The following is a 114879-nucleotide window of genomic DNA, read 5'->3' on the forward strand; positions in this document are numbered from 1 at the left end:
CTGTACTGGGTACACACGACGATCGTGCCCTTCATCGGTGGCCAGGGGCTGCCGGTGCAATACATCGCCATCAGGGCCGACATCACCGAGCGCAAGAGGGCCGAGCAGAGTGCGCAGCGCATGGCGCTCTACGATGCCCTGACCGGCTTGCCCAACCGGCGCCTGATGAGTGATCGCCTGCATCAGGCACTGGCTGCCTCGGCGCGCGATGGTCAACATGGGGCGCTGCTGCTGCTCGACCTCGATCATTTCAAGCAGGTCAACGACTCACTGGGCCACGACCAGGGCGACGAGATGCTGCGCCAGGTGGCCAGACGCCTGCAGGCCAGCACGCGCCAGATCGACACGGTGGCCCGGATGGGGGGCGACGAGTTCGTGATCGTGCTTGGGGATCTGAGCGCGGATGCCGCCGTGGCAACGGCGTTGGCGGGAAGCATTGCCGACAAGGTCCGCAAAGCGGTCAACGAGCCCTATCAGCTCAACGGCATGCAGGTTGACAGCTCGCCCAGCATCGGGATGCTGATCTTCCGCGGTGACAGCCTGTCGGAAGAGGAGCTGCTGAAGCGTGCCGACATGGCGCTGTACCAAGCCAAGGAACTGGGGCGCGATCGCAAGTGCTTCTTTGATCCGGCCCACCAGGCACAGAACCTCGAGCGCATCCAGCTTCTGCATGAACTGAAGCAAGCCCTGCCAAATGAGCAGCTGCGCCTGCATTACCAGCCTGTGGTGGAGTCAAACGGCCAGGTCCTGGGCTACGAGGCACTCCTGCGTTGGCAACACCCTGGCCGTGGCATGGTGTCCCCGGCGGAATTCATTCCGCTGGCCGAACAGTCGGGCCTGATCTTCGTCATCGGCAAGTGGGTGCTGGAGCAGGCCTGCAAGCAGCTGGCCGAATGGCGTGGCGAGCCCGGCATGGACGCCCTGACGCTGGCGGTCAACGTCAGCGCGCGCCAATTCAAGGATCCGCAGTTTGTCGACTGCGTTGAGGCGGCCCTGCGGGACAGCGGTGCGAGTCCCACATTGCTCTGGATCGAGCTGACCGAGAGCATGCTGCACAGCGACATCGATGAAACCATCGCCAAGATGGCCAGGCTCAAGCGCCTGGGTGTGCGGTTCTCGCTTGACGACTTCGGCACCGGCTATTCATCGCTGAGCTACCTCAGCCGCATGCCCATCGACCAGCTCAAGATCGACCGCAGCTTTGTGCGAGACATCACCTGCAATCCCAATGCTGCCTCCATCGCAAGCACCATCATCTCCTTGGCAAGCAGCATGAACCTGGACGTCATCGCCGAGGGCGTGGAAAGCGCCGAGCAGTTCAATCTGCTGAAGCAGTTGGGGTGCCAGGCTTTCCAGGGCTACTTTTTCGGCAAGCCCACAGCAGTACTGATGCGCAGTGTCTGCGCCATGAAATGAGCGAAAGCATGCAGCGCGCAGATCTGTTTGCAACTTTCGAGAAGATGCGGGCCTCTGCGGTCTGAAGGGACAACTGATCATGCGCCCCGACCTCCGTCGTTTTCGAATCAAGTCATTGGTGATGCTGGTTTTCAGCGGCCTTGCGCTGGTTCTCTGGCTGCCGATCTATGTCTATATCAACCACGGGTACGTCAAGCAGCTGGTGAATGACCGGGGTGAGGCGATGCACGACCTCGCGTCAGCAGTCGCTGCGGTACTTGGCGACAACCTTCATGAGCGCAAGCGTGAGCTCAGCCTGCTGGCACAGAGCCCATACTTTCGCAACGCGCCGCTGGGCGCGCGCGAGCTCAGGCAGCACCTTGAACGCATCCAGAAGTCCTATCCGCACTATGTCTGGCTTGGCGTCGTTGATACCGAGGGCATCGTGAGGTCCTCGACTGGCGACTTGCTCCGTGGCGTCAGCGTGCGCCACCGGCCCTGGTTCGATCGAGGCAAGGAGCAAACGGTCGCGGGCGACCTGCATGAAGCAATGCTGCTGGCTCCGCTGCTCGGCATTGAGAAGGACAGCGAGGGAGCTCACCTGATCGATTTCGCCGCTCCATTGCTTGACGAGCAGGGGCGCTTGCGCGGTGTACTCGGCGCCCACGCGGATTGGGGATGGGCCACCGATGTCGTCAAGGTTCTCTATCCTGCCGGCATTGCAAGGTCGCAGGTCGAGGTCCTGATCGTGAATCGCGAGAACCGCGTCATCCATCCGCACCGGTACAACAGCCCTCTGCAGATTCCAGTCACGTTTCCCTTGGATCAGAACTTCGCTGTCGCTCGCGGGCAGGATGGCAAGGACTATCTGAACAGTTCGGCGGAGGTTCGGGACGATGAACCCGGGCGCTCGCTGGGTTGGCGCGTCATCGTCCAGCAGCCGTGTGAACGGGCCCTCGCCGACGTCGCGGCACTGCAGCGAGCCATGGTGGCCTCGATCCTGTTAACGACGCTGGTATTCGTGGGGCTGGTTTGGTGGGGATCAGGCCGCATTACGCGGCCATTGAGGCTGCTGGCCTCGCAGGCGCGCAAGATCGAGCAAGGCGAAGTCTCAGTTCCGCCAGTGACGGAGGCGCTCACGGTGGAAGTGCATGACTTGGCCGAAGCGCTGCGCGGCATGGCTGGCACTCTGCTTGATCAGCGGCGTGACTTGGCCGACAACAATCTGCGACTGGAGCGTCTGGTAGCCGAGCGGACCCGGGCCCTGGAGATCGCGAACGAGGAGCTGAGCCAGATCGCCCGACAGGATCCGCTGACAGGCCTGCCCAACCGGCGGGCCGCCGACGAACGCCTGCGCAGCGAGTTCGTGCGCATGAAGCGCTCCCTGATGGGCTATGCGGTCTTGATGGTCGACATCGACAACTTCAAGCGAATCAACGACAGGCATGGTCATGCCGAGGGCGATCGTGTGCTGAGCGGGGTCGCGAATCTGCTGGCGGTCTCGCTGCGCGAGAGCGACTTTGTGGCCCGTTTTGGCGGCGAGGAGTTTCTGGTCGTGCTGCCAGACACCGATCTGTCGACGGCCACCTGCGTCGCAGAGAAACTCCGCGAGGCTGCGGAGGTGGCGGAAGACCCGCATGTGGGGCGGGTCACCATGAGTATCGGCCTGGCCATGGCCTCCCCGGCCCATGTCGACGAGCGCGAGGTGCTGCGCCTGGCTGATGCATGCCTTTACGCCGCAAAAGCGTCCGGACGGAATTCGGTCGTCAGCGACTCCTTGTCTGCTGGCCACGTCGGCAACAGCTGATGTCAGTTCAAGTGGCTCGATCACGAGCCAGTGAGCAATGCAATCAAACCGTGAGAACCAGCACTACGACCCGTTTTCGACTGAACACCTGCGAAAAATCTTTGAACCCAAGAGCTACCTGGCTCACAACCGGGCAGCTGACTACTTTTGGGGGCCGTTGATCGGTCTGCACCTTGGAACACGACTCAAGGAGATCGTGACGCTTCGCCTGGATGCAATCGAACGGCATGTTGAGACAGGCGTCTGGTACATGTCGACCTTTGCACATACGGATCTCCACACGAGCCTGATTTCAATGCAAAACGTAATGACTTCAATGCACCCAGTCATGAACTCAATACAACTGACCGTGCCAAGGTTCGTGCAAGCGCCCCTGACGCCTCAACAGGTACACTTGAGGGTGACACCAGCCAGAGACCATGTGGCACCCCTGCGCATGGTCGTAAGCTGTTGATTTACAGACGCTTTCGTCGTTCAAACGAGGTTTTGGTGTCGCTTCCCTGAAGCGCCACCAAACAAAGTCTTTGTACGCAAGTACTCAGGCGCATAAGCCACCCTAGGCCCCCCTAGCGGTGGCTTTTTGCATTCTGCCTCGCCTCTTCCTCGACACGCTCTCCTCACTTCAGATCGGCGCTCCCGGCGGCACCTGCGGCAGGCGGCGCAGTTTCACGGTCTGCGGATTGGCCAGGTAGGACTGGATCAGCTCGGCTGCTGCCTTGCGGCTGGCATCGCTCGGCTGCTTGCGCAGCCACTCAGCCAACTCTCGCAGCCGCTGCCGCAGCTCAGCATCAACGCCGGCATGCAGCCGCCCGCCATCGAGCAGGCCCAGCATCGCGTCGACCATCACCCAGTTGACCGCCGTCTGCACCGCCTGCGCGGTGGGCTGGTTCTTGGGAGCGGAAGATCGCTTCCAGGTCGCCTGCAAGAGCTGATCGATCACTTCGCCAGCGCCCGGCTGTGCCGCGTCGCGCGCATGCTGCCAGGCGAGACGGTTGAGCCGCTCTGCATTCAGGAGCAGGCTGCCGAAATGCGCCGCCGCCGATTGCGTGGCCGACAGCGGATCGAACTGCGTGCTCATGCGATTGGGAAAATACTCGCGACCGCGTTCGTAGCCTTCGGACGGCGGCGAGAGTTGCTCGAGCAGCGCTGCCGGCAGGCTCAGGTTCTCGGCCTGCAAGGCAGCGGTCAAGCGGGCCAGGGCCTGACGCTGAACCGCCGCCGCCACTGGCTTCGCGCCCGCTCGCACTGCGCCGGCACGTGCATCGCCAGCCAGGCCGTACTCGAACTCGGCACCGCCCAGCAGATGAGCCAATGCCTCGCCCTGGTAGCGATGCAGCAGATAGACCGGCACCAGCCGCGCTTCCAGTTCGCCGAGCTGCCGCTCGGCCGGGAGCACGTCGATGGAGAAGGTCTGCAGTGCGCGTTGGCGGACGGCCATCACCTGGTCCCAGGTCTTGATCGAGTCGGCGCCGAAGTCCCACAGCACGCCGTCGGGATGCTGGCTGCCCGGACTGCGCGAATCGCTGTCGCCCACATAGCGCAGGCCCCGCGCCTTGGCCTGTGCCCGCAGCCGAGCGAGCGCCCCACTTTCTTCTGCAGCCGAACCGAACTGGCCATAGGCATGCTGGACGATGAAGTCGTCCCAGGGGCCCAGGCCATCACCATAGGCGTCGCGCAGATCGACATTGCCGGCCGCATCGAGCTTCACCAGCGGATGCGGATAGTCCATCACCGAGCCGTTGCCGGCGCGGCTGGCCGCAAAGTTGTGGGAGAAGCCCAGCGTGTGGCCCACCTCATGTGCCGAGAGCTGGCGCAGCCGCGCGAGCGCCATGTCCAGCGCCTGCTTCTGCTTCGCTTCGCCGCCCTTGGCATAGGCAGCCAGCAGGCTCTCTGCGATCAGGATGTCCTGACGCACGCGCTGCGAGCCGAGCATCACCACGCCCTTGATGATCTCGCCGGTGCGCGGGTCGGCAATCGGCGCGCCATACGACCAGCCGCGCGTGGCGCGATGCACCCACTGGATCACGTTGTAGCGCGCGTCCATCGGGTCGACGCCCTCGGGCAGCAACTCCACGCGATAGGCGTCCTTGAAGCCTGCCTTCTCGAAGGCGGTGGCCCACCAGCGCGCGCCGTCCAGCAGGGCCGAGCGCACCGGCTCGGGCGTGCCACGATCAAGGTAGTAGACGATGGGCTTCTTGACCGCGCTCACAGCCGCAGACGGCTCGGTCTTCTCCAGCCGATGGCGGATCTGCCAGGCCACGTGCAGGCTCTGGCCCAGCGGCGTGCTGAAGTCGGCATGGCTGATGTCGATGCCTCCCGATGCCGGGTGATAGGCCCGCGGCTGGAAGCCGGGCTCAGGCAGCTTGATCAGGCTGATGTGCTGGCGCAGCGTCAGGCTCGTGCCCTCCATGGCCACATCGCGGATGAAGTTGCCATCGCCTGGGCCATCGAAGGTCAGCAGGGACTCCAGCTCGGTATTGGCCGGAAAGTTCTTGCTCTGTTCCACCAGCACCGCACTGCGCTTTTCGTCTACGCGGTAGGCGCCCTGCCTGCTGTCGCGCAGCCGGCTGGCGATGCCGTGGCGGTCGGCCAGCAGGAAGCTGGAGAAATCCACCAGATGGCTGCCGGCCTCGCTGGCCAGAATCTCGCCGGACCACAGCACCGAAGCGGCAAAGGCTTCGACCACGCTGGCCCGCTCGGCAGGATTGCTGGCGCTGGCGCGGAAGCGTGTGTTCTCCTGCACCAGCAAGAGCTTGGCCCCGCGCTTCTCAAAATGCACCAGACGCGCTTCACCGGGCTGGCCACGGTCGAGGCCGACGTCATTCGAGCCCAGGCCGGAAGGCAGGGAGCTGAGCAGCAGGAAAGGCTGGTCGAGTTTCGATACCGAGAGCAAGACCCGACCCTTCGCCGAATCACGCCAGGCATCGATGAAGCCTGGCTGCGCCTCCAGCTGCTTCGTCAACTCGGCCAATGTCGCCGCCTGCAGCGCTGCGGAAAGCAGACCGAACACGCAGACCAGACCCAGCTTGCGAAGCGACGCCATATTGAATCTCCCGCCCGGCATTGGGCGACCGGAATCCTAAGCGCAGCGCTGCAAATCGGGTGCTGCGGCAGACCCGCGATCAGCGCGGATCGCCCAGCGCTGGATCACTGGTCGACGCCCGCCCGGTTTCCACATGGCCGGCCAATCGACGCGCGAAGCTTGCCAGGCCGACCACCGTGACACTGAAGTCATACCAATGCTGGCTCTCGAGCAGCGGCCAGCGCAAGGCCCGCTGCTCGCCGGGTGCCAGGTCTTGCCAGATCGGGCCCGGGTCGCGGTACTTCTCGGCGCGGATGGCAATGCGGTGCGGCCGCGTGCCGGAGTTGCTCACGCTGATCCGCAGCTCGTCGCCATGTGCCGCCACAGCCACATCCACCTCGACGTCGGCGTCGGCGTCGGCGGCCGAACCCGACAGACGCCGATGGAAACCATTCGGCCCCAGCACCCACAGGTCGTAGGCGGCGTCCGGGCCCTGCCCTGCCCACTCCGCCTGCAAGCGCAGGCCAGGCTCCACCGTGTAGCGCCTCGGTATCTCCTGCAGCGCCAGGCGGTCGTAGACATGAAACACCACCGCTGCCAGGCCCTCATTGCCAAAACCCAGCTCCAGCGTCGCTGTGTCGGCGTTCACGCGCGCTGCCAATACGGGCGCATACGGCAACGGCCGAGCCGGGCGCACGCCCGCTTCCTGTTGCGGCAGTTCGAGCCTGCTCGGCCGCGCTGGCGTCGTCTGCGCTGGCAACTTGCGCGCGCGGTCAGCGAGCGCCTGCGTCAGCGGCAAGTGCTTGAAGAAGGCCAGATCGCTGGGCTTGGCGAAGTCAAAGGCCGAGGTCAGATCACCACAGACGGCGCGGCGCCAGGCGCTGATATTGGGCTCCATCACACCGAAGCGCGCTTCCAGGAATCGGATGACCGAGGTGTGGTCAGACACCTGCGAATTGACCCAGCCGCCGCGGCTCCAGGGCGAGACCACATAGAGCGGCACGCGCGGGCCCAGGCCATAGGGCCGATGCAGCGTCTTCGGCGAAGTACCGTTCAGAACCTCGTGGTACTCGCCCTCGGTGCTCACGGTCGATGCGCCGGCAAAGCTCGCCTGGGCAGGGTCCGCATGCCATTGCAGATAGGACGGCGGCGCTGGCGGCGGCATGTGGTCGAAGAAGCCGTCGTTCTCGTCGAAATTGACCAGGAACACGGTCTTGCTCCAGACCTCCGGATTGCTGGTCAGCGCATCCAGCGCCCGGGCCGTGTAGTCGGCGCCTTGCGCCGGGCTCGAGGGGTCGGGATGCTCCGAACCTTCTTCGGTCGCCACGATCCATGAGACCTGGGGCAGGCGATTGTTCTGGACATCTTCTTTCAGGAGATCCAGATTGCGCGTGCTGATACCGCGCTGCTTCAGCTCCTGCGAGTACCCAGGCCGCCCATACCAGGCGTCGCGGAAGGACCGGAAACCCGCCAGCGGGTTGTCATGGAAGTTGTCTGCCATGTTCTGGTAGACCTGCCAGTGGATGCCTGCCGCCTGCAGCCGCTCCGGGTAGGTCGTCCAGTGATAGTCGTCGGCTGGGTCGGGCTTGAAGAACTCGTGGCTGTTGTCTGTGGCGGGGCCGCCGGCCAGGCCGAGCGGGTCGTTCGTGCCTGTCCAGTGGAACAGGCGATTGGTGCAGGTGCCCGTCTGCACCGAGCAGTGATAGGCATCGCACAGCGTGAAGGCATTGGCCAGCGCATGCTGGAAGGGAATGTCTTCCGCACGGAAATAGCCCATCGAATGGTCATGCTTGGCACGCGGCCAGGCGCTCATGCGGCCCTGGTCCCAGGCGGCTTGTGCGTCGGCCCAGCTGTGCGGCGTGCCCGTCATCCGCATGTGGGCGAACTGCTGAGCCGTGTTCAAGTGGAAAGGCGCGATCAAGCCCTTGCCATCGCGCGTGGGCTGATGCCAGATGGGCCGGCTGCCGCCCGCACCATCGCTGACCGGAATCGCAAAGCGATCGCCAAAGCCGCGCACGCCGCGCATCGTTCCGAAGTAGTGATCGAAGCTGCGGTTCTCCTGCATCAGGATCACCACATGCTCCACATCCTTCAGCGTCCCGGTGCGGCGGCTGGGCTCAATGCTCAAGGCGCGCGCAATGGCGGGCGGCAGCCCGCCGACGCCGGCCACTGCGGCGCCCTGCCCCAGGCGGCGCAGGAATCCACGGCGGCTTGGCGCGCTCACGTCAGTAGCGGTCGTCGAAAGCGAAGATCGGCTTGCGCGTCTTCCACAGCCCGCCGGTGAAGTCCGGGAACTCTAGCGTCTTGAAGCCGCTGGCAATCGACTGCTCAGACAGCGGCGTGATCGCGCTCCAGGCCACGGCATCGAAGATGTCGATCGGCATCGGCGCGCTGGCCTTCAGGGCTTCGATGAAGGAATGGATCACGAAGAAGTCCATGCCGCCATGGCCGGCGCTGGCCGCGGTGGCGGCGTACTTCTTCCACAGCGGATGCTCGAACTTGTCCTGGTAGGGCTGGAAGGGCTCCCACTGGTGCGGCGGGCTGATGCCTTCCACATGCAGCGACTTGTTCACGTCCATCCACAGGCCCTTGGTGCCCTGCACGCGGAAACCCAGCGAGTAGGGGCGCGGCAGCGAGGTGTCGTGCTGCAGGATGATGGTCTCGCCGTTCTCGCAGGCCAGCGTGGTGGTCACAACATCGCCCAGCGCGAACTTGACCGCGGCGTTCGGATGGCTCTTGCCACCTTGCGCCTCCACATACCCGTGCAGGCCGCGCGCCTTGGTGGCGAAGGCGTTGATGTGGGTGAAGCGATTGCCGCGGTGAATGTTGGCGTACATCGCGCAGGGGCCGATGCCATGGCTCGGGTAGAGCTCGCCATTGCGCCTGACCGAATGCTCGGTGCGCCAGCGCGCCTCGCTCCAGCCCTTGGGTCCGAATTCGACGCCGCCGCCATAGGCCTTGCCCGGCACGCCCGCATTGAACTTCACGGCGCGCAGATCGTGCTGGTAGCCACCCTGCATGTGCACGAGCTCGCCGAACAAGCCGGCGCGCACCATCTGCAGCACGGCCATCACGTCACGGCGGTAGCAGACGTTCTCGAGCAGCATGTAGGGCGTGCCGGTCTTGAGCTGGGTGTTCAGCACATCCCAGTGGTCCTGCAGCGTCACGCCGGCCACCACTTCGCAGCCCACAGTCACCTTGGCCTCCATCGCGGCGATGGCCATCTGGGCATGCAACTCCCAGGGCGTGGCAATGATGACGCCGTCGATCTTGGAAGCATCGAGCAGCTTGCGCCAGGCCTGCGCATCGCCGTCCTCGCCAACAGTTCGCGGCTTGGGCTTGCCGGCCTTGGCCACCTGGCCCAGCGCGCGGTTGAGCATGAAGGGATCGATGTCGCAGAGGGCAGCGACCTCGACATCATCACGGCGCACCAGCTCCTGCAGGAGCACCTGGCCGCGCATGCCGGTGCCGATCAAGGCGATGCGAACGCGTTCGCGGCCGGCTGCACGCGCGGGGTTGAGAGCAGCGGCAGCACCCGCGGCGGCCAGGCTGGAGAAGAGGAAATCTCGACGTTGCATTTGAGTGAGAGGTGTTGCGAGAGGTCGGAAGATCACCAGAACTTGTAGCTGGCGGAGAGCGAATACTGGCGACCGAACAGGTTGAGGCTGTGGTCGTAGCCCTCCCAGCCATTGGGGTCATAGTAAGGCTGCTTGTTCAGGACGTTCTTGATGTTGAGGCCCACGTTCAGGTTCTTCATCGCCTTCCAGTTGAAGGCCAGGTTGACCATGTAGTGCGCCGGTGCGCCCTTGCACAGATTGGCCGGCATCGCGACATAGGCGGCCGTGCAATTCTCCGGCGTGTTGTCGGTGTCGTAGTCGCCATAGGCCCACTTGGTCTTGCCGGTGTAATTGACGAACAGGCTCGTGGTGAGGTCCTGGTAGGTCCAGTCGGCATTGAAGGTGGCGCGGATCTTGGGCGAGCCGTAGTAGCCCACATAGTTGCCCGAGAAGCCGTAGTCGTCGTCGCCGTTGTAGGTTTCCCGATTGCGGATCGTCACCGTCGTGCCCAGGCCCAGCTTGCCCATCTCGCCCAGCGACACCTTGCCGCGGACATCCAGGTCGAAGCCGTCCACCAGCGTGCGGCCGCGGTTCGAGTAACCGTTGATCAGGCCAGCCAGATTCCCGACCGAGTACTTCGGCACGCCAGCCGCGCAAGCGCCTGCGTTTGCAGGGTTCGCACACATCGCGGCAACCGCAGCCATGGTGGCGCGATCGCCATCGGTGATCGGGCCGCGGATGGCCTTGTCCGTGCCTGCCAGCGTCGGGCCGTACTTCTCCACCAGCTGCGTGAACAGCTCGTTGAAGTCCTGGCGCACGATCTGGTTGCGGCGATAGGCGAACCAGTAATCCAGCGAAACGCTCAGGTCCTTCGTGGGCTGCAGCACCACGCCGAAGGTCGAGATCTTGGCCTTCTCCGGCTGCAGGTTCTTGTTCGGCGGCGTGAGGCCACCGACCGTGGTGCTGCAGTTGGAGTTCAGGAGCGTCTGGCCCAGGTCGGCTTCCGCCTTGGTGACCGACTTCATCAGCAGCTTGGCGATGGCATTGGTTTCATCGCAGCGCACGGTATCGCGGATGCCGCCGTTCTGTGCATAGACGCCCCCCTCGCCCGCTTCGGCCAGGCTCGGCGCGCGGAATCCTTCCGAATAAGTGCCGCGCAAGAGCAGCTCAGGGTTGGCGCGCCACTTCAGGCCGAGCTTGGGCGCCAGGTTGGCGGCAAAGCCGGGGTACTTGTCCAGGCGCGTCGCGGCATTGAGCTCGAGGCTCTTGGTGACGGGCACGATCACTTCGCTGAACAGCGCGCCGATGGTGCGCCTGCCATCGAACCAGGAGCCGCCCTGCTGCGTGATCAGGCCGTTCGCTGCGTCGGTATTGCCCGGCGTGAAGAAGCTCTCGCGCATCAGGTTGGCGCCGAAGGCGGCGCGCACCTCACCAGAATCCAGCTTGGCCAACGTGCCCTCGATCTTGCCGTCCCAGGTGATCAGCTTGGTCCAGCTCTCGATGTCGAAGGTCGGATAGGCCTCGCGCAAGAGTGCCGCATTGGCCTCACTGACCACGCCGAACTGGTAGGCCGGGTTGTCGGCGATGTAGGTGCGGCCGGTCACCGGGTCCTTGGTGAACGGGCCGAAGGCCTTTTCGAAGCCCTTGGTGTTGACGTTGATCGTCTGAAACAGGGTCGAATGGCTGCCGGCAACGCTCAAGGCCGTCTCGAAATCCCAATCGCCGAAAATGCTGCCGCGCAGGCCGGCCAGCGCGCGGTAGTTGTTGTCCTTGTTGGTCTGGCCGAAGTGGCCGACGGCGTCTTGCAGCAGATAGTTCAGGCCGGCCGCGCCGCCCATCTTGGCCACCATGTCGGCATCGAGCTTGCCCTTCAGGTAGACGTTGTTGGGGCCCAGGTAGGGATAGCTGAAGGTGTTCAACGTGGTGCCGGTATTGCGCGAGAACCAGTTGGCCGTGCCGCCGCCGCTGTTGAAGGTGCGCGGGCCGTTGTCGCCGTGCATCTTGATGTGTGTGAAGGTGCCTTCCGCGAATGCTTCCAGCGTGTCGCTCAGCACCATGCGGCCATTCAGGTAGCCGGTCATGCGGTCCGAGCTCGGGCCGGTGTCCAGTTGGTACGGCAGCAGGTTCCAGATGCAGCGCGTGCCCGAGGCCTCGGTCACCGTGGTCGTGCACCCCTTGACGGCGCGCTGGGTGCGGGCATTGTTGTTGTTCTTGTCGAAGACGAAGAACGTGCCCGGGTTCAGCACGCCCGGCTCGGTGCCGGTGCCGATGCGGAAGTTGCTGATGTAGCTCGGGTTGTTGACGTAGAAATGATCGGGGCGCTTCAGGTAGGTGTCCTCCAGCGCGATGCGGTCGCGCTGATAGACATTCAGAGTGCCGTAAACGCTGAAGCCGTCGCGGGCCAGGTCGCCCTTACCGTACAGCAAGCTGGCCTGGCGCTCGCCGTAGGACTTCACCTGAGAGGAGCTGTCGTTGTTGATGCGCAGCTCCAGGCCCTCGTAGCTCTTCTTCGTGATCACGTTGATCACGCCGGCAATCGCGTCGGAGCCGTAGACGGCCGAGGCACCGTCGGTAAGGACTTCCATGCGCTCGATCGCCGCAGCGGGAATGGCGTCGATATTGACGTACATGGTCTGGAAGCCGGCAGGAGCGCCGTAGTACGACAGGCGACGACCGTTCAGAAGCACCAGCGTTCCCTGCGCACCGAGCCCGCGCAGGTCGGCTTGCGAAGCGCCGTCGGAGCCGGTGAACATCGAGCGGAAGTCCTGCTGCGCCGGGCGCGCGGCGGGCAGGTTGTCGAGCACCTGCAAGAGCGTGCGGGCACCCATGTTCTCGATCTGCCTGGAGTCGATCACCTGAACCGGCGAAGCGGTTTCGGCATTGATGCGCTTGAGGCTTGAGCCCGTGACCTCCACGCGCTCGAGCTTGGACTTGTCTTCTTCAGACGGTTTAGTCGTGGTCTGTGCTTGGGCCAGGCTCACGAGACCTACGGTGATCAGCAGGCCGGTCAGGTGATTGATCTTCATTGAATGTCTCCTCGTTGTGAATGGCGTCGCACCGCGCTGGCGCGACGTCGGCTTGCTCGGGATGCCGGTCAGGGCGTTGCGGCTGTGAAGTTCCACTCCTGCGTGGCACTGCTGGTTGCCGTGGCGATGACGACCGGCGTCAGCGCCGCGACCGCGCCGGCCTTGGTGTCCAGCACCAGGCCCGTCGCCACATGGACGATGTTGAAAACACCGGCGCGTATCTGCACCAGGCGCCATTGCTGGGCCGTGCTGCCATTGGGCGTCTCTATCGTTGTGACCGTGCCTGCCGTCGCGCTGGCGCCGGCTGTCAGCGCGAGCTTGCCGCGCGGGTTGATCAGCGTGTAGATGCCCGAGCCAGCACTGGTCTCGGTCACTTCCCATTGCTGGGCGGCAGCACCGTGGGTCGGGTAGATCTCCATCGCCGTGCCCGGCGTGGTCGAGCCGCCCGGGATGTCGAGCGCCGATCCCAGGGCGCCCAGATTGCCGATCACGTTGATGCCGCTCACCACGACCGGGGTCGTCGTCGCGGCTTCGGCGGGCAGGCTCACCTTGTTGCCGACGCCAGCCAGGTTCAAGGGCTTGCCCACATCCGTGCCGCCGGTGCTGATGCGGAAGCTGCCGCCCTCGATGTACTTGAAGTTGTAGTTGGCGCAGATCTCGTTGTGATCCGGCGTGTAGACCGCGCTGCCCTTGCCCTTGACCACGTCCACCCAGACGCCATCGGTGCCTTGGTACTTCACACGGCCGAAGGTGGCGGCACGCACGGCGTTGTCCAGGCAGGAGGCTGCATGGGTGCCCCAGTCCTCGACAAAGCCATAGGCGCTGGACTGGGCCAGCACCTTTGGCAGGCGCATGGTCGCAATCTTCTTGCGCTGGCCGTCCTTGGGGTCGGTCACATACATGCTGTAGTCCTGCTTGCCGCCGGCGGCGGGCGCCACTTCCAGCTCGAAGCGGTAGGTCTTGCCGACCTCGGGGATGTAGGCCGCCTCGCACTTGATGCCCGTGCCCTCGCCGCCGAAAGTGCCGCAGTTGGCAATGCCCGAATCGATGACCTCGGGGCTGATGCCGCCAACATCCCACAGCGAGAACAGCAGTTGGTGGCTCTGCACGCCGCCATAGCCGCCGTTGAAGCCGATGACTTCGTAGTACGTGGTGGGCGGGAGGCTGTGCGGCGTGACCTCGGCGGTGAAGGCCTTCCAGGCCGGCGTGTCCCAGTTGATGTGGATCGAGTTGGCGCGCGTCGAGTGCCCCTGCGCAGTACCGGTGATCGTGCCGCTGGCGGTGCTGGCGTCAGCGCGCACCAGGCTGACCGTCAGGCTCTGGCTCGCGGCCGATCCGGCCGTCCACCAGGCGCTGGTCAGGCCGTTGGCATCGGTGGTGGGAGCGTCTGGAAACACCCAGCCGTTCAGCGTGCCCGTCCCGGCAGGTTGCCAGGCCACATTGCAACCCTTCACTGCCGCGCCATTGAGCGTGACCTTGGCCTGCAGCTTCTGCGGCTTGTGCGTGGTGTTGCCCGACTCGATGGCCGGCATGTACAGCGTGCTGGAAAAGACCGAACCCTGGCGCGCGACGCCGGCATCCGGCGTGACCACGGTGAGCACGGCACCCCCCGGGCATGTGGGGTCGGGCGTGACCGGCGTCGTGGGCGTGGTCGGGGTGGTCGGCGTCGTCGGTGTTGTGGGGGTCGTGGGCGTGGTCGGTGTCGTTGGGGCCGTGATGCCACCACCACCGCCACAGGCCGTCAGCGACAGCACGGCCAGGCCAAGTACGCAAGCCTGGGCTTGCAGGGCATTGATCTTCATTCGAGCTTCTCCTGGATCTCGGCGCACAGGCCGTTTCGGTGCCGGCGAGCAGGGCTCCGCCAGCGGACCTCGCACGAGGTCCGTGCATCAGTTCGGTAGTTGGCGCGCCCTGAGCCCCGGCTTGCGCAAGGGCTCAGGCGCAAAGAGGCGTCAGAACGACAGGTTGTATTCAGCCGTCAGTCGCACCGAGCGCGGGCCGGTGCGGCCAGCCACCTGCAGATAGGTTTCGCTGATCGCGCCACCGTCCTCGCGGCTCTCGTTGTAGCGAGTGATCGAACGGCGGTTCAGGAGGTTGAACACATCGGCCTTCAGGCTCAGCCCCTTCACGGCCGCCGGCATGTAGGCCACGTTCATGTCGAGCTGCGCGGTCCAGGGCAGGCGGCCCATGCTGCCGCGCGGCGACGGCTTGCCATTGCAGTAGAAGTAGGCACTGCCATAGCTGCCGGCCGTGTCGTCATGCAAGGCATCGGGCAGTTCGCCCAGGCAGTTGCGCGGGCCGCCGGAGATCAGGCTGAGGTTGGCACCGACGGTCACTTCCGGTGTCACCTGCAGGAAGCCATAGGCCTTGATCGCATGGCGATGGTCGCTCGGCAGATAGCCGTAGGCGTTGTACATCAGCTCCTTGTGATCGTCGCTGACGGTGAGCGCCACATCGCCGCCGCCAAGGGTGTCGGTCTGCCCTTCCATATTGCCCTTGAGGTAGGACAGCGTGTAAGTGACCTTGCCATACCAGCCGTCGCGGAACGGATGCTCGGCAAACAGGTTGAAGGCCTTGTAGTTGCGTGCAGGCTTGGGCGTGCCCCATTCAGCGGCCGAGATGTCGACGCGCTGCAGGCCCTTGCCGCCGGCGAAGTCGATCCACAGATTGTTGTCGCGGCCCGGATTCATGATGGCGCACTGGAAGCCGCCCCAATGGCTGGTGTCCACGCCGTTCTTCAGGGCCCAGGCTTCGATCGGGCGCTGGTCGCAGGTGTCGTCGTTGGTGTCGTTCAGGCGGCGGTAGAGGAAGTTCGCGCCGACCACCAGGCTCTTGTTCAGCGCCTTTTCCAGGCCCAGCGAGAACTCGTCCTGCGACAGCGGCTTCAGGCCAATGGCCGTCACTTCACGCGCATCGCGCGACTGGCCGTAGGCATTGTTCGCCGAGTAGGGCTTGCTGATGGCATGCAGGCCGGTCGGCGCGCCGTTCGCGTCGACACCGGTGTAGGTGAACATCTCGCTGGTGCGCGTCAGCGGTGCCGCCATGTTGCTCGACAGGTTCGAGGGCACCGGCAGGTGATAGCGGCCGGCGTTGGCAAACAGCTTCAGGGAACCGTCGCCCGCGAAGTCCCAGGTCGCGCCCAGGCGCGGCGCAATCATGTTTCGCTGGGAAATGAAGGCATCGCCATTGCTCGTGTAGTTGGTGAACTGCTCGCGGCGCAGGCCCAGGTCCAGCAAGACGCGGTCTGTGACCTGCCAGTGGTCCTGGATGTATTGGGCTGATTGCACGCCGCTCGGGCGGGCCAGGTTGGTGTCGATGTCCTTGCTGACGTAGTAGCCCTGGGTGCCGAAGCCGCCGCCCTGGAATGGCGTCTCGAAGGCGCCGTTGATGGCGCGCGTCGGGTCGGCCGCCTTGCGGTAGGTCCAGCGGTAGCCACCGGCCAGCGAATTGCCGACCACCGAATTCACGTCCAGGCGGTCGATACCGCCGCGCAGCGAATGCTCGCCCCACTTGTACTCGACGTCCAGGCGCATGCCCTTCTGGCGGTCGCCCGATTCCGGGTCGACGAGGCTGCCGGTCACCGTCTGCGGATTGGCATAGGTGAGTGTCGGCACGCGGGCGCTGACCGCAGAAGAGGTCTGCGCAAGGCTCGGGTTGTAGCCGGCCGGCGTGCGCGAGTGCTTGGTGCGCGAGTCGCCGTAGACGGCGGTCACGGTCAGCGCGTCGCTCAGGTAGCCGGTGTACTTGACGATGGAGATGTCGGCGCCCGGCGCCGAGCCCGAGCCACAGCAGTTGACGTAGGTCTGCTTGCCGTTGCCGGCAATGTCGTCATGCGTCAGCGTCGAGTAGTTGAAGCCGAAGCCCTGGCTGCTCGAGGTGGTCTTGTCGTAGAGCTTGGTCAGCTCGAAGTGATGGTCGTCGGTCAGGTTGTAGTCGAGCTTGGCGAGATAGCGTTCGGTCTTGCCATTGCTCTTGCTCCAGCCGGTGGGCGAGCTGACGCCGCTGGCAGTGGAGGCGGCAATCGACTCCGAGTCGCTGCGTGTCTGCTCCAGCGCCACGAAGGCGAACAGCTTGTTCTGGATCAGCGGGCCGCCGGCATAGAGGCCCACGACCTTGCTGCTGCTCTCGTTGCCCTGGTTCCAGTACTGCAGCTTGCCGTCGGTGGCGGGGTGCTCGCCGGTATTGGGGTAGAAGGTGTCGTAGGGCTTGCCCTTGAGCGAACCGGGAATCCAGCTCAGCTTGCCGCCCACCTCGAACTTGTTGCTGCCGCTCTTGGTCGTGATGTTGACCACGCCGCCGGTGGAGCGGCCGAACTCGGCACCATAGCCGCCCGAGAGCACCTGCATATTGCCGATGGCGCCGAAGGGCAGTTCGGAGGCGCCGACCTGGGTCAGGATGTTGGTGATCGGGAAGCCGTTCACGTAGAAGGAATTCTCCGACTGGCCCGAGCCCGCGATGCTGGGCGCGTTGCCGTATTGGCCGTTGGTGCCGCGCACCACGCCAGGCGTCAGCTGGATCACCGCGGCCACGTCGGCCGCCACCGGCAATGCCTTCAGTTCCTTGGCCGTGAAGACTACGCCGTTGTTGGTGTTGGAAACGTCGATGCGCTTGGCCGCGCCGGAGACGGTCACCGTGTCCAGCGTGTTGACGATGCCGAAGTTGGCTTCGACGCCGCTGCCCACCAGGGCCTCGACTTCCTGCGTCGCCTCGACCTTGCCATTGCGCACAAGGCGCAACTGGTAGCGGCCCGGCGGCATCGAGTTGGCCTGGAAGCGGCCAGCGGCATCCGGCGTCAGCGTGCGCAGCACGCCGGTGTCCAGGTTCTGCAAGACGATGCTGGCGCCGGCCGCGGCCTTGACCTCACCGTAGATGGTCGTCGTCGTGTTCGACTGCGCGAGGGCCAGTGGCGCTGCGGCCATCAGGCCCAGGGCCAGTGCCACGGCACGGGTGCAGGCGCTGATGCGGCTGGGCGGATTGAACTTGTTCTGCATGGTCACTCTCTCCGTTTACGTCTGTTGGTTGAGTTCGAGGCGGCAAGACTCCGCCCGGTAGGCCCGCAGGCCCGCCTCGTTCAGCTGGCTGTGAATAGGGGTGATTCGTTCAGTGCTGGATAGAAGCGCTGTCGCCCTCCATCCCGATCAGGACCGCGTTGGCCCAGTTGCCGCAGACCGCAGCCGGCTGGTGGCCGCGCGCCCCGAGCGTGCGCAGGCTGAGCTGGCCCAGCCCCCGCACATCGATTTCAGGTTTGACCACGGCCGGTGCCTGCACCAGGCCGCTGTCGTAAAGCAGGCGCTCATCCGCCCAGACCTGGAACTGCAAGCCACCGGCCGCGCGGCAGCTGTCGTCCACGCCGAGGTCGGCGCGCAGCAGATGCCAATCGCCCTTGATGGCAAGGTCCACGCGGCCGCTGGCGCCCATGCCCAGGCCCTTGCGGAACAGCAGGCCGTTCATGCGCATCTCCTTGGCATGGCTGCGCGGCTTGTCGCGGGCTATTGCCGCGGGCAGCGCCAGGTCCGACAGATAGCGCTGCAGCTCAGGGCGCTGGGCCGGGCGATGCTCCAGCACGCGGAACTCCGACAGCACGATGGGACCGACCTCGATGGGCTGCATCGCGTCGAAGGCCTTGGCAGGCGTCGCGGCTTGCGCAGCCGTGACCATCGGGTCGATGGCATTCGCGTTGTCGCCCTCGGGGTTCTGCACGCTCATCACGCGGAAGCGCAGCAGGCGGCCGGCTAGCGGCGTGGCGAACGCTATGCGCTGCGCGCCTTGCTGATGCTTCAGTCGGCCGCGCAAGACCGGCTGGCCCCAGTCGCCCATGTTGTCGGCCAGATAGACCTCGTAGTCACGCACCTGGCCATGCTTCCAGTGCTGATCCGTGCGCGGCGCCAATCGGATGCCGGAGATCAGGCGGCGCTCGGTGAAGCCCAGCACCCATTCATGCGGGCCGGCTTTGACCGTCTGGTTGCGCGAGGTGCGGAACCAGGTGTCGGGCTTGCCATCGAAAGCGTTTTCCAGCGGATGGCCGGCCTCTTCGGCGGGGCGACTCATCACGACGATGGCGTCGGCCGGGATTTCCGGCCCCACCACCGGCGCGCTCAGGAATTCATCGTCCTGTGCCGGCGCAGCCTGCAAGCCGCGCACGACGAAACTCAAAGGCTGGCGGATGTCGCGCTTGCCGGTCTTGACATGCAGCGTGCCCAGGCGCTCGGCGGCATCGTAGAACCAGCCTTGCTCGGCGGCCTCATAGGCAGCGGCGTTGGCGAGCTGAGGCAAGACCTGGCCCCCAGCTTCGACGGCATTCGGCGCACGGCGGCTCAGGATGCGCAAGGCATGGCGGCGCTGAACCTCCTGGCCGGCGTACTCGCCCTTGACCGGGTCGAGCTGCACGCGCAGCGCGTCGCCTTGCTGGTCCATCGCAATGCGTTGCTGGCTGAACGCACCACCCTGGTACTGGCGGGTCACGCCGTCGTCTTCATACAGCGTGAACTCCGAAGCGCCATGCGGATAGAGATCCAGCGTCAATTGGTCCAGCGGCTTCTGGCCGTCGAACAGCATCTCCGGATACATCGGCAGGATGGCGCCGGCGCGCACGAAGACTGGCAGCTTGTCGAGCGTGACCTGGCTGTCGATGTCGCGGCCCGCAGCGCCTGCCTTCAGCTGGCGGCCGTCCCAGTAGTCGATCCACTGACCTTGAGGAAGATGGATGCCCTTGCGCCAGCCCTGGCTCGCGGCCTGGCTGCGATAGACCGGCGCCACCAGCAGCTCGCGGCCCAGCATGAACTGGTGCTTGTGCGCCTCGGTCCAGGCGGTGGGGTCGTTCGGGAAGTCCCACATCAAGCCGCGCAAGAGCGGCGCGCCCGTCTGCTCGGCCTCGCGGGCCAGCGTGTACATGTAGGGCGTCAGGCGCAGCTTCAGCTTGAGGTACTTGCGGTTGATGCTGCGATAGGGCTCGTCGTACCACCACGGATGCTTGCGCGCGGCGGAGGCCCAGCCCGACATGCCCATCAACACCGGCGTGAAGGTCTTCCACTGCAGGTCGCGGGTGAAGGTTTCCGGGCTGCCGCCGAAGATCGCATCCACGTCGCCGGTGGCATAGGCCTGGCCTGAGAGGCCCGAGCCGACGAGGGTTGGCACATGCCAGCGGATGTAGTCCCAGCTGCTGCTCTGGTCGCCGGTCCAGGTCACGGCATAGCGCTGCGTGCCGGCCCAGCCCATGACCGTCCACAGGAAGGGGCGTGCATCGGAATTGTTCAGGATGCCGTCGTAGGCCGACTTGTTGGCGTCGAGCGAGAACTGGTAGCCCTTGCCCGTCCAGGCCACATCGAGCTTCTGCGCGCGCGAGCCGGCGGTGCCGACTTCCCACTTGATCTTGTCGACGCCGTTCTCGGTCCACAGGCCGGTGCGGAAGCCCTGGCTCTTCAGGCCTTCGACCACCTTGGGCAGGTCCGTGTAGCCGCAGCCGTAGCCGTCGTTGGGCAGGATCCAGCCGCCGGGCATGTCGTGCTCACGGTACTTCTTCGCCACGCTCTCGACCACATCGGGCGTCTTGCCGGTCGGGCCATCGCTCCAGCCCTTGGGCACGGTGCCGGGCTTCTTGATGTTGTCGCCGTCGTTATAGCAATCGGCATCACCGTACTCCAGCGCCCAGCGCGGCAGGAGCTGCGCGCGGCCGGTCCATTCGGTGTAGCGGGCCAGCACTTCGCGAATCGTCGGGCCGACGAAGTAGTAGGCGTCGAAGCGCGCTTCCTGGTGTGCCAGCGTGATCTGCTCGTTCTGGCGCAGGTCGTAAGTGCCATCGCTCCAGGTGTTGCGCAGCATGCCCCAGCCGCGCGAGCTCATCAGGAAAGGCGCGGGGCTGGGCCGATCGCCCTCTTCCCAACCGCCGGAGTAGGAGACTTCCAGCTGCCTGCCCTTGAACTCGAAGCGGCCGTTCTGCTGGCCTCCGCCGTAGAAGCGCTCGGTCTTGTCGGTGGCCAGCGTCTGGACGGCGAGCTTCTCGGCCAGGTCCAGCGGCTGCATCTCTTGCCACAGCGGCTTGCTCTCACCAGCGCGGTAGAGCGTGAAGCGCAAGGGCTTCTTGTCGATGCGCAGGCTCAGCGCGGAAGACTTGATCAGCCAGTGATCGGCCTGTTCACTCAGGCTGGCCTGGGTTTTCGGATCGGCCTGGCCGACGACGATGGCTGCCGCCTTGTCGCCCGAACCGGTGAGCTGCCCCTTGGCGCCAGCCCAGATGCGCAAGACATCAGCTCGCGGCAGGCTGATGCGCAGTTTGACGCCGGCATCGGTGCGCAATTCCCAATGGGCGCCCGCGCCTGCTTCGGCCAAGGCTGCCGCCTCAAGCGGCCGCAAGTCCCGCACATTGCCCACCGGCGCTGCGGACGCGCCAGCAACAAGCGCCAGCACCAGCATCAGGCCCTGGCACATGGTCAGGCAAGGCTGCAAATTGCGAAGTGACAAGATGAGATTTCGGTCCATGACGACTGTGCGGGCAACCACCGCTGAGCGGGAGGCTTTTCGAAAATATTGCGCAAACTTTATGCAGCAGCCCGAAAGACGTCAACGAAAAGAAAGTCAAAACAATCGAAATTCATGGCAATCAGGTGAAAACCACTAGGAATTTCTCTTGAAATACTTTCGATTAGACGATATGTGCTGGCTTTTTCTTTCGACTTTGGCTGATTGCGCAACAGCAATACAACACGCGTCCCGCAAGTTTCGTCAGAATCGGCTCGCATTCCCGACAGTCGCAAGTCATTTAACTTTCGTTATCTTTCTTTGTTTGACATTACGAAAGTTCGTGGTTATCGTTGCGCCGCACTTTGAACCTTGAAATGAACACACTTCTCCAGCGCACACAAGAAGACTGGCGCCGCATCGGTGGTCTGGATACTGCAGAGGAAATCGCCCACCAACCGAGGCTCTGGCGCGAGCTGGCCCGCGTGCTGGATGTCGAGCAGGGCCGCATTGCAGGCTTTCTGGGTGACTGGCTGTCCAAGCCCACGCACCGTGTCATCCTGACCGGCGCCGGCAGCTCGGCCTTTGTCGGCGAGATCGTGGCCGATGAGCTGAACGCGGCCTGGCCGGCGCAGGTCCGCGCCGTGGCGACGACCAGCCTCCTGACGCATCCGGAGCTCTATCTGGAAGCCGAGGCGCCGACGCTGCTCGTGTCGTTCGCCCGCAGCGGCAACAGCCCGGAGAGCCTGGCCGTCGTCGAGCTCCTGCGCCAGACGCTGCGCACGCCACGCTTCCTGAACATCACCTGCAATGCCGAAGGCCAGCTGGCCCGCGAGTCGCAAGGTCGGGCCGACAGTCTCAACCTGCTGATGCCCGCAGGCAGCTGCGACCGCGGCTTCGCGATGACAAGCAGCTTGTCCTGCATGCTGCTGGCGGCCTTGTCAGCGCTCGGTTCGGATGGCTTGCAGGAAGCCGCCTTGCGCATCGAACAACTGGCAGGTCAAGCCGAGCTCGCGCTCGAGGGTTGGGCTGCGCCTGTGGCAGCCCTGGCGGCCGGGCCGCACGACCGCATCGTCTACCTTGGCAGCGGCCCGCTGGAAGCGCTCGCCAAGGAAGCCGCATTGAAGGTGCTGGAGCTGAGCAGCGGTCGCGCCCTGGCCTTGGCGAACACGCCGCTGGGCTTTCGCCATGGCCCCAAGTCGGCCCTGAACAAGCAGTCGCTGGTGCTGGTGTTCCGCAGCCGCAAGCTGCTTTCGCAGCGCTATGAGCAGGACCTGCTGGATGAACTGCAGCGCGAGCAGGTGGCCGGCCGTTGTCTCGCCATCGGCCCGGCCGAGACCGGCGCCGAGCTGAGCGCTGCCGCGCCCGAGTGGCCGGACGCCTGGCTGGCGCCGCTCTGGCTGCTGGCCGCGCAGATGTTCTCCTTGCACAAGTCCGCCGCGCTGGGGCTGAAACCCGACAACCCATTCCCGGACGGCACCGTCAACCGCGTGGTCCAGGGCGTCACCATTCATCCCCATGACGGCAGCCTCTGAATCCGCCCAGGCCTTTCACGGCATCGACATTGGCGGCAGCAAGATCGAGCTGGTGGCCTTTGTCGTCGAGGCTGGCGCCCTGGTCGAGCGGCATCGCCGCCGCGTAGCAACGCCCCGTGACGATTACGCCGCCTTCCAGCAAGCAATCAGCGACTTGGTTGCCGAAGCGGATGCTGCGGTCGGCCAGCGGGCTGCGGTGGGCCTGGGCCTGCCCGGCATCATCGATTCGGCCACCGGCCGGCAACTCAGCTCGAACGTGCCTGCGCTGAACGGCCGCGAGGTCGCTCGCACCCTACAGGAACGCCTGGCCCGCCCGACCGTCATCGGCAACGACTGCCAGTGCTTCGCGCTCTCCGAGGCACAAGGCGGCGCGGCGGACGGCTTGCCCAGCATGTTCGGCGCCATTCTTGGCACCGGCGCCGCGGGCGGCTTCTGTGTCGAAGGTCGCTTGATCACCGGCTACAACCGGCTTGCTGGCGAATGGGGCCACTGGAGCCTGCCGGCCTCGCTGCTGCGTCAGCATGACCTGCCTCTGCTCGATTGCCCCTGCGGCCTGCGCGGCTGCCTGGAGCGCTATGTGTCGGGCAGCGGCCTCTCGAACCTGCATCGCCACTTCAGTGGCGATGGCAGCGAAGCGATCGCCATCGTGGCGCGCGCCGCTGCTGGCGACGCACTGGCGCAAAAGGCGCTCGACGTCCACATCGATCTTCTCGCCCAGGGATTCGCGACGCTGGTGATGGGCATGGACCCGCATGCCATCGTGCTGGGCGGCGGTCTCTCCAAGCTGCCCCACCTCTATGAACAGCTGCCCGCAGCCATGGGCCGCCATCTCTTCAACGGCGTGCGTGTGCCGCCTATCCTGCCGCCCCGCTTCGGCGATGCCGGTGGCGCCCGCGGTGCCGCCCTGCTCGCCCGGCAGCGCAGCGAATCTCCTTCTGCTTCCTGACCATGACGACGCAAGAATCATCCCCGGTGCAGGCCATCCTGAAGGCACACCGCCGCGGTGAGGCGGTGGGCCTCTACAGCGTTTGCTCCAGCCATGAACTGGTGCTGCGCGCGGCGCTGCGCGTGGCGCTCGACCTGGACACACCGCTGCTGATCGAAGCCACCTCGAACCAGGTGGACCAGAACGGCGGCTACACCGGCATGAAGCCGGCCGACTTCCGCCGCTATGTCGAAGGTCTGGCGGCCGAGTTCAAGTTCCCGCTGCAGCGCCTGGTGCTCGGCGGCGACCACCTCGGCCCCAACAGCTGGCAGAAGCTGCCGGCGGCTGAGGCCATGGCCAACGCCCGCGTCTTGATCAATGACTACGTGGCCGCCGGCTTCAGCAAGATCCATCTGGACTGCAGCATGTCTTGTGCCGACGACCCGCTGCGGCTCGACGACGAGACCGTGGCCCGGCGTTCGGCCGAACTGGCCGAGGTGGCTGAAGCCGCAGCGGCCCAGGCCGGCCTGCCGCCGCCCGTCTATGTGATCGGCACCGAAGTGCCGGTGCCTGGCGGCGAGGCGTCACTGGAACAGGCGCTGGCCGTCACCACGCCCATGGCCGCAGCGCGCACGCTGGAAGTGCATCGCCAGGCCTTCGCATCTGCGGGCCTGCGCGCCGCCTGGCAACGCGTGATTGCCATGGTCGTGCAGCCGGGTGTCGATTTCGATCACAGCCAGGTCCAGCACTACGCGCCAGCCGCCGCGGCCGAGCTCTCGGCCTTCGTGGCCGGCCAGCCGGGCCTGGTGTTCGAAGCGCATTCCACCGACTACCAGCTCGAGACCTCGTTGCAGGCCCTGGTGCGCGACCACTACGCCATCCTCAAGGTCGGCCCGGGGCTGACCTTCGCCCTGCGCGAGGCGCTGTTCGCGCTCAGCGCCATCGAGGCCGAGCTGCTCCCGCCAGGCCAGCGCGCCAATCTGCCCGCAGTGCTGGAGCAAGCCATGCTGACCGAGCCGCGGCACTGGTTGAAGCACTATGCCGGAACGCCCGATGAGCAGCACCTGCTGCGCCGATTCGCTTTGAGCGACCGCTGCCGCTACTACTGGGGCGAGCCTGCGGTGCGCGAGGCGCAGGCCCGGCTGTTTGCCAATCTCGACGCTGCGACGGTCCCGCTGCCACTCCTGAGCCAGTACCTGCCGACTCAATTTGCCGCGGTGATGCAAGGTCGCCTTTCAATCCAGGCCCAGGCACTGGTCGAACACAAGATCTGCGAAGTGCTGGCCTCCTACGCACGCGCCTGCCACCGGCCAGAGATCGAAAGCCCGCATGCGGGGCTTGTTTCGAACCTTTAAGCTTTCGGCTTCCATCGAAAGCAATTCTTTCCAAGCATCATGAGAAACACCAGCCAACGCCGCGAACAGATCCTGCAAATGCTGGTCAAGCAGGGCAATGTCCAGGTGTCTGACCTGGTACCGCAACTGGGTGTGTCGGCGGTGACCATCCGCACCGACCTGAGTGCGCTTGAAAGCCAGGGCCTGGTGACGCGCAGCTACGGCGGTGCCACGCTGACGCGAACGCCGCCGCCGGAGCAGAACATCCGCCAGAAGGATGCGCTGAACGCCACGGCCAAGGAGTGCATAGGCACAGCTGCCGCGGCGCTGGTGGAACCGGGCGACAACATCATCATCGACAGCGGCACGACGACGATGCCGCTGGCCCGTCACATCCGCGAGCTGAGCCGTGTGACCGTGATGACCAACGGCCTCAACATCGCCTGGGAACTGGCCGATGCGCCTGGCGTGGAGCTGATGCTCACCGGCGGCCTGCTGCGCAAGCAGAGCCTGTCGATCCAGGGCGCGCAGGCCGAGGCCTGTCTGAACGTCTACAACTTCGACAAGCTCTTTCTCGGCGTCGACGGTTTCGACCTGCAGTTCGGCATCACGACCCACCACGAGGCCGAGGCGAGCCTGAACCACAAGATGGTGGAGCGGGCCAAGAAGGTCATCGTGCTGACCGACTCCTCCAAGTTCGGCCGCGTCAGCCTGCACCGCATCGTGCTGCTGGACCGCATCCACACGGTGATCACCGACTCGGGCATCAGCCCCGAGTACCGCGACGGGCTGCAACGCCTGGGCATCGAAGTGATCATCGCGGACTGATCGATGCTGAGCGGCCGCATCCTCACGTCGCAGGGCTGGGTCGACGGCGAGATCGCCTTCGATCAACGCATCCAGCAGATCAGCGCGAAGGCTGTGAGCGGTGAGACGCGCTACATCCTGCCCGGCTTCGTAGACCTGCATGTGCATGGCGCTGCCGGCGTGGACATCATGGCCGGCGGCGACAGCGGCGAGGTCGTGGCCCGCACCCATGCGCGGCACGGCACGACTTCACTGCTCGGCACGACGATGACCGCGCGGCCCAATTCCATCGAGCGCGCCTTGCGAGGCCTGGCTGGTGTGATGAGCGAGCGCAGAGCTGGCTGCGCCCGCATGCTCGGTGTGCATCTGGAAGGCCCTTACGTCAGCGCCCAGCGCCTCGGCGCACAACCGCCCGAGGTGATGGAAGCGACGCTGGCGCAGGTGCAGGCCTTCCATGCCATCGCACCGATCCGCGTCCTGACGATGGCGCCCGAAGTCACCGGCCATCTGGCACTGATTCCGCACCTGAAAGACCTCGGGATCCGCGTGCAGCTGGGCCATAGCGCCGGCAGCTATGAAGATGGCGTGGCCGCCTTGCAGGCTGGCGCCGCCGGCTTCACGCATCTGTTCAACGGCATGACACCGATGGTGCATCGCGAGCCCGGCATGGTGGGCGCGGCGCTCGCACATGCCGAGTACGCCGAGCTGATTCCGGACCTGCAGCATGTGCATCCCGGCGCGATGAAAGCCGCACTGCGCGCCATCCCCAAGCTTTACTGCGTCAGCGACGCGACGGCCGCCACCGGCATGCCGGACGGCGAGTATTCGCTCGGTACGCAGCGCGTCTTCAAGTGCCTGGGCTGCGTGCGCCTGGCCACCGGCTCGCTGGCCGGCAGCGCACTGACTATGGACCAGGCGCTGCGCAACCTCATCAGCCTCGGCCTGGACCTGGCCGACGCCTCGCACCGGCTCTCGCGCAACCCGGCTGACTACCTCGGTGAGGCCGATCGTGGCCGTCTCCAGGCCGGCGCCTGGGCCGATATCGTGGTGCTGGACGAGCAGCACCAGGTGGTCGAGGTCTTCGTCGAGGGCGAAGCGGTCGACCTTTCTTCCTGACAAACAGACAGACAAACGAGAAAAGGGATGACGATGACCGCTGCCAAGACCCCAAGCACGCGTTGGGCCATGCGCTACCTGCTCTTCATTGCCGGCATGGGCGGCCTGCTCTACGGCATCGACGTCGGCATCATTGCCGGTGCCCTGCCCTATCTGGAATCCACCGCCTCGGTGGCCTGGAAGCTGAGTGCCCAGCAACTGAGCTTCATCGTGGCGGCCGTGCTGCTCGGCAGCGTCCTGTCTTCGCTGTTTGCGGGCGCGCTGGCCGACCTGATCGGCCGGCGCTGGGCCATGGTGCTGAGCGGTGCGCTGTTCACGCTCAGCATCCCGGTCATCGCACTGGCCGAAGGCTATACACCGCTGCTGCTGGGCCGACTGCTGCAAGGCGTCAGCGGCGGCCTGATCGGCGTGGTGATTCCGCTCTATTTGGCTGAGTGCCTGGGTGCGGACAACCGCGGGCGAGGCACGGGCATGTTCCAGCTCCTGCTGACCGTCGGCCTGGTGGTTGCAGCCCTGATCGGCCTGTATCAGGCGCAGAGCGTGGAGACGGCCAGCGTGGCCGCCAAGCTGCTGACCGACAGCAACGCCCAGCAGGCCGCGCTCTTCGCCGCCAAGGACCACGCCTGGCGCAGCATCTTCTGGATGTGCCTGACGCCGGGCCTGGTGTTCACCGCCGGCTGCTTCCTGCTGGCCGAATCACCGCGCTGGCTCCTGCAGCGTGGCCGCGTCGACGCAGCCCGCGCAGCCTTGCTGCGCACCCGCAGCGCGCAGGACACCGAGACCGAGCTGCGCGAGATGCAGCGCGCTGCTTCGCCCGAAGGCGCCGGTGCCGCGACCGGGCCGCTGCTCAGCCGCCGCTATGTGCTGCCCTTCCTGCTCGCCTGCCTGGTGCTGGCCTGCACGCAGGCCACCGGCATCAATTCCATCCTGGCCTATGTGGTCAACATCCTGAACCAGGCCGGCCTGCCAGGCTCGGTGGCCAACCAGGCGGACGTGGCGATCAAGCTGCTGAACGCGCTGATGACGGTCGTCGCCGTGCTGTTGGTGGACCGCAAGGGCCGCAAGTTCCTCCTGATGCTGGGCAGCGGCGGCATCCTCGCCTCGCTGCTGGTGGCCGGCGCGCTGTTTCACAGTGCCGAGAGCGGCCGGCAAGACCTGGCACCGGCGGTCCAGGCCCGCGTGCAGGGCGATGCGCTGGAACTGCGCTTCGAGAACACGACTCTGCAATCGCTGGGCCGTGCTGCTGATGGCAGCGCGCAGCAGTTGACGATCTCCTACTCCTACGGCCCCTTCACCAATGTGCAGAGCCGCCGCAGCGATGAGCCGGGCGCCAGCGCCATCCTGATCAACCGCGCCGACACGGTGCAGGCCGACAGCGTGATCGGTGCCTTCTTCCGCCGCATCCACCTGAACCCCTTCGCCGACCCGGCAGCCGGCGCCACGGCGCCGCTGAAGATCGAGCAGGCGATGGTCGGCCCGGTGCCGAGCGAGCAGCACGGCTGGTGGGTGGCGATCAGCATCTTCGCCTTCGTCGCCTTCTTCGCCGTGGGGCCGGGCGTGTGTGTGTGGCTCGCACTGTCGGAGCTGATGCCCACGCGCATCCGCTCCAACGGCATGAGCATTGCACTCTTGATCAACCAGTTCGTCTCGACCGTGATCGCGGCCGTCTTCCTGCCCACGGTGGGCCAGCATGGCTACGCAGCCATGTTCTTCTTCTGGGCCGGCTGCACCTTGATCTATTTCCTCGCGGCCGCCTTCCTGATGCCGGAAACCAAGGGCAAGACCCTTGAAGAAATCGAGGCCTTCTTCAATCGCAAGAACAGGGCCTGAGGAGCAATAGATGTCGAAGTCATTCAATGGCCCGCTGACTCGGGCCGGCGGAGCACTGGCCGCCTTGCTGTTATCGCTGACACTCGCGACGGCGCCTGCGCATGCGGCGGCGAACTTCAAGGTCGAAGGCTCGCAATTCATGCTGGACGGCAAGCCCTTCCAGATCCGCTCGGGGGAGATGCACTATCCGCGCGTGCCTCAGGAGCTCTGGCGCGACCGCTTCCGCAAGGCGCGCGCGATGGGGCTCAACACCATCACGACCTATGCCTTCTGGTCGCAGCATGAGCCCGAGCCCGGCCGCTGGGACTTCAAGGGCCAGAACGGCCTGCGGGCCTACATCAAGACCGCGGCCGAGGAAGGCCTCAAGGTCATCCTGCGGCCAGGCCCCTATGTCTGCGCCGAGGTTGACTTCGGCGGCTTCCCGGCCTGGCTCTTGCGCACACCGGGCCTGCGCGTTCGCAGCATGGACTCGCGCTACATGGCAGCCAGCGCGCGCTTCCTGAGGCGACTGGCACAGGAAGTCGGCGACCTGCAGAGCAGTCGCGGCGGGCCCATCCTGATGCTGCAGGTCGAAAACGAATACGGTTCGTATGGCCAGGACCACGACTACATGCAGGCCATGTTCAAGCAGATGCGCGACGCAGGCTTCGACGCGCAGCTCTTCACCTCGGACGGCGGCGCCGAGCGCCTGTTCGAAGGCGGCACCCTGCCGCATCTGCCAGCGGTCGTGAACTTCGGCGGCGGCAAGGCGGATGCGCACGCCTCGTTCGCCGCGCTGCAGGCCTGGCGCCCGACAGGTCCGCGAATGGCCGGTGAGTACTGGGCCGGCTGGTTCGACCACTGGGGCGAAAAGCATCATGTCCAGAAGCCCGAGGACGCGGCAGACACCGTCGAATGGATGCTGAAGGAGAACATCTCGTTCAACCTCTACATGTTCCACGGCGGCACCAGCTTCGGCTGGCTGCCCGGCGCCAACTACTCGGCCAAGGAACCCTATCAGCCCGACACCACGAGCTACGACTACGACGCAGCGCTGGACGAGGCCGGCCGCATCACACCCAAGTACCGGCTGATCCGCGAGCGCATTGCGGCTCATCTGGCGGCGCGCGGCGAGAGCCTGCCAGCCTTGGTCGGCGAAGGTCCGAGCACACAGGCGATTGCGCCATTCCCGTTGAAGCGGACCGGCAGCCTGCTGGACGCCTTGCCGCACTTGAGCAAGCCGGTCGCCTCGCGCTTTCCGCGCTCGATGGAGTTCTATGGCCAGAGCTACGGCCTGATCCTGTATCGCAAGAAGATCGAGCAGGCCGTGAAGGGGGCGCTCGTGATCGACGAGCCACGCGACCATGCGACCGTGCTGGTCAATGGCCAGGTGATCGGCACGCTCGAGCGCCGCCTTGGCCAGCGCGAACTGGCGGTCGATCTGCCGGCCGGCGCGACTCTGGACATCCTGGTCGAGAACCTTGGCCGCATCGGCTTCGGCGCCAGGCTCGATGCCGAGCACAAGGGCATCACGCGTTCGGTCAAGCTGGCGGGCCAGGAGCTGCTGGATTGGACGGTCTTCACCCTGCCGCTGAGCAAGGTCCAGGCCCTGGAGCAAAAGCCTGATTCAGCCGGCGGCCCCGGCTTCTTCAAGGGCAGCTTCACGCTCGACAAGCCGGCCGACACCTTCCTCGACACCCGCGGCTGGGGTCGGGGCCAGGTCTGGGTCAACGGCCACCTGCTCGGCCGCTATTGGCAGATCGGCCCGCAGCAGTCGCTCTACCTGCCCGGCGTCTGGCTGCGGCCTGGCGCCAATGAGGTGATGGTGCTGAGCGACCGGCCCGGCGTGACTGAAAGCACGATGCAAGGCCTGGCCGATCCGGTCTTCGAGACGCCGTGAATCGAAAGCGGGCCGTACAAGCCTTGACCCGTTAAAATCCCGACACCTCGCCGGCCCGGAGCTTCCAGCCCGGGCCGGTCCCATTTCTCAAGCAGCCACTGGACAAATACCATGTACCGCTGTGCCCGAATCGCCGCCGTCGCCCTCCTGACCACGGTCGCGCTGCATGTCAGCGCCTTCGCCCAGACGCACCGCTACTTCCCGGCCACCGCCTTGCGCGGCGAGCTGGTCGTGCAGCAGACACCCGACGTGATCCTCAATGGCAAGCCCGCGCGCCTGGCGCCAGGTGCTCGCGTCAAGGGTGACAACAACCTGCTCCAGCAACCCGCCAGCCTGATGGGCCAGAAGCTCGTCGTGCACTACACGGTGGACCCGCAAGGCCTGGTGATGGACGTGTGGGTGCTCAACAGTGCCGAACTGGCCAACAAGACCTGGCCGCGCAGCCGCGAAGAAGCGGCCAGGCTGCAGTTCGAGCCCGGCAACCAGACCTGGAGCAAGCCATGAGCGCCGGCACTGACAAGAAAAAGGTCTACATCAAGACCTTCGGCTGCCAGATGAACGAGTACGACTCGGACAAGATGGCCGATGTGATGGGCGCTGCCGAGGGCTTCGAGAAGACCGACGACCCGGAGCAGGCCGACCTGATCCTCTTCAACACATGCTCGGTGCGCGAGAAGGCCCAGGAGAAGGTGTTCTCCGACCTCGGCCGCGTCAAGCACCTGAAGGACAAGGGCGTGATGATCGGCGTCGGCGGCTGCGTGGCCTCGCAGGAAGGCGCGGCCATCATCGAGCGCGCACCGTATGTGGACGTGGTCTTCGGCCCGCAGACCCTGCACCGCCTGCCGGCCATGCTGGCCGCGCGCAAGGAGCAGCGCCGTCCGCAGGTCGACATCAGCTTCCCCGAGATCGAGAAGTTCGACAAGCTGCCGCCCGCCAAGGTCGAAGGCGCTTCGGCCTTCGTGTCCATCATGGAAGGCTGCTCCAAGTACTGCAGCTACTGCGTCGTGCCCTACACCCGTGGCGACGAAATGTCGCGCCCCTTCGAGGACGTGCTGACCGAGATCGCCGGCCTCGCGGACCAGGGCGTCATGGAGATCAATCTGCTGGGGCAGAACGTCAATGCCTACCGGGGCAAGATGGGTGACTCGGGCGAATTCGCCGACCTGGCGCTCTTGCTCGAGTACGCGGCCGAGATTCCCGGCATCCAGCGCCTTCGCTTCACCACCAGCCATCCGAACGAGTTCAGCCCACGCCTAATCGAGGCCTACGGCAAGATCCCGCAGCTGGTGAATCACCTGCACCTGCCGGTACAGCATGGCAGCGACCGCATCCTGATGGCCATGAAGCGCGGCTACACGGCCCTGGAGTTCAAGAGCATCGTGCGCAAGCTGCGCGCGATCCGTCCGGACATCCGCATCGCCAGCGACTTCATCGTCGGCTTCCCCGGCGAGACCGAAGAAGACCACGCCAGGCTGATGAAGCTGGTGGCCGACGTCGGCTTCGACGCCTCGTTCAGCTTCATCTTCAGCCCGCGCCCCGGCACGCCGGCCGCCGCGCTGGAAGACACGACGCCCTACGAAGCCAAGGTCAAGCGCCTGCAGGAACTGCAAGCAGCGATTGAAGCCCATGCGGTGAAGATCAGCGAAACCATGGTCGGCACCACGCAGCGCATCCTCGTGACCGGCAACGCCCGCAAGGACCCGACCGAGCTGATGGGGCGCACCGAGTGCAACCGCATCGTCAACTTCAAGGGTCAGCCGCGTCTGATGAACCAGCTGATCGACGTGACCATCACGCAGGCTTTCGCGCACTCGCTGCGCGGCGAGGTCGTGGTGACGGAAGAAGCGATCAGCGCCCCGGCCTGAAGGCGAGCCACCATTGCGGCAGGGCCACGGCAACAATCATCAGGCCGTATCCCGCCATCTTGCCGTCCCGGCCGAACAGGGCCAGGGCGGCGATCAGGCCCACGCTGCCGCCAATGCCGCCCCACAGGGCAAGGCGGCGCCAGGTCTGACTCTTGATGGCCTGGCGCCAGAGCAGCTTGACAAGCATCGCGACCAGGGCAGCAACGACCCAGGCCGGTGCCAGGAAATTCAATAAATGCCAGAGGGCGTCGAGCGGGCTCAAGGGCTTGTGATCTTTGTCAGGGCGCGTTGGAGCCCGAATTTTATAATCGCCGTCACATGAGCGTTTTTGCCCTCGGCCTGAATCACAACTCCGCCCCGCTGGATTTGCGGGGGCGGTTTGCGTTTTCGCTCGAGCAACTCGCGCCCACCCTGCTCGGCTTGCGCGAGCAGCTCAAGCAACGTCAGCCGCGCTCGAGCACCGAAGCGGCCCTGGTTTCTACCTGCAACCGCACTGAGCTCTATGTGGCCGGCGCTCCCCAGCTGGTGCGCCCGACCATCGACTGGCTGGCGCAGGTCGGCGGCGTCGGCAGCGATGCGCTGATGAGCCATGCCTACGTGATGGAAGGCAGCGCCGCCGCGCGCCATGCCTTCCGGGTGGCCAGCGGGCTTGATTCGATGGTGCTGGGCGAGCCACAGATCCTCGGCCAGCTGAAGCAGGCCGTGCGCGAGGCCGACCAGGCCGGCACGCTGGGCACGACGCTGCACCAGCTCTTCCAGCGCAGCTTCTCGGTCGCCAAGGAAGTGCGCACTTCGACCGAAATCGGCGCCCATTCGATCAGCATGGCAGCAGCCTCGGTGCGCCTGGCCGGCCAGCTGTTCGAAGACCTCAGCAAGATCCGGGTGCTGTTCGTCGGCGCCGGTGAAATGATCGAGCTGGTCGCCACCCACTTTGCGGCCCGCACGCCGCGGCACATGGCGGTGGCCAACCGCACGCTGGAGCGAGGCGAAAAGCTGGCCGGCCACCTGGGCGCGGAGGCCATTCGCCTCGCCGATCTGCCCCAGCGCCTGCATGAATTCGATGCGGTGATTTCCTGCACCGCCAGCAGCCTGCCGCTGATCGGCCTCGGCGCCGTGGAGCGTGCCTTGAAGAGCCGCCGCCACCGCCCGATGTTCATGGTCGACCTCGCCGTGCCGCGCGACATCGAACCCGAGGTTTCGCAGCTGGACGACGTCTATCTCTACACCGTGGACGACCTTTCCGCCGTGGTGCAAAGCGCTGGCGAGAAGCGCCAGGCCGCGGTGCAGCAGGCCGAGGCCATCATCGAGACGGGCGTGCAGAGCTTCGTGCACTGGCTGGGCCAGCGCAACACCGTGCCCTTGATCCAGGCCCTCAACAGCCAGGCTGAGAGCTGGCGCGAGCTGGAAGTCGCCCGCGCCCGCAAACAGCTCGCCCGCGGCGCCGACGTGGACGAGGTGCTGGAAGCCCTGGCCCGCGGCCTGACGCAGAAGATGCTGCACGGCAGCCTGGCCGAATTGCATGCCAGCGATGGCGCACAACGCGAGCAACTGGCGCAGACGATCTCGCGCCTGTTCCTGCGCAGCAGCAGCCAGTCGCCCCGCGCTGCTTCGGATTCCGGCGACGAGCATTAGCGGCCGGCCCCTGCGCCGCCCTCCCGCTGCAGCTCAGCGGGCCTGCTCAAAGCCTTGCCGGAATTGCCTCAAATGAAAGACACCCTGCGCCAGCAGTTCGAACGCCTGGGCCACCGCCTGGTCGAACTCGACGCCACCCTGGCCGACGGCTCGCTCGCCGCCGACATGAAGCGCTACCGCGCGCTGACCAAGGAGCAGAGCGAGGTGGCCGAACTGGTCGGTGCCTACCGTGAGTTTCTGCAGCGCGAGTCCGACCTGGCCGCAGCCCGCGAGATGCTGGCCGACCCGGAAATGGCGGAGATGGCCCGCGAGGAAATCGAATCGGTCGAGGCCGACATCGCTCGCCTGAATGAGCAATTGCAGCTGGCCTTGCTGCCCAAGGATCCCGACGACGAGCGCAATGCATTCCTGGAAATCCGCGCCGGCACCGGTGGCGATGAATCAGCGCTGTTTGCCGGTGACCTGGCCCGCATGTACTTGCGCTTTGCCGAGCGTCAGGGCTGGAAGAGCGAGATCCTCTCGGCCAGTGATTCCGACCTCGGCGGCTACAAGGAAGTCGTGATCCGGCTGGAGGGTGACAAGGTCTATGGCCGCTTGAAGTTCGACTCCGGCGGCCACCGCGTGCAGCGCGTGCCCGCCACCGAAAGCCAGGGCCGCATCCACACCAGCGCCTGCACCGTGGCCGTGATGCCCGAGCCGGACGAGACCGAGGAAATCCAGCTCAACCCGGCCGAGCTGCGCATCGACACCTTCCGCGCCAGCGGTGCCGGTGGCCAGCACGTCAACAAGACCGATTCGGCCATCCGCATCACCCACTTGCCGACCGGCCTGGTGGCCGAATGCCAGGACGACCGCAGCCAGCACCGCAACAAGGCCAAGGCCATGGCCGTGCTGGCCGCCCGCCTGCGCGACAAGGACCGCAACGAGCGTGCGGCCAAGGAGGCCGCCCAGCGCAAGAGCCTGGTCGGTACCGGCGACCGCAGCGACCGCATCCGCACCTACAACTTCCCGCAAGGCCGCTTCACCGACCATCGCATCAACCTGACGCTTTACAAGCTCGGCGCCATCATGGATGGCGATCTGGATGACGTGGTCCAAGGTCTGCAGCATGCGCAGGCGGCCGAGCAACTGGCTCAGCTGGAAGGCCGGTCGTGAGCATGATGACCGTGGGCGCTGCACAGGCCCGCGCGCTGGCAGCCGGGCTGGAACGCATAGACGCACAGCTGTTGCTCGGCGCCCTCCTTGGCGTGGATCGCGGCTGGCTGCTGATCCATGCCGAGGACGCCATGAGCGAAGCGCAGGCGCAACGCTTCGAGCGTTGGCTCAGCCAGCGCCAGGACGGCGTGCCGCTGGCCTACCTCGTCGGCGAGAAGGAATTCCACGGCCTGATGTTGAAGGTGGACCGGCACACGCTGGTGCCGCGCCCCGATACCGAGGTGCTGGTGGACTGGGCGCTGGAGCTCTTGCCCGAAGGCCAGGAGGCCGACGTGGTCGACCTGGGCACCGGCAGCGGCGCCATTGCCCTGGCCCTCGCACATCGCCGTGCTGCGGCCAGGGTCACTGCGGTCGATCTGTCGGCCGGCGCCCTGGCCATGGCCCGTGCCAACGGCGACGCCTTGAAGCTGAAGGTCGAATGGCTGGAAGGCAGCTGGTGGCAGCCGCTGGCGGGCCGCGAGTTCGACCTGGTCGTCAGCAATCCGCCCTATATCGCAGGCGACGACCATCACCTGCCTGCGCTGCGGCACGAGCCCTTGAGCGCCCTGACGCCGGGCGGCGATGGCCTGGATTCGCTGCGCGCCATCATTGCCGGCTCACAGGACCATTTGCGCCCTGGCGGCTGGATGCTGCTGGAACATGGCTTTGACCAGGCGGCGGCCGTTGCCGATCTGCTACGGCAATTCGGCTTCGCAGAGTTGGAATGCCGCAACGATCTGGGCGGTCAGCCAAGGGTGTCGGGCGGTCGCCGCCCGACTTGACGACAAAGCCACGCAGGAACCCTTTTTTCCTCTCATCTAAGGGCCCACAAGGGGGCCATCGCGGCGTAGTATGGACTCCAAAACAGGGGTCACTTCCGGCCCTGACAGGGGACCGTCATGAGCCGACTTTTCCGCCGCCCTGGCAGCATTCGCCGCACTCGCAGTCGCTTTTTCGGCACCGGTTTCGCCCTGGCCCTGCTCTGCGTTTCGGCCCAGGCCGCTGAAGGCTTGCAGATGCGTTCCGGCGACCTCAGCCCCCAGCGCTGGCAGGCCCGCCTGCAACTGAACCAGCTCGATGCCACCAGCCCCATGGGCTCGCGCCTGCTGGGCGCCAATCTGCTCGGCGACTACTACCTGACAAGCTCGCTCCTCGGTAGCAATGTCATCGGTGGCGTGCGCGCCACCGGCGGCCTGCTGCTGGGCCCGCTTTCGCTTTTGCAGGGCAATGGCGGCCTGGCCTTGGGCCACAACGGCTCGTCAAACAGCCGCTTGGCCGTGGGCCAGCGCCTGGTGTCCCTGCCGGGGCTGGGCGGCACCGGCCTGGCCGGTGACTACGGCTCCACCCTGTCCTATGTCGGCATCGGCTACACCGGTCAATCGCTGCGAGGCGGCTGGGGTTTCAGCGCCGACCTGGGCCTGGCCGTCTCGGGCCTGGCCGATGGCCTGCGCCTCAACCGCTCGGCACTCAGCCTGGACGAGGGCATTCGGGCGGGGCGCTATCAAGCCGTCCTGCAACTGGGCTTGAGCTACCGCTTCTGACCTTGCCCCAGCGGGGCCATGTGCCCTGGCCGATAATCACCCCCATCCTGAACCTGGGGCAAATTCCTATGAGCGACGTACAACAACGCATCGATGAGCTGGTCAAGAACAACCGCGTCGTGCTGTTCATGAAGGGCACAGCCCAATTCCCGATGTGCGGCTTTTCCGGCCGCGCGATCCAGATCCTCAAGGCCTGCAACGTCAGCGACCTGAAGACCTTCAATGTGCTGGAGGACGAAGAAGTCCGCCAAGGCATCAAGGACTACGCCAACTGGCCCACCATCCCGCAGCTCTACGTGGCCGGCGAATTCGTCGGTGGCTCGGACATCATGATGGAGATGTACCAGGCGGGTGAATTGCAGCAGGTGCTGGGCGGCCAGTGAGTGCTGCCAGGCCACGGCTGGTCGTGGGCATCACCGGTGCCAGTGGTGCGGCCTATGGCTTGCGTCTGCTGCGCCGAGCCCGTGAGTTGGGTGCTGAGACGCACCTCATCGCCACATCGGCCGGCATCCTCAATGTCCACCATGAGCTGGGTCTGTCGCGCGATGCGCTGGAGGCCGAGGCCGACCACAGCCATGCACCCGGCGACATCGGCGCCTGCGTGGCCAGCGGCAGCTTCGCCACGGCCGCCATGGTCGTCGCACCCTGCTCGATGAAGAGCCTGGCCGCCATTGCCCATGGCTTTGGCGACAACCTCCTGACCCGCGCCGCCGACGTGACCTTGAAAGAACGCCGCCGCCTGATCCTGATGGTGCGTGAAACGCCATTGAACCTGGCGCATCTGCGCAATATGACGGCCGTGACCGAAATGGGCGGCATCGTCTTTCCGCCGCTGCCGGCCTTCTATCATCGTCCGCAGACCATAGCCGAACTGATCAACGAAAGCTGCGAACGGGTGCTGGAGCTGGCCGGCCTGGCCGGCGCGGCGCCACAGGCCTGGAACGGCCTGCGCGGCTGAGCATCAGACCTCGCCCGGCATCAGCCACTGGCGGCGCGAGGCGAACACTGCATTGGGGTATTCGGCTCGGCCACGGCTGCCGTTGTAGCGGCCGAGGGCGAGGAACATGTCGCCCTTCTCGCGGTCCAGGTAGTGGCGCAGGATCACGCAGCCGAAGCGCAGATTAGTCTGCATGTGGAAGAGCCGCGAGGCCTGGCCATCGCCGATCACGCGGGTCCAGAAGGGCATCACCTGCATGTAGCCGCGCGCGTCGGCCGTGCTGATGGCGTACTTGCGAAAACCGCTCTCGACCTGGATCAGGCCCAGCACCAGTGCCGGCTCCAGGCCCGCGCGCTTGGCCTCGTACCAGACGGTTTCCAGGAACTCGATGCGCGTCAGCGCCTCGCTCTTGCGCTTCTTGAGCTTGTCGCTCATTACGCCCAGCCACTTCATGTACTCGAGGCGAGGCTCCAGGCTGTCAAAGCGCGGCTTGGGCGGTGCACTGTTGGCGATGGAAGCTGACAGCGCCGAACGCACAGCGTCGGCCAGGGGCTCTTCTATCTGCGCGCCGGCCAGCGCGGGGCGCCACGCCAGCAAGGGCGTGAGCAGCCCGGCGCTGAGCAGGGCGCGTCTTCTCAAACTCATCCGTCTCAGGCCTTGAGGCGCGCCTTCAGGTGCGCGACCACGTCGGCCACGGCCACCTTGCTGGCCTCGGCATCGCGGCGGCCCTGGTATTCCAGCTGGCCTTCCTTCAAGCCACGGTCGGAGATGACCACGCGGTGCGGCACGCCAACCAGTTCCCAATCGGCAAACATCGCACCCGGGCGCTCGCCACGGTCATCCAGCAGCACATCCACGCCCAGCGCCTGCAGCTCGTCATGGAGCCTGACTGCTGCTTCCTTCACGGCCTCGCTGCGGTCCATGCCGATGGGGCACAGCACCACCGAGAACGGCGCAATCGCGTCCGGCCAGATGATGCCGCGCTCGTCGTGGCTCTGCTCGATGGCAGCGCCCAGGATGCGGGTCACGCCGATGCCATAGCAGCCCATCACCATCAGCTGGGGCTTGCCGGTTTCATCGAGATAGGTGGCGTTCATGTCCTTCGAGTACTTGGTACCCAGAAGGAAGACATGGCCCACTTCGATGCCGCGCTGGATGGCCAGCACGCCCTTGCCGTCCGGCGACGGGTCGCCGGCCACGACATTGCGGATGTCGGCAATCACGTCAGGCTCGGGCAGGTCGCGGCCCCAGTTGGCACCAGTGAAGTGGAAGTCTGCCTCGTTGGCGCCACAGACAAAATCACTCATCTGGGCCACGGTGCGATCCGCCACGACCTTGACCGGCTTCTTCAAGCCGATGGCGCCCAGGTAGCCAGGCTTGCAGCCGAAGTGATCTTCGATCTCGGCCACGGTGGCGAAACGGAAGCCGGCCTTCAGCCCGTCCAGCTTGCCGGCCTTCACCTCGTTCAGCTCATGGTCGCCGCGCACCAGCAAGAGCCAGACGGTGGATTTGATGATGTCGCCCGACTCGCTCTTCTCATCGGTGGCCAGCACCAGTGACTTGACGGTCTGCGTCAGCGGCAGGCCCAGCAGCGCGGCAACGTCTTCGCAAGTGCTCTTGCCCGGCGTCGGGGTCTTGGTCAGCGCCTGCGTGGCGGCGCCACGAGCAGCCAGCAAGGCAACGCCTTCGGCCAGCTCGATGTTGGCGGCGTAGTCGCTGGTCGGGCAGTAAACGATGGCGTCTTCGCCGGTGTCGGCAATCACCTGAAACTCGTGCGAGCGGTCGCCGCCGATGGCGCCGGTGTCGGCGGCGACAGCGCGGTACTGCAGACCGAAGCGGTCGAAGATGCGCTGGTAGGCGGCGAACATCGCGTCGTAGCTGACGGTGGCGGTGGCCACGTCACGGTCGAAGGAATAGGCGTCCTTCATCGTGAATTCGCGGCCGCGCATCAGGCCGAAGCGGGGGCGACGCTCGTCCCGGAACTTGGTCTGGATGTGATAGAAATTCTTCGGCAGCTGCTTGTAGCTGCGCAGCTCCTGGCGGGCGATGTCGGTGATCACCTCTTCGCTCGTGGGCTGGATGATGAAGTCGCGGTCGTGGCGGTCTTTCACGCGCAGGAGCTCGGGGCCCATCTTGTCGAAGCGGCCGGTTTCCTGCCACAGCTCGGCGGGCTGCACGACGGGCATCAGAAGCTCGACGGCGCCAGCTCGGTTCATCTCCTCGCGGATGATGCTTTCCACCTTGCGGATCACCCGCAGGCCCATGGGCATGTAGTTGTAGATGCCGGCACCCAGGCGCTTGATCATGCCCGCGCGCATCATCAGCTTGTGGCTGACCACTTCTGCGTCGGCAGGGGCTTCCTTGAGGGTGGAGACGAAGAACTGGGAGGCTTTCATACGGTGCAGCTGGCAAAACTGGCCCCGCGGGGCCAGATGTTCTTGTGAGGGTTAGCGAGGAGAGCGCCGGGACGGCGACCCAATGCAATAATCGATCCAACTATAGATTTGAGGTTGATTATGCTCGACCGTGAAGGCTTCCGCCCCAACGTCGGCATCATCCTGCTCAACCACAGGAACGAAGTGTTCTGGGGCAAACGCATCCGGACGCATTCCTGGCAGTTCCCGCAAGGGGGCATCAAGTACGGCGAGACGCCCGAGCAGGCGATGTACCGCGAGCTCCACGAAGAGGTGGGGCTCACCGACGAGCACGTGCGCATCATTGCGCGTACCCGCGACTGGCTGCGCTACGAGGTGCCTGAGCACTTCATCCGGCGCGACGCACGCGGCCACTACCGCGGCCAGAAGCAGATCTGGTTCCTGCTGCAGATGACCGGTCGCGACAGCGACATGAATCTGCGCGCCACCGACCACCCCGAGTTCGATGCGTGGCGTTGGAACGAATACTGGGTGCCGCTGGAAGCCGTGATCGAGTTCAAACGCGGCGTCTATGAGATGGCGCTGACCGAACTCGCGCGCTACCTGCCGCGCATCAACCATCACAACCGCTATCTGCGCTCAGGCATGAGGCCGCAGCATCGCGAAGCTGGCCCGCGTGAGTCGGACAGCGCGGCCATGCCGCTGGGCGGCAATGAGCAAGCGGTGGCGCCGGCCACGGATGACTTGAAGCCTTAGGGGCTCGCGCGCCAAAGGCCGGTCCTGGCTAGGCAAGGACCAGGTTGTTCTTGTGAATCAGCTCTGGCTCGGCTGCATAGCCGAGCACCCGCTCGAACTCGCTCGATGGTTTGCGCGCTATCAGGCGGGCCTCGGCGCTGGAGTAGTTCGTCAGGCCGCGAGCCAGCTCATGGCCCGACGCATCGCGCACGGCGATCACGTCGCCGCGATGGAACTCGCCCTGAACATCGACAACCCCGATAGGCAAGAGACTCTTGCCCTCGCCTTGCAGCTTGGCTGCCGCACCCGCGTCCACGGTAACCGCACCACGCATCTGCAGGTGATCGACCATCCACTGCTTGCGAGCCGCCAGCTTCTGCGTGCTGGCAAGCAGCGCCGTGCCGATGGCCTCGCCCGCGGCAAGCCGCAGCAGGACATCGGGCTCACGCCCCCAGGCGATCACGGTAGAAGCGCCGCTGCCGGCCGCTCGCTTGGCAGCCAGGATCTTGGTGATCATGCCGCCGCGGCCCAGCGATGAGCCCGCACCACCGGCCATCTGCTCCAGCTCCGGTGTGCCGGCAATGGCCTCGTCGATGAAGCGGGCGCTTGGATCCTTCCGCGGGTCGGCCGAATACAGGCCCTTCTGGTCGGTCAGGATGACCAGGGCATCGGCTTCAACGAGATTGGCGACCAGGGCGCCTAGCGTGTCGTTGTCACCGAACTTGATTTCGTCGTTGACGACGGTGTCATTCTCATTGATGACCGGCAGCACGCGGTGCTGCAGGAGCGTGAGCAGCGTAGAACGCGCGTTCAGGTAGCGCTCACGGTCGGCCAGGTCGGCATGGGTGAGCAGCACTTGCGCGCTGCCCATGCCCTGCTCGCGCAGCTTGGTCTCATACATCTGGGCCAGGCCCATCTGCCCGACGGCCGCTGCGGCTTGCAGCTCATGAACCTCTTTCGGCCGAGTGGCCCAACCCAGGCGCTTCATGCCTTCGGCGATGGCGCCACTGGATACCATCACCAGCTCGCGCCCCTCGCTGGCCAGCTGGGCCAGTTGTCGGCACCAGTTGGCAATGGCCTCGGCATCGACGCCGCGGCCCTCATTGGTGACCAGGCTGGAGCCGACCTTGACGACGATGCGGCGCGCGTCTTTCAACACCGAGGCTGCCATCAGACCGCCCCTTGATCACCGCCCTCCGGAGCGGCAAAGCGGACGTCTGGCTCGACATGGCGGTATTGCGCGGCGGCCACATGCTCGTAGATCGCGTGGATCAGCGGCTGGCAGCCTTCGCGTGTCAGCGCCGAGATCTCGAAGACCGGGCCCTTCCACTTGTAGCGCTTGACGAAGTCCTTGACGCGCGCCGCACGTTCTTCTGCCGGCACCATGTCCAGCTTGTTCAGCACCAGCCAGCGCGGTTTGTCGTAGAGCTCCTGGTCGTACTTCTTCAGCTCGGCCACGATGGCCTTGGCTTCGGCGACCGGATCCACCTCGGGATCGAACGGCGCCAGGTCGACCACATGCAGCAGCAACCGCGTGCGCTGCAGGTGGCGCAGGAATTGATGGCCAAGGCCTGCGCCTTCGGAGGCACCTTCGATCAGGCCGGGAATGTCGGCGACCACAAAGCTCTTCTCTGGCGCCACGCGCACCACGCCCAGGTTCGGGTGCAGCGTCGTGAACGGATAGTCGGCAATCTTGGGACGGGCGTTCGAGACGGCCGTGATCAGCGTGGACTTGCCGGCATTGGGCTGACCGAGCAGACCGACGTCGGCCAGGACACGCAGCTCCAGCTTGACCTTCTTGGCTTCGCCAGGCCAGCCGGGCGTCTTCTGACGCGGGGCGCGGTTGGTGCTGGTCTTGAAATGCAGATTGCCGAAGCCGCCGTCGCCGCCCTTGAGCAGCAGCACCTTCACATCCGGCTCGAGCAGCTCTGCAATGATCTGTTCGGTTTCGACGTCGCGGATGATGGTACCCACCGGCATGCGCAGCACGATGTCTTCAGCGGCAGCGCCGAACTGGTCGGAACCGCGGCCGGCCTCGCCGTTGCGAGCCTCATGGCGACGCGCATAGCGGTAGTCGATCAGGGTATTGAGGTTCAGGTCGGCCATCGCATAGACACTGCCGCCCCGGCCGCCGTCACCGCCGTCGGGACCACCGAAGGGAATGAACTTTTCGCGCCGGAAACTGGCACAGCCGGCACCACCATTGCCGGCCACGATGTCGATGGTGGCTTCGTCGACGAACTTCATACGCTTGCTTTTCGAGCCCGATGGGCCATGGTAAGCCAGACCTTCAAAAAGGCCAGGCTCGACGCAGCCGTAAAAAACAAAGCCCCGGACGATGCCGGGGCTCTTGCTTCACGATGCGGCCGGCTGCTGCCACCGCATCATGCCCGCTGAATCTTGGAGATTCAGGCCGGCGTGACGAAAACCGTCTGACGGTTCTTTTCACCCTTGATGGCGAACGACACTTGGCCGTCAACCAGCGCGAACAGCGTGTGGTCCTTGCCCATGCCGACATTGGTGCCTGCGTGGAACTTGGTACCGCGCTGACGCACGATGATCGAACCTGCCGAGATCAGCTGGCCACCGAAGGCCTTGACGCCCAGCATCTTGGGTTTGGAGTCGCGGCCGTTCCGTGTGGAACCGCCGCCCTTTTTCTGTGCCATGGATTAGCTCCTTGAAACTGTTGGCGAAGAAGACGGGGCGTTTCGCTTAGGCGTTCACCGCGCTGATTTGCAGCTCGGTGAAGTTCTGGCGATGGCCTTGACTCTTCTTGTAGTGCTTACGACGGCGCAGCTTGAAGATGCGCACTTTGTCGTGCCTACCGTGAGCCACAACCGTGGCGGTAATGCTTGCACCAGCAACCAAGGGAGTGCCAATCTTCAGATCCGCGCCGCTACCGACGGCGAGAACTTGGTCGATCACAATCTCTTGGCCAACATCCGCAGCAATCTGTTCTATCTTGATCTTTTCGCCAGCAGCAACTTTGTATTGCTTGCCGCCGGTTTTTATGACCGCGTACATATCAGCCCTTTCAACATTAATCGCCCGTGCCGCTACCCTGCCAATCGAAGTCGGCGGCCTCGGCACGAGACCCTCTCAACGCCCTTCATCGAGCGCAGAGCCCGCGAGTGTAGCAGTTTCGCAAAACAAGGGCAAACCCTGTGAAAGCGGCACATCGCTGCCTCGGCCTGCTTGACCAAGGGCACAGGGCTGATGGAAAGCTGTTTCTATAATCTCGACTTCATTTCATTGAGAGCAAAGAGTGCAAGCCGCGTCAGCCTCGCCCCTTTCCCCTGTCGCCGAGGTCCTCGCCGCGTTGAGCGCAGAAATGCTCGAGGTTGATGCCGTCATTGCCCGGCGACTCAAGTCGGACGTGGCGCTGATCAACCAGATCGGCAGCTACATCGTCCACGCGGGCGGCAAGCGCATGCGGCCCAAGCTGGTGCTGCTGTTCGCGAATGCACTGGGCTATCAGGAAAACGCCCGCTTCGAGCTGGCCGCGGTCGTTGAATTCATTCACACCGCGACCCTTCTGCACGACGACGTCGTCGACGAGTCCTCCCTGCGGCGCGGCAAGGCCACGGCCAATGCGCTGTTCGGCAATGCGGCAAGCGTGCTGGTCGGTGACTTCCTTTACTCGCGCGCCTTCCAGATGATGGTGTCGGTTGACCGGATGCGCGTGCTGGAGGTGCTGGCCGAAGCGACCAATGTGATCGCCGAAGGCGAGGTCCTGCAGCTGATGAATATGCACGACCCCGACGTGTCGGTGGAAAGCTATCTGCGCGTGATTCGCTACAAGACCGCCAAGCTGTTCGAGGCCAGCGCGCGGCTGGGCGCCGTGCTGGCGGATGCAAACCCCGAGATCGAAGAAGCCTGCGCAGCCTATGGTCGCAGCCTGGGCACCGCCTTCCAACTTATCGACGATCTGCTGGACTACGAAGGCGATTCACATGAGCTCGGCAAGAACGTTGGCGACGACCTGCGCGAAGGCAAGCCCACGTTGCCGCTGCTGATCGCCATGGAACGCGGGAACGCTGAACAGCGCCAGCTGATCCGCCACGCCATCGAGCATGGCGAAGTCGAGCGACTCGGCGAGATCGTGCAGATCGTTCGTGGCACCGGAGCGATTGAAGCCACCCGCCTGGCCGCACGCGCCGAAGCCCAGAAGGCGCGTGACGCAATAAATGCACTGCCTCTCAATAAGTGGCGCGAATCTCTGCTAGAATTCGCAATTCAGTCAGTTGAGCGAACTTCTTGATCTTCCATGAAGACGCTTGATTGAAGAGATTGAAAGCTTGATGCCTTCTCCAGGCGGTCATGCTTTGTAAATCGGGGTGTAGCTTAGCCTGGTAGAGCGCTACGTTCGGGACGTAGAGGCCGGAGGTTCGAATCCTCTCACCCCGACCAACATCTCTTCAAATCACTGACTTTGGCTCCGGCGCCCGCGCGCCGCCTGGCCCACTCGCTCCCACTGTTCTGTCTCAGTCCGACCCAATTCGAACGACCAGGCACGCCCTCCAAGGGCCTGGCCCGCGGTAGTCGCATCTGCACGACAAGGCACAGGCTTGTGCGCACACTGTCACACCCAGGCGTCGCACCCGGGAAAAAGCTCGGTTTACAGTGTGAAATCGATGGGTCATGATGACCCGCTTTCATTGAACATGCGGGTTGTTTCCCGCCTAGCAAGCGCTTGCACGTGGACATCACTTTGGCCGAGTCGACCCATTCCTCCCTTTCAGGGGTCGCGCGCGTGCTCGTCCACGCCGGCAAGCTGCCGGCCAAGACCGCCGAAGACCTGGTTCGCCAGGCCCGTGAGAAGAAGATCAGCTTCGTCAACGCGCTGATGGCCGCCTCTGCGCTTTCGGCGGTCGATCTGGCGCACACGCTGTCGCACGCGCTGGCACTGCCGGTCATGGACCTGAACGCGGTGGACGCCCAGCGGCTGCCGCAGAACATCATCGAAGCCAAGCTGGCGCACCAGTACCAGGTGGTGGTACTGGGCCGCCGCGGCAACCGGCTCTTCATTGGCGGCGCCGACCCGACCGATCAGGAAGTCGTTGAGCGCATCAAGTTCGCCACCCAGCTCTCGCCCGAGTGGGTCATCATCGAGCACGACAAGCTCAGCAAGATGCTGCAAGGCTCAGGGTCGAGCGCCAGCGAGCAGCTGGAGTCGATTGCCGGCGGCGACTTTGAGTTCGATGTCGCTGAGGAAGACCCTGCGGCGCAGCAGGAAGCGGCCGACATCGCCACCGACGTCGAAGACGCACCGGTCGTGCGCTTCCTGCAGAAGATGCTGATCGACGCGATCAATCTGCGCGCATCCGACCTGCACTTCGAACCCTACGAGTACCACTACCGCGTCCGCTTCCGCGTGGACGGCGAGCTGCGCGAAATCACCCAGCCGCCGATCGCCATCAAGGACAAGCTGTCCTCCCGCATCAAGGTCATTTCGCGCCTGGACATTGCCGAGCGCCGCGTGCCGCAAGACGGCCGGATGAAGCTCAAGTTCGGCGCCAAGGCGATCGACTTCCGGGTCAGCACCCTGCCGACGCTGTTCGGCGAGAAGATCGTGATCCGGATTCTCGATCCGTCTTCCGCCAAGCTGGGCATCGAGGCCCTGGGCTACGAGAAGATCGAGAAGGACCGGTTGCTCGCCTGCATCTTCAGGCCCTATGGCATGGTGCTGGTGACCGGCCCGACCGGGTCGGGCAAGACCGTCTCGCTCTATACCTGCCTGAACATCCTCAACCAGCCCGGCGTGAACATCTCCACCGTCGAGGATCCTGCCGAAATCAACTTGCCCGGCATCAACCAGGTCAATGTCAACGACAAGGCAGGCCTGACCTTCTCTGCCGCGCTGAAGTCATTCCTGCGCCAGGATCCGGACATCATCATGGTCGGCGAAATCCGCGACCTCGAAACGGCCGACATCGCCATCAAGGCTGCGCAGACCGGCCACATGGTCATGTCGACGCTGCACACCAATGACGCTCCCACCACGCTGACCCGCCTGATGAACATGGGCGTGGCCCCGTTCAACATCGCCTCCAGCGTGCTGCTGATCACGGCGCAGCGTCTGACGCGCCGCCTGTGCGAGAACTGCAAGACACCGGCTGACTATCCGCGCGACGCGCTGATACGCGCCGGCTACGCCGAAGAAGATCTGGATGGCAGTTGGCGGCCGTACCGCGCCGTCGGTTGCGGAAGTTGCAACAACGGTTACCGTGGGCGGGTAGGCATTTACCAAGTGATGCCGGTGACCGAGCCCATCCAACGCATCATCCTGACCCAGGGCACGGCCATCGACATCGCCGTCCAGGCGGAGAGCGAGGGCGTGCGCGACTTGCGCAAGTCGGGCCTGGTCAAGGTGCGTGCCGGCGTGACCACGCTGGAAGAAGTGCTCGCGGCCACCAATGAATAAATCGCAGGCGCGCATCCGCCGCCTGCCAGGGCCCCCGCCCAGGAGTAACTATGGCAACTAGTGCATCGGCAGCAGCCAAGGTCAAGGACTTCGTCTTCGAGTGGGAGGGCAAGGACCGCAATGGCAAGATCGTCCGCGGCGAACTCCGTGCCGGCGGCGAAGCCATGGTCAGCGCCACGCTGCGTCGGCAGGGCATCCTGGTCAGCAAGGTCAAGAAGCGCCGCGCCAGCGGTGGCAAGGCGATCAAGCAGAAGGACATTGCCGTCTTCACCCGCCAGCTGGCCACGATGATGCGAGCCGGTGTGCCACTTCTGCAGTCCTTCGACATCGTCGCCCGCGGCAGCACCAACCCTCGCCTGACGCGTCTGCTGAACGAGATCCGCCAGGACGTCGAGACCGGCACCAGCCTGTCCTCATCGTTCCGCAAGCATCCGATGTACTTCGACGCGCTCTACTGCAACCTGGTCGAGGCTGGTGAGTCGGGCGGTATCCTGGAAGCGCTGCTGGACCGCCTGGCGATGTACCAGGAAAAGACGGTCGCCCTGAAGAACAAGATCAAGTCGGCACTGACCTACCCGATTGCGGTGGGTGTGGTGGCCTTCATCGTGGTCGCCGTGATCATGATCTTCGTCGTGCCGGCGTTCGAAGACGTGTTCAAGTCCTTCGGCGCCGACCTGCCAGCGCCCACGCTGTTCATCATCGCGCTGTCCAAGTTCTTCGTCGGCTACTGGTGGCTGATCTTTGGCAGCATCGGCGGCGGCGGCTACTTCTTCATGCAGACCTGGAAACGCTCGGAGAAGATGCAGAAGGCCATGGACCGCCTGATGCTCAAGATCCCTGTCTTCGGCGACCTGCTCTACAAGTCGGCCGTGGCGCGCTGGACGCGCACGCTGTCCACGATGTTTGCAGCCGGCGTTCCGCTGGTGGAAGCGCTCGACTCAGTGGGTGGCGCCTCGGGCAATGCGGTGTTCAGCGAAGCCACCGAGAAGATTCAACGCGACGTCTCGACCGGCGCGGCACTGACGACTTCCATGCAGTCGACCGGCATCTTTCCGACCATGGTGCTGCAGATGGCCGCCATCGGTGAAGAGTCGGGTTCGCTGGACCACATGCTGTCCAAGTCGGCCGAGTTCTATGAAGACGAAGTGGATGAAGCGGTCAAGGCACTGTCCAGCCTGATGGAGCCCATCATCATCGTCTTCCTGGGCACCATCATCGGCGGCATCGTGGTCTCCATGTACCTGCCAATCTTCAAGCTCGGTCAGGTGGTTTGATGATTGCAGATTACGCCTGGCTCCTCTCACCGGCCGCCCTTTTCGTCCTGGGCCTTTGCATCGGCAGCTTTCTCAACGTCGTCATCCATCGCCTGCCCCTGATGATGGAGCGGCAGTGGTTCGGCGACGCCGCGGCGCAGCTGGCCGAGTCCGAGCCGGTCCAGAAGATTGCCGCGCTCGGCAAGCCAGAAGCCGACAAGTTGGCCAGCGCGGCTTCTGCCCTCGTCAAGAAGCTTGAAGCGCTGCCGGCGCTGACGCTGTCAAAGCCCCGCTCTCGCTGCCCGCATTGCGGACACCAATTGGCCTGGCACGAGAACGTGCCCTTGCTCGGCTGGCTGCGCCTGGGCGGCCGCTGCGCCAAGTGCAAGGCGCCGATCTCCAAGCGCTATCCACTGATCGAGCTGACGACGGGCCTGATGTTTGCCGCCCTGTCCTGGCGCTTTGGCGCCCAACCCACCACCCTGCTGTGGTGCGCCTTCGCGGCCACCCTGCTGGCACTCGCCGCCATCGACTGGGACACCACCCTGCTTCCCGACTCGCTCAACCAGCCGCTGCTGTGGGCCGGCTTGCTGGCTTCGCACCTGGGCTTGACTCTTGTGCCAATGCATGAGGCCCTGGCGGGCGCGCTCGTGGGCTATCTCTCGCTCTGGTCGGTGTACTGGGTATTCAAGCTGGCCACCGGCAAGGAAGGCATGGGCTATGGCGACTTCAAGCTGCTGGCCGCGCTGGGCGCCTGGCTGGGCTGGAAGATGGTCCTGCCCATCGTGCTGGGGGCTTCGGTGATCGGTGCCATGGTCGGCATCGGCATGAAGATGTCCAGCGCCCTACGTGAAGGGCGCTACGTGCCCTTCGGCCCCTTCCTCGCGGGCGGCGGCTTCGTTGTGCTGTTCGCGGGCTCAGAGCGCGTGCTGGGCTGGCTGGGCTGGGTCTGATGCCCGGCCCGCGTGGTGCCGGGCAAGCCATGCGAATCGGCCTGACCGGCGGCATCGGGAGCGGCAAGAGCACCGTCTCACGTTGCTGGCAGGCACTCGGTGCCACCGTCATCGACAGCGACGCCATCGCCCGTGAATTGACGCTGGCCGGCGGCGCGGCCATGCCACTTATCGTGGCCGAGTTCGGAGCCTCCATGCAGGCTGCCGACGGCGCACTGGACCGCCTGCGCATGCGTGAGCTGGCCTTCGCCGAGCCCGGTGCACGCCAGCGCCTGGAGTCCATCCTCCACCCCTTGATTGGCATTGAAACCGAAGTCCGCGCACAGGCATCGACCAGCGACTTCATCGTCTTCGACGTGCCCTTGCTGGTCGAGTCCGGTCGCTGGCGCCGCAAGGTCGAACGCGTGCTGGTGGTCGACTGCAAGCTGTCGACGCAAGTCGACCGTGTGATGAAACGCTCAGGCTGGGAGCGCGCGGCGGTCGAAGCCGTGATCGCCCAGCAGGCCAGCCGCGCACGCCGCCGGGCGGCGGCCGACGCCGTGATCTACAACGAAGGGCTGTCTCTGGAGCGTTTGCAGCAGCAAATCGAAGGCCTGGCCGCGCATTGGCGGCGGGAAGCCTGAAGATGTTATGAAACAATCGGGCCCATCGCGCGCAGCACCCCGTTTGCCGCAACGCAGCTGTTGAGGAATGGCCCCCTTGGTCCTATACGAATACCCGTTCAACGAGAGCATCCGTACGATGCTGCGTCTGGAACACCTGTTCGACCGCCTGGGGCAGTTGATCCCGCGCGAAACGCCACTGGACCATCACTTCGCGCTGGCCACGATCTTCGAGATCATGGACGTGGCTTCGCGTGCAGACCTCAAGTCCGACCTGCTGAAGGAACTGGAGCGCCACAAGGCCCAGCTCAACAGCTATCGCGGCAACCCGGCCATTGCCGAGGTGGCGCTGGACGAAGTCATTGCACGGATCGACCACGCCTTTGCCGGCATCAACCAGCTCGCCGGCAAGGCCGGCCAGGCCCTGACGGCCAATGAATGGCTGATGAGCATTCGCAGCCGCATCTCCATTCCCGGCGGCACCTGCGAGTTCGACCTGCCGGCCTACTACACCTGGCAGCAGTTCCTGCCGGCGCGTCGTCGCAAGGACTTGATGACCTGGACGCAGTCGCTGATGCCGCTGGCCGAAGGCCTCAACGTGCTGCTGGGCCTGCTGCGCGATTCGGGTTCGCCGCACAAGGTGGCAGCGCAAGGCGGGCAGTTCCAGCAAAGCCTGGGCGCTGGCCGCACCTATCACTTGCTTCGCCTGAAGATCGACCCCAGCCTCGGCCTCGTGCCCGAAATCAGCGGCCATCGGCTGATGGTCTCGGTGCGCTTGATGCGCCAGGACGAAGAGGGTCGCCTGCGGCCTTCGCAACAGGACGCCAGTTTCGAGCTGACGCTTTGTTCATGAGTGAGCCGGTGAACAAGCAGCGCATCGTGCGCTGCCCGACCTGTGCGGGCGACAGCCTCTTCGCGCCCAGCAACATCTGGCGCCCGTTCTGCTCGGAGCGCTGCCGCCAGATCGACCTCGGCGCTTGGGCCAGCGAAGGCTTCCGGGTGGAAGCCAGCCCGCCAACTGACGAGCAGGACCTAGAGCAGTAGGCCCCTGGCCTGCAGCGCTGCTCGCGCGGCGGCCGCGCCGGTGAACAGCTCGGCCTGCCAGCCACAGGCTCTGGCCGCTTCGATGTTCACGGGGTGATCGTCCAGCAGCAGCAGTGACTCGGCCGGCACGCCGAAACGCGTGACCGCCAGCTCGAACACCGCGGCCCGCGGCTTGGAATGTTTGACCCGGCCCGAGAACACACCGCTCTCGAACCAGTCATTCAGCGGATGCAGTTGCTCCAGATGATCGGCCAGCGGTTCGGGCATGTTGGAGAGGAAGAACAGGCGATGACCCGCCCTCTTCAAGTCTTCGATCAACGAGACCGTGCCTGCCTGCAATTGCAGCTCTTGCGGCACTGAATCGACCACCTGCTGCACATCCTCGCGCGGCCAGCCGGTGCGCGCGCTGACACGATCAACCACCGTCGATTCGTCGATCAGACCCTGATCAAACGCGCCCCAGTCGCCGCCATAGTTCTCGAAGAACTGCGCCGCGACCGCAGCGCCGGCTTCCAGATTGGGCACGCGCTCAGGCCAGACGCGCGCCAGAAAACTCGGCGGATGCCAGCGGAACAGCACGCCGCCGAAGTCAAAGACGACGTTGGCCACGCTCAAGCCTTGAGATGCTTCAGGAGGCCGGCTGTCGAGCCGTCCAGGCCCGCTACATCCCCTGACACAAGGCGCGGCAGCAAGGCCGAGCACAGCGCCTTGCCGAGCTCCACGCCCCATTGGTCGAAGCTGTTGATGCCCCAGAGCGCGCCGCTCACGAACACGCGATGTTCATACAGGGCAACCAAGGCGCCGAGCGAGCGCGGGCTCAGTTCATCAAGCACGAAGGTCGTGCTGGGGCGATTGCCAGGGAAGCTGCGGTGGCGGGCCACTGTCTGCGCGTCGAGCGAAGCTGAGGCTGTCGGCGCCTTCTCACCAAGCGCCTCCTCCACCGACTTGCCCTGCATCAGCGCCTGCGACTGCGCCAGGCAATTGGCCAGCAGCTTCTGGTGCTGGTCGTTGAGACGTTCCAGCAGCTCGCCGCTGACACCAAAGCGCGGCGTCTTCACGGCGATGAACTCGACTGGAATCACGTCCGTGCCCTGGTGCAGCATCTGGAAATAGGCATGCTGGCCGTTCGTACCTGCTTCGCCCCAGACGACCGGGCTGGTGGCATATGGCAAGGCCTGCCCCTCGCGGTCCACACCCTTGCCATTGCTCTCCATCTCGAGCTGCTGCAGATAGGCCGGCAGGCGCTTCAGGCCCTGGTGATAAGGCGCGACGCTGCGGCTCGTGAAGCCGTGGAAGTTGCGGTACCAGATGTCGATCAGCGCCAGCAGCACCGGCAGGTTCTGCGCGAGCGGTGCCGAGCGGAAATGCTCGTCCATCGCGTTTGCGCCAGCCAGCAAGGCCCGGAAATTCTCACCGCCGATGGCAATTGCAATCGGCAGGCCGATCACCGACCACAAGGAATAGCGGCCGCCGACCCAGTCCCAGAAACCGAAGGTCGTCGTGATGCCGAATGCGCCGGCCGCCTGCGTGTTGCTGCTGGTGGCGACGAAGTGCTTCGCGATGTCGGTACCGCCCGCCGCCTGGAACCATGCCTTGGCCGCCAGCGCGTTGGCCAGGGTCTCTTGCGTCGTGAAGGTCTTGGAGGCAATGACGAAGAGCGTGCTCGCCGGATTCAGCGCCTGCAGCACCGGGGCCAGGTCATGCCCGTCTACGTTCGACACGAAATGCAGCTTGATGCCGGGCCGGCCATAGGCCTGCAGCGCCTGCACCACCATGGCCGGGCCGAGGTCGCTGCCGCCGATGCCGATGTGGACCACGTCGGTGAAGCCGGCAGCCGGCACGCTGTCGGCGAATGCCAGCATGCGCTCGAGCGACGCCTGCACCTCCGCACCGTGCAAGCCACTGCCTGCCGGCGCGCGCAGCGCCGTGTGCAGGACCGCGCGGCCTTCGGTATGGTTGATGGCCTCGCCGGCAAACATCGCCTCGCGTTGTGACTCAAGCCCGCAGTCCTGTGCCAGTTGCAAGAGCAGCTTCAGCGCGGCGGCGTCGATGCGGTTCTTGGACAGGTCGGCAAAGACCTCGGGCGAGCGCAGTGACCAGTCGGCAAAGCGATCCGGCTCGGTCGCGAAGGCCTGGCGCAAATCAAAGCTGCGGCCGGCGGCTTCGTAATGAGCTTGCAGGGCGCCCCAAGCCGGGCTCTGGTCACAACGCGGGAACTTCATCGTCAGGAACTCGCAATCATCTGGTCGAGCTTGGCCGAATCGACGGCGAAAGCGCGGATGCCTTCGGCCAGCTTTTCTGTGGCCATGGCGTCCTGGTTGAGGGCAAAGCGGAAACCCGCTTCATCGTAGGAAACTGCGGCGATGTCGGCCTTGCGGGCGGCCTCGGCGTCGAGGGCGCGGGTCAGCGGCGCATCGCTTGCTTGCAGCTGGGCCAGCAGGTCGGGGCTGATGGTCAGCAGGTCGCAACCAGCCAGCGCCTGGATCTGGCCGACGTTGCGGAAGCTCGCGCCCATCACCTCGGTCTTGATGCCGTGCTTCTTGTAGTAGGCATAGATCTGCGCCACCGACTTGACACCGGGGTCGTTCGCGCCGGCTTGCTCGGCTTCGTTCCAGGCGGCACCGGCCGACTTCTTGTACCAGTCGTAGATGCGGCCCACGAAAGGCGAGATCAGTTGCACGCCGGCTGCGCCGCAGGCCACGGCCTGGCAGAAAGCGAAGAGCAAGGTCAGGTTGCAGCGGATGCCTTCGCGCTCCAGCTCCGCGGCGGCCTGGATGCCCTCCCAGGTCGAGGCGATCTTGATCAGCACGCGCTCGCGGCCGATGCCGGCGGCTTCGTACAGGGCCATGATGCGCTTGGCGCGGGCCACGGTGGCAGCCTTGTCAAAGCTCAGACGGGCATCGACTTCGGTCGACACGCGGCCCGGCACGACCTTCAGGATTTCAAGGCCGAAGCGCACCAGCACTTCATCGACGATCTGGTCCAGCGCCTTGCCCTTGTGTGCAGCCACGGTGCCCTTCAGGAGCGGGGCATAGTCGGGCGACTGCACGGCCTTCAGGATCAGCGAAGGATTGGTCGTCGCATCGCGAGGCGCGAACTGCGCCAGCTGCAGGAAGTTGCCGGTGTCGGCGACGACGGTGGTGAGGGCCTTGAGTTGGTCGAGCTGGTTCATGGCGGTGCTTTGCGCTAGCTGCAGAGATAAACCCCGATTAGAACCGCCCCAGCGGTCCGGATTGACCCTTGCAAGAAACTCGGGCATCATAATTCCCGTAACTTCGTTACATCAAGAGAACTTTTTAGGCGTACTTTCCAAGGACCACCCTGCAGGTGGCAGCACGCATGTCATTCGATCTCGTTTTCTTCGGCGGTACTGGCGATCTCACCTGGAGAAAGCTGATGCCAGCCCTGTTTCAGGCCTTCCGACACGGCAAGCTTCCGGCCGGTGGCCGCATCCTCGCGGTGGCCCGCGACGAGATGCCCGACGAGCGTTACCGCGAGTGGCTGAAAGAGCGCTTTCGTGAGGTCGAAGGCCCCAAGCGCCCGAATGATGAAGAGTTCGAGAAGTTCGCGGCCCTGGTGCACTACCGCCGCATGGACCTGTCGCAGCCCGAGCATTACCAGCGCCTGAAGGAATGGCTGGGTGAGCGCCAGGCAGACACCGTGGTGCTCTATCTGGCCACCAGCCCGCACCTGTTCACGCAGATCTGCGAGCAGCTCGGCGCCGCCGGCCTGAATGAGCCCCGCGTGCGCGTGGTGCTAGAAAAGCCGCTGGGCCACGACCTGGCCAGCGCGCAGGAAATCAACAAGGTGGTGCGCTCGGTGTTCGCCGAATCGCAGGCCTTTCGCATCGACCACTACCTCGGCAAGCCCTCGGTGCAGAACCTGATGGCGCTGCGCTTCGGCAATGCACTGTTCGAGCCGCTGTGGCACCGCGAGAGCATCGCCAACATCCAGATCACGCTGGCCGAAGGCCTGGGCGTCGGCACCCGCGGCCCGTTCTATGACGGCACCGGCGCGCTGCGCGACATGATCCAGAACCATGCGCTGCAACTGCTGACCATGATCGCCATGGAACCGCCGGCAACGAACGACGCCGATGCAATCCGCGATGAGAAGCTCAAGGTCCTGCGCTCGCTGAAGCCCTTCACCGCCGAGTCGGTGGCGCGCGATGTGGTGCGTGGCCAGTACCGGGCCGGCAATGTCGATGGCAAGGCCGTGGTCGGCTACCTGGACGAAGCCAAGATCCCCGAAGACAGCCCCTGCGAAACCTTTGTCGCGCTGCGCACCGAGGTGCAGAACTGGCGCTGGGCCGGCGTGCCCTTCTACCTGCGCACCGGCAAACGCCTGGCGGCCCGCGACGCCCAGATCGTCGTCAATTTCCGCCCGGTGCCGCATCCGATTTTCCCGGGCACCAACCAGCCCAATCGCCTGGTGATCAAGCTGCAGCCGGAAGACGGCCTGGAGCTGCAATTGCTGGCGGCCAAGGGCGGCGCGCATGGCGAGTCGCTGGCGCCGGTGTCGCTGGACCTGGACTTCGACAAGGCCTTTGGCAGCGCCCGCGTCGGTGCATATGAGCGGCTCTTGCTGGACGCCATTGCCGGCCGCCTGAACCTGTTCGTGCGCAGTGACGAGCAGGAGCAGGCCTGGCGATGGGTCGAGCCGATCCTGGAAGCCTGGAAGCACGACACCAACGGGCCGCGCACCTACAACGCCGGCTCGTGGGGCCCGGCCGCCGCCAGCGCGCTGGTGGCACGCGATGGCAATTCGTGGGCGGAAGAGTCGTGAGCCCGGCGCAGGGCCGCCCCAAGACGGGCTGCACCCCCTCGGGGGGTCAGGTGGCTGACAAGACAACTGGGGGGCAGGCATGAGCATTGTCGAGCGGATCAAGGCGGCGCTGCCGGCGCTTCCGCCCGCCGAACAGCGCGTGGCCAAACTGCTGATCGCAGATGCGCGTGCCTTCGCGAGCCTCCCTGTGAGTGAGCTTGCGGATCGCGCCCATGTGAGCAAGCCCACCGTGGTTCGCTTCTGTCGCTCGGTCGGCTATGACGGCCTGGCCGACTTCAAGCTGAAGCTGGCTGGCAGCGTCAATGAAGGCGTGCCCTTCGTGCACCGCTCGGTGGACGAAGACGACAAGCCCGGCGACCTGATCGTGAAGGTGGTGGACAACGCGGTGGCCGCCTTGCTGCACTACCGCAATGACGCGACCAGCCATGCGTTTGATCGTGCCATCGTGGCGCTGACCGAAGCCGCCCGCAGTGGCAAGCGCATCGAGTTCTACGGCGTAGGCAATTCCGGCATCGTGGCGCAGGACGCGCAGCACAAGTTCTTCCGCCTGGGCGTCAACACCGCCGCCTGCAGCGACGGCCATGTGCAACTGATGAGCGCGACCATGCTCAAGCCCGGCGACTGCGCAGTCATCATCAGCAATTCGGGAAGGAGCCGCGACCTGCTGGACGCTGCCGAGATCGCGCGCAAGAAAGGCGCGACCACCATCATCATCACGGCCAGCGGCTCACCGCTGGCGGCGCTGGCGCAAAGCCCGGGCCAGGTCTTGCTGGCGGTTGATCATCCAGAAGATTTCGACCGCTACAGCCCCATGGTCTCGCGGCTCTTGCACCTGATCGCCATCGACATCCTGACCACTGGCGTGGCTCTGCAACTGGGTCAGAACCTGCGCCCCATGCTGCAGGAGATCAAGCGCAACCTGCGCAGCAAGCGTTACGCTTCCTGAATGGTGGCGCCGTTGTTGGCGCTCCAGAGCACTTCGTCCACGCCATAGACGCGTGCCAGCTCCTTCAGCTTGGCCGGCACCTGGCGCAGCTGCAGCTCCAGGCCCTGCTGACCCAGCAACCGGGCGGCGCTGAGCAGCAAGGTCAGGGCGCCAGAATCGAAGTCATGCAGATCACCGGCATCGAGCTGGACCACCCGGCCCGCTGCGCTGCCGACCTGCGCCGCTTCGGCGCGCAGGCTGGCCTGCAGCTGCTCCCACAGCGCCGGCAACTGGGCCATGCGAACGGATTCAGGCAGTTTCAACATGTCGGCCACCCGCTTCAGCCCTTGGCGGGCGCGGCGGCCTTCTGGTTCTTGTCGGCCAGCGCCTTGATCAGGCCGTCGATGCCATTGACGCCGATCTCCTGGCCAAAGCTGCTCTTGTACTGATCGGCCAGCCAGATGCCCAGCACATTGACGTCATAGATCTTCCAGCCGTTTGCCGTCTTCTCGAGGCGGTAGTCGAGCTGGATCGAGTCGCCCTTGCCACGCACTTCGGTCTTGACCACGACCTCGGTGTCTTCGGCCGCAGCGCGCAGCGGCTTCAAGGCGATGTTCTGGTCTTTCACCTGCGTCAGCGCGCCGGCATAGGTGCGCATCAGAAGGGTCTTGAACTCGTCCTGCAGGCGCTTCTGCTGCTCGGGCGTGGCCTGGCGCCAGTAGCGGCCCACGGCGGTGGCAGTGATGCGCTGGAAATTGACGTGCGGCATGATGCTCTTGTCCACCAGCGCCACGATCTTGCCCACGTCGCCGCCCTGGATGGCCTTGTCACCCTTGATCGTCTCGATTGTTTCCAGCGAGAGCTGGCGGATCAGGCCGTCCGGTGTGCTGTTGTCGGCAGCGTGCACATTCAGCGCCACCACGGCGGCCAGGCCGATCAGGCCGCTCTTCAAAATCGTCGCGATCGTCATTACTTTTTCCTTTGCTCGTTGACGCCGTTCAGGCGTCAGGGTGGCAACGCGCCACCGCTTGCGTTGGTTCACAGCTTCGCAGCAGAAGCAGCCGAGGCCGCCGGTGCAGGTGCAACAGCTGGTGTCTCGGCAGCAGAGGCTGCGGACGCCGCCGATGCCGGCGTGAGCACCTCGAAATCATCGTCATCATGCGAGATGCTGCCCCGGCGGGTCAGGTAGGCATCGCGGATGAAGGTGTACTTGTCCAGTGCGATGCCGTCGAGCATCTCCCCGGCCCGCAGGAAATTGGAGCGGGCATTGACAGTCTGCAACACATAGATCGAGACCTTGCTGCGGCCATCATTGAAGGCCAGGGCGGGCGATGCCGTGCGGTCCCAGGGCATGGCGAGCGAGTCGCGCACCGACGAGGGGCCGAACAGCGGCCAGACGATGTAGGCACCAGTGCCAAAGCCCCAGCGGCCAAAGGTCTTGCCCAGGTCTTCGGTCGTGCGCTCCAGGCCCACTTCGCTGCCGATGTCCAGCAGGCCGCCGAGCCCCAGCGTCGTGTTGACCGCGAAGCGCATGGTCTGCTGGATGCCGGTCTTGAAGCGCCCTTGCAGGAACAGGTTGATGGCCGACCAGCCGTCACCGACGTTGGAGAAGAAGTTGTCGACCGACTTGCGGATCGGCTGGGGCACGATCTCGCTGTAGCCGGTCGCCACAGGCTTCAGGATGTTCTCGTCCAGCGCTTCGTTGAAGCTGAAGACCTTGCGGTTCCAGTTCTCGAAGGGGTCAAGCTTCTTGCCGGCGCTCGGGCCGCGCAGCACGGCGCAGCCGCTCAGCAGCACGGCCATCAGGAGAAATACCAGCGCGCGCCAGCGGGGTTGGAGTGCGAGGGTCACTTCTTGTCCCCTGCAGGCGCCGGTGCGGCGCCCATGTCAGCGGCCTTGCTGTTGAGGAACTGGCCGATCAAGGTTTCCAGAACCACGGCCGATTGGGTCGCCTTGATCTGGTCGTTGGCGGCCAGGTTCTTTTCGCTGGCACCGGGCTCGAGGCCGATGTATTGCTCACCCAGCAGGCCTGCGGTCAGGATCTTGGCCGAGCTGTCGGTCGGGAACTGCACATTCTTTTGCAGGTTCAGCGTGACCTTGGCCTGGAAGGTCTTGTCGTCGAAAGTGATGGCCTCGACACGGCCGACCACCACGCCGGCGCTCTTCACGGCCGCACGCGCCTTCAGGCCGCCGATGTTGTCGAACTTGGCCGAGACCTGGTAGGTCTCGTCGAAATTCAGGCTCAACAGGTTGCCGGCCTTCAGTGCCAGGAAAAGCAGCGCGGCGCCGCCGATCAGCACGAACAGGCCAACCCAGGCGTCATGGCGAGAGGCTTGCATTGTTTTGAACTCCCTCAAATCGAGAACATCATGGCGGTGAGCATGAAATCGAATGCCAGTACCGCCAGAGAAGAAATCACCACCGTGCGCGTCGTCGCCTGCGCCACGCCTTCGGGAGTGGGCGAGCATGCATAACCCTGCTGCAGGGCGACGAAGGTCACGGTGACACCAAAGACCAGGCTCTTGATCACGCCGTTGCCGACATCGGCAAACACGTCGACCCCGCCCTGCATCTGCGACCAGAACGAACCGCCATCGATGCCGATCAGCGGCACGGCCACCAGCCAGCCGCCGATCACGCCAACGGCCGAGAACACGGCCGCCAGCAGCGGCATCGCGATGAAGCCGCCCCAGAAGCGCGGCGACAGCACGCGGGTCAGTGGATCGACCGCCATCATTTCCATTGCAGTCAGCTGCTCGCCGGCTTTCATCAAGCCGATTTCAGCAGTGAGCGAAGTGCCAGCGCGGCCTGCGAAAAGCAAGGCCGTGACCACTGGCCCCAGCTCACGCACCAGGCTCAATGCGACCAGCAGGCCCACCGCCTCGGCCGAGCCGTAACGCTGCAAGGTGTAGTAACCCTGCAGAGCCAGCACGAACCCGACAAAGAGCCCCGACACGCCGATGATGGACAACGAGCGATTGCCCAGGAAGAACACCTGCTCGCGGATCAGCGAGAAGCGCGCCAGCGCCTGCAGCGAACGGGCCAGGATCTGGGCGAACAGCCGGGCGCCCCAGCCAATGCCGGCCAGCTTCTCGCGCAGCGCGAGGCCGATGGATGCAGTGAAGGCCATCATGCGGCGACTCCCAGTCCGAAGTCGACAGCCACCGGTGCGGCCGGCTGATGGAAGCGCACTGGGCCGTCGGCATGAGCACCCACGAACTGCTTGACCAGCGGGTCTTCGCTGTTGCGAAGCTCGTCCGGCGTGCCCTGCGCGACCACGCGGCCGTTGGCCACCATGGCCACGCGGTCAGCGATCTCGAAGGTCTCGTGCAGGTCGTGCGAAACGATGATGCTGGTGAGGCCCAGCGCATCGTTCAAGTCGCGGATCAGCCGGGCGGCCACGCCCAGTGAAATCGGGTCCAGGCCGGCGAAGGGCTCGTCGTAGAGCACCACGTCAGGGTCTAGCGCAATGGCACGCGCCAGCGCCACGCGCCGCGCCATGCCGCCCGAGATCTCTGAGGGCATCAGGTCGCGGGAGCCGCGCAGGCCCACCGCGTTGAGCTTCATCAGCACCAGGTCGCGCATCATGACTTCACTCAAGCTGGTGTGCTCACGCAGCGGAAAGGCCACGTTCTCGAACACCGAGAGGTCGGTGAACAAGGCGCCGAACTGGAACAGCATGCCCATGCGGCGACGCACGGCATAGAGCTGCTCAAGGTTCAGCGGCGCCAGGTCCTGGCCATCGAACAGCACCTGGCCGGACAAGGGGCGGAGCTGACGGCCGAGCAGGCGCAGCACGGTGGTCTTGCCACCGCCGGAGGTACCAATCAGTGCCAGCACCTCACCGCGCCGGACTTCCAGGTTGACGTTCTCGAGAATGACCCGGCCACCATAACCGCAGGTGACATTGCGGAGCTCAATCAGCGGCAGGTCGGACCGGGTGGACTGAATAGTGGTTGGGGCCATGTGCCTCGGGGCTTGGGTCGAAGCCGCCCACCCAGGGGGCGCGCGGCCGGAAAGCGCCCATCATAGGGGAAACACCTGATACCCGCCGGAGGCCACTGTCACAGTCCTGACCCACCCCGTCGGACATGCCCCGGCGAATCAAAGGCCACCTGCACGCGGATGCGTGATTTGCTCGCGCGCCCATTCAGCTCGCCGGGTGAGAAGCGGGATGCGAAGAAGGCCTCCTGCGCCTGGATCTGCAGCAGCTGAGGCAGGGCATTGCCTTCGAAGAACACTCGCTGGACCTGGCCGTATTCATCAATGAACAGCACGGCCACATCTTCATAGTGACCCGCGAGCACCCCTTCGGGCGGCCAGACCAGCGGCACCTCGACCTTCATCGCGGGGCCGACCGTCAACTCGCGCCTGCTCAGATAGGCGCGCTCGTCGAACCGAGGCCCCGGGGCAGCTTCCGGCTGGCTCGCTGCCAGCTGTGCCGAGACGGCGCCGCTGCGTTGTTCGGATTCCTGCGCAGCAGCGTCAATCGACGATGCCAGCTCGGCAGACACTGGCGGGCCTGCGGCCTGCAACATCCTCACGTTCAAGGCCACCGATGGGCCCGAATGCGCCGAAGCCGGCCCCCGCCATCCCAGCAGGGCCAGCATCAGATGCCCCCCCACCGCCAGCCCGGTACAGACCAGCAGCGGGGTGGACCGCCACCCCGTTCCGCTCAATCGATCAACTCGCGCCACGAGCTGCGGCGGGCCTTGGCGTTGGCCATCGAGGACGGCGGCACGGTCAGCGGATCCGGTGCCGAGGCATCGGTCTTGGTCACGACCGTGACGCCCGTGCCATCGGCCAGTTGCACGGTGCTCAGACCTGCAACCATCGAGCTCAGCTTGGTGGCCGTGCCACGGCCGCTGACCACATTCAGCTGATAGATGTAGGAGGTACCGTCCTGTGCCTTGTCGCAGTCCGTTGCCGTGTTGCCCGGGATATTGCCGGCAACTGTCAGCATGCTGAAGGCCAGTTGCATGTCCACGTTGACGCGTTCGCGGGTCGAGGGCAGGTCCAGATACCAGCCGTTGTTGGTGCTCCAGTCCACCGTCGTGCCTTCCTTGACCTTGCGAATGCTCGCTTCCGGGTCCTCGATCACCTGCTTGACCAGCTTCGCATCCTCCGCGCGCAGGTCACCCAGGCCGGTGGCACTCAGACTGTCCTTGACCGCATAGATGCTTTGCACGTCGGCATTGGTCACGTCGGTCTTGCCAAGGTAGCGGCCGGTGCCGATGTAGACCACGGCATGCTTGCTGCCGTTGGCCTCGATCTCCGCGACCTGGGGCGCGGTCGTGATCGGCTGCGGCACACCCGACTTGATCGCCTGGCCCAGCTTCATGGCGGCCTTCTTGGGCTCGAGATTGCCGTCGATATCGAAGCGCCAGATATTGCCCAGCAGGTCGCCGGCGTAATAGCGCAGCGCCGTGTTGTCGGTGTCTGCCGCGATCCAGGCATTGAGCTTGCCCAGGCCACTGGGGTCGCTTGCGCTGCCTTCACCGGTGCTGATGACGCCGGCATCGGATTCCAGCGCGCCTGTCAGTGCATTGACGACGAACAGGTAGCCCTTGCCATCAGAGGTATTGTTGTAGCCCGAGGTGAAGGCCACGACCCAGGCGCCACCCTTGCGCTTGGTGATGATCGGGTTGCCGTAGGTGTAGCCCATGCGGGAGTCGGTGAACTCCCACAGCGCCACCGGGTTGGCCGGATCGGTGACGTCCAGGGCGTAGTAGCCCTTGCCGCCGGAGTTGAGGCCGCCCACCAGAATGGTCCGCCACTCGGTGCCATTGAACACGTCGCCAACGACCGGCGTTGCGTCAACGAAGTACAGGTGCTTGGACTCGTAGAAGGAGTCGCCAAGACGGTACAGGTTGTTCATCACCAGGCGCGGGATGTAGGCCCAGCGTTCCGTGCCATCCACGGCATTGAAGGCGTGCAGCATGCCGTCGTTGGCGCCCACATAGAGCGTCTTGGCCCGCGCTGCATTGGTGGACTTGAAGGTTGCATAGCCGTTCTCCGTGTACGAGAAGCCAGGCTGGGCCACATAGATGGGCGAAGAATTGACGATGTCGCCCAGAACCTTGCTGCGCACGCGGTACTGGGTCTGCGGCGTGCCGCGCAGGAAGGTCACCATGTTCTCGCCCGAGTTGAGGCTGGCGAGCAAGGTCGCGCCGGCACTCGCGCATTGGGTCAGGGCCGGGGTCTTCGAGCAGGCACCGTCGACATAGCTGTTCATGCCGTCGGTCGACAGGTTGGTGTAGTTGAATTCGCGCAAGGTTCCTGTATTGCCGGCGCCGCCCTTGAAGTAGTAGATCTTGCGCTTCTTGTCCACGGTGTCGGCCACCAACAGGTCGCCGGCCGACCACTGCTCATCGGCCTTCGCCGTGGACACCGCACCGGTCTTGACGTCCATCTTGTAGGCCTTCAGGTCGCCGGTCCATTCCGAGGACAGGAATTGCGCGATGAAGACGCCGTTGTCGCCCTCCACCGGCTGCAGCGTGCTGGTTGCAGCAGCCGAAGAAGAACCGGTCATGGCGGTGATGGAACTGAGCGCGGCGGAAAGGCTGGCAGACAGGGTGGCAGGGTCCGTGGCGCTGAAGTAGCGGCCACGGCCATTTACCGCAGCATGCCAGAGGTCATCGATATTCGCCACGGCGTCGCTGGAGGGCGCCGGCCAGTTCAGGTCGCCGCCCTTGATCTTCTTGAAGTCGCCCGAGTCTGCGGTGTCGTAGTCGGCCTGGTACTTCAGCAAGCCGCTCAGGCCCAAGCCCAGCGTATAGGTGCTCATGTGCTGCCACAGGGCGGTGTCGGCGCCCGTGGCCTTGACGTTGTTGTCGCACACCGCGTTGCCCAGCGATCCGGTGCAATTGCTCAACGTGCTGTCGCGCAGGTCGGTCTGGTAGTAGTACATGGCCACATCGGCCAGGCTGTCCATCGAGCCGCCGGTGGAGGCCGTGGTCGTGGTCGTGGTGGTCTTCTCGCCAACGACATTGGTGGCAGTGCCATCGGTCGTGACACTGGTGCCGTTCACATAAGTACCTGGCGAGCTGGTGGTGGCCGACGTCTCTGCGGCCAGGGTCGTGGTGACCGTGGTGTTGGACGGCTTGGTCGCAGCACAGCCCATGGCATAGGTACCCAAGGTGGTATTGCCCGTGGTGTATGCATTGCCATGACCGGCGCCATTGACGGTGGGCTGCAGGGCAGACACGGGTTCGCTGGAAGTCGTCGAAACCGCAGTCTTGACGATGGAACCGACGCTGTTCGTCGTGACATCGGAGCTGAGCACCCCGTCCACCGTCGTGACCGTGCGGGTGTAGTCCGTCGGGGTCGCCCAGCTCTCGACGACTGTCGTGCTGTAGCTCCAGTTGGTGTCGGTTCGCTTCACGTCCAGGACACCGGTGGTGTAGGTGCCCTCGGTGCGTGTCACCGCACCCTGGCCTATCGGGCAGCCACTCGGGCTTTCAGCAAGCTTGGCCGAGCCATAGGTCGGCGTGCCTGGCGCCGAGCCCGTGCCTGTGATCACATAGGTGAAGCTCTTGCTGCCAGTCCTCGTGATGGAGAACACGCCGTGGTAGGCAGCATTGCTGGTCCCGCTGACAGCGATCTTGTCGCCCGTCGAGAACCCGTGGCTGCTCGAGGTCTGCACGGTGACCGTGCAGCTGTAGCTGCCGCTGCAACTGCGCGTGAAGCTGGAAATCGTCAGACCCGAGTTGGACGTGAGCGTGCCGATGGAATAGGTGTTGGTAAGGAAGGTCGTGGTCGGCACGTTCTTCGTCACCGTGACCGAGCTCGTCTTCGTCTTCGGCGTCTCCACGGTGTGCAGGCGGGTCGAGGTCTCTCGCCAGGTCTCGACCGTCTTGCCGATGGCATTGCCGCCGTCGAACATCGGGCGCGCGACCGAACCACCGTCCTGCTGGCCCACGGCCGTGGTGCCGTCGATCTTGTAGCCGGCGTCGCCGTTCCAGTAGCCGTCGGTCGAAAGGATGGTGAAGTTCTTCTGGCAGGAATACTGCACCGGGTCATAGGTCTGGCCGTCGATCTTCTTGGCGAAGTACAGGCCGGCCTTGGAAAGCGCAGCGCGCAAGGGCGTGCTGCTGGACGGCTTGGCGCCATTGACACGCGCATAGAACAAGGCCTTCTGGTCGATCTCCTCCGCACCGGAGCCAGTCGTGCCGAAGTCGCGAATGTTCAGGATGCCTTCCTCGGTGTTGTCGTTGATCGACATGAAGCCAATGCGGTAGCTGTCGTTCAGCGGCGAGAAGGCCTTGGTCAGGCTGGTCTTCATCATCCGCATGCGTGTGCTGTAGTAGTAGTACCAGTTGGCGTACTTCTGGGCATGGGTCGAGCCGGGCAGCACCAGGTTGGCCGTGAAGACGCCCTTGCCAGCGTCGGAGCCAATGGCCGCACTGCAATCGCCGTATGTGCCCTTGGTAGTGTCAACGCCGCTGCTGGTGTAGGAGTAGTCCAGTTTGGCCTGGCTGCCGCTGTAGCTGTAGTAGACGTTGTCGATGGCTGAGCCGACGCCGACGTACAGGCGGTCGATCGATCCTGAGCCCACCGTTTGCAGCACCTGGACCGTCAACACCTTGGTGCCGGAGTTCCAGCCCGTGACCTTGCCGATCATGTAGGCGCTGCTGAGGTAGGAGAAGCGACCACGCCAGTCGGGCACCGTGCTGCCGAACAGTGTGACGATCATGCCGCCGTTGCTCGAGTAATAGAGCACCGTATTGCTGTTCACCGTCACATTGATGGTGCTGCCAACGCTCTTGACGGTGGTAGCGACCACGGCGGCATCGCCCTCGACGGCCGTCACGCGGTTCTTGTTCGAGGTGTTGTTGACATCGCCGGTGGACAGGTAGCTGGCGGAGTCGTTGTAGGTGCCGCTGAGGAAGTCCTGGCTGGCATTGGCCACTTCCACGCCGGCAGCAGTCAAAGGCAATGCGTAGTCCTTGGTCGGGTCAAAGGCCAGGCCATTGCACTGCGATGAGCGCCGCCCATAGACCGAGTTGTAGTCGGAGGTGCCGAAGCGGGCGATGTCGGGCATGTAGTCCCAGGCCATACTGCCCGAGTCGTCCAGCACGAACATCACATTGGGCTTCACGACGGTTGTGCTGGTCGTGAACAGCGGTGCCGTGGCGATGTCGGTGATTCCGGCCTGAACCGGCGTCAGGGCCGTGGTCAGCATGCCAAGGGCGAGGGCCAGGATGTGGCGCGGCGCGGAGGAATGTTTGCTTGCGTTCATGACAGCCTCTCGAATCTGGAAACGCTCTGCCGGTCTCAGAAATGGACCAGGGTCTCGGTATAGCTGACCGTGCCGCGCACACCTTCTACCCGCGTGATGATGCGGAAGTAGGTACCCGGGCTGATGTCGGTGAAACGGACACTTGAGCCGTAGCCCAGTGCGCCGCGCTGACTGGTCGTGCCCGTCGTGGAAAGCACCACTGGCTTGACGCAGTCATTCAGCGAGTCCGGCAGGCCTTCGTTGGCGCACAGCCGGGTGATGTAGTAGCGGATCTTGTTCTGGCCGACATCGGGCAGGAAACCCGGCAGGTTGCAGACCGTGACCTCGCGGCCCTTGAGCCCCGGGACGTTGCAGTCATTGCCCAGCCAGTCCACCAGCACGGCCTTGCTGGTGGGGTCCGCATCCGCACGCGGACCGGCCGCTTCAAGGTTGGCCATGGCCACAGCCGAATAGCCCAGCGCTGCCTGCGTCTTCGTCAGCGTGTCGATGGTCGAGCCCTGGATCCAGTTGATCGCACTCTCGGTGCCCACCGAGGCAGCGGCCAGCGTGTCCTGCTTGAAACCCAGATTCCCCAGCACCATCAGGCCGGTGTCGATCGAGCGAAGCAGGGCCACCGCGCCGAGCGTCAGGACCACCAGACCCATCAGCGCGAACACCAGCGAGATGCCTCGCTGCACGCGCCGGGCGCCGGCCATCACGGGATGCATGAATTTGCTGCGAGCCATGTCGGGCCTCATGGAGTAGCTGGTGCTGATGGCGCCGAGGCGGCCGGTGCGAAGTCCGCGCGCCAGAGCTGGTTGCGCAGTGGCACCAGCAACTCGAACACCTTGTAGCGGTAGTGTTTCCAGTCCGTGGTCACGTCTGCCTTGAGCGTGACGCACTTGCGGCTGCCACAGGTGGCGCTGCCGCTGACGCTGGCGAAGGTGCCCACGTCCCATGCCGGCGAGGCCGTCGTGACCTCCTCCTTCTCGAACTGGCCACTGCGCGCCAGCAGAGCGATGCGTATGGCGCGCACCCGCAACCAGCCCGCGTTGGTAGTGGGCGTGGTCTTGTCGAAGGTGTCGATCACGTCGTCGCCGGTCGTGTCCTTGCCGTAATAGGCCACGAGCCCGACGATGTTGGACTGCAGGTCCTGGTCGGTACTGGTCTGGTCACGCACCGAACGGGTGGTCTGGCGCAGGCGGAAATCCGACGTGACCGAGAACGTCACATCGTTGAGCGCACCGAGGTTCACGAGGAAAGCGCCCTCGGCGGCCACGGCATCCGGAAAGCCTGCTGCATTCCAGGACCCGGCGGTGTTGCGAGTGATCTCCTTCAGGCCCGGCGTCGTTGAAATCTGGAACAACTGGCAGGTCCGCTGCGGGCCGGCCGGCACCGTGTCCTGGTACACCAGGGCCATCAAGTCATTCTGGCTCATGCCGAGCGAGGAGGTCAGCGCGATGCGTCTTGCCTTGTCGCCCACGACATCTGTGGGGTCGTAGAACGGTGCCGTCAGCTTGGCCGGCACTGCAAAGCTCGCCTTGGTACTGGAGAGCATGCGGATCGAATCTGGCGCCCCGCTGGCGCCCGCCGTGATCAGCACGGGTGCGAGCACCGCAGGCAGGGTGGCTGGCGCTGCGCCGCCAAATGTGCCCGTGAGCGTGCAGCCCAGCGCGGCACCCTCCACCGTGACACCGTAGCCCGCCATCTTGAGCTGGCGATCCAGGCTGTAGATGGCCAAGCCGCCGTTGACCTGCGAATCTGAACCCGAGGTGGCGCTGCGGCGCTGGCCTTCGGCGAAGCCGAGCACCTTGGCGATCATCAGGGTTGCCAGCAGGCCCACCACGACACCCACCATCAGCTCCACCAGCGTGAAGCCAGCCTGGGCACTGCGGACGCGGAATTCTGAAAGCTGAATCATTGCTGCCACATCATGCTGGAGGAATATTGGCTGCGCGATTCCTGGCCTTGCTGCCAGCTCAGCGTCACCTGGACGGTTCGCGTTGCCTCATTGGCCACCATGACCACTTCCGCGGCCGGCAGCACCGACTGCACCTTGACCTTCCAGTCATTGCAGCGCGAATAGCCCGGGCAATTGGCGGTGCTGTACTGGCTGAGCATGGTGGCGTGATCGGTCTGAACCATGGCAAACAGATCGGCCGCCAGATTGGCCGCGTCGGCGCGGATCTTGCCGGTGGTCTGCGCCTGCGTCATGGCGGCTTGCAGGCCCACCAGGCCGAGCACGCCGAAGGCAAAGATCAGGATGGCGATCATGGCCTCGATCATGGCCACGCCGCGCAGGCGTCGGCGTGTCAGGAGGCGGGGGTGTTGGAGGGCTCGCATATGAAACCTCACAAAGTGGGGCAGACCCGGGCATCGCCCGCACTGACATCGCGATCACAGGTGCGGATTGCGCCGCCGCTTTCCACCACGATGCGCAGGCGCCGCGTGGTGCCGGTGGTCGCGTTCACGTCTATCGTCTGCAGGCTGTTGGTGCCAGCAACTGTCTGCACCTGGCCCAGGCCATTGAACATCACGCGGGTGGCAGCGTCGCCGGTGGATGACAGCGCCTCGACCGTCAGGTTGTCCGCGTTCTCCGAGGCCGTGGATCGTTGCACCAATTGCGGCTCCGTCGTCAGCGAGGGCGCGGTACCGCACTTGCCCTCGGGATCAGAAACGCTGACCACCCAGGCCGGCGAGCTCGACGACAGGGCGCAGGAGTCGGTCGGCACCTTGGAAGTGCTGTCAGCCACCAGCCAGAAGCCCACGACGCTGTTGCGCTTGAGCGCCTCCATGCGCGCCAGGTCCAGGCCGCTCTTGATCGACTCGGCAGCGTTGCGGACCCGGAGGTTGCGCATCCATTCGCTGGCCTGGGGCATGGCCACCGCCAGCAAGACGCCGATGATGACCATCACCACGATCATCTCGACCATGGAAAAGCCGCGCTCACGCTGGAGGCTCAGCATTCGTCGCCTTTCAGCAGCCAGCAGCTCTTGCCGCTGACATCCTCGCCCTTGAACTTGGTCGTGCTCTGGGCGTTGCTCTGGTTGAGCGTGAAGACATGCCCGACCGCCTGGCCAGAGGAGCCGGTCGCCGTGAGCGCATAGCCCTGGCCGCTGTCGGTGAGCTCGCAGCTGATGGTGAACTTGGTGGCGCCCAGCGCCGTACCGCTGAGGGCCACCGCGCCGTTGGTGCAGCTGGTGGTGCCGAAGTTGCGGTTGTCCTGGTAATACTGCTCAAACCTGATGCGCAGCGTGGCCAGGGCTGAGGTGGCCTCCGGCAGCTGGCTGCGGCGCAGATAGTCCTTGTAGCTGGGTATCGCTACCGCAGCAAGAATACCGATGATGGCCACGACGATCAGCAGCTCCACCAGGGTAAAGCCTTGCTGAAGCGTGGAGCGGCTGGAGAACTGGAGCTTGTTCATGATCTTGGCTGTACTTTCTGTGCGTTGGGATCAACGGACGTGGGGCCGTAGTGTTCCCTTTGGCATGGGTCTTTGGCGCAATTGTGGGCACCTGTCACGCCAATGTCCTGCAAAAGTTGGCAAATTAATGAGCCGGGCCGACGAGCGCTAGGGCCCGACCGACAAGTGGTTCGCCCAGGTAAGCAAGCGCAACAGCCTGAAATGAAAAGAGCCACCCGAAGGTGGCTCTGCGCTCCTGGTGCCGGATTTCAGCGCGGCAAGGCGCTCTCGCCCATCAGGAACTCGTCCACGGCACGGGCCGCCTGGCGACCTTCGCGGATCGCCCAGACCACCAGCGACTGGCCCCGGCGCATGTCGCCAGCGGCAAACACCTTGGCCACATTGGTGGCATAGCCGCCCGTGAAGTCGGTGGAGGCCTTGGCGTTGCCGCGGGCATCCTTGCTGACGCCGAAGGCTTCCAGCACGGTCGCCACCGGAGCCACAAAGCCCATGGCCAGGAAGACCAGGTCGGCCTTCAGCACCTGCTCGGACCCTGGCACCTCGACCATCTTGCCGCCCTGCCATTCCACGCGCACCGTCTTGACGCCGGTAAGCCGGCCCTTTTCGCCGAGGAACTCCTTGGTGGCGATGGCGAACTCGCGCTCGCAGCCTTCTTCATGGCTGGACGAGGTGCGCAGCTTGATCGGCCAGTAGGGCCAGGTCAGCGGGCGGTCTTCCTCTTCCGGCGGCTGCGGCATCAGCTCGAACTGGGTGACGCTCTTGGCGCCATGGCGGTTGCTGGTGCCCACGCAGTCGCTGCCGGTGTCGCCGCCGCCGATGACGATGACGTGCTTGCCGTCCGCACGGATCTGGCCTTTGAGCTTGTCACCTGCGTTGACCTTGTTCTGCTGCGGCAGGAATTCCATGGCGAAATGGATGCCCGCCAGGTCGCGGCCCGGCACGGGCAGGTCGCGCGAGGCTTCGGCGCCGCCGGTCAGCAGCACGGCGTCGAACTGGGCCTTCAGCTCCTCTGCTGAAACAGTCTCCTTGGCCCAGTTGGTGACCTTGGAGCCTTCAGGCAGCGAGCCGACCAGCACACCGGTGCGTATGGTCACGCCTTCGGCCTGCATCTGCTCGACGCGGCGGTCGATATGGCTCTTCTCCATCTTGAAGTCGGGGATGCCGTAGCGCAGCAGGCCGCCGACGCGATCATTCTTCTCGAACAGCGTGACGCTGTGGCCGGCGCGCGCCAGCTGCTGAGCCGCCGCCATGCCGGCCGGGCCGGAGCCCACCACGGCCACGGTCTTGCCGGTCTTGAGCTTGGGCAGCTGAGGCTTGACCCAGCCCTCGTCCCAGGCGCGGTCGATGATGGCGTGCTCGATGGACTTGATGCCCACCGCGTCGTCATTCACGTTCAGCGTACAGGCCGCCTCGCAGGGCGCGGGGCAGATGCGGCCGGTGAACTCGGGGAAGTTGTTGGTCGAGTGCAGGACCGCGATGGCGCTCTTCCAGTCTTCTGTCCGGCCCTTGTAGACCAGGTCGTTGAAGTCCGGAATGATGTTGTTGACCGGGCAGCCGTTGTTGCAGAACGGCGTGCCGCAATCCATGCAGCGCGCGCCCTGCACCTTCGCCTGCTCGGTGTTCAGGCCGATGACGAATTCCTTGTAGTTCTTGACCCGGGCGGTGACGGGCTCATAGCCCTCGTCCAGGCGCTCGTATTCCATGAAGCCGGTGACTTTTCCCATGATTCTTCCTTCCTCTGGCGGTTGCGGCTTCAGGCCTTGACGGCGGGCTGGGCGGCGGGCGACTTGGCGACTTCGATGGTCGCCGCGGCCTGCTTGGCCGCATGGATCTCGCCGAGCGCACGGCGGTATTCGTGCGGGAACACCTTGACGAACTTGGCGCGCGACTCGGCCCAGTGGTCGAGGATGTCGCGCGCGCGCTGGCTGCCCGTCCAGCGGTGGTGGTCCTCGATCTGCTTCTTCAGGATCGCTTCGTCGGTCTGCTGCTCCGCGCCATGCAGGTGGTGCCAGATGGCCTTGTCGACGCCAGCCTCCTGCTCGTGCGCCGGCAACACCCTTTCCAGTGCAACCTGGGCGGTGTTGCAGCGGCGGGCGAAGTGGCCGTCCTCGTCATAGACGTAGGCAATGCCGCCGCTCATGCCGGCAGCAAAGTTGCGGCCGGTCTTGCCGAGCACCACGACGGTACCGCCGGTCATGTATTCGCAACCATGGTCGCCGGTGCCTTCGACCACGGCTGAGGCGCCGGACAGGCGCACTGCGAAACGCTCGCCAGCCACGCCACGGAAGAAGGCCTCGCCGCGCGTTGCACCGTAGAGCACGGTGTTGCCGACGATGATGTTCTTGGTCGCGTCGCCGCGGAAGTCGATGCTCGGGCGCACCACCACGCGTCCGCCGGACAGGCCCTTGCCGGTGTAGTCGTTCGCGTCGCCGATCAGGTAGAAGGTGATGCCCTGCGCCAGGAAGGCGCCGAAGCTCTGGCCGCCCGTGCCTTCCATCTGGATGAAGACGGTCTGGTCCGGCAGGCCTTCAGGACGGCGGCGGATCAGCTCGCCCGACAGCATGGCGCCCACGGTGCGGCGCACATTGGTCACCTGCTGCATGAACTGCACCTTCTCGCCCTTCTCGAAGGCGGGCAGGCACTTTTCGATCAGCTTGACGTCAAGAGCACGCTCCAGGCCATGGTCCTGCTTGTCGACATGGATGCGGGCCACATCGGCCGGCACGGCCGGGCGGTGGAACACGCGGCTGAAGTCCAGGCCCTTGGCCTTCCAGTGGCTGATGCCCTTGCGGGTGTCGAGCAGGTCGGAGCGGCCGATCAGTTCGTCGAACTTGCGGATACCGAGCTGCGCCATGATCTGGCGCGCCTCTTCAGCCACGAAGAAGAAGTAGTTGACGACATGCTCGGGCTTGCCCGAGAACTTGGCGCGCAGCAGCGGGTCCTGCGTCGCCACGCCCACCGGGCAGGTGTTCAGGTGGCACTTGCGCATCATGATGCAGCCTTCGGCCACCAGCGGTGCGGTGGCGAAGCCGAATTCATCAGCACCGAGGAGCGCGCCGATCACGACGTCGCGGCCAGTCTTCATCTGGCCATCGGCCTGCACGCGCACACGGCCGCGCAGACGGTTCAGCACCAGCGTCTGTTGCGCTTCGGCCAAGCCCAGCTCCCACGGCGTGCCTGCATGCTTGATGGAGGACCACGGCGAAGCGCCTGTGCCACCGTCATGGCCCGCGATCACCAGATGGTCGGCCTTGGCCTTGGTCACGCCGGCGGCGATGGTGCCCACGCCCACTTCCGACACCAGCTTGACCGACACGTCGGCCTTGGGGTTCACGTTCTTCAGGTCGTGGATCAGCTGGGCCAGGTCTTCGATCGAATAGATGTCGTGGTGCGGCGGCGGGCTGATGAGGCCCACGCCCGGCACCGAGTGGCGCAGCATGCCGATGTACTCGCTCACCTTGCCGCCCGGCAGCTGGCCGCCCTCGCCCGGCTTGGCGCCCTGGGCCATCTTGATCTGGATCTGGTCGGCGCTGACCAGGTACTCGGTGGTCACGCCAAAGCGGCCCGAGGCGACCTGCTTGATCTTGGAACGCAGCGAGTCGCCTTCCTTCAGCTCGTAGTCGACCGCGATGACCTTGCCGCCGATCACGTCGGACACCTTGGTGCCGGCCGTGATCTTGATACCCTTCAGTTCATTGCGATAGCGCGCCGGGTCTTCACCGCCCTCGCCCGTGTTGCTCTTGCCGCCGATGCGGTTCATGGCCACGGCCAGCGTGGCATGGGCCTCGGTAGAAATGGAGCCCAGCGACATCGCGCCGGTGGCGAAGCGCTTGACGATCTCGGCGGCCGATTCGACCTCCTCGATCGGCACGACCTTGGTCGGATCAAACTTGAACTCGAACAGGCCGCGCAGCGTCATGTGGCGCTTGCTCTGGTCGTTGATGATCTGCGCGTATTCCTTGTAGGTGTCGAACTTGCCCGAGCGCGCGCTGTGCTGCAGCTTGGCGATGGCATCCGGCGTCCACATATGCTCTTCGCCACGGCTGCGCCAGGCGTATTCGCCGCCAGCTTCCAGCATGTTCTCGAGCACCGGGTCGTCGCCGAAGGCCGCCGTGTGCAGGCGGATGGCTTCTTCCGCCACCTCGAACACGCCGATGCCGCCAACCTGCGTGGGTGTGCCGCGGAAGTACTTCTCGACGAAGTCGGCCTTCAGGCCGATGGCCTCGAAGATCTGCGCGCCGCAGTAGGACATATAGGTCGAGATGCCCATCTTGGACATGATCTTCGACAGGCCCTTGCCCACGGCCTTGATGTAGTTGTAGATCGCCTTGTCTGCCGAGAGGTTGCCCGGCAGCTCGCTGCTCATGGCCGTCAGCGTTTCCAGCGCAAGGTAGGGGTGGATCGCTTCCGCGCCATAGCCGGCCAACACGGCGAAGTGATGCACTTCGCGGGCCGTGCCGGTTTCGACCACCAGCCCCGCCGTCGTGCGCAGGCCTTCACGCACCAGGTGGTGGTGGATGGCTGAGAGGGCCAGCAGCGCGGGGATCGCAATGCGCGAGCTGCTGAGGTGGCGGTCCGTGATGATCAGGATGTTGTGGCCGGTCTTGATCGCATCCACGGCCGAAGCGCACAGCGAAGCCAGCTGGGCTTCGACGCCTTCACGGCCCCACTCACGCGGGTAGCTGATGTCCAGTTCGAAGGGCTTGAACTTGCCATGCGTGTGGGCCTCGATGCCGCGCAGGCGCGCCATGTCCTCGAAGTCCAGCACCGGCTGCGACACCTCCAGCCGCATCGGCGGGTTGATCGCGTTGATGTCCAGCAGATTCGGCTTGGGGCCGACGAAGCTGTTCAGCGACATCACGATGGCTTCGCGAATCGGGTCGATCGGCGGGTTCGTGACCTGGGCGAACAGCTGCTTGAAGTAGTTGTAGAGCGGCTTGTCCTTGCTCGAGAGCACGGCCAGCGGCGAATCGTTGCCCATGGACCCGATGCCTTCTTCGCCGTTCGCCGCCATTGGCGCGAGCAGGAACTTGATGTCTTCCTGCGTGAAGCCGAAGGCCTGCTGGCGGTCCAGCAGCGAGCTGGCGAATTCGGCCGGCTTGACCGCGCCAACCTCGATGTCGTCAAGCTTGACGCGGACGTTCTCGATCCACTGGCGATACGGCCGCGCATTGGCGAACTGGGTCTTCAGCTCTTCGTCGTCGACGATGCGGCCCTGCTCCAGATCGATCAGGAACATCTTGCCCGGCTGCAGGCGCCACTTCTTGACGATCTTGCTTTCCGGAATCGGCAGGACGCCGGACTCGGAGGCCAGCACGACCAGATCGTCGTCGGTCACCACATAGCGTGCCGGGCGCAGGCCATTGCGGTCGAGTGCTGCGCAAACCTGGCGGCCGTCGGTGAAGACCATGGCGGCCGGGCCGTCCCAGGGTTCCATCATGGCCGCGTGGTATTCATAGAAGGCGCGACGGCGCTCGTCCATCAGCTCATGCTGTTCCCAGGCTTCCGGGATCATCATCATGGCGGCATGCGCGAGCGGGTAACCGCTCATCGTCAAGAGCTCGATGGCATTGTCGAAGGTGGCCGTGTCGGACTGGTGCTCGAAGCTGATCGGGTAGAGCTTCTTCAGGTCGTCGCCCAGCACCGGCGACTTCATCACGCCTTCGCGGGCGCGCATCCAGTTGAAGTTGCCCTTGACCGTGTTGATCTCGCCGTTGTGGGCGACCATGCGGTAGGGGTGGGCCAGTGGCCACTCAGGGAAGGTGTTGGTCGAGAAGCGCTGGTGCACCAGGGCGATGGCCGAGACCACGCGCGGGTCGCTCAAGTCCTTGTAGTAGGCACCCACCTGGTCGGCGAGCAGCAAGCCCTTGTAGATCACGGTGCGGCAGCTCATGCTGGGCACGTAGTACTCACGGCTGTGGGTCAGCTTCAGGGCCTGGATGGCGCTCGATGCGGTCTTGCGGATCACGTAGAGCTTTCGCTCCAGGGCGTCCGGAACAATGATGTCCGGGCCGCGGCCGATGAAGATCTGCCGAATGATCGGCTCCTTCTCGCGCACGGTCGGCGACATCGGCAGCTCGGCATCCACCGGCACGTCGCGCCAGCCGATCAAGACCTGACCCTCGGCCTTGATGGCGCGGGCGAGTTCCTGTTCGCAGGCCAGGCGGGAGGCGTGTTCCTTGGGCAGGAAGATCATGCCGACACCGTATTCGCCGGGGGGCGGCAGCTCGATACCTTGCTTGGCCATCTCCTCGCGGTAGTACTCGTCCGGGATCTGGATCAGGATGCCGGCGCCGTCGCCCATCAGCTTGTCGGCACCGACGGCGCCCCGGTGGTCCAGGTTCTCGAGGATCTTCAGGCCCTGCTGGACGATGGCATGCGCCTTCTGGCCCTTGATGTGAGCAACGAAGCCAAGGCCGCATGCGTCCTTTTCATTGCTGGGGCGGTAGAGACCGTTGGCGGTCAACTCGGCAATTTCGGCTTGAATCTGTGCGGCCTGGGTGATCGTGCTCACGGCGCTCTCCAACATGGGCAAAAGTGAGCCGCGAGATTACTGCGCTGCAGCATTACATTCAAGAACGAACAAATGGGGTCAGACTCCTTTTGATAGATTCGTCGCCTGCTTGATTCATTTAAATGGGGACATAGTCATGCTCCGCGGCTGGAATCCGTCTTGCGGCCCGCGGGGCGCCCTCTTTTGCGCGGCTGTAAAGGGCGCTCGGTGTCCTGCGCCAGACCCAGCAGAAAGCCGGCCGAGCCGAGCGGCCAGCCTTTCTGGGCGGCTTCGGTCAGCACCCGCCACTCGGCAGCGCTGCAGCCCTGCTCCAGCCAGGCCTTCCAGCCCAGCTCCCGTTCAAACGGCGTGTTGCCGGTAGCCCAGAACAAGGCATGGTCAAAGACGAGCGGGTCGCGGCGCTGGCCCAGGTGGTGGGCGGCGCTGGACCATCGGTACTCGCCCGGCTGCGCAGCCAACTGGCTGCGCAGCGGGTTGAGCTCCACATAGCGCATGCACGCCAGCAGGTAGGCGCCTGCTTCGATGGGCGCGGCGCGGAAGCGGCCATCCCAGAGCGTGCCGCTGCGCGAATGTCGCTTGTTGAAGGCAGCAACATAGCGCCGGCCGAGCGACTGCATCATCCGGCTCAAGCCTTCCGCCGTCTCAGGCGTCGCCAGCAGGTGCAGGTGGTTGTCCATCAGCACATAGGCATGGATGGCCACCTTGTGCGTTGCAGCGCATTCACGCAGCTCGTCCAGCAAGCGCTGGCGGTCGTGGTCGTCGGTGACGATGGCCTGACGATTCAGGCCGCGCTGTATCAGGTGATGGGGCTGGCCGGGAACGGCAAGCCGGGGCAATCGGGCCATGTGGGGAACCGGACAGTTGAGTCTGTCCCCATTATTGCGCGAGCTAGGCCGGGAACAACTGCTGCCCGGTCAGACGCTGATGCTCACGCAGCGCGTAGCGGTCGGTCATGCCGGCGATGTAGTCGGCCACGGCGCGCGGAATGTCGTCTGCACTGGCGAACTCCTCGGGCAATTGGGCCGGATCTTCAAAGTAGATGCGAAACAGATCGCGCAGTACGGCCTCGGCCTTCATGCGCGTCTCAGCCACCTGGCGATGGCGGTAGAGATTGGCAAACAGGAAGCGCTTGAGCTCGGTGCTGGCCGCACGCATGTCGGCGCTGAAGCGCAGCAGCGGCGGGCCGGCGCGGGCGGCATCGGCGTCAGGCGGCGCGGCCTCCTGCAAAAGGGCGCGGCTGGCATCGATGATGTCGTAGACCTGGGCCGAGAGCATGCGGCGGATGGTTTCAGCGAGCAGGCGCTTGGCGCTCAGCTGGGGGTACTCGGCCAAGGCCTCGCGCAGGTAGCGCTGCACCAGCGGCACTGCTTCCAGCTGTTCCAGCGTGACCAGGCCGGAGCGCACGCCGTCGTCAACGTCATGGGCGTTGTAGGCGACTTCATCCGCCAGATTGCACAACTGGGCTTCGAGACTGGGCTGCGTGCCATTCAGGAATCGGGCGGCCACGCCGCCAGGCTCAAGAGCTTCCAGCGCCTGCGCGTTGCGCCGCGAGCAATGCTTCAGGATGCCCTCGCGCGATTCGAACGTGAGGTTGAGCCCATCGAAGGCCGGGTAGCGCTGCTCCAGTTGATCAACCACACGCAGGCTCTGCAGGTTGTGCTCGAAGCCGCCAAAGTCCTTCATGCAATCATCCAGCACGTCCTGGCCGGCGTGGCCGAAAGGCGTGTGGCCGAGGTCGTGCGCCAGAGCCACCGTCTCGACCAGGTCTTCATCCAGCCCCAGGCTTCGAGCGATGGAGCGGCCCAGCTGAGCGACCTCCAGCGAATGCGTCAGGCGCGTGCGGAACAGGTCGCCTTCATGGTTCAGAAAGACTTGCGTCTTGTAGACCAGGCGACGGAAGGCCGTGCTGTGCACGATGCGATCGCGGTCGCGCTGGAACTCGCTGCGCGTGGGCGCGGCCGGCTCGGGGTAGCGGCGGCCTTTGCTCTGGTGGGGGTGGCAGGCGTAGGCAGCGCGCATCGTGGTGTTCTTCGGTTCGGTTCAGGCGGTGCAGTGGTCCAGCACTTCGGCCACCAGCGCATCGGGCGCACTGTGCATGCCGGCCCGACCCATGGCCTCGATCAGCACGAAGCGGATCTCGCCGCCTTCGGCCTTCTTGTCGACCCGCATCAGCTCAAGATAGCGTTCGGTACCGAGTTTGGGTCCGACGACCGGCAGGCCCGCTCGCTCGATCAGGCGGCGCATGCGCGCTGCAAACTCGGCCGGCATCGGCCCCAGGCGCACCGACAGCTCAGCAGCCATCACCATGCCGCAGCCGACCGCCTCGCCGTGCAGCCATTCGCCATAGCCCATGCCGGTTTCAATCGCATGGCCGAAGGTGTGGCCGAAATTGAGGATGGCGCGGATGCCGCTTTCTCGCTCGTCCTGGCCCACGACCCAGGCCTTGATCTCGCAGCTGCGTTGCACGGCATACGCCAGGGCCGCTTTGTCTCGCGCGAGCAAGGCATTGAGATTGGCTTCGATCCAGTCGAGGAAGGCAGCATCGGCGATGGGGCCGTACTTGATCACCTCGGCCAGGCCGGCCGACAACTCGCGCGGCGGCAGCGTGTCCAGGGTGTCCAGATCAGCGATCACCCGCTGCGGCTGGTAGAACGCGCCCACCATGTTCTTGCCCAGCGGGTGGTTGATCGCGGTCTTGCCGCCCACCGAAGAATCGACCTGCGAGAGCAGCGTGGTGGGCACCTGCACGAAAGGCACGCCGCGCATATAGATGGCTGCGGCAAAGCCGGTCATGTCGCCGATCACACCGCCGCCCAAGGCCACGAGCACCGTCTTGCGGTCGCTGGCGGTGGAAAGCAATTTGTCGATGATCGCGTTCAGCGAGGCCCAGTCCTTGTGCTGCTCGCCGTCGGGCAGCACGACAGTCTCGATGCGTGCGTAATGCCTGCCGAGCTGCGCCCTCACCCGCTCCAGATACAGCGGCGCGACGGTCTCGTTGCTGACGATCAATGCGGATGCCGCCTTGGGCAGGCCTTGCCAGCTGCTGGCTGCGTCAAGCAGGCCGGGGGCGATCAGGATGTCGTAGCTGCGCTCATCCAGCGCGATGGGAACGGTGATGACGGGCAACGGCGAAGCACTCATGCCCGCAAGTGTACGGGCCGCCCCTGCTCGAACCCACCGCCGGGCCACAGCGAACCGTCGCGAAACGCTCAGTGAGGCTCTGCGCCGACCGAAGCCTTCACCCGCATCGGGCTGACCAGGCCGGCCAGCTCCAATTGCATCAGGACCATATTGACCAGACCCTGCACCGAGGGACGGCCGGTCTCGAGCACGAAATGGGCGGTCCGGCGGTACAGCGGGTCGCGCACGGCAAAGAGCTCGCGCAGCTTGGCCATCGGGTCCTTGACCTGCAGCAGCGGGCGCTGAGTGTCATGACGCAGGCGTCGGAACAGTTCCTCCGGCGTCGAGCGCAGGTAGAGCACGGTTGAGCGCTCATGCAGGCAGTCGCGGTTCTCCTCGCGCAGCACCGCGCCACCGCCGGTGGCCAACACCATGTCTGAATCAGCAGCGAGCAGGCCGGCAATCACTTCGCTCTCGATCAAGCGAAAAGCCTCTTCGCCCTCTCGGGCGAAGAAGCTCTTGATGGCGCAGCCGATGCGCTTCTCGATCTCGGTGTCCGAGTCGACAAAAGGCACGTCAAGCTGACGTGCCAGTTGTCGCCCGACCGTGGACTTGCCACCGCCGGGCATGCCGACGAGGGCGACTCTCAGGGGGTGCACGCAGCAAGGCTGTAGCGATAGCGCTGATCTGCAGTCCACTTGGACTGGTCGCTTGGGTCAGTCGCCGTCTTGGGGGTAGCCGTGTCGGCGTCCCACAGCTTTTGAAGTGCATCCTTCACAGCCTGCCCGTAATCAAGCTTCGAGATGAAGATCGACACAGAGGTGGTCAAACCACTGGGTGATTTGACATTCATGGTGACCGTGCCTTCACTGGTCTTGTCGTCGAACTTGTAGCTGAAGGTCACGCCGCCGACCGACAGCGAATTCGCAACCGGGGAGCCGCCGAGCAGCGTCGCAGACAAGCCATCCGTCGTGACGAAGGCAACCACCGTCCCGGCAGCCATCGGGTTGCGGGCCACGTCATTCGCATCGGCCAGTGTCAGTGTGATCGTGCTTGCGGTGCCCATGCCGTACAGCTGAGTACCGTGAACAACCCGGTAGTTCAAGCGCTGCTCAACGTCATCCACATAGTGCGTCGTCAATGTCACGGGCGCTGCGCAAGAGCCTGCCGCACCAACTGCGTTCGGATGCCAAGTCGTTCCCCAAAGCGGACGCGACGCCGAGGTGGACAGCACGGTTTGCACGGCCCTGCGCACATAGGCGCGGCCCCACTGCTGACTGCAGGTGTTGGGGCGTACTGGCACAGATTCATCCCGCTTGAACAAGGCCGAAGCGCCATCTGAGCAGGCCTTGACATCACCGGTCGCCAGGGAAATGAACTGGTCTTCGCTGGCTTGGTAGAAGCCGTCGTACTTGCGATCCAGGAAGAGGTCGCCCAGGTCCTGGAAGTCCTCGCCGGTGTCGTAGACGTTGTTGCCATTGGTGTCCAGGAAGGACTTTTCGCCCAGCGCGTATGCCACGACGGTGAGGCGACCATCGGCAGGCACGGGCGCCGAAGACACAAAGTTGGCGGTCGCCGTGGCAATGCCATTGCTGTTGAGCGAGGTCTGCCTGATCGCCTGGATCTGGCCGCCTTCCGAGACGAAATTGATCGCAGTGCCATCCGGCACCGGATTGCCCAGTCGATCCGAGGCAATGACGGTGTAGGTGTTGGGCGCGCCCTGGATGTTGAAGCCCTCGATGTTCAGCGTTGCAGGCGACATCGAGAAGTTCAGTTGCGAAGGCAAACCAACGGCAATGGCCAGGGAGCTCGAAACCGTGGAGATGTTGCTGCCTTGCAGCGTCGCCTTGATTCGCACAGGCGTCGGCACCGTACCCGAGTTGATGCGAACGATCACATTGCCGTTGCTGTCGGTCACCTTGGTCACCGCACCCGTCTGGTCATCCAGACGCAGGTCACCGACCAGCACGCTGGGCTCCAGCACCACCGTTCTGCCCGGCAAGCCGTTGCTGTTGGCGTCCTTCACCTGGAAGGTCACGTTGGAGCTCTCGACCAGGCCGGAACCGCGCAAATAGATATTTGTAGGCGAAGCCGAAACGAAGCCGATGCTGGCTGCGGACGGCGAGCTCACCGGCAGGGCCAGGGTCTGGGTCAGGCTGGTGCCGTTAACCGACACCTGGAGGTTTTCAGCAGCCGCCAATGCACCGCAACCACCGTCACGGAAAGTGAAGGTTGCGCGCCCGGTGCTCGTGGTCTGGGTCGTCGGCGTCAAGGTGCCCTTGCCGGCGGTCGTGCAGGAAGAGGTCACTGACAAGGTCACCGGCGCAGTGGCCGAAGTACCTGCCAAGGTCACTGTGAGGTTGGCCTGGCCATAGGCCGAGAGATTCGCAACATCGGAGGTGAAGGAGGAGATCGTGACGTTGGTCGCCGTCAACTGGAAGCCCGTCGATGCGCTGTAGGGCTTGTCCAGATAGGTGACTGCGGCCCTGACCGTGTCTGCACCGGTGGACGTCGCGTTGGCAGGCGACATGACCGTGGTGGCAACACCCGCTGCGTCGGTCAGCGCAGACGCCGCGCTGAAGCTACCAAGGCCGCCATCGGTCGAGAACTTGACGATCAGGCCAGCCAAGGGCGTGCCGGCCTTGTTGGTGACCGTGGCCGTGACCGTCGCAGGCGCGCCGGCTGTGACGGTGGTCGAGGACAGGCTCACGGCAACAGCAGCCGTATCGGTTGATGGCGTGCCAGAGTTGCCACCACCACCCACCACCGGCGTACCCGCCGAGCCACCGCCGCCGCCGCAGGCGACCAGGGCCGCACTGAGGGCCACGCCTGCGAGGCCATTCAGCACACGCTTTCCGAGGCCAACAAGTTTCATCATTTCCTCAATCTCCATCTGGGCCGGCAGCGGTCAAGCGCCAGCAGCTCCCTCATGCATTCACCGTCCGCGCCGCGCTGACGTCACAACCGTCACTTGACGACGGTGCGCTCGCTGACAACCTTGGGCGTCAGGAAGATCAGCAATTCGGTCTTGCTGGAAATCCGGGCCTTGTTCTTGAACAGATTGCCCAGGAACGGAATATCGCCCAGCAGCGGCACCTTGCTCTCATCAACTCGCTCATCTTGCGTAAAGATGCCGCCGATCACGACTGTGCCGCCGTTCTCGACCAGCACCTGCGTCTGCACATGCTTGTTGTTGATGGCATAGCCCTGCGGCGTCAGCGTGCCGCGGCTGTCCTTGTTGACGTCCACCGTCATGATCACATTGCCCTCGGGCGTGATCTGCGGCGTGACTTCAAGCTTGAGCACCGCCTTCTTGAACGCGATCGAGGTCGCACCGCTGGCCGTGGCCACCTGGTAGGGCAGTTCTTCACCCTGCTCGATCAAGGCCTTGACCTGGTCGGCGGTGATGACGCGCGGGCTCGAAACGATCTTGCCCTTGCCATCGGCTTCCAGTGCGGAGAGCTCCAGGTTCAGGAAGCGGTTGGCCGTGGCGCTGAACAGCGACAGCGCGAAGTTCACCGGGCTGGCGCCAGCAAAGGCGTCTGAAGAAACGTTGGCAGGCAGGTTGACGAACTGGCTGTTGGCGTAGTTCTGCGCCGGACCCTGGCCCGTCTGCGAGCCCACGGCGTTGTAGTTGCCCCCGACGGTCAGGTAGTTGTTGCCAGCAAGGTTGTAACCTGGAATGCCACCTTGAACGCCACGCAGATCCTGGCTGCCCAGCTTGACGCCCAGCGCGCGGCCGAACTTGTCGTCCGCCTCGACGATGCGTGCCTCGATCAGCACTTGCCGCACCGGAATATCGATCTTGGCGATCATGGCCTGGATCTCTTCCAGCTTGGACGGAATGTCGCTGACGAAGAGCTGGTTGGTCCGGCTCTCGGAGATGACACTGCCACGCGGCGAAAGAATCCGGGTGCTGGTGGCGCCGCCACCGCCGCCGCTGCCGCCGCTGGTGGTCGTGCCCGCCAGCCCCTTGGCCACTTCGTCGGCCTTGGTGTAGTTGAGCTGGAAGGCCTGGGTACGGACGGGCTCCAGGTTGGCGATCTGGGCCTTGGCCTCGAGCTCCATCTTCTCCTTGGCCGCCAGCTCGTCCTTGGGCGCGATCAGCAGCACATTGCCGGTCTTGCGCAGGCCCAGGTTCTTGGCCTGCATGATGATGTCCAGCGCCTGGTCCCAAGGCACGTCCTTGAGGCGCAGCGTGACGTTGCCGGTCACGGTGTCGCTGGTCACCACGTTGAAGTTGGTGAAGTCAGCGATGACCTGCAGCAGTGCACGGACTTCGATGTTCTGGAAATTCAGCGAGAGCTTGTCGCCCGCGAAGCCGGGGCCGGCCACCAGCTTGTTCGGATCGACCTTCTGCGGCCGCACCTCGAGCACGAACTGGTTGTCGGTCTGGTAGGCGCTGTGCTCCCAGGCGCCGCGCGGCTCGACCAGCATGCGCACACGGTCGCCGTTCTGGTTGACCGAGATCGACTGCACCGGCGTGCCGAAATCGGTCACGTCCAGGCGACGACGCAGGGCTTCCGGCAACGTCGAGCGCAGGAATTCAACCACCAGGGACTGGCCTTGCTGCTGAATGTCCACGCCGACCTGATTGCTCGGCAAGTTGACGATCACTCGGCCGGTGCCGTCCTGGCCGCGGCGGAAGTCGATGTCCTTGATCGCCTGCGGGCTGCTGTTGAGCGGCTGCGCAAAGTGAACTGGCTCGCTGGTAGTGGCCGCGGCGGTGGCCGGGCTACCGCTGTCCAGCACCAGGACCAGGGCGTTGTCCTGCAGCTGCGCCCGATAGCTGGCTGCCTGACGCAGGTTCAGCACCAGGCGGGTCCGCTCGCCGGCCTGCGCCACATTGATCGAACGCAGATTGCCCTGATTCACCTCGACGAGCGAGCGGCCGAGGTCATTGCTGACGCCAGGCAGGTCGATCGCTATGCGCGGCGGTGTCTGCACCGTGAAGCCGCGTGGCAACTCGGTCAGCGGCTGTGCCAACTCGATGCGCACGACCTCCGAACCGGCTTGCTGCACGCTGTTGATCGATTTGATGCTGTTCTGCGCCCAGGCCTGAAGCGGCAGCAGCATGCACGTGGAAAGAGCCAAGGCCCATGCGCGCCAACGATTCATCCTCGAGATCTCCTGAGTGATTTTTCTCATCGTCCCTTCTCCTGAAGCTGGAGGGTCGTGATGCGCTCAACCTGATCGCCGGTCGCGTCCTGGACGAGTTCCCGCAAGGTAATGGCGGTCTCGCTGATTTGCTTGACGAGACCGAAGTTCTGACCGAGATAGTCGCCGGTCTTGACCTGGTAGAGCAGGTTGTCGACCTTGACCAGTGCGTAGCGGCGTTCCTGACGTGTCAGGCTGCCCACCATGCTCATGCTGTCCAGCGGATAGGCCTCCAGCGGCTCGCGCCGCCGATTCAGCTCAGCCGCCAGCAGCGAGTTGGGCTGGCTGGCTTCCTGCTTCACCGCCACGCTCAGCTTCTGGGCACTGAAGGGCTCAACGCCGGCCATGGCCTCATAGGGCTGGGGCTGGAATTTCTTCGGGGGCACCAGCGGCGGCACATTGGCGCGTGCCCGGTCAGCCTCGGACTTCATCCAGCCCTGCAATTCATCCAGATCTGCGGAGCAGCCAGCCAAAATCAGGCCCAGCGCCAGCACAGCGATTCTTGATGCGTGCATCGTCATCATTGCAGGCCTCATTTCTTTGCCGCCTTGGCCGCGGCCTTCTTTTGCTCGGCCACTTCATTCGAATCCAGGTAGCGATAGGTGCGGGCCGTGGCTTCCATGCTGAGGTTGCCGCTCTGGTCCTTGGCGGGTGCAACCACCGCCAGGTTGTGCAGGGTCACGATGCGGGAGAGATTGGCGACGTCGGCCGCAAAGGAGCCGATGTCGTGATAGCGACCCGACACCCGCAAGCTGATCGGCTTCTCGGCGTAGTAGTCCTTCATCACTTCCTGGCCCGGCCGGAACAGCTCGAAATTCAGGCCGCGGCCCAGGCCCGCCTGATTGATGTCCGACAGCAGCGCGTCCATCTCAGCCTTGTTCGGCAACTGCTTTTCAAGCTGCAGCACGTATTCCTCGACCTGGCTCTTTTGCTTGCGCAATTCGGGCAGGTTGACGGCCTGGGCCAGCTTGCCCTGGTACTGCTCGCGCAGCTTGGGTTCTTCGGCACGCACGTTGTCGAGCGCCGTCTGCGCGTCTGACAGGGCGAGCACCCAGCCTGCGCCGCAAACCACCGCCACCACAGCCACGAAGGCCGAGAGCTTGGGCAGGAAGGGCCATTGACCAGGCTCGTTGGGGTTGAGGCCGCGGAACTGGTCCGCAACGCTTTCACCCCAGGCGTTCAGGTCGAAATTGAGCTTCTTGGAATTGTTTGCCATGTGCTCAAGCCTTGTTCGGCGCTGCCTTCTTGGCGCCGGCCGGTGCTTCGACCTGCGGCGCCTTGATCGACACCTTCATCTGGAATTCAAACAGGCGCCGCTGATCACGCGAGCTGGTGATCAGGTTGGCCTGCTTGATCTCGACCAGATCGGCCTTCTCCAGCCATTCAGAGCCACCCCCTGCGTTGCGCAGGAACTCGGAAACACGCTCCTGTGTCTGAGCGATGCCGGTGACGGCGACCACCTTGTCGGTCTGGCGGATGCTGGTGAGGTAGATGCCCTCGGGCGTGAAGCGGGCCAGCTCATTCAGCAGGTAGACCGGCGTGTTGCGGTCGGTCTGCAGGCCTTCGACGGCCTTCTGGCGCGCTTGCAGGGCCTCGATCTCGGCCTTCAAGTTGGCGATGTCCTTGATCTGCAGGTCCAGCCGGGCGATCTCGGCAGACAGGTAATCATTGCGGCGCTGCTGTTCGCTGGCGAGATGCTGCAAGAGCAGATAAACAAAGCCGACGATCAGCAGGCCCAGCACGGCAGAGGCGCCGATGCCGGCAAAGAAGGCCGTCTTGCGACGCTTGCGCTTCTCTTCCCGGTACGGCAGCAGGTTGATCAGGATCACGAGTAGAACCTCCGCATCGCCAGGCCGCAGGCGGTCAGATAGGACGGTGCCTCGCGGCGCAGCTTGGGTTCACGCACCGCAGAACCCAGGCCCATGTTCTCGAACGGATTCACGATCATGCAGGCAAAGCCGGTCAATTCGGTGACCCGTTCCTTCAGGCCCGGCACGGTTGCCGTACCGCCGGCCAGCATCACATAGTGCACCTTGTGATGCGGCGTGCTGGTGAAGAAATACTGCAGCGCCCGGCCGATTTCCTGCGACAGACTGTCCACGAAGGGGTTCAGCACCGCCACTTCGTAGTCGTCGGGCAGGTCGTTGGCGAGCTTCTTGGATTCAGCTTCCTCGAAGGAGAAGCCGTATTGACGCGAGATCAGCTGGGTGAGCTGCGAGCCCCCGAAGGCCTGGTCTCGGTCGTAAAGCATTTCGTCGTCGCGCAGCACCTTGAGGCTGGTGGTGTCGGCGCCGATCTCGAACAGCGCCACCAGCGCGTCGCGGCCTTCGTTGGGCAGGGTGGCGATCAGGCGACCCATGGCCATGCGCGAGGCATGCGATTCAATGTCAAGGACAACCGGCTTGAGACCGGCCGCTTCGGCCAGACCCTGGCGGTCTTGCACTCTGTCCTTGCGCGATGCAGCGATCAGCACTTCAACGTCGCCGACCGATGTCGGGCTGGGGCCGATCACGCAGAAGTCGAGGCTGACTTCGTCGAGCGAGAAAGGAATGTATTGGTTGGCTTCGGCCTCGACCTGGAGCTCCATCTCCTCGTCGCGCAGTCCGGCCGGCAGCATGATCTTCTTGGTGATCACGGCCGACTGGGGCATGGCCAGCACCGCATCGCGGGTGCGGCTGCCACTGCGGGCAACCACCCGGCGCACAGCGTCGGCCACTTCATCGAATTTCTCGATCTGGCCGTCGGTGATCCAGCCTTTTTCGAACGGCTCGGACGCAAAACGCTCCAGCACCATTTCGCCGCTGGCGCTTTGGCTCAACTCCACCAGCTTGACGCTGGACGAGCTGATATCCAGGCCGATCATGGGCGGGTGCTTGCGCCCCAGCAGTACATCCAATATTCCCATGACGCGTATCCCCAAACGCGCAAACTTGCGCCGGACTTATTAATAAGTTACTTGAATGCTAGCAGCAAAGCCTATGACACATCAAAGAAAACCGGTCACAGCAAGTAACGCCCCGTTGCTAAACATACACGTCTGCTCTGCAGATAAAGAGCTGAAAAACACCAGCCAATGGGTCTTGTCAAGCCTTGCCGTGAAGCATCTCACGGCCGCGAATCGAATGTTGCAGCCCTTCTTATAATTGCGCCAGTCAAATCGGAGCCTCATGAGCGAAGCCAAGTCCAGCGAATCCGCGTCACGCGACGGCGCCCGCCGCAAACATTGGGCTGTACGGGCAGCGTTCTGGCTGCTGGGCCTGGGAGCCGCCGCAGGTCTGGCTGGCCTGCTGATCCTGGGCATGGTGCTGGCCCTGGCCTCCCCCAATCTGCCGGATATCTCGGGCCTGACCGATTACCGGCCCAAGCTGCCGCTGCGCGTGCTGTCGGCCGAAGGCGTATTGCTGGCCGAATTTGGCGAGGAGCGCCGCAATTACCTGCCGATCCGCGAAATTCCCAAGGTGATGCAGGAAGCGGTGCTCGCGATCGAGGATGCGCGCTTCTACCAGCACGGCGGCGTCGACTACCTGGGCGTGATCCGCGCCGGCCTGGCCAATGTGGGCGAGGCCCGCAGCCAGGGCGCATCGACGATCACGATGCAGGTTGCGCGCAATTTCTATCTCTCCACCGAGAAAACCCTGACACGCAAGGTCTACGAAATATTGTTGGCCTTGAAGATCGAGAACGCCCTGAGCAAGGAGCAGATTCTCGAGATTTACATGAATCAGATTTTCCTGGGGCACCGGGCTTACGGCTTTGCTGCTGCCAGCGAGGTTTATTTCGGCAAGCCGCTGAAACAGGTGACGGTAGCCGAAGCCGCCATGCTGGCCGGGCTACCCAAGGCGCCCTCGGCCTACAACCCGATCAACAACCCGCGCCGGGCCACGGTGCGCCAGCGCTACATCATCGACCGCATGCTGGAGAACGGCTACATCACGGCCGAGCAGCACGCCAGCGCCAAGGCCCAGGTCCTGCGCTACCGGCAGCTCAGTGAAGCCCCTTCCAATGCGCAGTACGTGGCCGAGGCGGCGCGCCAGCTGATCCACGGCCAGTATGGCGACGAGACCTACACCCGCGGCCTCAACGTCTACCTGACGCTGCGCGCGGATGAACAGACCGTCGCCTACAAGGCGCTGCGCCGCGGCATCATGGATTTCGAGCGCCGCCAGGTCTACCGCGGGCCCGAGGCCTACGTGGACCTGCCGGCCGAACAGAAGGACCTCGACGCACGCATCGCGGAGGCGCTGTCCGACCATCCGGACAACGACGACCTGCAGGCCGCCGTGGTGCTCGAGGCCGACCCGAAGAAGGTCACGGCAGCGCTGCTCAATGGCGAGACCATCACCATCGTCGGCGAGGGCCTGAAGCCAGCCACCTCCGGCCTGTCCGAGAAGGGCAACCCGAAGACACGCATCCGCCGCGGTGCGGTGATCCGGGTGATCAAGGCCGTCGTCAAGGGCAAGGATGAATGGACCGTCACCCAGCTGCCCGAGGTGGAAGGCGCTTTTGTCGCCATGGACCCGCGCAACGGCAAGCTGCGCGCCATGGTCGGTGGCTTCGACTTCAACAAGAACAAGTTCAACCACGTGACTCAGGCCTGGCGCCAGCCGGGTTCCAGCTTCAAGCCCTTCATCTACTCAGCCGCACTTGAGAAGGGCTTCACGCCCAGCACCGTGGTGAACGACGCGCCGCTGTTCTTCGATGCCACGACGACCGGCAGCCAACCCTGGGAACCGAAGAACTACGATGGCACCTTCGACGGCCCCCTGCCCTTGCGCCGGGCGCTCGCCAAATCCAAGAACATGGTGTCCATCCGGGTGCTGCAGTCGATCGGCGTCGACTATGCGCAGCAATGGATCACGCGTTTCGGCTTCGATGCCGACAAGCATCCGGCCTACCTGACCATGGCGCTGGGCGCCGGTTCGGTCACGCCGATGCAGATGACGCAGGGCTACGCCGTGTTCGCCAATGGCGGCCACCTGGTGACGCCGCAGCTGATCAGCAAGCTGACCGACAACAAGGGCAAGCTGCTCTACCAGGCGCCCGAGCCAGTAGTCAACGAAGGCAACCGCGTCATCGACGAGCGCAATGCCTTCATGATGACCAGCCTCTTGCAGGAGGTCACACGCAGCGGCACCGCTGCCAAGGCCCAGGCCACCCTGAAGCGCCCGGACATCTACGGCAAGACCGGCACCACGAACGATTCGATGGACGCCTGGTTTGCCGGCTACCAGGAAGAAGTGGTGGCTGTGGTCTGGATTGGCTATGACCAGCCACGCAAGCTCGGCGACCGGGAAACTGGCGGCGGCCTCTCGTTGCCGGTCTGGATCGAGTACATGGGCTTCGCCCTGCGCAACACGGCGGTCTCCGAACCCTCTGCACCCGAAGGCATCGTGAACCTCAACGGCGAGTGGTATTTCGACGAGTTCACCGGCCACACCGGCGTGAAGGCGTTGACGCCGGCAGAAGATTCGAAGCTGCCTCAGCCCGCCACCGAGGCCGAGAAAAAGAGCATCCTCGACCTGTTCAAGCGATGAGGTTCAGGCGCTGGTGAACTGCAGCGCCTGACCCGCCTGGGCGCTGACATGCTCAGACAGCAGGGCATGGAACTCGCGGCCTTCGCGCTCGAGCCAGCGCCCATCCACGTAGCGGAAATGGAAGCCGCCTCCCCGCGCAGCCAGCCAGACTTCCTGCAGCGGCGGTTGCGTGTTCAAGACAATCTTGCTACCGCCCGGCAGGCTCAGCTCCATCAAGCCGCCGGTGCGGTGGGTGTCGATATCGACCACATCGGCATCGAGCCAGCCATCAATCGTCGCCTCGACCCGGTCCAGCAAGGCGCGCGTCTTGGTCTGGTAGTCGATATCGCTGAGGGGCGTGGCGGCGAGGGAGGCGGTCATGACCGATAAACTTCCGGGGATGAATGAAACATTGAAGCACTTGCGCTCGAAAGGAAGTGTAGGCCGTGCCTGCAGCACCGCAGCCTTGACCCTGTTGCTGGCGTTGGCTGGCTGTGGCCAGAAGGGCCCCCTGTACCTGCCCAGCGATCAGCCAGCCAAGGCGGCGACGGCAGCCAGCCGGGCTTCGGCACCTGCGACACCAGCACCAGGGCGCTAGATCCGGCCCTCTTGTACAGCGTGGCAGGCCACGCGTACGCCCTTGAGCTCCAGCATCTGCGGGCGCTCGGTCTGGCAACGCACATTGGCGTGCGGGCAGCGAGGGTGGAAGCTGCAGCCGCTCGGCGGGTTCAGCGGATTGGGCACCTCGCCCTGCACCGGCGTGCGGCTGCGGCCGCTCATGCCGATGTCCGGAATCGCATCCAGCAGCATGCGCGTGTAGGGGTGGCGCGGGCGCGCGAACAGCTCGGCCTTGTCAGCCAGCTCGACCAGCCGGCCCAGATACATGACGCCCACCTGGTCCGACACATGCCGCACCACCGCCAGGTTGTGCGAGATGAACAGATACGTCAGAGCGCGGCTGCGCTGCAGGTCCTTCATGATGTTCAGCACCTGGGCCTGCACCGACACATCGAGGGCCGAAGTCGGCTCATCGCAGACCAGGAACTCCGGCTCCGTGGCGAGCGCTCGCGCGATCGAGATGCGCTGGCGCTGACCGCCGGAGAACTGGTGCGGGAACTTCAGCCGGTCTGCCGCCGACAGCCCGACCGTGTGCAGGAGCTCGTCGACCCGGTCTTGCAAGGCCTGGCCCCGTTTGAGCAAACCGTGTTCGAGCAGCGGCTCGGCCACGATCTGCTGCACCTGCCAACGCGGATTCAAGGACGCATACGGATCCTGGAAGATCATCTGCATGCGCCGGCGCAAGGCCTGCGCACCGCTGGAGGCGAGCGTCTTGCCCAGGTCGGCGCCGTCGAAGCTGACGCTGCCGCGGCTCGGCCCGTACAGCCCGACCAGCAGACGCGCCACCGTGCTCTTGCCACAGCCCGACTCGCCCACCAACGCCAGGGTGCGACCGCGCTCGATTGAAAAACTGAGGCCGTCCACCGCATGAACGAACTGATGCGGCTTGCGCTCCAGCACCCGGTTCAGCCAGGGCGGCGAGACATCAAAGGTCTTGGCCAGGTCCTGCACCTCGATCAGCGGCTGGCTCATCGTTGCCCCTCCCCTTCGGCATGCAGCCAGCAAGCGGCCTGGCTGGAAGCCACCTGCATCAGTTCGGGGCGCTCTTCGCGGCAGCGCGGCAGCACGCGCTCGCAGCGCGGATTGAAGGCGCAGCCCGTGGGAATCGCATTGAGACGGGGCATCGAGCCATCGATCTGCAAAAGGCGCTCGCGGTCACTGTCCATCGCCGGAATCGCACCCATCAGGCCCGCCGTGTAGGGATGGGCCGGGCGATGGATGACCTCCTGCACCGGCCCGATCTCGGCGACCCGGCCGGCATACATCACCGCCACGCGGTCGCAGGTTTCGGCGATCACGCCCATGTCGTGCGTGACCAGCATCACCGCCGCGCCCTGCTCCTTGCAGAGCGACTTCAAGAGGCCAATGATCTGCGCCTGGATGGACACATCGAGCGCCGTGGTCGGCTCGTCTGCCACGATCAGCTTGGGCTTGGCCGCCAGGGCCAGGGCGATCACTACCCGCTGCCGCATGCCGCCCGAGAACTGGTGCGGATACTGGTCGATGCGGGCGTCGGGCGCGGGAATGCCGGTCTGGCGCAGCAGCTCGATGGCGCGCGCGCGGGCTTCGCGCCGGCCCAGCGGCAGGTGGGCCTCGATGGTCTCGATCAATTGCTGACCCACGGTAAAGAGCGGGTTCAGCGAAGTGAGCGGGTCCTGAAAGATGGCGCCGATTTCGCGGCCACGCACGCGGCGCATCTGCTCGTGCGGCAGATTGTCGATCCGGCGGCCAGCCAGGCGAATCTCGCCACCGGCAATGTGCCCGGGCGGATCGAGCAGGCCGATGATGGCCGCGCCGGTCACCGACTTGCCGGCGCCGGATTCACCCACCACACCGAGGATCTCGCCCGGTGCGATGTCGAAGGACACATTGTCCAGGGCCAGCAAGCTGCCATGTCGGGTGGGGAACTCGACACGCAGATTCCGGACTTCAAGAAGCGGTGCGCTCATGCGTTTTCCATCCTCAACGCAGGCGCGGGTTCAAGGCGTCACGCAGCCAGTCTCCCAGCAGGTTCACCGACAGCGCTATCAGCACCAGCATGACGCCGGGCCAGATCATGATCCACCACTCACCTGAGTACATGAAGTCGTTGCCGACGCGGATCAGCGTGCCCAGCGAAGGGCTCGTCGGCGGCACGCCGACGCCAAGGAAGGACAGCGTGGCTTCGGTGATGATGGCCGCTGCCACCTGGATCGTGGCCAGCACCAGCACCGGCCCCAGCACATTGGGCAAGACATGGCGGCGCATGATGCGCCAGGACGAGACGCCGATCACGCGGGCCGCCTGCACGTACTCCTTGTTGCGCTCCACCATGGTCGAGCCACGCACCGTGCGGGCGTACTGCACCCAGCCGGTCAAGGCGATTGCCAGTGTCAGGACACCGAAGGCCAGCCCGCCCTGGGCGTTCGGGAACGCCGCGTGGCCGACACCACTGATCAGCAGGGCCACGAGGATGGAGGGGAAGGACAGCATCACATCGCAGACGCGCATGATCAGCGCATCGACTCGCCCGCCGACAAAACCCGCGAGCAAGCCCATGGACACGCCAAACACCAGCGACAGCATCACCGAAGCCAGCCCGACAAAGAGCGAGATGCGGGCGCCGTACATCAGGGCCGAAAGAATATCGCGCCCCTGGTCGTCGGTGCCGAGCAGGTACTTGATCGCGCCGCCTTCCATCCAGACCGGTGGCAGCCGCGCATCCATCAACTCCAGCGTCGCCAGGTCAAAGGGGTTGTGAGGCGCGACGAACTCGGCGAACACCGCGCAGAAGAAGCAGACCAGCGCAATGGCTGCCGCCACGATGGCCATCGGCGAACGGCGGAACGAATACCAGACGTCGCCGGCAAAGAAGCGCCGCAGGCGGCCTGGGCTTGAAGAGGGCATGCTTGGCATCAAAGTCCGATCAATGGGTCTTGCCTTCGACGCGCAAGCGAGGATCAACGGTGAAATACAGCAGGTCCACCGCCAGATTGATCGTCACGAAGATGAAGGAGATCAGGCAGAGGTAGGCCGCCATCACGGGAATGTCAGCGAACTGCACCGCCTGGATGAAGAGCAGGCCCATGCCCGGCCACTGGAAAACCGTCTCGGTGATGATGGCGAAGGCGATCAGTGAGCCGAGTTGCAGGCCCGTGATCGTGATCACCGGCACCAGGGTGTTCTTCAACGCGTGGCCGAAATAGACCGCCCGGTCGCTCAGGCCGCGGGCGCGGGCAAAGCGGATGTAGTCGGTGCGCAGCACCTCCAGCATCTCGGCCCGCACCAGCCGCATGATCAGGGTCAGCTGGAATACCGACAGCGCGAAGGCCGGCAGCAGCAGGTGCTTCAGGCCATCGGCCGTCAGCAAGCCCGTGGTCCATGCGCCCAGCGCGACCACCTCGCCACGGCCAAAGCTGGGCAGCCATTGCAGCTGCACCGCGAACACGAGGATCAGGAGATTGCCGATGAAGAAGGTGGGCAGCGACACGCCCAGCAGCGAGAGCATCATCAGGAGCTGCGAGGCGAATCTTCCACGCCGCAGCGCCGCGTAGACACCCAGTGGAATGCCCAGCCCCAAGGCCAGCAGCGCAGCACTGAGCGCCAGCTCCAGGGTAGCCGGCAGACGCTCGGCAATCAGGCTCGACACCTTGCGGCCCTGACGCAGGCTGAGGCCGAACTCGCCTTGCATCGCATTGCCGACGAAGTGCGCAAACTGCACCGGGAAGGGCGCGTCCAGGCCCAGGTCGCGACGCAGTTGTTCGCGCTGCTCGGGCGTCGCGTCCTGGCCTAACAGATTGGTGACGGGGTCACCGACATACTGGAACAGCATGAAGGCCAGAAAGGCCACCGTCAGCATGACGATCAGCGCCTGAGCAAGCCGGCGGAGGATGAAGACAAGCATGTGGTCGCGTTCAGCCCTTGTATCAATGGCGGCGACCCATCAATCTCACCGCTGCGCGAATCATCGCGTAGCAGCACGGTGAGGACAAAAGGGTAAGTCCTGATGATGCCGGGGCGACCGCCCTCGCCAGCTCAGAACACCAGGCTGCCAGGCAAAGTCTGGCGGTCGGGATCCAGGAACAGCAGCCGGCCATAGCAGGCCTCGGCCTGACTCTGGCTGTTGTCCGCGTCGGTCATCAAGGCGAGTTGCACCAGCGTCCCCGGCTCTTCGCCAAAGGCCTGGCGGAAATCTGCCGCGATATTGCGTCTGAACCGCTGCCAGCCCGGCAGGGGCTGCGCTCCGGAGCCCACGACGATCTTGCGGATGCGGTCGGTATGCGTACTGACGATCACGGTTTCGGGTGGCGCCGTGGGATGCCAGATGTACATCAGTGTCGCATAGGGTGGCGCTTCGCCCGTCATGGTGCGAGCCAGCTCGAACACCATGCGATTGCGCAGGGACAGGCGGGCGTCGTCACCGGTGAACGCCAGCACCAGGCGCGCTGGCGCATCGTCCGGCGTCTCTTCCAGATCAGTCTGCGGCAGGCCGGCTATCGCAGCGATCCACCAATCGAATTCGACCTGCCCGAGCTGCGCTGGCGTCACTTGCACTGAACGTCGCAGCAGGCTGGCCGAGCGTCGGGCCTGAGCCAGCACACAGGACTTGCCAGCGCGACGCGCCAGGCTGTATTGCGTGCCCTGTTTGCCCGGCAACATCCGCTCCGACCAGGCCTGCAGCTCCGGTGCCAGCGGAGGCGCGACAACGACATCAGGCTCGCGGCTCGCACAGGCGCCCAACACCAGCGGCATGAGAAGCGCCCACGGGCGCATTGCGAATCGCTCAGAACTGCCCACGACAACCTCACCGACAAACGGAAACGGGCCGCTTGCGCGGCCCGTTCATTCATCCAACCCGCAAGGGGAGGATGGAATCACGATCAGAAGCGGTGACGCACGCCGACCATGTAGCCGGTACGGGTGTTTGCACCGTTGGAGATCACGACGTTGCCCTTGGTACGCAGGTTGTCGAATTCGACATAAGCGTCCGTGCGCTTGGACAGCGCGTAGTCAGCCACCACAGCGAAAGCATCCAGCACGCCGGTGCCGCGGCCCGGGACCAGACCGACTTGCTTGCCCTTCCAGACTTGCGCGCCCAGGTTGAACTGAGGCGTCAGTTGGTAGGTGATACCTGCCGAGAACAGATCACGCACCTGAGCAGCGGCATCGGTCGCGACCGTGGCAGCCGAGGCCGGGTTGCGCGAAATGATGGCCGTGTTGATCGAGCCCAGCAGCGTGACATTGCCAGCCAAGCTGTAGCCAGTTTCGAACTTGTTCTGCGCCCAGGCCATGTTCACGTACAGCGGACCGTCGGTCCAGCTGGCGCCCATCGTTTGAGCGGTGACCTTCTTGCCGCCTTGGTCTTCGCTTTGCAGCCAGACATAGGCACCAGCGAAGCTGCCAGCAGCGTAGCGAACCAACGCGCCGATCGACTTGCCTTGGCCAATGTCGCCCGAGTTTTCACCGGCGCTGACTTGCGCTTCAAAGCGCAGGCCGCCCGATTCAACCAGGTACTTGACCATGTTGTTCTGACGTGCGGTCAGTGCCATGCCGATTTCCGGCTTGAACACTTCGATGTACGGCGAGTACTTGAACGATGCAAAGGTCGAGGTGGCAGCGTCGAACAGCAGGTTGTACTGACGACCCAGGGTGATGCGGCCGAAGCTGTTGGACTGCAGGCCCACCCATGCTTGACGCCAGAAATCACCGGCAGCAGAGGTACCGGAGTCCAGCAACAGGCGGTGTTCGATATTGGCAATGGCCTTCAGGCCGTCGCCCATGTCTTCCGTCACGGCCACAGACAGACGGCTTTGCGACATGCCGCCGCCAACCATTTGCGACAGCGAGGCACTCTTGTTGGTTGCGGGGCCGGAATTGGTGGTGTAGCGAACGGCGCCATCCAGAATGCCGGAAATGACCACGCTGGATTGAGCCCACGCGGCGCTGGTGCTGGCGGCCAGAATGCTTACGGCCAGGCAAAGTTTCTTCATCAAAGTGTCTCCTGCTGAAAAGAGGTCCGAGGCGCATTCTCCACGCCCCACGCATTCGCCGCCAACTGCCTGTTGCACACCGCCAACAGTCAGCATATGGGCGCATGGCGCCCAAGAAAAAGAGCCGCACAAGGCGGCTCTCGTTTTCCGGCGCCGATTGGCGGCGACTGTAACTCCAAAACTCAGAAGCTGTGGCGCAGACCCACATCCCAAGCGCTGGACTTATTGCCAGCGGTCACTGCCGGCGAGCCGGCAACGGCCACGGCACTCTTGCCGGTGTTCTTGATCTCGGAGATCGTCATGTACAGCGCCGTGCGCTTGGACACTGCGTGCACATAGCCCAGGGTCAGCAACTTGATGTCGCCCACGCCGGCAATCGCTTCAGCAGCCGTGTTGGCATTGGAGTTTGCGTAGTGAGCGCGGAACGAGGAGTCACCCACGACCGGCACGATCAGGCCCACGGTGTAGATCGACTGCTTGGCTGCGTTGAACTTGGTGTTGCCCACCGTGGCTTGCACAGTGGCCGGTCCGAAGTTGTACGAAGCTCCGACAACATTGAGCTTGTAGTTGGAGCCCTTGGCATCGGTGTCGGCCAGGCCGGCAGCGACGTTCAAGCCGCCGTTCTTGTAACCCAGGCGAGCCGCCTTGTACTTCTTGCCGTCGGTGTTCTCGCCAGCGCCCACTTCGGCACCACCGTAAATGCCACCCAGATTGTCCGGCAGGCTGTAGGCGACCTGATTGTCAGCACGATTGATCGTGTCGGCGGCGCTGCCCAGCAGGGAATAGACCTTGGAAATGTCGGCGATGCCGGCAGTTTCGAACGGCGTGAAGCCGTCGATCACCAGGCGGGCTGCCGTCTTGTGACGGCCCAGACGGACCTCACCCCACTGCGTGCTGGAGAGGCTGACCGTGGCGCGACGACCCCAGAAACGGCTGGAGTCGACAGTGCCGGTGTCGGCAGACAGGGCGGCCTCGATCCAGAAGTTGGCCTTCAGGCCATCGCCCAGATCTTCGGTGCCACGGAAGCCGAGGCGGCTGCTGGCATTGCCGTCGGCGGCCAGGAGGTTGATCGTCTTGCCGCTGGACTTGGCCTGACGCATGGCCAGATCGAGCACACCGAAAGCGGTCACCGACGATTGAGCGGCGGCAGCGCCGGCCAGCGAGGCCAGGACGGCGCCCAGCAGAATCGATTTCTTCATTCAAAGCTCCTTGATGTACGAAATTGGCACAAACGGCCAGGACTCCTGCGTCATCACCCCGATACAGCCCGGAGTCGCTGGGAAGTTGACGCTATTGCACCAGAGCAAACCCTAGGTTCGCCATCATGGATTTGTGACAAAGGTCTTTCGTTGCCGACCGACAACGACACACAGCTATCACAAACTTGTCATATGAAAGCTCACGTTTCTATGTGGACGGCGCGCCCGTTGAGCGGCACCGGCGCCGCGCCAACTACACTGAGCAGCAGCCCCAACCGCACACCTTGATGTCTCGCCCTACCCTGCCCGCACCAGACCGCCTGCTGAGCGCCCTGGACCACAGCCTGCGCACCGTTTTTGCCAGACCGAACGCGTCGCGCCCGACCCCGGCGCGCAGCAGCGCCACGCTCGGCGAAACTCAGCGCCGCGAATCGGGCGCCCTGATGCGGGTGAATCATGTAGGCGAGGTGTGCGCCCAGGCGCTCTACCAGTCCCAGGCCCTGGTCTGCCGGGATCCGGCGCTGCGCGACGCCTTCGAGCAGGCCGCCAAGGAAGAGATCGACCATCTGGCCTGGACCCGCCAGCGCCTGGATGAATTGGGCGACCGGCCCAGCCTGCTCAACCCGCTCTGGTACAGCGGCGCGTTCGCGCTGGGCACCATGGCGGGTCTGGCGGGAGACCGGGTCAGCCTTGGCTTCCTGGTCGAAACCGAACGCCAGGTCGAACAGCACCTTGCCTCGCACCTGGACCGCCTGCCGACCGAAGACCTGCCCTCGCGAGAAATCGTCGCACAGATGAAGATCGACGAGGCCGAACATGCCGAGCATGCGCAAGCCGCCGGCGCGATGACCCTGCCTGCGCCTGTGCCGCAACTGATGCGCATGGCCGCGCGGGTAATGACCCGCGTGGCGCATCACCTCTGAGCTGCCTGCTCAGGCGGGCGCGACGATCTCGACCGAAGTCGTGATCTCGGCTGTCTTGGCCAGCATGATGCTGGCCGAGCAGTACTTCTCGTGCGAGAGTGCCACGGCCCGCTCCACCACCGTCTGGCTCAGATTGCGGCCGGTCACCACGAAGTGCATGTGGATCTTGGTGAAGACCTTGGGCTCGGTCTCGGCACGCTCGGCGCTGAGCTTCACCTGGCAGCCATGGACATCATGGCGACCCTTTTGCAGGATCAGCACCACGTCATAGGCGGTGCAGCCGCCGGTGCCGGCCAGCACGGTTTCCATGGGCCGCGGCGCCAGGTCACGGCCACCACCGGCAGGCGCGCCGTCCATGGTCAGGAGGTGCCCGCTTCCGGTTTCGGCGACAAAGGCCATGCCGCCAGCCCCCATCCAATTGATCACGCATTCCATTGATATGTCCTTTTTAGTGAAGCAATTCCATATTCTTCATAGCCAGGGATATTGCAGTGCAACAAGTCACCGCCTAAAATTCCATCCAAGCGTATGAAATCTCTGACGCAGCGGCACGGCCCGCGTCGGTCAAGGGTTCTCGCACCGATTGTCTCCTCCACCGCCTCAGGTGGATTCAGCCCGAAGCTGCGAAGCTTCGGGCTTTTTTTATCCCCTTGCCCATCTCGCCGCGGCAAGCGTCACTTGTCACATGCCCGAGGGCGAAGCTGAACGCCAGCTTATGATGCTGCGCCGCAACAGACACGCAGGAGACGCCCGATGCCAGGCCCCGTTCGCCGCAAGAAGTCATCCACGCCCGCCTCGGCCATCCAGCCGGCCCTGGCGCCCGCCGAGGATGGCTATCTGCAGCGAATTCTGAACGCGCGGGTCTACGACGTTGCGGTGGAAACCTCGCTGACACCGGCCCGCAATCTCTCCAAGCGCCTGGCCAACAAGGTCTTCCTGAAGCGCGAGGACGAGCAGCCGGTGTTCAGCTTCAAGCTGCGCGGCGCCTACAACAAGATGGCGCATCTCTCGGCCGAGCAACTCGCCAAGGGTGTCATCTGCGCTTCAGCCGGCAATCACGCACAAGGCGTGGCGCTGTCGGCGAAGAAGCTCGGCTGCAGGGCCGTCATCGTGATGCCGGTCACCACGCCCAAGGTCAAGATCGACGCGGTACAGGCACTCGGCGGTGAAGTGGTCCTGCACGGCGACAGCTTTACCGATGCCTACGGCCGCGCGCTGGAACTGGAACGCGAGCAGAGCCTGACCTTCGTCCACCCCTTCGACGATCCGGACGTGATCGCCGGCCAGGGCACGATCGCGATGGAGCTCCTGCGCCAGCACGCCGGCCCCATCGACGCGGTCTTCGTTGCCATCGGTGGCGGCGGCCTGATCTCCGGCATTGCCGCCTACATCAAGGCCCTGCGCCCTGAGATCCAGGTGATCGGCGTGCAGACCACCGATTCCGACGCCATGGTGCGTTCGGTCAAGGCTGGCAAGCGCGTGACGCTCACCGATGTGGGCCTGTTCTCCGATGGCACGGCCGTCAAGCTGGTGGGCGAGGAGACCTTCCGCATCACGCGCGAGCTGGTGGATGATTTTGTCGTCGTCGATACCGATGCCGTCTGCGCCGCCATCAAGGACGTGTTCGAGGACACCCGCAGCATCCTCGAGCCGGCCGGCGCGCTGGGCGTGGCCGCCATCAAGCAGTACGTGGCAGCCACCGGCAGCAAGGGCAAGACCTTTGTGGCCATCACCTGCGGCGCCAACATGAACTTCGACCGCCTGCGCTTCGTCGCCGAGCGCGCCGAAGTGGGCGAGCAGCGCGAGGCCTTGTTCGCGGTCACCATTCCCGAGGAGCGCGGCAGCTTCAAGCGCTTCTGCGAGCTGCTCGGCCCGCGCAGCGTGACCGAGTTCAACTACCGCATCTCGGACAAGAGCGAAGCCCATGTCTTCGTCGGCGTCTCCACGGCAAAGCGCGAGGAATCGTTGAAGCTGGTGAAGCTGTTCGAGAAGAACGGCTTTGGTACGGTGGACCTGACCGACAACGAGTTGGCCAAGCAGCATGTGCGGCACATGGTGGGCGGGCGCAGCGAGCTGGCGGCCAATGAGCGCCTCTACCGTTTCATCTTCCCCGAGCGGCCTGGCGCCTTGATGCGCTTCCTCTCCAGCATGCACCCGGGCTGGAACATCAGCCTGTTCCACTATCGCAACCAGGGCGCCGACTACGGCCGCATCCTGGTCGGCATCCAGGTGCCGCGCGGTGACAATGCAGCGTTCAAGGAGTTCCTGGCCACGCTGGCCTACCCCTGCGTGGACGAGACCCAGAATCCGGTCTACCAGCTCTTCCTGCGCTGAGCGGTGGCCTTTCGGCCGGCCTGAGCAGGCCAGCCAGGTCAATCCAAGCCAAAGGGCAAGTGCCGATGTTCCAGGTCTTGCCCCCTGCACCAAAATCGCTCACGTCACGTCCGCGACGAGCGACACTCTGCACATCATGTCCGACCAGCAATCCCTGATCACACCGACCGCCAATGCCGAGCTCGAACGCTCGCTGCGGGAGCGGATCGACCGGCGCAGTGCCATCGCTGGCGCGCTGGGCGAGCTGGAGCCGCTGGCCGTCCGACTGGGCCTGGTGCAGAACAGCCTGACACCTCGTTTCCGAGATCCGGTGCTGGCGCTGTTCGCCGCCGACCACGGCATCGTCGTCGATGGCATTGGCGAACCGGGCAGCCGCAGCACGCGCGACAGCGTGATGCTGGGCCTGCAGAACCGGCTGCCGGTGTCGGTTTTCGCGCGCCTGCACGGCCTGGCTTTCAGCGTCGTCGATTGCGGCGTCGCCGAAGAACTGCAGCCCCATCCGCGCTTGCTGGCCCGCAAGATTGCGCACGGCACTCGCAACAGCCGCGTGGGCCAGGCAATGTCGCTCGAGCATGCGCAAGCCGGCGTGCGAGTGGGCATGGAGATTTCCGACACCATGAGCGGCAACGTGCTGGCCTGCGCCGGCATGGGCCAGGGTTCGGAAGAGAGTGCTGCGTTGGTGCTGGCCAATCTCTCCGACTCCCCGGTGCGCGACTTCATCATCTCCGGCCCGGACATGCGCCAGGACGTGCTGACCCGCCTGCAGACGATTCTGCAAACGGCGCAGGCCAGGCATCGCGACGTGAACGATCCCATGGAAGTGCTGGCGGCCTATGGCGGCTTCGAGACGGCCGTGATGGTGGGCGCGATGCTGGTTGCGGCCAGCAAGAGGCATCTGATCATCGTGGACGGCCTAGCCGCCTGCGCCGCACTCAAGATCGCCTCGGCGATTGCGCCGCCGGTGACCGACTACGCCGTGTTCTGCCGCAGCAATTCGCACCGCGGCCTGGATGAAGCCCTCGCCCTGTTCCACGCTTCTGCGCTGCTGGAGCTGGGCATGGAAGGCGCCGATGGCACTGGCGCTTCGCTGGCCTGGCCGCTCATACGCAGTGCGGCTGCGCTGCTGACCGACCTCAACGACGTCGAGCCCGGCCAAATGGCCGCTGCTGCCCCGGCCGCGGCGGGCTGAACAGCCAGCCCGCCTGGGCAGGCCTCAGCGCTCCGTGGGCGAGCGCATCACCTGGGTCGGGATCTGCAGCGGCGGCCGCTGCGGCTGCTGTTGCGCCTGCCCTTGCTGGTGCATGGGCGGCTGCTGAAGCGGCGGCGCCTGCGGATCGACAACTTGCTGTTGCTGCAACTGCTGCGGCGTACCGCCGAGTACCGTGTTGGAAGGCGCTGCGGGCATCAACTGGCCCGTGGCCGGCGCGGCACGCGGCACGATCTGCAGTGTCAGGGAGGCCTGGCCTTCACCGCCGAGGACAGCGCCATTGGCGCTGACCGACAGCAGATAGAGCCCGCCCTCCACCGGCGCGCCCACGCGCACCGTGCGCGGCTGGCCGTCCACCGAGATCAGGGCAACGCCTTCGCCGGCAGCGCGCGCGGCCTCGCTTTTCGGTGCCGCGACGCCAATCAATTCGAAACGGCTCTGCGCCGGCGCCGCTTCCGGCGCGGCGTCAACCGGCGTCACGCCGAAAAGACGGGTGAGATCGCTGCGCAGCGGGCCTTGGTCAGTCACCGCCAGGGCCTGCGCCGGCGTGGCGAGCGGGCGTGCACCCAGCTGCAGCAGCCAGTAGCAGATGCAGCAGGCCAGCAGGCCCCAGACGAAAAAGGCGGATACACGAGCGGTCATGAGGGCCGATTATGATTCAGCGCTTCACAGCCATCCGGCCAATTCCGCCATGCACAGCACCCCGTCCCTACGCAGCAGTACCCGCAGCAACCGCCGTACCCGCAGCCTGGGCTTTACGCTGATCGAGATCATGGTGGTGATGCTGATCATCGGCCTGATGGCGGCCATGGTCACCAAGTCGGTGATCGACCGAGCCGGCGAAGCCAAGGTGCTGGCCGCCCGCTCCGACATCAACAACATCATGCAGGCGCTCAAGCTGTACAAGCTTGACAACAACCGCTACCCCTCTGGCGAGCAGGGCCTGGAAGCGCTGATCCGCAAGCCGACCACCGGCACCATTCCAGGCAACTGGAAGTCCTATCTCGAGAAGCTGCCCACCGACCCCTGGGGCACGCCGTACCAGTACGCCAACCCCGGCATCAAGGGGGACATCGACGTCTACAGCTTGGGCGCTGATCAAAAGGCCGGTGGCGAAGGCAACGATGCCGACATCGGCTCCTGGCAATAAGCCTCGGCGCAGCCGGCTCAGCGGCGGCTTTACGCTGATCGAGTTGATGGTCGTCGTGGCGCTGATCGCCATTGCGTCTGCCGCCATTTCGCTGGCCCTGCCCGACGCCGATGCCGCGCAGCTGGAACGTGAGGCCGAGCGCCTGGCTGCACTGCTGGAAGCCGGGCGTGCCGAGGCGCGAGTGAGCGCCCTGAGCGTGAGCTGGGCACCGGTGCGCAACGACAGTGGCGACAACTTCCGATTCCAGGGCCTGCCGCCCCGCATCGCGCTGCCCACGCGCTGGCTGGGACAGGGTGTGGATGTAGAGGTCATCGGCGGCCGCGCCCTGCTGCTCGGGCCCGAACCCTTCATCGGACCGCAACGCCTTCGCTTGCGCCAGGGCCAGCATGAGGTGCTGCTCAGCACCGACGGCATGGCGCCTTTCGCGCTTGTGCGCGAGGAGCAAGCCAAGTGAAGGCTGCACCGCGCGGATTCACCTTGATCGAGGTGCTGGTGGCGCTGGCCATCGTCGCAATTGCGCTGGGCGCCGGCATCAAGGCCGCCAGCGCGCTGAGCAGCAATGCCGAGCGCCTGCTCGAGGTCAGCTCGGCCCAGTGGTGCGCCGAAAACCAGTTGACGGAACTGCGTCTGTCCAAGCAGTTCCCGAGCGTCGGCGACATCGAGTTCGAATGCCAGCAACTGGGGCGCAACTACCTGGGCCGCCTGGTGGTCCGGCCCACGCCCAACCCGAACTTCCGTCGCGTCGAGGCGCTGCTGCGCACTGCCGAGGGCACGCCCCTGCTCGGCCTCTCGACCATCTTGGGCCGCTACTGATGACGAAGCACACGCGGCCGCTGCGAGGCTTCACGCTGATCGAGGTCCTGGTCGCCCTGGCCATCATGGCCGTGATGGCCGGCATGGCCTGGCGCGGCATCGACGCCGTGCTGCGCAGCCGCGAGATCAGCCAGGCCAAGCTGGACCAGATCTCCCGGGTGCAAACGGTGCTGGCGCAATGGGAACAGGACCTGCGGATGCTGCAGGACAGCCAGCTCGTGCCGGCGCTCAGCTTCGACGGCGCCACGCTGCGCCTGACCCGCAGCACCGAGCAGGGCCTGCAGGTGGTGGCCTGGAGCCTGTCGGCCACCGGCGAATGGCAACGCTGGGCTTCGGCGCCGGCAAGCACGCAGGCCGCCCTGAGCGACGCCTATATCCGCAGCCAGCTGCAGGCCAGCGCGAACACCGTGAAGGTACTGCCGGGCCTGCAGCAATGGCAGGTGTATTTCTACCGCGGCAATGCCTGGAGCAATGCGCAATCCGATGACGACCTGAAGGATGCCAGCCCTGCCCCGCCCGGTCCGCCGGCATCGGCGCCCAGTGGCAGCGACGGCACGCGGCGAAAGCAGTTGCCCACCGGCATCCGCATCGTGCTCAGTTTCGCGCCCGATGTCGGCTACGGCGGGCCGATCACGCGCCAGGTGCTGCTGGGGCCACAAGCGCAATGAAGCGTCCAGCTCAATCGGGCGCAGCGCTGCTGACCGCCATGATCATCGTCAGCCTGATCGCGACGATGGCCGCCGCCATGGCCTGGCGGCAGTACCGGGCCATGCATATCGAGGCAGCCGAGCGCGCGCGCGCGCAGTCGGCCTGGATACTGCAGGGCGCGCTGGACTGGGCAAGGCTGATCCTGCGTGAAGACGCTCGCGCCAATCAGCAGGGGCAGGCCATCGACCATCTCGGCGAGGTCTGGGCCGTGCCGCTGGCCGAGGCTCGCCTGTCCACCTTCCTGGCAGCCGAGCAGGACCCAACAGTCGACGATGGCCCCGAGGCATTCCTGTCCGGCACGCTCAGCGACGCGCAGGCCCGCTACAACCTGCGCAACCTGGTGGCAGCTGCCGCGACCGCCTTGCCGGCCGAATTGCGCACACTGGCGCGCCTGTGCGAGCTGGCGGGCTGCCCATCGGGCACGGCCACCACGCTGAGCGAGCAACTGCGCGCCGCCTTCGCCGCCAAGGCCGAGGCCGGCGCGGCCGACGCACCGGTGCAGCCGGCAAACTTCGAGCAACTCGCCTGGCTGGGCCTGACTGCAGACACGCTCAAGCGCCTGCGCCCCTTCGTCACGCTGCTGCCTGGCCCCAGCAAGGTCAACCTGAACACGGCGCCGCGCGAGGTGATTGCCGCGTTGTTCGAGGGCATGGATCTCGCCAGCGCCGAGCGCATCGTGCAGGTCCGCCAGGCGCAGCCGCTGCGCACGCTGGACGATGCGAAGAAATTGCTGCCCGCCACAGTCGACGTGTCTGCCGAGCGCGCCTCTGTCAACTCTGACTTCTTCATCGTCACCGGCCGGCTGCGGCTGGACGAGCGGGTGCTGGAAGAGCGCTCCCTGGTCCAGCGCCGCGGCCTGGACATGCTGGTGCTGAGCCGCGATCGCGTCAATCTCGTGCTTGAGGCCGCCAGCCAATGAACCGGGGGCATAGCCTGAGTCGCTCCCATGAACTCCCCTCCTAGAATGGGCGCCCCATGTCGACCCTGATCCTGTTCCTGCCCCCCCGCGACCGCCTGCGCGCCCAGGGCCAGGCAATGCCCGCAGCGCCAGCCGATCCGCAGGCCCAGGTGACAGGTCGCGAGTACGCCTATGTGCTCAGTGCCAATGGCCGGCAGGTGAGTGCTGAAGGTCGGCTCGCCCTGGCTGCGCTGCCGCGCGCGGAACAGATCGTGCTCGTACCCGCCGACAGCGATCTGGCCTGGCACCGGGTTCAACTGCCCAAGGTCAGCCGGGCCCGGCTGCCCGCCGCGCTGGCCGGCCTGATGGAAGAAGAGCTGCTGGACGACCCGGAGCACCTGCTTTTCGCGCTTGATGCACAGGCGAGCGGCGGTGAGCAGGCCTGGGTGGCGGTCTGCCCCCGCGCCTGGCTGGCCGAGCATCTGGCGGCGCTGGATGCAGCCCACCTTTTCGTGGACCGCGTCGCGCCGCTCAGCTGGCCCGGTCAGCCGCGCGGGCATTTCCAGCAGCTCGCCGATGAAGGTCGCTTCGAGCTGCTCTGGGCCGACACTGATGGCGTCAGCAGCCTGAGCCTGAGCGGCAGCTGGGGCCGCGCCCGTTTCACAAGCGAACTCGTGCAGAACGCCAGCTGGAGCGCCACGGCCGAAGCCGTCGAGGCGGCCGAGCATTGGCTGGGCAGCCCGGTGCCGATGCAAAGCCGTGCGCAGCGTGCGCTGCAGGCCCTGGAGGGCAGCTGGAACCTGCGCCAGTTCGAACTCGCACCTCGCACGCGCGGCCTGCGTGCCGTGCGCCAGCTCTATCGCGGCGTGATGCACAAGAGCTGGGCGCCGGTGCGCTGGGGCCTGGCCGGCCTGGTCGCCGTGCAGTTGCTGGGGCTGAACCTCTGGGCCTGGCAGCAGAATCGCGAGCTCGATCAATTGCGCAACGCGGTGGATGGCGTCCTCAGGAGCACGCATCCGCAGGTACGCGCGGTGCTCGATGCGCCATTGCAGATGCAGCGTGAAACCGAGACCCTGCGCGCCCAGGCCGGCCGTGCCGGCGTGCAGGACCTGGAAGCGCTGCTGTCAGCCGCCGCCACAGCATGGCCGCCTGATCGCAGCCCGGTCGATGCCCTGTCTTTTGAGACCGGCAAGCTGACGCTGTCTGCCCAGGGATGGGGCGAGGCGCAGATTGCGAATTTCCGCCAGCAGCTGCAAAGCGAAGGCTGGCAGCTGGAGGTGAGCGATGGCCGCATGACCTTGCGCCGTGCCAAACCGAGCGAGCGCAAGCAACCATGAGCGACATGACCCAAGTGAAGCAGACGAGCGGCCTGGCCCGGCGCTGGCGTGAGCTGACCGAGCCGGCGCGTGCGCAATGGCAAGTCATGGCGCCGCGCGAGCGATGGACCGCCCAACTCGGGCTGGCTGCGCTGGCCCTGTTCATCGGCTGGTGGCTCTTGCTGGCGCCGGCCCTGCGCACCCTCAACCAGGCACCGGCCAAGCGCACCCAGCTGGAGGCCCAGCTGCAGGAAATGCGGGCCCTGGCACTGGAGGCGCGCGAATTGCGCGCCCTGCCGCCCGTGCCGGCCGCGCAAGCCCTGGCCGCGCTGCAAGCCGCCAGCGATCACCTGGGCGGCAATGCCCGATTGAGCATCACCGGCGAGCGCGCCACCTTGAGCCTGAATGGCGTCACGCCCGAGGCCTTGCAGGCCTGGATGGCCGAGGTTCGCAGCGCGGCCCGTGCCCGCCCCGTCGAGGCCCAATTGCAGCGCAGCAACAAGGGCTTCACGGGCAGCATCGTGCTGGCGCTCGGCGGGGTGAACCCATGAGGATGAACAAGACGGCCAGCAGCGCGCCGGCCCAGGGCCAGCCGCGCCGCTGGGCCATTGCCGGCGCCCTGGTGGGCGCCCTGCTGGCGCTGCTGCTGTTTGCACCGGCCAGCTGGATGGCCGGCTGGCTGGCCGATGCCAGCGAAGGGCATCTACTGCTCACCGATACGCGCGGCAGCATCTGGTCCGGGTCCGGCGTGCTGGTGCTGACCGGCGGCCGCGGCAGCCGCGACGCCACGGCCCTGCCCGGCCGCATCGACTGGACCCTGGGCTTCAAGGGCCTCGGACTGGCCCTGCGCGCCCGCCAGGAATGCTGCCTCAATGGCGAGCTGCAGATGCTGGTGCAACCGGGCTGGAACCGGATGAGCATCAGCCTGCCCAACGGCAAGCCCGGCGAGTGGCTGGCGCGATTCCCGGCCGCCTGGCTCGGTGGCCTGGGCACGCCCTGGAACACCCTGCAGTTGGGCGGCACGGTGCGCTTGAGCGCACAAGACTTCAAGCTGGAGCGCCTGCAAGGCCGCTGGTTGCAGAGCGGCCGGCTCGAGCTGGACCTGGTCAACCTGAGCTCGCGCATTTCGACACTGGCGCCGCTGGGCAGCTACAAGCTCAGCCTTTCCAGCGAACAGCCCGGCATCTCAAAGCTGCTGCTCAGCACCATGGATGGCGCTCTGCTGCTGAACGGCCAGGGCACGCTCGGCAGCGGCAAGGCCAGCTTTCATGCCGAAGCCACGGCCGCGCCCGGCCGCGAAGCGGCGCTGAACAACCTCCTGAACATCATCGGTCGCCGCCAAGGCGCGCGTTCCGTCATTTCGATCGGATGAGCATGAAACTCAACAGCAAACTGAAGCTGCTGCCGGCGCTGTTGGCCGTCACCCTGACCGTGCCGTCCCTGGCCCAGCCGCTGGCCCAGAACCTCGCCGCGCAAGCGCCGGCCAAACCGGCGCCGAAGAAAGGCGCGGCGGTCAAGGCCGCCACGCCGGTGACGCTGAACTTCGTCAATGCCGACATCGAGGCGGTGACGCGCGCCATCGGCGTGATGATGGGCCGCCAGTTCGTCATCGACCCGCGCGTCAAGGGCACGATCACGGTCTACAGCGAGCAGCCGCTGCCGGTGGGCGAGGCCTATCTGAACTACCTGGCCGCGCTGCGCGGCCTCGGCTTCACGGTGGTGGAAAGCGGCGGCCTTTACAAGCTGGTGCCCGAAGCGGACGCCAAGGTCCAGACCAGCGCGGTCACCATCAGCGGCGAAGGCCGTCCGCGCGGCGATCAGGTCGAGACCCGGATGTTCATGTTGCAGCACGAGAACGCCAACAACTTGGTGCCCCTGCTGCGGCCGCTGATCAGTCCCAATAACATGATCAACGCCAACCCGGGCAACAACAGCCTCCTGATCACCGACTATGCAGACAACCTGCAGCGCATGGGCAAGATCATTGCGGCCATGGACACCAGCAGCAGCAGTGGCATCGAGGTGGTGCCGCTGAAGCACGCGATTGCGTCCGATGTTGCCGCGCTGGTGCAGAAGCTTGGCGAAGGCGGCAGCGTGGCGGCGCCGGCTGTGGCCGGCGCCAGCGGCGGCAACGCCAACCTGAGCGTGTTGTCCGACCCACGCAGCAATTCGCTGATCCTGCGGGCCAGCAGCGCGGCCCGCCTGGTGGCCGCCAAGGCCATGATCGAAAAGCTCGACCAGCCGGGCGATGCGAACGCCGCCGGCAACATCCACGTGGTCTATCTGAAGAACGCCGACGCCGTGCGCCTGGCCACCGTGTTGCGCGCCTCCTATGCGGCGCTCGGCACCGGCGGCAACAACGCCGCTGGCGGTGCTGGCAGCATCGGTCAGAGCTCGCAGCCCCTGAGCAGCAGCCCGCAGACCAATGTCGGTGGCCTGGGCGGCAACAGCGGCGCATCGGCCGCCTCCACCACACCGGTTTCCGCGCTGGCCCAGCCCTCCACCGGCGGCTTCATCCAGGCCGACCCTTCGAACAATGCGCTGATCATCACCGCGCCCGAGCCGATGTACCGCCAGTTGCGCGCTGTGATCGACCAGCTCGACGTGCGCCGTGCCCAGGTCTATGTCGAATCGATGATCGTCAAGGTCGACGTGACCAAGGCCGGCCAGTTCGGCGTGCAGTGGCAAAGCATTTTCGGCAACAAGGGTGACTCGACGATCTCGGGCCTGGGCACCAACTTCGGCTCCGGCAACGGCAACATCCTCAACCTCTCCGGCGCTGCGGCCCAGGGGCGCACCGGCGCAGCCACGGCGCTAGCCGCGGGCGGTATCCCGGCCGGTTTCAACATCGGCGTGCTCAAGCAGATCGGCAACTTCTACACGCTCGGCGCGCTCGCCAACTTCCTGGAAGGCCAGGCCGGCGCCAACGTGCTGTCGACGCCCAACCTGGTGGCGCTGGACAACGAAGAGGCCAAGATCGTCATCGGCCGCAACGTGCCCTTCGTGACTGGCTCCTTCACCAACACCGGCTCGGGCACCGGCGGCTCGGTCAATCCCTTCCAGACGGTGGACCGCAAGGACGTCGGCCTGACGCTGCGCATCCGCAGCCAGATCGGTGAGAGCGGCACGATCCGCATGACCGTCTACCAGGAGAACTCCTCGGTCGACCCGGCCACGGCCAGCAGCGTCAACGGCCCCTCGACCGACAAGAGCTCGATCGAGACCACCGTGGCGGTGGACGACGGCTCCATCATCGTGCTGGGCGGCCTGATGAAGGACGAGTACAGCGACGGCGACGACCGCGTGCCCGGCCTGGCCAGCATTCCGCTGATCGGCAATCTGTTCAAGAGCGAAAGCCGCAAGCGTGTGAAGACCAACCTGATGGTCTTCCTGCGCCCCATCATCATCCGCGACCAGCGCTCGGCCGACCAGCTGACCCTGGACCGCTACGACACCATCCGCGCCTTGCAGCAGAACGCGCAGCCCGACCCGAGCCGCATGGTGCTGCCCGATACCGGCGCGCCCCTGCTGCCCGCCCTGCCGCCGGCGCCTGCGTCCGGCGCATCCGCACCCGCAAAGAAGAACTGAAGCCATGGCCGGCCGTCATCCCCTGCCCTATGCCTACGCACGGGCCAAGACCGTGCTGCTGGAGGACATAGACGCCGAGCTGGTGCTGTGGGCGCCACCGGACGTGGCGCTGTCCACCCTGTCAGAGCTGCAGCGCGTCTATGCGGTGGACCGCTTCGAGCAGCAGGAGGCCGGCGAGCTGGCCGAGCGCATCAACAGCGCCTACGCGGGCAGCGAGTCGAGTGCAGCGGCTGTGGTCGGGGAAGTCGAAAGCGCGGTGGACCTCTCCCGCATGATGCAGGACCTGCCCGCGGTGGAAGACCTGCTGGAAGCTGCGAACGACGCGCCCATCATCCGCATGCTCAACGCACTGCTGACGCAGGCCGCGAAGGACGGCGCCAGCGACATCCACATCGAGCCCTATGAGCGCGCCTCAGCGGTGCGCTTCCGCGTTGACGGCAGCCTGCGTGAAGTGGTGCAGCCCAACCGCGGACTGCATGCGGCGCTGATCTCGCGCCTGAAGATCATGGCCGAGCTCGACATCGCCGAGAAGCGCCTGCCGCAGGACGGCCGTATCTCGCTGCGCATCGGCGGCCGCGCGATTGACGTGCGAGTTTCGACGCTGCCCTCGGCCCACGGCGAACGCGCCGTCTTGCGTCTGCTCGACAAGAGCGAATCCAAGTTCTCGCTCGAAGGCCTGGGCATGGACGGCCATGTGCTCAGCGAATTCAAGCGCCTGTGTCAGCAGCCGCACGGCATCGTGCTCGTCACCGGCCCGACCGGCAGCGGCAAGACCACCACGCTCTATGCCGCGCTGCAGACCGTGGACACGGGAACGACCAATGTGCTGACGGTCGAAGATCCGATCGAATACGAGCTGCCCGGCATCGGCCAGACCCAGGTCAACAGCAAGATCGACCTGACGTTCGCGAAAGCGCTGCGCGCCATCCTGCGCCAGGATCCGGACGTGATCATGATTGGCGAAATCCGCGATTTCGAAACCGCGCAGATCGCGATCCAGGCTTCCTTGACCGGCCACCTGGTGCTGGCCACGCTGCACACGAACGATGCGCCCAGTGCCGTCACGCGACTGACCGACATGGGCGTCGAGCCCTTCCTGCTCAGCTCCAGCCTCCTGGGCGTGCTGGCCCAGCGCCTGGTGCGCAAGCTCTGCCCGGCCTGCCGTCGCCAGGATGGCGAGGGGCGCTACCACCCCGTGGGCTGCACGGTCTGCAGCATGACCGGCTACAAGGGCCGCACGGGCGTCTACGAGCTGATGGTGGCGAACGAACAGGTGCAGTCGCTGATCCACAACCGCGCCGCCGAGAGCGAGCTGACGGCTGCGGCCCGCAACGCTGGCCTGCGCTCGATGCGCGAGGACGGTGACCGCTTGGTGAGAGACGGCACGACCTCGCTGGAAGAAGTGCTGCGCGTGACGCGCGACTGAGCGGCTTCAGCCCATGCCCGCATTCAAGTACGAAGCACTCAACGAGGCCGGCCGCAATGCCAATGGCCTGATCGAGGCCGACACGCCCCGCGCCGCACGCGCGCAATTGCGAAGCATGGGCCTGGTGCCCTTGCAGGTGCAGGCCGTGCAGCAGAGCAGCAGCACAGGCGGCAGCCGCTGGCAGCGCAAGGTGTTCAACAACACGGGCCTCGCTGTCTGGACACGCCAGCTCGCTGGCCTGGTGTCGTCGGGCCTGCCCATCGAGCGTGCCCTGACGGCGCTGGCCGACGAAAGCGAAGACCAGCGTCAGGCCGAGCTGCTCGCGCAGTTGAGGGCCGAGGTCAATGCCGGCTCGGCCTTTGCCCGCGCCCTGGGCACGGCGCCGCGCGAGTTCAATGATGTCTACCGCGCCGTGGTCGCGGCGGGCGAGCAGAGCGGCGCCCTGGGCCCCGTGCTGGAGCGCCTGGCGGACGACCTGGAGCAGCGCCAGGAGCTGCGCTCCAAGCTGCTCGGCGCCATCGCCTATCCGGCCATCGTCAGCTTCTTCGCCCTGGTCATCATCACCTTCCTGGTCACCTATGTAGTGCCACAGGTGGCCGGTGTGTTCGTGCAAAGCAAGCGCGCGCTGCCCATGCTGACCGTGGTGATGCTCAGCATCTCGGCGTTTGTCCGCACTTGGGGCTGGCTGGTCGTGATGCTGCTGGTGCTGGGCGCGGTCACGCTGCTCATGGCCTTGCGCCAGGCGGCTTTCCGCGAGCGATTCGATGCCTTCCTCCTGCGCCTGCCCCTGATCGGGCGCCTGGCTCGTGGCTACAACGCGGCCCGCTTCGCCGGTACCTTGGCCATGCTGGCGGGCGCGGGCGTACCCATCCTGAAGGCGCTGCAGGCGGCGGCCGAAACGCTCTCGAATTCGGCGATGCGCCGCGATGCATTGGAGGCGCTGGTGCAGGTGCGCGAAGGCGCGCCGCTGGGTGCTGCGATGTCGACCAAGAAGCGCTTCCCAGGCTTGCTGGCGATGTTTGCGCGTCTCGGTGAACAGACCGGCGCGCTGCCACAGATGCTGGACCGCGCCGCGCGCCAGCTGGGTATCGAGGTGCAGCGCCGCGCGATGGCGATGGCCACGATGCTGGAACCGCTGCTGATCGTCGGCATGGGTGCGGTCGTCATGTTGATCGTGCTGGCCGTGCTCCTGCCCATCATCGAGATGAACACGATGGCGGGGCGCTGAAGACCATGGCGGCCACGCTCGACGGTCAGCTCGTTGTTGCGCTTTCCTCGCGCGCCCTCTTCGACTTCGAAGAGGAGAACCAGGTCTTCGAGGCCGGCGACGACCACGCCTATATGGCCCTGCAGCAGCAGCGACTCGACGTGCCAGCCAAGCCGGGCGTGGCCTTTTCGCTGGCGCGCAAGCTGCTGGCCTTCAACACACCAGGCTCGCCGCAGCGGGTGGAGGTGGTGGTGCTGTCGCGCAATGACCCGGTCTCGGGCATGCGGGTGTTTCGCTCGGCCAAGGCGCTGGGGCTGGACATCCAGCGCGGCGTGTTCACGCGCGGCAAGAACCCGTGGCGCTATCTGAAGCCGCTGCAGGCGCAGCTCTTCCTTTCGGCCAATGAAGAGGATGTGCGCTCAGCGCTGTCCGCAGGCGTGCCAGCAGCACGCGTCTTCCCGCAATCGGCGCGCGCTTCGGCTGCTCATCCAGACGAATTGCGCATTGCCTTCGACGGCGACGCCGTATTGTTCTCCGACGAAGCGGAACAGGTCTTCCAGCGCGAAGGCCTGGCCGCCTTCCAGCAGCATGAGTTTTCGCGCGCGCAGTTGCCGCTGGGCGCCGGGCCGTTCAAGCCCATGCTTGAAGCATTGCACCGCCTGCAAGGTGCGCCCCGCGGCGAGATGCGCGTTCGCACCGCGCTGGTCACGGCGCGCAGCGCGCCGGCTCATGAGCGCGCGCTGCGCACGCTGATGGACTGGCAGGTTGAGGTCGACGAGGCCATGTTCCTCGGTGGCCTGGCCAAGGGCGAATTCCTGCGCGAGTTCGAGCCCGACTTTTTCTTCGACGACCAGGCCGGCCACATCGAGAGCGCCAGCGCCCATGTCCCCTCCGGCCATGTCACCGCGGGTGTGACCAACCGCTGAAGCGCCGGTCTGGGCCACAATCCGCGGCTGCAAAATCAGCCGAGGAGCCTCATGCCCTACCCGACCCTGAAGCGCGCGCCACTGGCAATCGCCGCGGCCCTGGTTGCCCTCACGGCACAAGTCACGGCACACGCCGGTCAGAACGGTTTCTACCGCCAGCCCGCCTTGCGAGGCGACAACGTCTACCTGGTGGCTGAGAGCGATATCTGGCGTGTCAATGCGCAGGGCGGCGAAGCCCAGCGGCTGACCACGCACCCGGGCAGCGAGAGCCAGCCGGCTGTCTCGCCCGATGGCCAGTGGCTCGCCTTCACGGCGCAGTACGAGAGCGGCACCGAGATCTATCTGATGCCCGTCGCCGGCGGCGTGCCCAAGCGCCTGACCTGGGAAGGCGGCGGCATGCGCGTCTGGGGCTTCACGGCCCAAGGCGAGGTTCTCTACACGGGGCTCGATGGCAAGCCGGGCAGCCAGTTGTTCGCCGTGGACCCGAAGACCCTGGTGCGCCGCCAGCTGCCGGTGGGCCAGGCCAGCGATGCAGCGCTGAGCGCCGACGGCAAGACCCTCTACTTCACCCGCTCGGGCCTGCGCAGCGACAACGCGCGCCAGTACCGCGGCGGTGCGATCTCGCGCCTCTGGTCGCTCGACCTCAGCGGCACGTCGGAGGCCAAGCCGCTGCTGGCCGAGGGCAACAACGACCGCC

97 protein-coding genes and 1 tRNA gene (2 of these 98 running past the window's edge) are annotated in these 114879 nt (G+C 65.2%); 46 read left to right on the forward strand and 52 right to left on the reverse strand.

The annotated features are described in order from the left end of the window. Nucleotides 1–1416, forward strand: partial view of a bifunctional diguanylate cyclase/phosphodiesterase gene (locus V3596_RS12185; protein ID WP_334278025.1) — the 3' portion only. 1494 nt of this gene lie to the left of the window's left edge; 1416 of the gene's 2910 nt are visible here — the last part of the coding sequence; the start codon falls outside the window, past its left edge; it ends in the stop codon at nt 1414–1416. Between the two features lie 79 nt (nt 1417–1495). Beyond that, on the forward strand, nt 1496–3202 hold the full coding sequence (locus V3596_RS12190) for a sensor domain-containing diguanylate cyclase (RefSeq protein WP_334278026.1): 1707 nt from the start codon (nt 1496–1498) through the stop codon (nt 3200–3202). Nucleotides 3203–3824: 622 nt separating this feature from the next. On the opposite strand, the gene V3596_RS12195 is transcribed toward V3596_RS12190, so the two are convergent. From V3596_RS12195 to V3596_RS12225, 7 genes are all read right to left on the reverse strand, one after another. After that, nucleotides 3825–6245: a zinc-dependent metalloprotease gene (locus V3596_RS12195; RefSeq protein ID WP_334278027.1), complete on the reverse strand. Its 2421-nt coding sequence runs from the start codon at nt 6243–6245 to the stop codon at nt 3825–3827. Nucleotides 6246–6324: 79 nt separating this feature from the next. Continuing rightward, nucleotides 6325–8448 (reverse strand): phosphocholine-specific phospholipase C, encoded by a 2124-nt coding sequence (locus V3596_RS12200; protein WP_334278028.1) that lies wholly within the window; start codon nt 8446–8448, stop codon nt 6325–6327. A gap of 1 nt (nt 8449) precedes the next feature. Continuing rightward, the gene (locus V3596_RS12205) at nt 8450–9802 is read right to left on the reverse strand and encodes a Gfo/Idh/MocA family protein (RefSeq protein ID WP_334278029.1); all 1353 of its coding nucleotides are present in this window, start codon (nt 9800–9802) and stop codon (nt 8450–8452) included. Nucleotides 9803–9834: 32 nt separating this feature from the next. Continuing rightward, the gene (locus tag V3596_RS12210) at nt 9835–12807 is read right to left on the reverse strand and encodes a TonB-dependent receptor plug domain-containing protein (RefSeq protein ID WP_334278030.1); all 2973 of its coding nucleotides are present in this window, start codon (nt 12805–12807) and stop codon (nt 9835–9837) included. Between the two features lie 68 nt (nt 12808–12875). After that, entirely contained in the window at nt 12876–14609 is a 1734-nt protein-coding gene (locus tag V3596_RS12215; RefSeq protein ID WP_334278031.1) for a DUF3472 domain-containing protein, read from the reverse strand. 150 nt (nt 14610–14759) lie between these two features. After that, nucleotides 14760–17798 carry a TonB-dependent receptor gene (locus V3596_RS12220; protein WP_334278032.1) on the reverse strand — a complete coding sequence of 1013 codons (3039 nt, stop codon included), beginning with the start codon at nt 17796–17798 and terminating at the stop codon, nt 14760–14762. A gap of 109 nt (nt 17799–17907) precedes the next feature. Beyond that, on the reverse strand, nt 17908–21264 hold the full coding sequence (locus V3596_RS12225) for a TIM-barrel domain-containing protein (protein ID WP_334278033.1): 3357 nt from the start codon (nt 21262–21264) through the stop codon (nt 17908–17910). Nucleotides 21265–21638: 374 nt separating this feature from the next. On the opposite strand from V3596_RS12225, the gene V3596_RS12230 reads away from it, so the two are divergent. From V3596_RS12230 to miaB, 9 genes are all read left to right on the forward strand, one after another. Next, nucleotides 21639–22796 carry an SIS domain-containing protein gene (locus V3596_RS12230; RefSeq protein ID WP_334278034.1) on the forward strand — a complete coding sequence of 386 codons (1158 nt, stop codon included), beginning with the start codon at nt 21639–21641 and terminating at the stop codon, nt 22794–22796. Beyond that, nucleotides 22780–23742, forward strand: a complete 963-nt coding sequence (locus V3596_RS12235) for an ROK family protein (protein WP_334278035.1) — start codon at nt 22780–22782, stop codon at nt 23740–23742. Before V3596_RS12230 ends, V3596_RS12235 begins: the two co-directional genes overlap by 17 nt. Before the next feature lie 2 nt (nt 23743–23744). Then, a complete protein-coding gene (locus tag V3596_RS12240; protein ID WP_334278036.1) occupies nt 23745–25076 on the forward strand; it encodes a D-tagatose-bisphosphate aldolase, class II, non-catalytic subunit in 1332 nt (443 codons plus the stop codon). 39 nt (nt 25077–25115) lie between these two features. Next, nucleotides 25116–25883, forward strand: a complete 768-nt coding sequence (locus V3596_RS12245) for a DeoR family transcriptional regulator (RefSeq protein ID WP_334278037.1) — start codon at nt 25116–25118, stop codon at nt 25881–25883. Nucleotides 25884–25886: 3 nt separating this feature from the next. Beyond that, nucleotides 25887–26978, forward strand: a complete 1092-nt coding sequence (gene nagA, locus V3596_RS12250; protein ID WP_334278038.1) for an N-acetylglucosamine-6-phosphate deacetylase — start codon at nt 25887–25889, stop codon at nt 26976–26978. A 27-nt stretch (nt 26979–27005) separates the two neighbouring features. Then, a complete protein-coding gene (locus V3596_RS12255) occupies nt 27006–28808 on the forward strand; it encodes an MFS transporter (protein ID WP_334278039.1) in 1803 nt (600 codons plus the stop codon). A 10-nt stretch (nt 28809–28818) separates the two neighbouring features. Beyond that, on the forward strand, nt 28819–30687 hold the full coding sequence (locus V3596_RS12260; protein WP_334278040.1) for a glycoside hydrolase family 35 protein: 1869 nt from the start codon (nt 28819–28821) through the stop codon (nt 30685–30687). Nucleotides 30688–30798: 111 nt separating this feature from the next. After that, nucleotides 30799–31191, forward strand: a complete 393-nt coding sequence (locus V3596_RS12265) for a hypothetical protein (protein ID WP_334278041.1) — start codon at nt 30799–30801, stop codon at nt 31189–31191. Then, nucleotides 31188–32552 (forward strand): tRNA (N6-isopentenyl adenosine(37)-C2)-methylthiotransferase MiaB, encoded by a 1365-nt coding sequence (miaB, locus tag V3596_RS12270; RefSeq protein WP_334278042.1) that lies wholly within the window; start codon nt 31188–31190, stop codon nt 32550–32552. Before V3596_RS12265 ends, miaB begins: the two co-directional genes overlap by 4 nt. On the opposite strand, the gene V3596_RS12275 is transcribed toward miaB, so the two are convergent. Further along, nucleotides 32536–32814 (reverse strand): hypothetical protein, encoded by a 279-nt coding sequence (locus V3596_RS12275; protein WP_334278044.1) that lies wholly within the window; start codon nt 32812–32814, stop codon nt 32536–32538. The genes miaB and V3596_RS12275 overlap by 17 nt on opposite strands. Nucleotides 32815–32870: 56 nt before the next feature. Between V3596_RS12275 and hemA the strand changes: the two genes are divergently transcribed. From hemA to V3596_RS12305, 6 genes are all read left to right on the forward strand, one after another. Further along, entirely contained in the window at nt 32871–34184 is a 1314-nt protein-coding gene (gene hemA / locus V3596_RS12280) for a glutamyl-tRNA reductase (RefSeq protein ID WP_334278046.1), read from the forward strand. Nucleotides 34185–34256: 72 nt separating this feature from the next. After that, complete coding sequence (gene prfA, locus V3596_RS12285; protein ID WP_334278047.1) at nt 34257–35339, forward strand: peptide chain release factor 1; 1083 nt, start codon at nt 34257–34259, stop codon at nt 35337–35339. Nucleotides 35340–35344: 5 nt separating this feature from the next. Further along, on the forward strand, nt 35345–36160 hold the full coding sequence (prmC, locus tag V3596_RS12290) for a peptide chain release factor N(5)-glutamine methyltransferase (protein WP_395386817.1): 816 nt from the start codon (nt 35345–35347) through the stop codon (nt 36158–36160). A 117-nt stretch (nt 36161–36277) separates the two neighbouring features. Further along, on the forward strand, nt 36278–36919 hold the full coding sequence (locus V3596_RS12295) for a hypothetical protein (protein WP_334278048.1): 642 nt from the start codon (nt 36278–36280) through the stop codon (nt 36917–36919). 68 nt (nt 36920–36987) lie between these two features. Next, the gene (gene grxD / locus V3596_RS12300; protein ID WP_334278049.1) at nt 36988–37302 is read left to right on the forward strand and encodes a Grx4 family monothiol glutaredoxin; all 315 of its coding nucleotides are present in this window, start codon (nt 36988–36990) and stop codon (nt 37300–37302) included. Further along, complete coding sequence (locus V3596_RS12305) at nt 37299–37877, forward strand: UbiX family flavin prenyltransferase (protein WP_334278050.1); 579 nt, start codon at nt 37299–37301, stop codon at nt 37875–37877. Before grxD ends, V3596_RS12305 begins: the two co-directional genes overlap by 4 nt. 3 nt (nt 37878–37880) lie before the next feature. On the opposite strand, the gene V3596_RS12310 is transcribed toward V3596_RS12305, so the two are convergent. After that, on the reverse strand, nt 37881–38501 hold the full coding sequence (locus V3596_RS12310) for a lytic transglycosylase domain-containing protein (RefSeq protein ID WP_334278051.1): 621 nt from the start codon (nt 38499–38501) through the stop codon (nt 37881–37883). Nucleotides 38502–38506: 5 nt separating this feature from the next. Next, nucleotides 38507–40252, reverse strand: a complete 1746-nt coding sequence (locus V3596_RS12315) for a proline--tRNA ligase (protein WP_334278052.1) — start codon at nt 40250–40252, stop codon at nt 38507–38509. A 120-nt stretch (nt 40253–40372) separates the two neighbouring features. Here V3596_RS12315 and V3596_RS12320 point away from each other — a divergent pair, with 120 nt between their 5' ends. Beyond that, entirely contained in the window at nt 40373–40987 is a 615-nt protein-coding gene (locus tag V3596_RS12320; RefSeq protein ID WP_334278053.1) for an RNA pyrophosphohydrolase, read from the forward strand. A gap of 28 nt (nt 40988–41015) precedes the next feature. Here V3596_RS12320 and proB read toward each other — a convergent pair whose 3' ends face one another. From proB to rplU, 4 genes are all read right to left on the reverse strand, one after another. Continuing rightward, entirely contained in the window at nt 41016–42137 is a 1122-nt protein-coding gene (gene proB, locus V3596_RS12325; protein ID WP_334278054.1) for a glutamate 5-kinase, read from the reverse strand. Further along, on the reverse strand, nt 42137–43213 hold the full coding sequence (gene cgtA / locus V3596_RS12330; RefSeq protein ID WP_334278055.1) for an Obg family GTPase CgtA: 1077 nt from the start codon (nt 43211–43213) through the stop codon (nt 42137–42139). Before cgtA ends, proB begins: the two co-directional genes overlap by 1 nt. A gap of 161 nt (nt 43214–43374) precedes the next feature. Next, on the reverse strand, nt 43375–43632 hold the full coding sequence (gene rpmA / locus V3596_RS12335; RefSeq protein ID WP_282823984.1) for a 50S ribosomal protein L27: 258 nt from the start codon (nt 43630–43632) through the stop codon (nt 43375–43377). Between the two features lie 46 nt (nt 43633–43678). Further along, complete coding sequence (gene rplU, locus V3596_RS12340; protein ID WP_282823985.1) at nt 43679–43990, reverse strand: 50S ribosomal protein L21; 312 nt, start codon at nt 43988–43990, stop codon at nt 43679–43681. Nucleotides 43991–44297: 307 nt separating this feature from the next. On the opposite strand from rplU, the gene ispB reads away from it, so the two are divergent. From ispB to V3596_RS12380, 8 genes are all read left to right on the forward strand, one after another. After that, nucleotides 44298–45227, forward strand: coding sequence for an octaprenyl diphosphate synthase (ispB, locus tag V3596_RS12345; protein WP_334278057.1), 930 nt, complete (start codon nt 44298–44300; stop codon nt 45225–45227). Between the two features lie 72 nt (nt 45228–45299). Continuing rightward, nucleotides 45300–45376: transfer RNA gene (locus V3596_RS12350), tRNA-Pro, on the forward strand. Nucleotides 45377–45665: 289 nt separating this feature from the next. Continuing rightward, nucleotides 45666–47390: a type IV-A pilus assembly ATPase PilB gene (gene pilB / locus V3596_RS12355; protein WP_334278058.1), complete on the forward strand. Its 1725-nt coding sequence runs from the start codon at nt 45666–45668 to the stop codon at nt 47388–47390. 50 nt (nt 47391–47440) lie between these two features. Then, the gene (locus V3596_RS12360; protein ID WP_334278059.1) at nt 47441–48664 is read left to right on the forward strand and encodes a type II secretion system F family protein; all 1224 of its coding nucleotides are present in this window, start codon (nt 47441–47443) and stop codon (nt 48662–48664) included. Next, nucleotides 48664–49596, forward strand: a complete 933-nt coding sequence (locus V3596_RS12365) for a prepilin peptidase (protein ID WP_334278060.1) — start codon at nt 48664–48666, stop codon at nt 49594–49596. The genes V3596_RS12360 and V3596_RS12365 overlap by 1 nt, the downstream gene beginning before the upstream one ends. Before the next feature lie 29 nt (nt 49597–49625). Further along, nucleotides 49626–50219: a dephospho-CoA kinase gene (gene coaE, locus V3596_RS12370; protein WP_334278061.1), complete on the forward strand. Its 594-nt coding sequence runs from the start codon at nt 49626–49628 to the stop codon at nt 50217–50219. A gap of 76 nt (nt 50220–50295) precedes the next feature. After that, the gene (gene zapD, locus V3596_RS12375; RefSeq protein WP_334278062.1) at nt 50296–51051 is read left to right on the forward strand and encodes a cell division protein ZapD; all 756 of its coding nucleotides are present in this window, start codon (nt 50296–50298) and stop codon (nt 51049–51051) included. Continuing rightward, nucleotides 51048–51242, forward strand: coding sequence for a DNA gyrase inhibitor YacG (locus V3596_RS12380; RefSeq protein WP_334278063.1), 195 nt, complete (start codon nt 51048–51050; stop codon nt 51240–51242). Before zapD ends, V3596_RS12380 begins: the two co-directional genes overlap by 4 nt. Here V3596_RS12380 and V3596_RS12385 read toward each other — a convergent pair. Genes V3596_RS12385 through tal form a run of 3 tightly spaced genes read right to left on the reverse strand, consistent with a single transcriptional unit; the run spans nt 51231 to nt 54414 of the window. Then, a complete protein-coding gene (locus tag V3596_RS12385) occupies nt 51231–51851 on the reverse strand; it encodes an HAD family hydrolase (protein ID WP_334278453.1) in 621 nt (206 codons plus the stop codon). The genes V3596_RS12380 and V3596_RS12385 overlap by 12 nt on opposite strands. A gap of 2 nt (nt 51852–51853) precedes the next feature. Beyond that, nucleotides 51854–53464: a glucose-6-phosphate isomerase gene (gene pgi / locus V3596_RS12390; protein WP_334278064.1), complete on the reverse strand. Its 1611-nt coding sequence runs from the start codon at nt 53462–53464 to the stop codon at nt 51854–51856. Nucleotides 53465–53466: 2 nt separating this feature from the next. Continuing rightward, on the reverse strand, nt 53467–54414 hold the full coding sequence (gene tal / locus V3596_RS12395) for a transaldolase (protein ID WP_334278065.1): 948 nt from the start codon (nt 54412–54414) through the stop codon (nt 53467–53469). A 167-nt stretch (nt 54415–54581) separates the two neighbouring features. Here tal and zwf point away from each other — a divergent pair, with 167 nt between their 5' ends. Both zwf and V3596_RS12405 read left to right on the forward strand, forming a co-directional pair. Continuing rightward, complete coding sequence (gene zwf, locus V3596_RS12400) at nt 54582–56027, forward strand: glucose-6-phosphate dehydrogenase (protein WP_334278066.1); 1446 nt, start codon at nt 54582–54584, stop codon at nt 56025–56027. 85 nt (nt 56028–56112) lie between these two features. Next, entirely contained in the window at nt 56113–56973 is an 861-nt protein-coding gene (locus V3596_RS12405; protein ID WP_334278454.1) for a MurR/RpiR family transcriptional regulator, read from the forward strand. Here V3596_RS12405 and V3596_RS12410 read toward each other — a convergent pair. The 25 genes from V3596_RS12410 to V3596_RS12530 all read right to left on the reverse strand — a co-directional run bounded on the left by V3596_RS12410 (nt 56961) and on the right by V3596_RS12530 (nt 87292). Beyond that, on the reverse strand, nt 56961–57278 hold the full coding sequence (locus V3596_RS12410; protein ID WP_334278067.1) for an STAS domain-containing protein: 318 nt from the start codon (nt 57276–57278) through the stop codon (nt 56961–56963). The two genes, V3596_RS12405 and V3596_RS12410, sit on opposite strands and share 13 nt — an antisense overlap. Nucleotides 57279–57292: 14 nt before the next feature. Further along, entirely contained in the window at nt 57293–57922 is a 630-nt protein-coding gene (locus V3596_RS12415; protein WP_334278068.1) for an MlaC/ttg2D family ABC transporter substrate-binding protein, read from the reverse strand. 68 nt (nt 57923–57990) lie between these two features. Continuing rightward, nucleotides 57991–58803 (reverse strand): MlaA family lipoprotein, encoded by an 813-nt coding sequence (locus tag V3596_RS12420; RefSeq protein WP_334278069.1) that lies wholly within the window; start codon nt 58801–58803, stop codon nt 57991–57993. Next, on the reverse strand, nt 58800–59291 hold the full coding sequence (gene mlaD / locus V3596_RS12425; RefSeq protein ID WP_334278070.1) for an outer membrane lipid asymmetry maintenance protein MlaD: 492 nt from the start codon (nt 59289–59291) through the stop codon (nt 58800–58802). Before mlaD ends, V3596_RS12420 begins: the two co-directional genes overlap by 4 nt. Nucleotides 59292–59305: 14 nt before the next feature. Continuing rightward, entirely contained in the window at nt 59306–60085 is a 780-nt protein-coding gene (mlaE, locus tag V3596_RS12430; RefSeq protein WP_395385471.1) for a lipid asymmetry maintenance ABC transporter permease subunit MlaE, read from the reverse strand. Then, complete coding sequence (locus V3596_RS12435) at nt 60082–60918, reverse strand: ABC transporter ATP-binding protein (RefSeq protein ID WP_334278071.1); 837 nt, start codon at nt 60916–60918, stop codon at nt 60082–60084. The genes mlaE and V3596_RS12435 overlap by 4 nt, the downstream gene beginning before the upstream one ends. A 98-nt stretch (nt 60919–61016) precedes the next feature. Continuing rightward, nucleotides 61017–61562 (reverse strand): hypothetical protein, encoded by a 546-nt coding sequence (locus V3596_RS12440; RefSeq protein ID WP_334278072.1) that lies wholly within the window; start codon nt 61560–61562, stop codon nt 61017–61019. 65 nt (nt 61563–61627) lie between these two features. Next, the gene (locus V3596_RS12445) at nt 61628–66193 is read right to left on the reverse strand and encodes a PilC/PilY family type IV pilus protein (RefSeq protein ID WP_334278073.1); all 4566 of its coding nucleotides are present in this window, start codon (nt 66191–66193) and stop codon (nt 61628–61630) included. Between the two features lie 35 nt (nt 66194–66228). Next, nucleotides 66229–66918 carry a pilus assembly PilX family protein gene (locus V3596_RS12450; protein WP_334278074.1) on the reverse strand — a complete coding sequence of 230 codons (690 nt, stop codon included), beginning with the start codon at nt 66916–66918 and terminating at the stop codon, nt 66229–66231. Between the two features lie 8 nt (nt 66919–66926). Beyond that, nucleotides 66927–68093: a PilW family protein gene (locus V3596_RS12455; protein WP_334278075.1), complete on the reverse strand. Its 1167-nt coding sequence runs from the start codon at nt 68091–68093 to the stop codon at nt 66927–66929. Then, entirely contained in the window at nt 68090–68515 is a 426-nt protein-coding gene (locus V3596_RS12460; RefSeq protein WP_334278076.1) for a type IV pilus modification PilV family protein, read from the reverse strand. The genes V3596_RS12455 and V3596_RS12460 overlap by 4 nt, the downstream gene beginning before the upstream one ends. An 8-nt stretch (nt 68516–68523) precedes the next feature. Then, nucleotides 68524–69138: a GspH/FimT family pseudopilin gene (locus V3596_RS12465; protein ID WP_334278077.1), complete on the reverse strand. Its 615-nt coding sequence runs from the start codon at nt 69136–69138 to the stop codon at nt 68524–68526. Next, nucleotides 69132–69596, reverse strand: coding sequence for a type IV pilin protein (locus tag V3596_RS12470; protein WP_334278078.1), 465 nt, complete (start codon nt 69594–69596; stop codon nt 69132–69134). The genes V3596_RS12465 and V3596_RS12470 overlap by 7 nt, the downstream gene beginning before the upstream one ends. Before the next feature lie 248 nt (nt 69597–69844). Continuing rightward, nucleotides 69845–71320 (reverse strand): glutamate synthase subunit beta, encoded by a 1476-nt coding sequence (locus V3596_RS12475; protein WP_334278079.1) that lies wholly within the window; start codon nt 71318–71320, stop codon nt 69845–69847. A gap of 29 nt (nt 71321–71349) precedes the next feature. Beyond that, nucleotides 71350–76101, reverse strand: coding sequence for a glutamate synthase-related protein (locus V3596_RS12480; RefSeq protein WP_334278456.1), 4752 nt, complete (start codon nt 76099–76101; stop codon nt 71350–71352). Between the two features lie 143 nt (nt 76102–76244). Further along, on the reverse strand, nt 76245–76955 hold the full coding sequence (locus V3596_RS12485; RefSeq protein ID WP_334278080.1) for a transposase: 711 nt from the start codon (nt 76953–76955) through the stop codon (nt 76245–76247). Nucleotides 76956–76998: 43 nt separating this feature from the next. Next, complete coding sequence (locus V3596_RS12490) at nt 76999–78129, reverse strand: deoxyguanosinetriphosphate triphosphohydrolase (RefSeq protein ID WP_334278081.1); 1131 nt, start codon at nt 78127–78129, stop codon at nt 76999–77001. Between the two features lie 21 nt (nt 78130–78150). After that, nucleotides 78151–79251, reverse strand: coding sequence for a 3-dehydroquinate synthase (gene aroB / locus V3596_RS12495; protein ID WP_334278082.1), 1101 nt, complete (start codon nt 79249–79251; stop codon nt 78151–78153). Between the two features lie 68 nt (nt 79252–79319). After that, on the reverse strand, nt 79320–79880 hold the full coding sequence (locus V3596_RS12500) for a shikimate kinase (protein WP_334278457.1): 561 nt from the start codon (nt 79878–79880) through the stop codon (nt 79320–79322). Then, nucleotides 79877–82108, reverse strand: a complete 2232-nt coding sequence (locus V3596_RS12505) for a hypothetical protein (RefSeq protein WP_334278083.1) — start codon at nt 82106–82108, stop codon at nt 79877–79879. The genes V3596_RS12500 and V3596_RS12505 overlap by 4 nt, the downstream gene beginning before the upstream one ends. Nucleotides 82109–82197: 89 nt before the next feature. Beyond that, nucleotides 82198–84348: a type IV pilus secretin PilQ gene (gene pilQ / locus V3596_RS12510; RefSeq protein ID WP_334278084.1), complete on the reverse strand. Its 2151-nt coding sequence runs from the start codon at nt 84346–84348 to the stop codon at nt 82198–82200. A 26-nt stretch (nt 84349–84374) separates the two neighbouring features. Then, nucleotides 84375–84911, reverse strand: coding sequence for a pilus assembly protein PilP (locus tag V3596_RS12515; protein WP_334278085.1), 537 nt, complete (start codon nt 84909–84911; stop codon nt 84375–84377). Between the two features lie 8 nt (nt 84912–84919). Continuing rightward, nucleotides 84920–85603: a type IV pilus inner membrane component PilO gene (locus tag V3596_RS12520; RefSeq protein WP_334278086.1), complete on the reverse strand. Its 684-nt coding sequence runs from the start codon at nt 85601–85603 to the stop codon at nt 84920–84922. Nucleotides 85604–85607: 4 nt separating this feature from the next. Beyond that, nucleotides 85608–86216: a PilN domain-containing protein gene (locus V3596_RS12525; protein ID WP_334278087.1), complete on the reverse strand. Its 609-nt coding sequence runs from the start codon at nt 86214–86216 to the stop codon at nt 85608–85610. Next, complete coding sequence (locus tag V3596_RS12530) at nt 86213–87292, reverse strand: pilus assembly protein PilM (protein ID WP_334278088.1); 1080 nt, start codon at nt 87290–87292, stop codon at nt 86213–86215. Before V3596_RS12530 ends, V3596_RS12525 begins: the two co-directional genes overlap by 4 nt. A 262-nt stretch (nt 87293–87554) precedes the next feature. Here V3596_RS12530 and V3596_RS12535 point away from each other — a divergent pair, with 262 nt between their 5' ends. Next, on the forward strand, nt 87555–89921 hold the full coding sequence (locus V3596_RS12535) for a penicillin-binding protein 1A (protein WP_334278089.1): 2367 nt from the start codon (nt 87555–87557) through the stop codon (nt 89919–89921). Between the two features lie 3 nt (nt 89922–89924). Here V3596_RS12535 and cyaY read toward each other — a convergent pair whose 3' ends face one another. Beyond that, nucleotides 89925–90281 (reverse strand): iron donor protein CyaY, encoded by a 357-nt coding sequence (gene cyaY, locus V3596_RS12540; protein ID WP_334278090.1) that lies wholly within the window; start codon nt 90279–90281, stop codon nt 89925–89927. A 19-nt stretch (nt 90282–90300) separates the two neighbouring features. Here cyaY and lptM point away from each other — a divergent pair, with 19 nt between their 5' ends. Beyond that, the gene (gene lptM, locus V3596_RS12545; protein WP_334278458.1) at nt 90301–90498 is read left to right on the forward strand and encodes an LPS translocon maturation chaperone LptM; all 198 of its coding nucleotides are present in this window, start codon (nt 90301–90303) and stop codon (nt 90496–90498) included. On the opposite strand, the gene V3596_RS12550 is transcribed toward lptM, so the two are convergent. The 7 genes from V3596_RS12550 to V3596_RS12580 all read right to left on the reverse strand — a co-directional run bounded on the left by V3596_RS12550 (nt 90495) and on the right by V3596_RS12580 (nt 97686). Then, nucleotides 90495–91490, reverse strand: a complete 996-nt coding sequence (locus tag V3596_RS12550) for an ABC transporter ATP-binding protein (protein ID WP_334278091.1) — start codon at nt 91488–91490, stop codon at nt 90495–90497. The two genes, lptM and V3596_RS12550, sit on opposite strands and share 4 nt — an antisense overlap. Continuing rightward, a complete protein-coding gene (locus V3596_RS12555) occupies nt 91487–92467 on the reverse strand; it encodes an ABC transporter ATP-binding protein (RefSeq protein WP_334278092.1) in 981 nt (326 codons plus the stop codon). Before V3596_RS12555 ends, V3596_RS12550 begins: the two co-directional genes overlap by 4 nt. 13 nt (nt 92468–92480) lie before the next feature. Next, on the reverse strand, nt 92481–93404 hold the full coding sequence (locus tag V3596_RS12560; protein ID WP_334278093.1) for an ABC transporter permease: 924 nt from the start codon (nt 93402–93404) through the stop codon (nt 92481–92483). 19 nt (nt 93405–93423) lie between these two features. Beyond that, nucleotides 93424–94401 carry an ABC transporter permease gene (locus tag V3596_RS12565; RefSeq protein WP_334278094.1) on the reverse strand — a complete coding sequence of 326 codons (978 nt, stop codon included), beginning with the start codon at nt 94399–94401 and terminating at the stop codon, nt 93424–93426. 131 nt (nt 94402–94532) lie between these two features. Beyond that, a complete protein-coding gene (locus V3596_RS12570; protein WP_334278095.1) occupies nt 94533–95249 on the reverse strand; it encodes a DUF3047 domain-containing protein in 717 nt (238 codons plus the stop codon). A 128-nt stretch (nt 95250–95377) separates the two neighbouring features. Then, complete coding sequence (locus V3596_RS12575; RefSeq protein ID WP_334278096.1) at nt 95378–96487, reverse strand: porin; 1110 nt, start codon at nt 96485–96487, stop codon at nt 95378–95380. A 182-nt stretch (nt 96488–96669) separates the two neighbouring features. Next, nucleotides 96670–97686, reverse strand: a complete 1017-nt coding sequence (locus V3596_RS12580; protein ID WP_334278097.1) for a porin — start codon at nt 97684–97686, stop codon at nt 96670–96672. A 287-nt stretch (nt 97687–97973) separates the two neighbouring features. Between V3596_RS12580 and coq7 the strand changes: the two genes are divergently transcribed. Beyond that, nucleotides 97974–98609 (forward strand): 2-polyprenyl-3-methyl-6-methoxy-1,4-benzoquinone monooxygenase, encoded by a 636-nt coding sequence (gene coq7 / locus V3596_RS12585; RefSeq protein WP_334278099.1) that lies wholly within the window; start codon nt 97974–97976, stop codon nt 98607–98609. A 9-nt stretch (nt 98610–98618) separates the two neighbouring features. Here coq7 and V3596_RS12590 read toward each other — a convergent pair whose 3' ends face one another. Continuing rightward, the gene (locus tag V3596_RS12590) at nt 98619–99044 is read right to left on the reverse strand and encodes an OsmC family protein (RefSeq protein WP_334278100.1); all 426 of its coding nucleotides are present in this window, start codon (nt 99042–99044) and stop codon (nt 98619–98621) included. A gap of 318 nt (nt 99045–99362) precedes the next feature. Here V3596_RS12590 and ilvA point away from each other — a divergent pair, with 318 nt between their 5' ends. Then, nucleotides 99363–100943, forward strand: coding sequence for a threonine ammonia-lyase, biosynthetic (ilvA, locus tag V3596_RS12595; RefSeq protein WP_334278101.1), 1581 nt, complete (start codon nt 99363–99365; stop codon nt 100941–100943). A 136-nt stretch (nt 100944–101079) separates the two neighbouring features. Next, a complete protein-coding gene (locus tag V3596_RS12600; protein WP_334278102.1) occupies nt 101080–102132 on the forward strand; it encodes a nicotinate-nucleotide--dimethylbenzimidazole phosphoribosyltransferase in 1053 nt (350 codons plus the stop codon). Nucleotides 102133–102156: 24 nt separating this feature from the next. Here the strand turns inward: V3596_RS12600 and V3596_RS12605 are convergent, their stop codons facing one another. Continuing rightward, on the reverse strand, nt 102157–102792 hold the full coding sequence (locus V3596_RS12605) for a hypothetical protein (protein WP_334278103.1): 636 nt from the start codon (nt 102790–102792) through the stop codon (nt 102157–102159). Nucleotides 102793–102841: 49 nt separating this feature from the next. On the opposite strand from V3596_RS12605, the gene gspG reads away from it, so the two are divergent. The 13 genes in view from gspG to V3596_RS12670 are tightly spaced (at most 56 nt apart) and all read left to right on the forward strand, a layout consistent with a single transcriptional unit that may run on beyond the window. Next, nucleotides 102842–103300 carry a type II secretion system major pseudopilin GspG gene (gene gspG, locus V3596_RS12610; protein WP_334278104.1) on the forward strand — a complete coding sequence of 153 codons (459 nt, stop codon included), beginning with the start codon at nt 102842–102844 and terminating at the stop codon, nt 103298–103300. Beyond that, nucleotides 103275–103754 (forward strand): prepilin-type N-terminal cleavage/methylation domain-containing protein, encoded by a 480-nt coding sequence (locus V3596_RS12615; RefSeq protein WP_334278105.1) that lies wholly within the window; start codon nt 103275–103277, stop codon nt 103752–103754. The genes gspG and V3596_RS12615 overlap by 26 nt, the downstream gene beginning before the upstream one ends. Then, a complete protein-coding gene (gene gspI, locus V3596_RS12620; RefSeq protein WP_334278107.1) occupies nt 103751–104113 on the forward strand; it encodes a type II secretion system minor pseudopilin GspI in 363 nt (120 codons plus the stop codon). The genes V3596_RS12615 and gspI overlap by 4 nt, the downstream gene beginning before the upstream one ends. Beyond that, the gene (locus V3596_RS12625) at nt 104113–104781 is read left to right on the forward strand and encodes a PulJ/GspJ family protein (RefSeq protein WP_334278108.1); all 669 of its coding nucleotides are present in this window, start codon (nt 104113–104115) and stop codon (nt 104779–104781) included. The genes gspI and V3596_RS12625 overlap by 1 nt, the downstream gene beginning before the upstream one ends. Further along, complete coding sequence (gspK, locus tag V3596_RS12630) at nt 104778–105740, forward strand: type II secretion system minor pseudopilin GspK (RefSeq protein WP_334278109.1); 963 nt, start codon at nt 104778–104780, stop codon at nt 105738–105740. The genes V3596_RS12625 and gspK overlap by 4 nt, the downstream gene beginning before the upstream one ends. A gap of 56 nt (nt 105741–105796) precedes the next feature. Continuing rightward, nucleotides 105797–107056, forward strand: coding sequence for a type II secretion system protein GspL (gene gspL / locus V3596_RS12635; RefSeq protein ID WP_334278110.1), 1260 nt, complete (start codon nt 105797–105799; stop codon nt 107054–107056). Then, nucleotides 107053–107586, forward strand: coding sequence for a type II secretion system protein GspM (gspM, locus tag V3596_RS12640; protein ID WP_334278111.1), 534 nt, complete (start codon nt 107053–107055; stop codon nt 107584–107586). Before gspL ends, gspM begins: the two co-directional genes overlap by 4 nt. After that, nucleotides 107583–108407 carry a type II secretion system protein N gene (gspN, locus tag V3596_RS12645; RefSeq protein ID WP_334278112.1) on the forward strand — a complete coding sequence of 275 codons (825 nt, stop codon included), beginning with the start codon at nt 107583–107585 and terminating at the stop codon, nt 108405–108407. Before gspM ends, gspN begins: the two co-directional genes overlap by 4 nt. 2 nt (nt 108408–108409) lie before the next feature. After that, the gene (gene gspD / locus V3596_RS12650) at nt 108410–110623 is read left to right on the forward strand and encodes a type II secretion system secretin GspD (RefSeq protein WP_334278113.1); all 2214 of its coding nucleotides are present in this window, start codon (nt 108410–108412) and stop codon (nt 110621–110623) included. Nucleotides 110624–110627: 4 nt separating this feature from the next. Beyond that, on the forward strand, nt 110628–112049 hold the full coding sequence (gene gspE, locus V3596_RS12655) for a type II secretion system ATPase GspE (RefSeq protein WP_334278114.1): 1422 nt from the start codon (nt 110628–110630) through the stop codon (nt 112047–112049). Between the two features lie 13 nt (nt 112050–112062). Then, a complete protein-coding gene (gspF, locus tag V3596_RS12660) occupies nt 112063–113277 on the forward strand; it encodes a type II secretion system inner membrane protein GspF (RefSeq protein WP_334278115.1) in 1215 nt (404 codons plus the stop codon). A 5-nt stretch (nt 113278–113282) separates the two neighbouring features. Beyond that, nucleotides 113283–114182 (forward strand): 5'-nucleotidase, encoded by a 900-nt coding sequence (locus V3596_RS12665; protein ID WP_334278116.1) that lies wholly within the window; start codon nt 113283–113285, stop codon nt 114180–114182. Between the two features lie 51 nt (nt 114183–114233). Continuing rightward, nucleotides 114234–114879, forward strand: the 5' portion of a protein-coding gene (locus tag V3596_RS12670; protein WP_334278117.1) for a S41 family peptidase. Its footprint extends 2708 nt past the window's final position; 646 of the gene's 3354 nt are visible here — the first part of the coding sequence; its start codon is at nt 114234–114236; its stop codon lies off the right edge, out of view.

This window comes from Roseateles microcysteis (assembly GCF_036880965.1).
In the GTDB taxonomy this organism is placed as follows: Bacteria; Pseudomonadota; Gammaproteobacteria; order Burkholderiales; family Burkholderiaceae_C; genus JAUASW01.

What these genes read in the sequence shown, in the direction of transcription:
- V3596_RS12190 (WP_334278026.1), top strand. Translation starts at nt 1,496, where the DNA reads ATGCGCCCCGACCTCCGTCGTTTTCGAATCAAGTCATTGGTGATGCTG.
- V3596_RS12195 (WP_334278027.1), bottom strand. Translation starts at nt 6,245, where the DNA reads ATGGCGTCGCTTCGCAAGCTGGGTCTGGTCTGCGTGTTCGGTCTGCTT.
- V3596_RS12205 (WP_334278029.1), bottom strand. Translation starts at nt 9,802, where the DNA reads ATGCAACGTCGAGATTTCCTCTTCTCCAGCCTGGCCGCCGCGGGTGCT.
- V3596_RS12210 (WP_334278030.1), bottom strand. Translation starts at nt 12,807, where the DNA reads ATGAAGATCAATCACCTGACCGGCCTGCTGATCACCGTAGGTCTCGTG.
- V3596_RS12215 (WP_334278031.1), bottom strand. Translation starts at nt 14,609, where the DNA reads ATGAAGATCAATGCCCTGCAAGCCCAGGCTTGCGTACTTGGCCTGGCC.
- V3596_RS12220 (WP_334278032.1), bottom strand. Translation starts at nt 17,798, where the DNA reads ATGCAGAACAAGTTCAATCCGCCCAGCCGCATCAGCGCCTGCACCCGT.
- V3596_RS12230 (WP_334278034.1), top strand. Translation starts at nt 21,639, where the DNA reads ATGAACACACTTCTCCAGCGCACACAAGAAGACTGGCGCCGCATCGGT.
- V3596_RS12235 (WP_334278035.1), top strand. Translation starts at nt 22,780, where the DNA reads ATGACGGCAGCCTCTGAATCCGCCCAGGCCTTTCACGGCATCGACATT.
- V3596_RS12240 (WP_334278036.1), top strand. Translation starts at nt 23,745, where the DNA reads ATGACGACGCAAGAATCATCCCCGGTGCAGGCCATCCTGAAGGCACAC.
- V3596_RS12245 (WP_334278037.1), top strand. Translation starts at nt 25,116, where the DNA reads ATGAGAAACACCAGCCAACGCCGCGAACAGATCCTGCAAATGCTGGTC.
- nagA (WP_334278038.1), top strand. Translation starts at nt 25,887, where the DNA reads ATGCTGAGCGGCCGCATCCTCACGTCGCAGGGCTGGGTCGACGGCGAG.
- V3596_RS12255 (WP_334278039.1), top strand. Translation starts at nt 27,006, where the DNA reads ATGACGATGACCGCTGCCAAGACCCCAAGCACGCGTTGGGCCATGCGC.
- V3596_RS12260 (WP_334278040.1), top strand. Translation starts at nt 28,819, where the DNA reads ATGTCGAAGTCATTCAATGGCCCGCTGACTCGGGCCGGCGGAGCACTG.
- V3596_RS12265 (WP_334278041.1), top strand. Translation starts at nt 30,799, where the DNA reads ATGTACCGCTGTGCCCGAATCGCCGCCGTCGCCCTCCTGACCACGGTC.
- miaB (WP_334278042.1), top strand. Translation starts at nt 31,188, where the DNA reads ATGAGCGCCGGCACTGACAAGAAAAAGGTCTACATCAAGACCTTCGGC.
- hemA (WP_334278046.1), top strand. Translation starts at nt 32,871, where the DNA reads ATGAGCGTTTTTGCCCTCGGCCTGAATCACAACTCCGCCCCGCTGGAT.
- prfA (WP_334278047.1), top strand. Translation starts at nt 34,257, where the DNA reads ATGAAAGACACCCTGCGCCAGCAGTTCGAACGCCTGGGCCACCGCCTG.
- prmC (WP_395386817.1), top strand. Translation starts at nt 35,345, where the DNA reads ATGACCGTGGGCGCTGCACAGGCCCGCGCGCTGGCAGCCGGGCTGGAA.
- V3596_RS12295 (WP_334278048.1), top strand. Translation starts at nt 36,278, where the DNA reads ATGAGCCGACTTTTCCGCCGCCCTGGCAGCATTCGCCGCACTCGCAGT.
- grxD (WP_334278049.1), top strand. Translation starts at nt 36,988, where the DNA reads ATGAGCGACGTACAACAACGCATCGATGAGCTGGTCAAGAACAACCGC.
- V3596_RS12310 (WP_334278051.1), bottom strand. Translation starts at nt 38,501, where the DNA reads ATGAGTTTGAGAAGACGCGCCCTGCTCAGCGCCGGGCTGCTCACGCCC.
- V3596_RS12315 (WP_334278052.1), bottom strand. Translation starts at nt 40,252, where the DNA reads ATGAAAGCCTCCCAGTTCTTCGTCTCCACCCTCAAGGAAGCCCCTGCC.
- V3596_RS12320 (WP_334278053.1), top strand. Translation starts at nt 40,373, where the DNA reads ATGCTCGACCGTGAAGGCTTCCGCCCCAACGTCGGCATCATCCTGCTC.
- proB (WP_334278054.1), bottom strand. Translation starts at nt 42,137, where the DNA reads ATGGCAGCCTCGGTGTTGAAAGACGCGCGCCGCATCGTCGTCAAGGTC.
- cgtA (WP_334278055.1), bottom strand. Translation starts at nt 43,213, where the DNA reads ATGAAGTTCGTCGACGAAGCCACCATCGACATCGTGGCCGGCAATGGT.
- rpmA (WP_282823984.1), bottom strand. Translation starts at nt 43,632, where the DNA reads ATGGCACAGAAAAAGGGCGGCGGTTCCACACGGAACGGCCGCGACTCC.
- rplU (WP_282823985.1), bottom strand. Translation starts at nt 43,990, where the DNA reads ATGTACGCGGTCATAAAAACCGGCGGCAAGCAATACAAAGTTGCTGCT.
- ispB (WP_334278057.1), top strand. Translation starts at nt 44,298, where the DNA reads ATGCTCGAGGTTGATGCCGTCATTGCCCGGCGACTCAAGTCGGACGTG.
- V3596_RS12360 (WP_334278059.1), top strand. Translation starts at nt 47,441, where the DNA reads ATGGCAACTAGTGCATCGGCAGCAGCCAAGGTCAAGGACTTCGTCTTC.
- V3596_RS12365 (WP_334278060.1), top strand. Translation starts at nt 48,664, where the DNA reads ATGATTGCAGATTACGCCTGGCTCCTCTCACCGGCCGCCCTTTTCGTC.
- coaE (WP_334278061.1), top strand. Translation starts at nt 49,626, where the DNA reads ATGCGAATCGGCCTGACCGGCGGCATCGGGAGCGGCAAGAGCACCGTC.
- V3596_RS12380 (WP_334278063.1), top strand. Translation starts at nt 51,048, where the DNA reads ATGAGTGAGCCGGTGAACAAGCAGCGCATCGTGCGCTGCCCGACCTGT.
- pgi (WP_334278064.1), bottom strand. Translation starts at nt 53,464, where the DNA reads ATGAAGTTCCCGCGTTGTGACCAGAGCCCGGCTTGGGGCGCCCTGCAA.
- tal (WP_334278065.1), bottom strand. Translation starts at nt 54,414, where the DNA reads ATGAACCAGCTCGACCAACTCAAGGCCCTCACCACCGTCGTCGCCGAC.
- zwf (WP_334278066.1), top strand. Translation starts at nt 54,582, where the DNA reads ATGTCATTCGATCTCGTTTTCTTCGGCGGTACTGGCGATCTCACCTGG.
- V3596_RS12410 (WP_334278067.1), bottom strand. Translation starts at nt 57,278, where the DNA reads ATGTTGAAACTGCCTGAATCCGTTCGCATGGCCCAGTTGCCGGCGCTG.
- V3596_RS12415 (WP_334278068.1), bottom strand. Translation starts at nt 57,922, where the DNA reads ATGACGATCGCGACGATTTTGAAGAGCGGCCTGATCGGCCTGGCCGCC.
- mlaD (WP_334278070.1), bottom strand. Translation starts at nt 59,291, where the DNA reads ATGCAAGCCTCTCGCCATGACGCCTGGGTTGGCCTGTTCGTGCTGATC.
- mlaE (WP_395385471.1), bottom strand. Translation starts at nt 60,085, where the DNA reads ATGATGGCCTTCACTGCATCCATCGGCCTCGCGCTGCGCGAGAAGCTG.
- V3596_RS12435 (WP_334278071.1), bottom strand. Translation starts at nt 60,918, where the DNA reads ATGGCCCCAACCACTATTCAGTCCACCCGGTCCGACCTGCCGCTGATT.
- V3596_RS12440 (WP_334278072.1), bottom strand. Translation starts at nt 61,562, where the DNA reads ATGCTGGCCCTGCTGGGATGGCGGGGGCCGGCTTCGGCGCATTCGGGC.
- V3596_RS12445 (WP_334278073.1), bottom strand. Translation starts at nt 66,193, where the DNA reads ATGAACGCAAGCAAACATTCCTCCGCGCCGCGCCACATCCTGGCCCTC.
- V3596_RS12450 (WP_334278074.1), bottom strand. Translation starts at nt 66,918, where the DNA reads ATGGCTCGCAGCAAATTCATGCATCCCGTGATGGCCGGCGCCCGGCGC.
- V3596_RS12455 (WP_334278075.1), bottom strand. Translation starts at nt 68,093, where the DNA reads ATGATTCAGCTTTCAGAATTCCGCGTCCGCAGTGCCCAGGCTGGCTTC.
- V3596_RS12460 (WP_334278076.1), bottom strand. Translation starts at nt 68,515, where the DNA reads ATGCGAGCCCTCCAACACCCCCGCCTCCTGACACGCCGACGCCTGCGC.
- V3596_RS12465 (WP_334278077.1), bottom strand. Translation starts at nt 69,138, where the DNA reads ATGCTGAGCCTCCAGCGTGAGCGCGGCTTTTCCATGGTCGAGATGATC.
- V3596_RS12470 (WP_334278078.1), bottom strand. Translation starts at nt 69,596, where the DNA reads ATGAACAAGCTCCAGTTCTCCAGCCGCTCCACGCTTCAGCAAGGCTTT.
- V3596_RS12475 (WP_334278079.1), bottom strand. Translation starts at nt 71,320, where the DNA reads ATGGGAAAAGTCACCGGCTTCATGGAATACGAGCGCCTGGACGAGGGC.
- V3596_RS12485 (WP_334278080.1), bottom strand. Translation starts at nt 76,955, where the DNA reads ATGGCCCGATTGCCCCGGCTTGCCGTTCCCGGCCAGCCCCATCACCTG.
- V3596_RS12490 (WP_334278081.1), bottom strand. Translation starts at nt 78,129, where the DNA reads ATGCGCGCTGCCTACGCCTGCCACCCCCACCAGAGCAAAGGCCGCCGC.
- aroB (WP_334278082.1), bottom strand. Translation starts at nt 79,251, where the DNA reads ATGAGTGCTTCGCCGTTGCCCGTCATCACCGTTCCCATCGCGCTGGAT.
- V3596_RS12505 (WP_334278083.1), bottom strand. Translation starts at nt 82,108, where the DNA reads ATGATGAAACTTGTTGGCCTCGGAAAGCGTGTGCTGAATGGCCTCGCA.
- pilQ (WP_334278084.1), bottom strand. Translation starts at nt 84,348, where the DNA reads ATGAATCGTTGGCGCGCATGGGCCTTGGCTCTTTCCACGTGCATGCTG.
- V3596_RS12515 (WP_334278085.1), bottom strand. Translation starts at nt 84,911, where the DNA reads ATGATGACGATGCACGCATCAAGAATCGCTGTGCTGGCGCTGGGCCTG.
- V3596_RS12520 (WP_334278086.1), bottom strand. Translation starts at nt 85,603, where the DNA reads ATGGCAAACAATTCCAAGAAGCTCAATTTCGACCTGAACGCCTGGGGT.
- V3596_RS12530 (WP_334278088.1), bottom strand. Translation starts at nt 87,292, where the DNA reads ATGGGAATATTGGATGTACTGCTGGGGCGCAAGCACCCGCCCATGATC.
- V3596_RS12535 (WP_334278089.1), top strand. Translation starts at nt 87,555, where the DNA reads ATGAGCGAAGCCAAGTCCAGCGAATCCGCGTCACGCGACGGCGCCCGC.
- cyaY (WP_334278090.1), bottom strand. Translation starts at nt 90,281, where the DNA reads ATGACCGCCTCCCTCGCCGCCACGCCCCTCAGCGATATCGACTACCAG.
- lptM (WP_334278458.1), top strand. Translation starts at nt 90,301, where the DNA reads ATGAATGAAACATTGAAGCACTTGCGCTCGAAAGGAAGTGTAGGCCGT.
- V3596_RS12550 (WP_334278091.1), bottom strand. Translation starts at nt 91,490, where the DNA reads ATGAGCCAGCCGCTGATCGAGGTGCAGGACCTGGCCAAGACCTTTGAT.
- V3596_RS12555 (WP_334278092.1), bottom strand. Translation starts at nt 92,467, where the DNA reads ATGAGCGCACCGCTTCTTGAAGTCCGGAATCTGCGTGTCGAGTTCCCC.
- V3596_RS12560 (WP_334278093.1), bottom strand. Translation starts at nt 93,404, where the DNA reads ATGCCCTCTTCAAGCCCAGGCCGCCTGCGGCGCTTCTTTGCCGGCGAC.
- V3596_RS12565 (WP_334278094.1), bottom strand. Translation starts at nt 94,401, where the DNA reads ATGCTTGTCTTCATCCTCCGCCGGCTTGCTCAGGCGCTGATCGTCATG.
- V3596_RS12570 (WP_334278095.1), bottom strand. Translation starts at nt 95,249, where the DNA reads ATGCCGCTGGTGTTGGGCGCCTGTGCGAGCCGCGAGCCTGATGTCGTT.
- V3596_RS12575 (WP_334278096.1), bottom strand. Translation starts at nt 96,487, where the DNA reads ATGAAGAAACTTTGCCTGGCCGTAAGCATTCTGGCCGCCAGCACCAGC.
- V3596_RS12580 (WP_334278097.1), bottom strand. Translation starts at nt 97,686, where the DNA reads ATGAAGAAATCGATTCTGCTGGGCGCCGTCCTGGCCTCGCTGGCCGGC.
- coq7 (WP_334278099.1), top strand. Translation starts at nt 97,974, where the DNA reads ATGTCTCGCCCTACCCTGCCCGCACCAGACCGCCTGCTGAGCGCCCTG.
- V3596_RS12590 (WP_334278100.1), bottom strand. Translation starts at nt 99,044, where the DNA reads ATGGAATGCGTGATCAATTGGATGGGGGCTGGCGGCATGGCCTTTGTC.
- ilvA (WP_334278101.1), top strand. Translation starts at nt 99,363, where the DNA reads ATGCCAGGCCCCGTTCGCCGCAAGAAGTCATCCACGCCCGCCTCGGCC.
- V3596_RS12600 (WP_334278102.1), top strand. Translation starts at nt 101,080, where the DNA reads ATGTCCGACCAGCAATCCCTGATCACACCGACCGCCAATGCCGAGCTC.
- V3596_RS12605 (WP_334278103.1), bottom strand. Translation starts at nt 102,792, where the DNA reads ATGACCGCTCGTGTATCCGCCTTTTTCGTCTGGGGCCTGCTGGCCTGC.
- gspG (WP_334278104.1), top strand. Translation starts at nt 102,842, where the DNA reads ATGCACAGCACCCCGTCCCTACGCAGCAGTACCCGCAGCAACCGCCGT.
- V3596_RS12615 (WP_334278105.1), top strand. Translation starts at nt 103,275, where the DNA reads ATGCCGACATCGGCTCCTGGCAATAAGCCTCGGCGCAGCCGGCTCAGC.
- V3596_RS12625 (WP_334278108.1), top strand. Translation starts at nt 104,113, where the DNA reads ATGACGAAGCACACGCGGCCGCTGCGAGGCTTCACGCTGATCGAGGTC.
- gspK (WP_334278109.1), top strand. Translation starts at nt 104,778, where the DNA reads ATGAAGCGTCCAGCTCAATCGGGCGCAGCGCTGCTGACCGCCATGATC.
- gspL (WP_334278110.1), top strand. Translation starts at nt 105,797, where the DNA reads ATGTCGACCCTGATCCTGTTCCTGCCCCCCCGCGACCGCCTGCGCGCC.
- gspM (WP_334278111.1), top strand. Translation starts at nt 107,053, where the DNA reads ATGAGCGACATGACCCAAGTGAAGCAGACGAGCGGCCTGGCCCGGCGC.
- gspN (WP_334278112.1), top strand. Translation starts at nt 107,583, where the DNA reads ATGAGGATGAACAAGACGGCCAGCAGCGCGCCGGCCCAGGGCCAGCCG.
- gspD (WP_334278113.1), top strand. Translation starts at nt 108,410, where the DNA reads ATGAAACTCAACAGCAAACTGAAGCTGCTGCCGGCGCTGTTGGCCGTC.
- gspE (WP_334278114.1), top strand. Translation starts at nt 110,628, where the DNA reads ATGGCCGGCCGTCATCCCCTGCCCTATGCCTACGCACGGGCCAAGACC.
- gspF (WP_334278115.1), top strand. Translation starts at nt 112,063, where the DNA reads ATGCCCGCATTCAAGTACGAAGCACTCAACGAGGCCGGCCGCAATGCC.
- V3596_RS12665 (WP_334278116.1), top strand. Translation starts at nt 113,283, where the DNA reads ATGGCGGCCACGCTCGACGGTCAGCTCGTTGTTGCGCTTTCCTCGCGC.